Source organism: Paenarthrobacter sp. PPS72 (assembly GCF_048537125.1).
In the GTDB taxonomy this organism is placed as follows: Bacteria; Actinomycetota; Actinomycetes; order Actinomycetales; family Micrococcaceae; genus Arthrobacter; species Arthrobacter nitroguajacolicus_E.
Window position 1 is genome coordinate 57,554 of sequence record NZ_JBLYIE010000038.1, and the last position, 115,343, is coordinate 172,896.

General features: G+C 60.7%; 97 protein-coding genes, 1 other RNA gene, 1 pseudogene and 1 riboswitch (2 of these 100 running past the window's edge). Of the genes and pseudogenes, 57 read left to right on the forward strand and 42 right to left on the reverse strand.

What is annotated here, in order from left to right:
• The 4 genes from ACLRGI_RS15505 to ACLRGI_RS15520 all read right to left on the reverse strand — a co-directional run.
• Positions 1–769, reverse strand: the 5' portion of a protein-coding gene (locus tag ACLRGI_RS15505) for an anti-sigma factor (protein WP_419202512.1). 65 nt of this gene lie to the left of the window's left edge; the window shows 769 of its 834 coding nt (coding positions 1–769); the start codon lies at positions 767–769; the stop codon falls past the left edge of the window.
• Position 770: 1 nt separating this feature from the next.
• Entirely contained in the window at positions 771–1,376 is a 606-nt protein-coding gene (gene sigK / locus ACLRGI_RS15510; RefSeq protein ID WP_419202617.1) for an ECF RNA polymerase sigma factor SigK, read from the reverse strand.
• 188 nt (positions 1,377–1,564) lie between these two features.
• Positions 1,565–2,032, reverse strand: coding sequence for a tRNA (cytidine(34)-2'-O)-methyltransferase (locus ACLRGI_RS15515; RefSeq protein WP_419202513.1), 468 nt, complete (start codon positions 2,030–2,032; stop codon positions 1,565–1,567).
• Between the two features lie 76 nt (positions 2,033–2,108).
• Complete coding sequence (locus tag ACLRGI_RS15520) at positions 2,109–3,053, reverse strand: J domain-containing protein (protein ID WP_419202514.1); 945 nt, start codon at positions 3,051–3,053, stop codon at positions 2,109–2,111.
• Between the two features lie 155 nt (positions 3,054–3,208).
• On the opposite strand from ACLRGI_RS15520, the gene ACLRGI_RS15525 reads away from it, so the two are divergent.
• The 4 genes from ACLRGI_RS15525 to ACLRGI_RS15540 all read left to right on the forward strand — a co-directional run bounded on the left by ACLRGI_RS15525 (position 3,209) and on the right by ACLRGI_RS15540 (position 6,963).
• Entirely contained in the window at positions 3,209–4,102 is an 894-nt protein-coding gene (locus ACLRGI_RS15525) for a diacylglycerol/lipid kinase family protein (RefSeq protein ID WP_419202515.1), read from the forward strand.
• Positions 4,103–4,214: 112 nt separating this feature from the next.
• The gene (locus tag ACLRGI_RS15530; protein ID WP_419202516.1) at positions 4,215–4,886 is read left to right on the forward strand and encodes a hypothetical protein; all 672 of its coding nucleotides are present in this window, start codon (positions 4,215–4,217) and stop codon (positions 4,884–4,886) included.
• 108 nt (positions 4,887–4,994) lie between these two features.
• Positions 4,995–5,693: a helix-turn-helix transcriptional regulator gene (locus ACLRGI_RS15535; protein WP_419202517.1), complete on the forward strand. Its 699-nt coding sequence runs from the start codon at positions 4,995–4,997 to the stop codon at positions 5,691–5,693.
• Between the two features lie 58 nt (positions 5,694–5,751).
• Complete coding sequence (locus ACLRGI_RS15540; RefSeq protein ID WP_419202518.1) at positions 5,752–6,963, forward strand: cysteine desulfurase family protein; 1,212 nt, start codon at positions 5,752–5,754, stop codon at positions 6,961–6,963.
• A gap of 94 nt (positions 6,964–7,057) precedes the next feature.
• Here ACLRGI_RS15540 and ACLRGI_RS15545 read toward each other — a convergent pair whose 3' ends face one another.
• The gene (locus ACLRGI_RS15545; RefSeq protein ID WP_419202618.1) at positions 7,058–7,552 is read right to left on the reverse strand and encodes an FAD-dependent oxidoreductase; all 495 of its coding nucleotides are present in this window, start codon (positions 7,550–7,552) and stop codon (positions 7,058–7,060) included.
• Positions 7,553–7,620: 68 nt separating this feature from the next.
• Positions 7,621–7,746, reverse strand: a pseudogene (locus ACLRGI_RS15550) (hypothetical protein); the annotation flags it as partial.
• Between the two features lie 197 nt (positions 7,747–7,943).
• Here ACLRGI_RS15550 and mnmA point away from each other — a divergent pair.
• From mnmA to ACLRGI_RS15585, 7 genes are all read left to right on the forward strand, one after another.
• Complete coding sequence (mnmA, locus tag ACLRGI_RS15555) at positions 7,944–9,065, forward strand: tRNA 2-thiouridine(34) synthase MnmA (RefSeq protein ID WP_419202619.1); 1,122 nt, start codon at positions 7,944–7,946, stop codon at positions 9,063–9,065.
• A gap of 171 nt (positions 9,066–9,236) precedes the next feature.
• Positions 9,237–10,865 carry an ABC transporter substrate-binding protein gene (locus ACLRGI_RS15560; RefSeq protein WP_419202519.1) on the forward strand — a complete coding sequence of 543 codons (1,629 nt, stop codon included), beginning with the start codon at positions 9,237–9,239 and terminating at the stop codon, positions 10,863–10,865.
• Between the two features lie 128 nt (positions 10,866–10,993).
• Entirely contained in the window at positions 10,994–12,085 is a 1,092-nt protein-coding gene (locus tag ACLRGI_RS15565; RefSeq protein WP_419202520.1) for an ABC transporter permease, read from the forward strand.
• Positions 12,086–12,087: 2 nt separating this feature from the next.
• Positions 12,088–13,092 (forward strand): ABC transporter permease, encoded by a 1,005-nt coding sequence (locus ACLRGI_RS15570; protein WP_419202521.1) that lies wholly within the window; start codon positions 12,088–12,090, stop codon positions 13,090–13,092.
• Positions 13,089–14,795, forward strand: a complete 1,707-nt coding sequence (locus ACLRGI_RS15575) for an ABC transporter ATP-binding protein (RefSeq protein WP_419202522.1) — start codon at positions 13,089–13,091, stop codon at positions 14,793–14,795. The genes ACLRGI_RS15570 and ACLRGI_RS15575 overlap by 4 nt, the downstream gene beginning before the upstream one ends.
• A 173-nt stretch (positions 14,796–14,968) precedes the next feature.
• Positions 14,969–15,358 carry a chorismate mutase gene (locus tag ACLRGI_RS15580; protein ID WP_054808477.1) on the forward strand — a complete coding sequence of 130 codons (390 nt, stop codon included), beginning with the start codon at positions 14,969–14,971 and terminating at the stop codon, positions 15,356–15,358.
• 3 nt (positions 15,359–15,361) lie between these two features.
• A complete protein-coding gene (locus tag ACLRGI_RS15585; protein WP_419202523.1) occupies positions 15,362–16,396 on the forward strand; it encodes a uroporphyrinogen decarboxylase/cobalamine-independent methonine synthase family protein in 1,035 nt (344 codons plus the stop codon).
• 12 nt (positions 16,397–16,408) lie between these two features.
• Here the strand turns inward: ACLRGI_RS15585 and ACLRGI_RS15590 are convergent, their stop codons facing one another.
• From ACLRGI_RS15590 to ACLRGI_RS15615, 6 genes are read right to left on the reverse strand one after another with little or no spacing between them, the layout of a single operon-like run.
• Entirely contained in the window at positions 16,409–17,122 is a 714-nt protein-coding gene (locus ACLRGI_RS15590) for a DUF4166 domain-containing protein (protein WP_419202524.1), read from the reverse strand.
• A gap of 37 nt (positions 17,123–17,159) precedes the next feature.
• On the reverse strand, positions 17,160–18,452 hold the full coding sequence (locus tag ACLRGI_RS15595) for a DUF58 domain-containing protein (protein ID WP_419202525.1): 1,293 nt from the start codon (positions 18,450–18,452) through the stop codon (positions 17,160–17,162).
• Between the two features lie 32 nt (positions 18,453–18,484).
• Positions 18,485–19,585 carry an AAA family ATPase gene (locus ACLRGI_RS15600; RefSeq protein ID WP_419202526.1) on the reverse strand — a complete coding sequence of 367 codons (1,101 nt, stop codon included), beginning with the start codon at positions 19,583–19,585 and terminating at the stop codon, positions 18,485–18,487.
• A complete protein-coding gene (locus ACLRGI_RS15605) occupies positions 19,582–20,784 on the reverse strand; it encodes a DUF4350 domain-containing protein (RefSeq protein ID WP_419202527.1) in 1,203 nt (400 codons plus the stop codon). Before ACLRGI_RS15605 ends, ACLRGI_RS15600 begins: the two co-directional genes overlap by 4 nt.
• Positions 20,781–21,431: a DUF4129 domain-containing protein gene (locus ACLRGI_RS15610; RefSeq protein ID WP_419202528.1), complete on the reverse strand. Its 651-nt coding sequence runs from the start codon at positions 21,429–21,431 to the stop codon at positions 20,781–20,783. The genes ACLRGI_RS15605 and ACLRGI_RS15610 overlap by 4 nt, the downstream gene beginning before the upstream one ends.
• A 35-nt stretch (positions 21,432–21,466) precedes the next feature.
• Positions 21,467–22,768 carry a DUF7847 domain-containing protein gene (locus ACLRGI_RS15615; RefSeq protein WP_419202529.1) on the reverse strand — a complete coding sequence of 434 codons (1,302 nt, stop codon included), beginning with the start codon at positions 22,766–22,768 and terminating at the stop codon, positions 21,467–21,469.
• A gap of 222 nt (positions 22,769–22,990) precedes the next feature.
• On the opposite strand from ACLRGI_RS15615, the gene mtrA reads away from it, so the two are divergent.
• The 7 genes from mtrA (at position 22,991) to secA (ending at position 33,449) form a co-directional block, all read left to right on the forward strand.
• Positions 22,991–23,665 carry an MtrAB system response regulator MtrA gene (gene mtrA, locus ACLRGI_RS15620; protein WP_419202530.1) on the forward strand — a complete coding sequence of 225 codons (675 nt, stop codon included), beginning with the start codon at positions 22,991–22,993 and terminating at the stop codon, positions 23,663–23,665.
• Positions 23,637–25,625, forward strand: a complete 1,989-nt coding sequence (gene mtrB / locus ACLRGI_RS15625; RefSeq protein WP_419202531.1) for an MtrAB system histidine kinase MtrB — start codon at positions 23,637–23,639, stop codon at positions 25,623–25,625. The genes mtrA and mtrB overlap by 29 nt, the downstream gene beginning before the upstream one ends.
• Complete coding sequence (locus tag ACLRGI_RS15630) at positions 25,622–27,340, forward strand: LpqB family beta-propeller domain-containing protein (RefSeq protein WP_419202532.1); 1,719 nt, start codon at positions 25,622–25,624, stop codon at positions 27,338–27,340. The genes mtrB and ACLRGI_RS15630 overlap by 4 nt, the downstream gene beginning before the upstream one ends.
• A 684-nt stretch (positions 27,341–28,024) precedes the next feature.
• Positions 28,025–28,471 carry a ComF family protein gene (locus ACLRGI_RS15635; RefSeq protein WP_419202533.1) on the forward strand — a complete coding sequence of 149 codons (447 nt, stop codon included), beginning with the start codon at positions 28,025–28,027 and terminating at the stop codon, positions 28,469–28,471.
• Between the two features lie 142 nt (positions 28,472–28,613).
• Complete coding sequence (gene hpf / locus ACLRGI_RS15640; protein ID WP_419202620.1) at positions 28,614–29,342, forward strand: ribosome hibernation-promoting factor, HPF/YfiA family; 729 nt, start codon at positions 28,614–28,616, stop codon at positions 29,340–29,342.
• 33 nt (positions 29,343–29,375) lie between these two features.
• On the forward strand, positions 29,376–30,665 hold the full coding sequence (locus ACLRGI_RS15645; protein ID WP_419202534.1) for a winged helix-turn-helix domain-containing protein: 1,290 nt from the start codon (positions 29,376–29,378) through the stop codon (positions 30,663–30,665).
• 42 nt (positions 30,666–30,707) lie between these two features.
• Positions 30,708–33,449, forward strand: coding sequence for a preprotein translocase subunit SecA (gene secA / locus ACLRGI_RS15650; RefSeq protein ID WP_419202535.1), 2,742 nt, complete (start codon positions 30,708–30,710; stop codon positions 33,447–33,449).
• A gap of 102 nt (positions 33,450–33,551) precedes the next feature.
• On the opposite strand, the gene ACLRGI_RS15655 is transcribed toward secA, so the two are convergent.
• Both ACLRGI_RS15655 and ACLRGI_RS15660 read right to left on the reverse strand, forming a co-directional pair.
• Positions 33,552–33,974 carry an Rv3235 family protein gene (locus ACLRGI_RS15655; RefSeq protein ID WP_419202536.1) on the reverse strand — a complete coding sequence of 141 codons (423 nt, stop codon included), beginning with the start codon at positions 33,972–33,974 and terminating at the stop codon, positions 33,552–33,554.
• A gap of 150 nt (positions 33,975–34,124) precedes the next feature.
• Positions 34,125–34,775 (reverse strand): LysM peptidoglycan-binding domain-containing protein, encoded by a 651-nt coding sequence (locus ACLRGI_RS15660; RefSeq protein ID WP_419202537.1) that lies wholly within the window; start codon positions 34,773–34,775, stop codon positions 34,125–34,127.
• Positions 34,776–35,048: 273 nt separating this feature from the next.
• Between ACLRGI_RS15660 and ACLRGI_RS15665 the strand changes: the two genes are divergently transcribed.
• Positions 35,049–35,636, forward strand: coding sequence for a calponin homology domain-containing protein (locus tag ACLRGI_RS15665; protein ID WP_419202538.1), 588 nt, complete (start codon positions 35,049–35,051; stop codon positions 35,634–35,636).
• Here ACLRGI_RS15665 and ACLRGI_RS15670 read toward each other — a convergent pair.
• Positions 35,633–35,854, reverse strand: a complete 222-nt coding sequence (locus tag ACLRGI_RS15670) for a helix-turn-helix domain-containing protein (RefSeq protein ID WP_419202621.1) — start codon at positions 35,852–35,854, stop codon at positions 35,633–35,635. The genes ACLRGI_RS15665 and ACLRGI_RS15670 overlap by 4 nt on opposite strands.
• Before the next feature lie 154 nt (positions 35,855–36,008).
• On the opposite strand from ACLRGI_RS15670, the gene ACLRGI_RS15675 reads away from it, so the two are divergent.
• Genes ACLRGI_RS15675 through ACLRGI_RS15690 form a run of 4 tightly spaced genes read left to right on the forward strand, consistent with a single transcriptional unit; the run spans position 36,009 to position 44,375 of the window.
• On the forward strand, positions 36,009–36,653 hold the full coding sequence (locus ACLRGI_RS15675) for an SAF domain-containing protein (protein ID WP_419202539.1): 645 nt from the start codon (positions 36,009–36,011) through the stop codon (positions 36,651–36,653).
• Positions 36,650–37,960, forward strand: a complete 1,311-nt coding sequence (locus ACLRGI_RS15680) for a CpaE/TadZ family protein (protein ID WP_419202540.1) — start codon at positions 36,650–36,652, stop codon at positions 37,958–37,960. The genes ACLRGI_RS15675 and ACLRGI_RS15680 overlap by 4 nt, the downstream gene beginning before the upstream one ends.
• Before the next feature lie 58 nt (positions 37,961–38,018).
• Positions 38,019–42,875 carry an NAD-glutamate dehydrogenase gene (locus tag ACLRGI_RS15685; protein WP_419202541.1) on the forward strand — a complete coding sequence of 1,619 codons (4,857 nt, stop codon included), beginning with the start codon at positions 38,019–38,021 and terminating at the stop codon, positions 42,873–42,875.
• 30 nt (positions 42,876–42,905) lie between these two features.
• Positions 42,906–44,375, forward strand: a complete 1,470-nt coding sequence (locus ACLRGI_RS15690; protein ID WP_419202542.1) for a sensor histidine kinase — start codon at positions 42,906–42,908, stop codon at positions 44,373–44,375.
• A gap of 89 nt (positions 44,376–44,464) precedes the next feature.
• Here ACLRGI_RS15690 and ACLRGI_RS15695 read toward each other — a convergent pair whose 3' ends face one another.
• On the reverse strand, positions 44,465–44,713 hold the full coding sequence (locus ACLRGI_RS15695) for a WhiB family transcriptional regulator (protein WP_015937605.1): 249 nt from the start codon (positions 44,711–44,713) through the stop codon (positions 44,465–44,467).
• Between the two features lie 238 nt (positions 44,714–44,951).
• Between ACLRGI_RS15695 and ACLRGI_RS15700 the strand changes: the two genes are divergently transcribed.
• Positions 44,952–45,452, forward strand: coding sequence for a hypothetical protein (locus ACLRGI_RS15700; protein ID WP_419202543.1), 501 nt, complete (start codon positions 44,952–44,954; stop codon positions 45,450–45,452).
• Between the two features lie 54 nt (positions 45,453–45,506).
• Here ACLRGI_RS15700 and ACLRGI_RS15705 read toward each other — a convergent pair whose 3' ends face one another.
• Positions 45,507–49,640 carry a type VII secretion EssC family protein gene (locus ACLRGI_RS15705; RefSeq protein ID WP_419202544.1) on the reverse strand — a complete coding sequence of 1,378 codons (4,134 nt, stop codon included), beginning with the start codon at positions 49,638–49,640 and terminating at the stop codon, positions 45,507–45,509.
• Between the two features lie 185 nt (positions 49,641–49,825).
• On the opposite strand from ACLRGI_RS15705, the gene ACLRGI_RS15710 reads away from it, so the two are divergent.
• The 7 genes from ACLRGI_RS15710 to ACLRGI_RS15740 all read left to right on the forward strand — a co-directional run bounded on the left by ACLRGI_RS15710 (position 49,826) and on the right by ACLRGI_RS15740 (position 57,482).
• Complete coding sequence (locus ACLRGI_RS15710; RefSeq protein WP_419202622.1) at positions 49,826–50,443, forward strand: acyltransferase; 618 nt, start codon at positions 49,826–49,828, stop codon at positions 50,441–50,443.
• Positions 50,440–51,531: a DegT/DnrJ/EryC1/StrS family aminotransferase gene (locus tag ACLRGI_RS15715; protein WP_062066211.1), complete on the forward strand. Its 1,092-nt coding sequence runs from the start codon at positions 50,440–50,442 to the stop codon at positions 51,529–51,531. Before ACLRGI_RS15710 ends, ACLRGI_RS15715 begins: the two co-directional genes overlap by 4 nt.
• Positions 51,531–52,517 (forward strand): Gfo/Idh/MocA family oxidoreductase, encoded by a 987-nt coding sequence (locus tag ACLRGI_RS15720; RefSeq protein ID WP_419202545.1) that lies wholly within the window; start codon positions 51,531–51,533, stop codon positions 52,515–52,517. The genes ACLRGI_RS15715 and ACLRGI_RS15720 overlap by 1 nt, the downstream gene beginning before the upstream one ends.
• 185 nt (positions 52,518–52,702) lie before the next feature.
• A complete protein-coding gene (glf, locus tag ACLRGI_RS15725; protein ID WP_419202546.1) occupies positions 52,703–53,887 on the forward strand; it encodes a UDP-galactopyranose mutase in 1,185 nt (394 codons plus the stop codon).
• Positions 53,884–55,890: a glycosyltransferase gene (locus tag ACLRGI_RS15730; RefSeq protein WP_419202547.1), complete on the forward strand. Its 2,007-nt coding sequence runs from the start codon at positions 53,884–53,886 to the stop codon at positions 55,888–55,890. Before glf ends, ACLRGI_RS15730 begins: the two co-directional genes overlap by 4 nt.
• A 2-nt stretch (positions 55,891–55,892) precedes the next feature.
• The gene (locus ACLRGI_RS15735; RefSeq protein WP_201296529.1) at positions 55,893–56,750 is read left to right on the forward strand and encodes an ABC transporter permease; all 858 of its coding nucleotides are present in this window, start codon (positions 55,893–55,895) and stop codon (positions 56,748–56,750) included.
• The gene (locus ACLRGI_RS15740; RefSeq protein ID WP_419202548.1) at positions 56,751–57,482 is read left to right on the forward strand and encodes an ABC transporter ATP-binding protein; all 732 of its coding nucleotides are present in this window, start codon (positions 56,751–56,753) and stop codon (positions 57,480–57,482) included.
• Between the two features lie 195 nt (positions 57,483–57,677).
• Here ACLRGI_RS15740 and ACLRGI_RS15745 read toward each other — a convergent pair whose 3' ends face one another.
• From ACLRGI_RS15745 to ACLRGI_RS15780, 8 genes are all read right to left on the reverse strand, one after another.
• Positions 57,678–59,921 (reverse strand): hypothetical protein, encoded by a 2,244-nt coding sequence (locus tag ACLRGI_RS15745; protein ID WP_419202549.1) that lies wholly within the window; start codon positions 59,919–59,921, stop codon positions 57,678–57,680.
• Between the two features lie 95 nt (positions 59,922–60,016).
• A complete protein-coding gene (locus ACLRGI_RS15750; protein ID WP_419202550.1) occupies positions 60,017–61,045 on the reverse strand; it encodes a lysylphosphatidylglycerol synthase domain-containing protein in 1,029 nt (342 codons plus the stop codon).
• Positions 61,042–61,797: a glycosyltransferase gene (locus ACLRGI_RS15755; RefSeq protein WP_419202551.1), complete on the reverse strand. Its 756-nt coding sequence runs from the start codon at positions 61,795–61,797 to the stop codon at positions 61,042–61,044. The genes ACLRGI_RS15750 and ACLRGI_RS15755 overlap by 4 nt, the downstream gene beginning before the upstream one ends.
• Positions 61,798–62,010: 213 nt before the next feature.
• Positions 62,011–65,094, reverse strand: a complete 3,084-nt coding sequence (locus tag ACLRGI_RS15760) for a chitobiase/beta-hexosaminidase C-terminal domain-containing protein (protein WP_419202552.1) — start codon at positions 65,092–65,094, stop codon at positions 62,011–62,013.
• Positions 65,094–65,621, reverse strand: a complete 528-nt coding sequence (locus ACLRGI_RS15765; RefSeq protein ID WP_419202623.1) for a hypothetical protein — start codon at positions 65,619–65,621, stop codon at positions 65,094–65,096. The genes ACLRGI_RS15760 and ACLRGI_RS15765 overlap by 1 nt, the downstream gene beginning before the upstream one ends.
• Before the next feature lie 84 nt (positions 65,622–65,705).
• Positions 65,706–66,530: a hypothetical protein gene (locus ACLRGI_RS15770; RefSeq protein WP_419202553.1), complete on the reverse strand. Its 825-nt coding sequence runs from the start codon at positions 66,528–66,530 to the stop codon at positions 65,706–65,708.
• Between the two features lie 119 nt (positions 66,531–66,649).
• A complete protein-coding gene (locus ACLRGI_RS15775; protein WP_419202554.1) occupies positions 66,650–67,996 on the reverse strand; it encodes a hypothetical protein in 1,347 nt (448 codons plus the stop codon).
• Between the two features lie 247 nt (positions 67,997–68,243).
• A complete protein-coding gene (locus tag ACLRGI_RS15780) occupies positions 68,244–70,994 on the reverse strand; it encodes a GH25 family lysozyme (RefSeq protein WP_503409077.1) in 2,751 nt (916 codons plus the stop codon).
• A gap of 278 nt (positions 70,995–71,272) precedes the next feature.
• Here ACLRGI_RS15780 and ACLRGI_RS15785 point away from each other — a divergent pair, with 278 nt between their 5' ends.
• From ACLRGI_RS15785 to ACLRGI_RS15850, 14 genes are all read left to right on the forward strand, one after another.
• Positions 71,273–72,496, forward strand: coding sequence for a TadA family conjugal transfer-associated ATPase (locus ACLRGI_RS15785; RefSeq protein ID WP_419202556.1), 1,224 nt, complete (start codon positions 71,273–71,275; stop codon positions 72,494–72,496).
• The gene (locus tag ACLRGI_RS15790) at positions 72,496–73,350 is read left to right on the forward strand and encodes a type II secretion system F family protein (RefSeq protein WP_419202557.1); all 855 of its coding nucleotides are present in this window, start codon (positions 72,496–72,498) and stop codon (positions 73,348–73,350) included. The genes ACLRGI_RS15785 and ACLRGI_RS15790 overlap by 1 nt, the downstream gene beginning before the upstream one ends.
• Positions 73,347–74,288 carry a type II secretion system F family protein gene (locus ACLRGI_RS15795; protein WP_419202558.1) on the forward strand — a complete coding sequence of 314 codons (942 nt, stop codon included), beginning with the start codon at positions 73,347–73,349 and terminating at the stop codon, positions 74,286–74,288. The genes ACLRGI_RS15790 and ACLRGI_RS15795 overlap by 4 nt, the downstream gene beginning before the upstream one ends.
• 97 nt (positions 74,289–74,385) lie before the next feature.
• Positions 74,386–74,625 (forward strand): hypothetical protein, encoded by a 240-nt coding sequence (locus tag ACLRGI_RS15800; RefSeq protein WP_419202559.1) that lies wholly within the window; start codon positions 74,386–74,388, stop codon positions 74,623–74,625.
• Between the two features lie 53 nt (positions 74,626–74,678).
• Complete coding sequence (locus ACLRGI_RS15805) at positions 74,679–75,056, forward strand: TadE family protein (protein ID WP_419202560.1); 378 nt, start codon at positions 74,679–74,681, stop codon at positions 75,054–75,056.
• Positions 75,057–75,183: 127 nt separating this feature from the next.
• Complete coding sequence (locus ACLRGI_RS15810; RefSeq protein ID WP_419202561.1) at positions 75,184–75,573, forward strand: hypothetical protein; 390 nt, start codon at positions 75,184–75,186, stop codon at positions 75,571–75,573.
• Positions 75,570–76,022, forward strand: a complete 453-nt coding sequence (locus ACLRGI_RS15815) for a pilus assembly protein TadG-related protein (RefSeq protein WP_419202562.1) — start codon at positions 75,570–75,572, stop codon at positions 76,020–76,022. The genes ACLRGI_RS15810 and ACLRGI_RS15815 overlap by 4 nt, the downstream gene beginning before the upstream one ends.
• 64 nt (positions 76,023–76,086) lie before the next feature.
• Positions 76,087–77,205 carry a peptide chain release factor 2 gene (gene prfB, locus ACLRGI_RS15820; protein WP_419202563.1) on the forward strand — a complete coding sequence of 373 codons (1,119 nt, stop codon included), beginning with the start codon at positions 76,087–76,089 and terminating at the stop codon, positions 77,203–77,205.
• 180 nt (positions 77,206–77,385) lie between these two features.
• Positions 77,386–78,150 (forward strand): cell division ATP-binding protein FtsE, encoded by a 765-nt coding sequence (gene ftsE / locus ACLRGI_RS15825; RefSeq protein WP_419202564.1) that lies wholly within the window; start codon positions 77,386–77,388, stop codon positions 78,148–78,150.
• Complete coding sequence (gene ftsX / locus ACLRGI_RS15830) at positions 78,147–79,061, forward strand: permease-like cell division protein FtsX (protein ID WP_419202565.1); 915 nt, start codon at positions 78,147–78,149, stop codon at positions 79,059–79,061. The genes ftsE and ftsX overlap by 4 nt, the downstream gene beginning before the upstream one ends.
• A gap of 55 nt (positions 79,062–79,116) precedes the next feature.
• Positions 79,117–80,532 (forward strand): peptidoglycan DD-metalloendopeptidase family protein, encoded by a 1,416-nt coding sequence (locus ACLRGI_RS15835; protein WP_419202566.1) that lies wholly within the window; start codon positions 79,117–79,119, stop codon positions 80,530–80,532.
• A 65-nt stretch (positions 80,533–80,597) separates the two neighbouring features.
• Positions 80,598–81,068, forward strand: a complete 471-nt coding sequence (smpB, locus tag ACLRGI_RS15840) for an SsrA-binding protein SmpB (protein WP_017198498.1) — start codon at positions 80,598–80,600, stop codon at positions 81,066–81,068.
• A 96-nt stretch (positions 81,069–81,164) separates the two neighbouring features.
• Positions 81,165–81,533: a transfer-messenger RNA gene (gene ssrA, locus ACLRGI_RS15845) on the forward strand.
• A 173-nt stretch (positions 81,534–81,706) separates the two neighbouring features.
• Complete coding sequence (locus ACLRGI_RS15850; RefSeq protein WP_419202567.1) at positions 81,707–82,687, forward strand: S1C family serine protease; 981 nt, start codon at positions 81,707–81,709, stop codon at positions 82,685–82,687.
• Between the two features lie 34 nt (positions 82,688–82,721).
• On the opposite strand, the gene ACLRGI_RS15855 is transcribed toward ACLRGI_RS15850, so the two are convergent.
• Positions 82,722–83,045: a hypothetical protein gene (locus ACLRGI_RS15855; protein WP_419202624.1), complete on the reverse strand. Its 324-nt coding sequence runs from the start codon at positions 83,043–83,045 to the stop codon at positions 82,722–82,724.
• Between the two features lie 76 nt (positions 83,046–83,121).
• Here ACLRGI_RS15855 and ACLRGI_RS15860 point away from each other — a divergent pair, with 76 nt between their 5' ends.
• Positions 83,122–84,576: a DHA2 family efflux MFS transporter permease subunit gene (locus ACLRGI_RS15860; RefSeq protein ID WP_419202568.1), complete on the forward strand. Its 1,455-nt coding sequence runs from the start codon at positions 83,122–83,124 to the stop codon at positions 84,574–84,576.
• A gap of 32 nt (positions 84,577–84,608) precedes the next feature.
• Here the strand turns inward: ACLRGI_RS15860 and ACLRGI_RS15865 are convergent, their stop codons facing one another.
• The 7 genes from ACLRGI_RS15865 to ACLRGI_RS15895 form a co-directional block, all read right to left on the reverse strand.
• Positions 84,609–85,322, reverse strand: coding sequence for a metal-dependent transcriptional regulator (locus ACLRGI_RS15865; protein ID WP_419202569.1), 714 nt, complete (start codon positions 85,320–85,322; stop codon positions 84,609–84,611).
• A gap of 9 nt (positions 85,323–85,331) precedes the next feature.
• Entirely contained in the window at positions 85,332–86,156 is an 825-nt protein-coding gene (locus tag ACLRGI_RS15870) for a class I SAM-dependent methyltransferase (protein ID WP_419202625.1), read from the reverse strand.
• A gap of 105 nt (positions 86,157–86,261) precedes the next feature.
• Positions 86,262–87,674 carry an aminotransferase class V-fold PLP-dependent enzyme gene (locus ACLRGI_RS15875; RefSeq protein ID WP_419202570.1) on the reverse strand — a complete coding sequence of 471 codons (1,413 nt, stop codon included), beginning with the start codon at positions 87,672–87,674 and terminating at the stop codon, positions 86,262–86,264.
• A gap of 31 nt (positions 87,675–87,705) precedes the next feature.
• Positions 87,706–87,819: riboswitch (SAM riboswitch) on the reverse strand.
• Between the two features lie 181 nt (positions 87,820–88,000).
• Positions 88,001–88,813: a histidinol-phosphatase gene (gene hisN / locus ACLRGI_RS15880; protein ID WP_419202571.1), complete on the reverse strand. Its 813-nt coding sequence runs from the start codon at positions 88,811–88,813 to the stop codon at positions 88,001–88,003.
• A 55-nt stretch (positions 88,814–88,868) separates the two neighbouring features.
• On the reverse strand, positions 88,869–89,984 hold the full coding sequence (gene rsgA, locus ACLRGI_RS15885; protein ID WP_419202572.1) for a ribosome small subunit-dependent GTPase A: 1,116 nt from the start codon (positions 89,982–89,984) through the stop codon (positions 88,869–88,871).
• Positions 89,985–89,986: 2 nt separating this feature from the next.
• Entirely contained in the window at positions 89,987–91,369 is a 1,383-nt protein-coding gene (aroA, locus tag ACLRGI_RS15890; RefSeq protein ID WP_419202573.1) for a 3-phosphoshikimate 1-carboxyvinyltransferase, read from the reverse strand.
• Positions 91,370–91,375: 6 nt separating this feature from the next.
• The gene (locus tag ACLRGI_RS15895) at positions 91,376–91,891 is read right to left on the reverse strand and encodes a DoxX family membrane protein (protein ID WP_017198488.1); all 516 of its coding nucleotides are present in this window, start codon (positions 91,889–91,891) and stop codon (positions 91,376–91,378) included.
• 178 nt (positions 91,892–92,069) lie between these two features.
• Between ACLRGI_RS15895 and ACLRGI_RS15900 the strand changes: the two genes are divergently transcribed.
• Entirely contained in the window at positions 92,070–92,864 is a 795-nt protein-coding gene (locus ACLRGI_RS15900) for a sigma-70 family RNA polymerase sigma factor (protein WP_419202574.1), read from the forward strand.
• A complete protein-coding gene (gene rsrA / locus ACLRGI_RS15905) occupies positions 92,861–93,121 on the forward strand; it encodes a mycothiol system anti-sigma-R factor (RefSeq protein WP_018776387.1) in 261 nt (86 codons plus the stop codon). The genes ACLRGI_RS15900 and rsrA overlap by 4 nt, the downstream gene beginning before the upstream one ends.
• A 109-nt stretch (positions 93,122–93,230) precedes the next feature.
• On the opposite strand, the gene ACLRGI_RS15910 is transcribed toward rsrA, so the two are convergent.
• The 6 genes from ACLRGI_RS15910 to ACLRGI_RS15935 all read right to left on the reverse strand — a co-directional run bounded on the left by ACLRGI_RS15910 (position 93,231) and on the right by ACLRGI_RS15935 (position 100,798).
• Complete coding sequence (locus ACLRGI_RS15910) at positions 93,231–93,305, reverse strand: 50S ribosomal protein bL37 (protein ID WP_369299106.1); 75 nt, start codon at positions 93,303–93,305, stop codon at positions 93,231–93,233.
• Between the two features lie 124 nt (positions 93,306–93,429).
• A complete protein-coding gene (locus ACLRGI_RS15915) occupies positions 93,430–94,044 on the reverse strand; it encodes a PadR family transcriptional regulator (protein ID WP_419202575.1) in 615 nt (204 codons plus the stop codon).
• On the reverse strand, positions 94,044–94,892 hold the full coding sequence (locus ACLRGI_RS15920; protein ID WP_419202576.1) for a DUF4097 family beta strand repeat-containing protein: 849 nt from the start codon (positions 94,890–94,892) through the stop codon (positions 94,044–94,046). The genes ACLRGI_RS15915 and ACLRGI_RS15920 overlap by 1 nt, the downstream gene beginning before the upstream one ends.
• A gap of 80 nt (positions 94,893–94,972) precedes the next feature.
• Positions 94,973–96,256 (reverse strand): serine hydrolase domain-containing protein, encoded by a 1,284-nt coding sequence (locus ACLRGI_RS15925; RefSeq protein ID WP_419202577.1) that lies wholly within the window; start codon positions 96,254–96,256, stop codon positions 94,973–94,975.
• Between the two features lie 2 nt (positions 96,257–96,258).
• Positions 96,259–96,858 carry a GDSL-type esterase/lipase family protein gene (locus ACLRGI_RS15930; protein WP_419202578.1) on the reverse strand — a complete coding sequence of 200 codons (600 nt, stop codon included), beginning with the start codon at positions 96,856–96,858 and terminating at the stop codon, positions 96,259–96,261.
• Positions 96,859–96,994: 136 nt separating this feature from the next.
• Positions 96,995–100,798 (reverse strand): multifunctional oxoglutarate decarboxylase/oxoglutarate dehydrogenase thiamine pyrophosphate-binding subunit/dihydrolipoyllysine-residue succinyltransferase subunit, encoded by a 3,804-nt coding sequence (locus tag ACLRGI_RS15935; protein WP_419202579.1) that lies wholly within the window; start codon positions 100,796–100,798, stop codon positions 96,995–96,997.
• Positions 100,799–101,284: 486 nt separating this feature from the next.
• Here ACLRGI_RS15935 and ACLRGI_RS15940 point away from each other — a divergent pair, with 486 nt between their 5' ends.
• The 5 genes from ACLRGI_RS15940 to ACLRGI_RS15960 all read left to right on the forward strand — a co-directional run bounded on the left by ACLRGI_RS15940 (position 101,285) and on the right by ACLRGI_RS15960 (position 106,684).
• Complete coding sequence (locus ACLRGI_RS15940; protein ID WP_419202580.1) at positions 101,285–102,637, forward strand: hemolysin family protein; 1,353 nt, start codon at positions 101,285–101,287, stop codon at positions 102,635–102,637.
• Complete coding sequence (locus tag ACLRGI_RS15945) at positions 102,634–103,704, forward strand: hemolysin family protein (protein ID WP_419202581.1); 1,071 nt, start codon at positions 102,634–102,636, stop codon at positions 103,702–103,704. The genes ACLRGI_RS15940 and ACLRGI_RS15945 overlap by 4 nt, the downstream gene beginning before the upstream one ends.
• Before the next feature lie 140 nt (positions 103,705–103,844).
• Positions 103,845–104,828, forward strand: a complete 984-nt coding sequence (locus ACLRGI_RS15950; protein ID WP_419202582.1) for a metal ABC transporter solute-binding protein, Zn/Mn family — start codon at positions 103,845–103,847, stop codon at positions 104,826–104,828.
• A gap of 125 nt (positions 104,829–104,953) precedes the next feature.
• The gene (locus ACLRGI_RS15955) at positions 104,954–105,793 is read left to right on the forward strand and encodes a metal ABC transporter ATP-binding protein (RefSeq protein ID WP_419202626.1); all 840 of its coding nucleotides are present in this window, start codon (positions 104,954–104,956) and stop codon (positions 105,791–105,793) included.
• Complete coding sequence (locus ACLRGI_RS15960) at positions 105,794–106,684, forward strand: metal ABC transporter permease (RefSeq protein WP_419202583.1); 891 nt, start codon at positions 105,794–105,796, stop codon at positions 106,682–106,684. It begins immediately after the preceding gene.
• Here ACLRGI_RS15960 and ACLRGI_RS15965 read toward each other — a convergent pair.
• Complete coding sequence (locus ACLRGI_RS15965; protein WP_419202584.1) at positions 106,681–107,148, reverse strand: Fur family transcriptional regulator; 468 nt, start codon at positions 107,146–107,148, stop codon at positions 106,681–106,683. The genes ACLRGI_RS15960 and ACLRGI_RS15965 overlap by 4 nt on opposite strands.
• 94 nt (positions 107,149–107,242) lie before the next feature.
• Here ACLRGI_RS15965 and ACLRGI_RS15970 point away from each other — a divergent pair, with 94 nt between their 5' ends.
• The gene (locus tag ACLRGI_RS15970; protein ID WP_419202585.1) at positions 107,243–107,896 is read left to right on the forward strand and encodes an MBL fold metallo-hydrolase; all 654 of its coding nucleotides are present in this window, start codon (positions 107,243–107,245) and stop codon (positions 107,894–107,896) included.
• Here ACLRGI_RS15970 and cds1 read toward each other — a convergent pair.
• A complete protein-coding gene (gene cds1 / locus ACLRGI_RS15975) occupies positions 107,893–108,975 on the reverse strand; it encodes an L-cysteine desulfhydrase Cds1 (RefSeq protein WP_419202586.1) in 1,083 nt (360 codons plus the stop codon). The genes ACLRGI_RS15970 and cds1 overlap by 4 nt on opposite strands.
• Positions 108,976–109,057: 82 nt before the next feature.
• Between cds1 and ACLRGI_RS15980 the strand changes: the two genes are divergently transcribed.
• Genes ACLRGI_RS15980 through ACLRGI_RS15990 form a run of 3 tightly spaced genes read left to right on the forward strand, consistent with a single transcriptional unit; the run spans position 109,058 to position 111,527 of the window.
• On the forward strand, positions 109,058–109,957 hold the full coding sequence (locus ACLRGI_RS15980; protein ID WP_419202587.1) for a sulfurtransferase: 900 nt from the start codon (positions 109,058–109,060) through the stop codon (positions 109,955–109,957).
• Positions 109,954–111,102: an NAD(P)-dependent alcohol dehydrogenase gene (locus ACLRGI_RS15985; protein ID WP_419202588.1), complete on the forward strand. Its 1,149-nt coding sequence runs from the start codon at positions 109,954–109,956 to the stop codon at positions 111,100–111,102. Before ACLRGI_RS15980 ends, ACLRGI_RS15985 begins: the two co-directional genes overlap by 4 nt.
• Positions 111,099–111,527, forward strand: a complete 429-nt coding sequence (locus ACLRGI_RS15990; protein WP_419202589.1) for an HIT family protein — start codon at positions 111,099–111,101, stop codon at positions 111,525–111,527. Before ACLRGI_RS15985 ends, ACLRGI_RS15990 begins: the two co-directional genes overlap by 4 nt.
• Positions 111,528–111,590: 63 nt before the next feature.
• Here the strand turns inward: ACLRGI_RS15990 and hrpA are convergent, their stop codons facing one another.
• Positions 111,591–115,343 carry the 3' portion of an ATP-dependent RNA helicase HrpA gene (gene hrpA, locus ACLRGI_RS15995; protein ID WP_419202590.1) on the reverse strand. It continues 195 nt past the right edge of the window, so the window shows 3,753 of its 3,948 coding nt (coding positions 196–3,948); its start codon lies beyond the right edge, outside the window; the stop codon is at positions 111,591–111,593.

A 115,343-nucleotide genomic window follows, 5' to 3' on the forward strand; every position in this document is an offset into this window, starting at 1 on the left:
CCACTGTGATGGCTACCGACGAAGCTGAGGACAAGCCCTTCACAACGGCAGGCTTGGAAAGTGTCTCGGCATCCATGGTTCCCTGCGGTACAGGGGCTGAGCCGTCCTTGGGCAGGGTCCACAGCTGGTACACCTTGCCCTCGGGAGCGGGTGCAACACCATCCATCAGCACCACGAAGGAATCCCGGGCCGATGATGCGGAGATGGTGGCTGTACCACCGCCGGGAACCGGCGCGGACTTCTTCTGCACATCCTGGGCCTGCAGAACCTGGTTGACGGGATCGTTCTGGCTAGAAACGTAGGCGCCCACTCCGATGCCACCGAGTGCAATCGCGGCTGCTGCGGCCGCGCCTGCGATCCATCTCCGTGCGCCACCGGCGCGGGTTCGTTCTTCGCGTTTAGCCTTGGCAGCTGCGAGGTCGTCGACGGCGGGACTCACTACCGGCGGCGCGGCCGGCTCAGCCGGTGGCTGGGTGGCAGCATTCGTGGTGATGCGTTCCATGATGTTGTCGAAGAGCCCAGCCGGCGGTGCCTCGTCAGGGGCGAAGCTGACTGCGAGAGTCTCGCGGGCTTCGCGGACCCGATCCAGGAACTCAGAAGCTTCGGGAGCGTCCTTGATGTAGTCATCGATCATGGCCCGTTCGTCGTCACTCACGGCGTCCAAGGCATAGATTTCCGCCAGTTCGAGAACCCGGCCCTCAGCGAGATCTGTAGCGATGTCGTTGGCGAACATTCTGCGGATAAATCCTCCACTGGTGTTTTCACTCATATCAACCCACCCCCAAGCAGGTTTTCAGGCGTAATAGCCCATCGCGGATGCGGGATTTGATGGTCGGAACAGCGGCACCAAGATGCTCGGCGACTTCCCGGTAGGTCAGCCCGCCGTAATAGGCGAGGCGAACTGATTCGCGCTGCGTGTCCGTGAGCGTCCCCAGACAGCGGCTGACAGCCTCGGCCTCCAAGTTGGTGTCGGCTTCTTCAGCCACCAGGTCCCGGTCCGGGTCCTGGCTCGCTGCCCCGTATCTGGCCTCGCGGTCGGTCGCCGCTTGTACGGCACGAACACGGTCAATGGCCCGCCGGTGGGCGATGGTCATGAGCCAGGCCAGCGGGCTTCCCGCGGACCGGTCAAACTTTGCAGCCCCCTGCCAGACCTGGATATAGACCTCTTGGGTGGCGTCCTCACTGAGGTCAGGGTCTAAAAGGACGCGCCTGGCCATGCCGAAGACGCGCCGGGAAGTCAGTTGGTAGAACTCGGCGAAGGCCTGCTGGTCGCCGGCTGCCACGAGTGCGAGCAAGCCAGCCAGCTGCGAATTCAGATCAGTCGCAGAGCCGGTAGCTTCGAAGACCGGGGGGCCGGGGTTGTTGGGGATGTCCATCACCGTCCAGCATATGTCGTCCCGTTTGAAACCGGCAGCATAACGGGATTGTGATGAAGGCGCGGCGGTGCAGCGGCTGGCCGTCATCACCCTGGTCTGCAGCGCGCTCACGTATGCTCCCTCAATGAATATCCAAGGCAGGAATTGTCCTGCATAAGGTATTCGGTTCTGCGGCGCCGTTGGATGGGCTACACCTTGGCGCCGGCAAATCCGTTCTGCCGCCAGGCTTCAAAGACGGCGATTGAAGCAGCATTGGCAAGGTTGAGCGAGCGAAGGGACGGCCTCATGGGAAGTCGGACACGTGCGGTAACGTGCGGATCCTGTTTGAGCCAATCCGGCAGTCCCACCGATTCGGGACCGAACATCAGGACGTCGCCCTCGCGGTAGCTGATGTCGGTGTAGGAGGTCTCACCGTCGGAGGTGTAGGCGAAAACCCGTTCCGGCCGGAGTGCGGCCCAGGCGGCTTCGATGTCTTTGTGGACAGTTACTACGGCGAGATCGTGGTAATCGAGACCGGCGCGACGCAGCTTCGCATCGGAAAAATCAAAGCCGAGGGGCTCCACCAAGTGGAGCTCGGCCCCCGTGATGGCGGCCAATCGGATGGCGTTGCCCGTATTGCCCGGGATTTCTGGAGTGTGGAAGAGGATGCGGAACACTGTCCCATCTTAGTCAGCCACATGTCGGCCAGGCGCCCCTGCAGGTGCGGCAGGTGCAGTATGGCGGGTCAAGGACTTAGTGCATACCGCGAAGCAGGCGCGCCAGGACAGGAACCACCACGGTGTTTGGAGCCGGCCCTGAGCTCAGGAATTGTTTGAGTCCCCTCACCAGCCCCGCAGCATTGACAACTTCCATGGCGTTGTGGCTGGACTGGCCCTTGCCGTACTGGTCGATCACAGGTTCGTGGAGATTACCGTCAGGACTGTGCAGAACTACCCAGCCGGTGACGTTGAGTTCGGGGAAGAGGTCCTGCATGTGACGGACGATGTGGGCGAGTTGCGGAGGGGCTACGGAACGCCCGCCATGCCGCAGCGAATGGCCATCCCATGCGTAGGCGCCCTTGGGCAGCAGCATGGAACCGACCAACGCCAGCCGGTAGCCGGAAAGGACGGCGTGGTCGATGTGGTTGTTGTCCGACGGCGAGCGCAGCCCGTTGATCAGCCGGGCAGCGGGTATGGCGGTCAGGACCTGCCGGCTGATGAGCTGTACGGTTCGCATCTCGCGTTGGATGCGGGCCTCGGCACCAAAGATGCCCCGTTTGCGCGGGACACCGTGGACCTGCTGCGCCGCTTCCGCCGCTGAAATGAGTGGGACCTCGTTGGGATCGTTAAAGTCGGGAACATAGACAGGGGGATCGCCCGCCGTGTTGCGCTGGGCTTGGGGGCGCTTGACGTTTGTAGTAGCGGAGGGACCCGGCGCGGCAGCGCCTGTGTAGTCTCCCGGCCGGGGTTGGCTCACCCCTGACGCTCCACGGGCGTACCTTCGGTCATATTCGGCCCTGCGTTGGGGGTCAATCAGGGTTTCGTACGCGAGTGTCACGCGCCGGAACATCTCCGCTTCTCCACCGTGATCGGGGTGGGCCTTCCGGGCAGCCTTGCGGTAGGCCACTTTGATCTCCTTGTCCGTAGCGGTGACGGAAACGCGGAGAACCTGATAGTGCGAACTGCTGCCCTCGGCCAAGCACGGGCCCTTCTCTGCGATGACGGTGCGCTTCTTAGGAGGCGCGGTACAGGCAAGTTTATCCAGCCACAATGTGAACGTCGGTAACGGGGCGCGTGGTTCCCGCTGGCATAATTCACGCTGTGAATCCTTCGGCGGCCGAGAACCCCTTCAGCATGCCGAAAATAATTGCCGTGGCGATCAACCCCGCTGCTTCATTCGGGCGAGGGCGCAATGCCGGGCACCAAGCCGTGGGTTTCCTCCGCGCCGTCGGCCTGAACGTCGTCGTACTTGAAACGGCCAGTTATGACGCACTTCGGACGTCGGTGGATGCGAGCTTGGAAGCCGGTGTGGACGCTTTGGTGGTGGTGGGTGGCGACGGCATGGTCCACTTGGGTGTCAATGCGCTGGCCGGGCTGGACATTCCCCTGGGTATTGTTCCCGGAGGAACAGGCAATGATGTGGCGAGGCTGCTGGGTTTGCCACTGAACGATATTGAGGCCGCATGCCGACGCCTGCTGCTTGGGCTGGAAACTGGCGGGCGCAGGATCGATGCGGGCAGGGTCACCGCGGGTGGTAAGACCACGTACTTTGCCGGGGTCCTTTCCGCAGGCTTTGACGCTGCGGTCAACGAACGGGCCAATTCCTGGCGGTGGCCTCGCGGGAGGAGCCGCTACAACCTGGCGATGCTCAGGGAGCTGGGCTCCTTCCGGCGGATTACGTACACCGTCACTGCCGACGACGAGACCTGGCATCAACCCGCTTTGCTTATTTCGGTGGCTAACGGTCAGTTCATAGGCGGTGGCATGAGAATTGCTCCCGATTCGCTGCCCGACGACGGGTGGTTGGACTTGTTTGTGGTGAAGCCTTTGTCCCGGCTCCGTTTCCTGGCCGTGTTTCCCAAGGTTTTCGCGGGGAAGCACACGAGCCATCCCGCCGTGGAGATCAGGCGTGTCCGGAAGGTGCAGTTGGAGGCCGACGGCGTAGTGGCATACGCCGACGGCGAGCGCATCGCTGAGTTGCCGGTCGTCGTCGACCTCATTCCCGCCGGCCTGCGGGTGCTTGCCTAGTTTGGTCGCGGGCTGACGGGGCCACTGTGCCGCAGGCGGCTAGACTCGATCGCGGCGATGTGCAGCGCGTTAGTGGGTGCCGGAATCAGGCGGCAAGACACAAGGAGACATAGTGGCGAACAACGTTCGACGACGACTGGCCGGCTTGGTTGCCACGGGAACAGCAGGCCTCCTGCTGGCTGGCTGCAGCGTCAACGTTCCGGATCCGGCAGCGCCGAAGCCGTCGCCTACGGTATCTACGCTTGCAACTCCCACCATTACCCCGGGGCACGATGCGGCCGCGGTGGCAGCGAAGGACCTGCCGCTCGCGGCAGGGGGTACTTTGGCGCCGGGGGAGCCTGTGACAGTTTCCATCCGGCTGGAGGAAGTCCCTGGCTGGTCAGTGGTTCATTCGGCCCTGCAGGGTGAGAACAGATACAAGAAGACGGACGGGTGCACGCTCGCGGTCCGGGTCAGCGTGAATCAGGGCCCGTTGGTTGTGGCCGGCGATGACGCCGCTTCCACCAAGGAGTTGTTCAATTATCTCAATGTCGGGGCATTGGACAGCCTGAAGCCGGCGTCATTGCGCTGGGGAGAGGACTCCGACAAGCCGCAGCGCAGTGTTGAGTTCCTCAGTCTGGAATCCTCGTCAGCATCAGGGGGTCAGCCAGCCCTTGTCTTGGCCAGGCTGTTCAGCGCCACGGCGTCGTCGGTGTACGCCTCCCTGGCATGCCCTGACACCACCACCTTGGCCCAAGCGCGCGCGGAGACCATGGCGCAGCTCGCTGTGGTGCCGCCGTCCTGAGCATGAGCGATCGGGCATGCGTGGTTGGGCATGCGTGGTTGGGCATTGCCGGGAGAGGCGACCATCGGCTAAAGCGGCAGCTCTTAATTTTAGAGATACCGTTGATGCATGGGTACCGTCGACCTCCCGTGGATCCGGAGAATCGCAGCAGTCGCGTCGTTAGGCGATGAGAACCGCCGCAGGCTGTATGAGTACGTGCTTGATGCCCGTGACGCCGTAGGTCGGGACGAAGCGGCCTTGGCTCTGGAGTTGCCCCGCAGTTCGGCCTCCTTCCACATGGACCGCTTGGTTCGCGACGGACTCCTGCAGGTCGAGTTTCGGAAGCCGCCCCACAAAACGGGTCCCGGATCCGGGCGGCCATCAAAGCTGTACAGGCCAGTAGCGGAAGAAATTGGCGTCTCCATCCCTGAGAGGAACTACGACCTCGCCGGCCACCTCATGGCAGCAGCCATCAAACGGGCTGAGATTGATGGTTCTCCGGTTGGACCAACCCTGCGTGAAGTCGCTGATGCCAAAGGAAGCGAGCTGGGAAGGCCCGGTGATTTCCTGGGTGCCCTTTCGGAACTCGGCTATGAACCCTCACCCGATGACTCCGGGGGATACCGGTTGCTCAACTGTCCGTTCCACCGTTTGTCGCGGGAGCACAAGGAAGTGGTGTGTGGCATGAACGGCGCGCTACTGGGCGGTGTGGCGGCAGCCTCCGGACTCAGAGCTGAGGAGGTGGTGCCGGATCCGGAGCATGGCCCTGGACACTGCTGTGCCCGCATCGCACTGATCGACAACGGCTCTCAAGCAACCGGCACCTGAACTGCCCGCCTTTGGCCGCATGGCTCCGCTGAAATTCCGGCGTCGGTAGAATTAGTAGGTGCCTGTATATCTGGACCATGCTGCAACCACGCCCCTGTCGGCCGAGGCGCTCGCCGTCATGACGCGCGAGCTGTCGCGGACCGGCAATCCTTCGTCGCTGCACGGCGCAGGACGCCGTGCGAGGCGGGCGGTGGAGGATGCCCGGGAGACGCTTGCCGCAGCAGCCGGGGCCCATCCATCCGAGGTCATTTTCACGTCCGGCGGGACGGAGGCGGACAACCTGGCAGTCAAGGGACTGTTCTGGGCCCGGCGCGACGAGAACCCAAGCCGGACCCGCATCCTTTGCTCCGCCGTCGAGCATCATGCGGTCATGGACGCCGTGGAATGGCTTGAGAAGCATGAAGGCGCGAATGTCGTGTGGCTTCCCGTGGACGGCGAGGGGAAGGTCCGGATTGACGTGGTCAGGCAGGAAATCGAACGGGATCCTGGTTCAGTAGCCTTAATCACCGTGATGTGGGCCAACAATGAGGTAGGCACCATCCAACCCGTTAAGGAGATCGTGGAGCTGGCGAAGCCGCATGGCATCCCTGTCCACTCCGATGCCGTCCAGGCTTTCGGTTCCATTCCCGTGGACTTTCGTGGCTCCGGACTTTCCGCAATGTCCGTCTCGGGACACAAGCTCGGTGGTCCCGTGGGGGTAGGTGCCCTCTTCCTTGGCAGGGCTGTGAAGTTGACGCCGGTGCAGCACGGCGGCGGCCAGGAACGCGATGTACGTTCGGGAACGTTGGACACTCCGGCAATCGCGGCGTTTGCCGCAGCCGCGGAGGCTGTCACGGCAAACCTGGTGAGTGAACAGGAACGTCTCAGTTTGTTGCGCGACCGCCTTATCCGCGGAATACACGAATCGGTTAAGGACGCAGTACTCAGGGGCGCGCCCGGCGAAGGTCGGCTGCCGGGCAACGCCCACTTCACCTTTCCTGGCTGTGAAGGGGACTCATTGCTCTTTCTCCTGGACCTGGCCGGCGTCGAGTCCTCCACTGGCTCTGCCTGTACCGCAGGGGTGCCCCGGCCTTCGCACGTCCTCCTGGCCATGGGCCTCGACGAGGACACTGCCCGCGGTGCCCAGCGATTTACCCTGGGCCATAGTTCCACCGATGAAGATGTGGATGCGCTACTGAAGGCGCTTCCCGAGGCATGCCTTCGGGCCCGGCAGGCCGGAATGGCCGGTCATGAATCCAGCATCCAGACAGCGGCCACCGAAGCCCGCTAGTTGTACTGCCCAAGGAGCCAGGCGGGCAATAGCTGGTCCAGTGGTGCCTCGGGGTTCGTCAGCTCCGCCACATTTACCGGGACGCGAGCCGAGATCAAGGTCTTGATGGATTTCCGGAGGTCAAGGAGGGAAAGCACGAGTATTCCATGCTCAGGCTGAACTGGTCCGTGTAGAAGTACGGGACCACATCCAGCCGAGCCTCCAGTCCCATCATCGACCTTGCGGCTACCTTGCCTCCGTTGAGCGCGTTGGCCCAATGTTCGCTGCGATGATGCTCGCCGGTAAAGGGATGGAGTGCGTTGGCGACGTCGCCTGCAGCAAGCAGATCCGGTGCGCTGGACCTTAATCCGGCATCCACCAATATTCCGTTCCGTACTTCAAGCCCCGCGGCTACGGCCAGCGCCGTGTCCGGTATGACGCCGATAGCGATGATCACGACGTCGGCGGGAAGCGTTTCGCCGGTATCGGTGCGGACCGCCGTTGCCTTGCCGTCCAGTCCCTCAATTCCGGCAGCGCTTGCCGGGAGGCGGAAACTGACACCTTGGTCCTCATGGAGCCGTTTGAAGTACGTGCCAAGTTCAGGTCCGATAGCACCCCGTCAAGGTCCGCGCCGCTAAGTGGGATTGTACGGGGCCGGGCTCCTGTGGCCAGCAGTAGTTTTGTGTAGGGGAAGATTTGGCCGTTAGCCAGCGTCACCGCGCGTTGCTTCGGGTCTATCCGGCTGGCAGGACTTCCGAGGACAAGATCGACGTTGTTCTCCCCGTACCAGGCGCCGCGTGCCACCAGGGCAGAGTCCGCGTCGGCTTTACCCAAGAGGACATTCTTGGAAAGACTTTAGAAGCCAAGGGTGGGGCAGTCAAGGGTTTTTAGGGCAGACGCGGCACCGGGGCTAGAATAGATGGGCACGTCGGCTGTTGCCAGCCGGATCAGTTGCTTCAATCCCCACAGACACGGAAAGCAGCATGCGAGTACTTGCAGCAATGAGCGGCGGAGTTGACTCCGCCGTGGCCGCGGCCCGGGCCGTCGAGGCCGGGCACGACGTCGTCGGAGTCCACCTTGCGTTGTCGCGCATGCCCGGGACCCTGCGCACAGGAAGCCGGGGCTGTTGCACCATCGAAGACTCACGCGATGCTTGGCGTGCGTGCGACGTCCTCGGTATTCCCTACTACGTGTGGGACTTCTCGGAGCGTTTCAAGGAAGATGTCGTCCAGGACTTCATCGATGAGTACGCCGCAGGCCGGACGCCTAACCCCTGCATGCGGTGCAACGAGCGAATCAAGTTCGCCGCCCTTCTGGAAAAGGCCATTGCGCTGGGCTTCGACGCCGTATGCACAGGGCACTACGCCAAGGTTATTGAAGACGCCGACGGCAACCGGGAACTCCACCGTGCCGCCGATTGGGCCAAGGACCAGAGCTACGTTCTCGGAGTCCTGACCCACGAACAACTCAAGCATTCCATGTTCCCGCTGGCGGACACCCCGTCCAAGGCCGAGGTGCGTGCTGAAGCTGAGCGCCGCGGACTGTCCGTGGCCAACAAGCCGGACAGCCATGACATTTGCTTTATTTCCGACGGCGACACCCGCGGATGGCTTGCCGAGAAGATTGAGATGTCCACCGGCGATATCGTTGACGAAACGGGCGCCAAGGTTGGCGAGCATCCCGGCGCCAACGCGTTTACGGTGGGCCAGCGGCGCGGCCTGAAGCTGGGGACTCCCGCATCGGACGGCAAGCCCCGGTTTGTCCTGGAAATCCGTCCCAAGGAAAACAAGGTGGTAGTAGGACCGGAAGCCTTGCTTGCGATCGATGAGATTCGCGGTATCAAGGTTTCCTGGGCCGGCTTGCCCATTTCCGAAGTTTCCACCGGCGCTGAGTTCGACTGTCACGCCCAGGTCCGGGCCCACGGCGACCCCGTTCCGGCGATCGCGCGCGTGGAGGCGGTTGCTGACGAATCCGGGGTGGAGCGTGCCCAACTCGTTGTTACTTTGACGGATCCCCTGAGGGGTGTGGCCCCAGGCCAGACTGTCGTTCTCTATCAGGGCAGCCGTGTCCTGGGGCAGGCAACCATCGATGCCGCCCGTTCACTTCAGCGGGAAGCCCTCTAGGCGCTCGCGCCGATACGGTGAAACCTACTGGAAAGTAAATTTTGTGTCTCGAATCACAAAATGAAGGGTTCGCGGCCTTCGAAGTCTGATTGAATCGTGGAATCAAGTGTGTGCGCCGTCACAAATATCCCTCGGCGGCGCGCCGAATCCATCGAACAGAAGGTTCACCAGATGGCAATGAACAAGAAGGCCCTGCACGGCGTTATCGCGCTGGCGGGCATCTCCGCGCTCGCCCTGACGGCATGCACGGGACCCTCCGGCGGCGGCTCATCATCCGCCCCGGCTGCCGCGGGCCCCATCGCTTACGGCACTACTGACAAAGTCACGTCGCTGGATCCCGCGGGATCCTATGACAACGGTTCTTTTATGGTGATGAACCAGGTTTACTCATTTCTGCTGAATTCCAAGCCCGGCGGTGCTGAACCTGTTCCTGACCTTGCAGAATCGTCGTCGTTCACGGCGCCCTCCGAATACACCGTCAAGCTCAAGTCCGGACTCAAGTGGGCCAACGGGCACACTTTGGACTCCAAGGACGTCAAGCATTCCTTCGACCGGCAAGTCGCGATCAACGATCCTGCCGGACCTGCCTCGTTGCTGACCAATATCGAGAGCGTCACTACGCCCGATGCCACCACGGTGGTGTTCAAACTGAAGAACGCCAACGACCAAACGTTCAGCCAGATCCTCAGCAGCCCTGCCGCGCCGATCGTGGACGATGAAGTCTTCCCGGCCGACAAGATTCTTTCGGACGACGAGATCATCAAGGCCAACGCGTTCCACGGCCAGTACACGATTGATAGTTACAAGAAGAACGAACTTGTCAGCTTCAAGGCCTTCTCCGACTATCAAGGCGTTCTTGGTAAGCCCGCCAACGATGCTGCCACCATCAAGTACTACGCCAGCCCCACCAACCTGAAGCTGGAAATCCAGCAAGGAGCCATTGACGTTGCCTTCCGCAGCCTGAGTGCCACGGACATCGACGACCTCCGCAAGGACTCCAAGGTCAAGGTCCTCACCGGACCCGGTGGCGAGATCCGCTACATCACCTTCAACTTCGACACCATGCCCTACGGAACAAAGGCCGCTGGTGCCGACCCTGCCAAGGCACTCGCCGTTCGCCAGGCCGTGGCCAACCTCGTTGACCGCCAGGCAATCGCTGACCAGGTTTACAAGGGCACCTACCTGCCCCTGTACTCCAACGTGCCGAGCGGATTCCTCGGGGCGAACGAGTCGTTCAAGGACGCCTATGGCGACGCCGGAAAGCCGAGCCTGGATAAAGCCAAGAAGGTCCTTAGCGATGCCGGAATTACGGAACCTGTCGCACTGAACCTGCAGTACAACCCGGATCACTATGGCGGATCCTCCGGCGATGAATACGCCATGGTCAAGGAGCAGCTGGAGAAGTCCGGCCTCTTCACCGTGAACCTGCAGTCCACGGAGTGGGTCACCTACAGCAAAGCCAGCCGTGCCGACGAGTACCCATTGTTCCAGTTTGGCTGGTTCCCGGACTTCAGCGATTCGGACAACTACCTCACTCCGTTCTTCCCGGAAGGCGGCTTCCTGAAGAACCACTACAACAATCCTGAAGTCAATGAACTGATCGCCAAGCAGCTGACGGATGCGGACAAGACCAGCCGCGAAGCTGCCATCAAGGATGTCCAGAATGCACTGGCCAAGGACATCTCCACCCTGCCCTTGCTGCAGGGTGCCCAAGTGGCGGTAGCGGGAAGCGGCGTGAACGGCGTCGAGAAAACGCTGGATCCGTCCTTCAAGTTCCGTCTCGGAGTAATTTCCAAGTAACCGCACCTTTGCGAAGTCAGGGGAGGCGGGACACTGATCCGGTGTCCCGCCTCCTTTGCTGACCGCCCACGTGGCCGGCACGCAAAAGACAACCCCGCGCAATCCGCGGGCAGGAAATGCAGGTAACAATGACAACACTTATAGAGGTCCCCGAGGCTGAACCCGGCATCGTTGCTCCCAAGAGCAAATCCAAAGCCGGGGGAGGGCTCGGCAGATACATCGTGGTCAGGTTTTTCCTGATCATCCCCACAGTCTTCATACTGGTCACACTCGTTTTCTTCCTGATGAGGGTCATTGGCGATCCCATCACGGCATCCCAAGGTGGACGTCTGCCCCCGGACGTCCTGGCCCAGCGAATACAGGAGGCCGGATACGACCGGCCCGTTTTGGTCCAGTACTTCGAGTACCTTGGGCAACTCATCACAGGCAATTTCGGCAGCACCATCACAGACCGGCGACCTGTGGTGGAAGTGCTCACCACTTTCGGCGCAGCCACGCTTGAGCTTTCGATAAATGCACTGCTCGTCGCGCTCGCCGTGGGCATCCCGTTCGGTCTCATTGCGGCACAGCACAGGGACAAGACTCCTGATGCGTTTCTGCGGTTCTTCGCCATCCTCTGCTACGCCACACCGGTGTTTTTCTCCGGACTGCTCCTCAAGCTGACGTTTTCCGTATGGCTCGGATGGTTCCCCGTGGCTGGTCGAGCCTCCACCCGGACGGAACTGACCATGGGCGGCCTCGCTGCACCGTCGGGCATCTATTGGTTGGATGCCTTGCGCAGTGGCAACTTTGCGGCCTTGGGAGACATCGCCGCCCACGCAGTGCTCCCCGCGGTAGCCCTGGGATTGTTGACCGCCGGTGTCTTCCTGCGCCTGGTGCGCACGAACGTCATTGGAACGCTGGGGAAGGACTACGTCGAAGCCGGGCGATCCCGCGGCGTCAGTGAGTTCCGCTTGGTGACCAAGCATGCCTACAAGCCTGCATTGATTCCCATCATCACAGTCATGGGCCTGCAAATTGCGCTGATGCTCGGTGGCGCGATCCTGACAGAAACAACCTTTGAGTGGAAGGGGCTGGGATATCAGCTGGTGCAGTACCTGAATGCCCGTGACTTTGTGGCCGTCCAAGGAATCGTAGTGCTGCTGGCCATTATCGTGGCCGTCACCAACTTCATTGTGGACATCATCGCCGCGCTCATCGACCCCCGAGTGAGGTACTGACCATGAGCACTTCCCAGTTGACCAGACCCAAGCAGCCCTTGTTCTCCCGGCTTCCTGTCATCAGCCACCTGAAGAAAAGCGTGGGACTCCAGCGAGGCATGCTCATTGTGGGTGTCGTCCTCAGCGGTCTGTTCATCCTCACGAGCATCTTCGCCCCGCTTCTTGCCCCCTATGGCTACTCCCAACTCAGTGATGCATCCGGTTCGTTTCCCACCCAGGAACCCCCGAACTCCAGGCACCTGTTGGGAACAACTGTTGGTGGCTACGACGTCCTGTCGCGGGTGATCTGGGGTTCGCAAACGGCGGTGACAGTCATCATTGTGTCCGTGGCAATGTCCCTGTTCCTCGGAGTCGCCCTTGGGCTGCTCAGTGGATACTTTGGAGGGTGGCTGGACAGGATTCTGGTGGTCGTAGCAGACGCCATCTATGCGTTTCCCACACTGCTCCTGGCAATCGTGATTTCCATTGTCATCAGCCGCGGACAATCCAGTTTCTGGGGCGGCATCTTTTCGTGTGCTTTCTCCATCACCGTAGTCTTCGTCCCGCAGTACTTCCGTGTCATACGTGCAGAGACCATCCGCCTCAAGGCCGAGCCCTTCGTCGAGTCGGCCAAGGTGCTGGGGGCTTCCAGCGTGCGCATCATTGGGCGGCACATCTTCAAGAACGCCACCCGGACCCTGCCGCTCATGTTCACCCTGAACGCCTCCGAAGCGATCCTGACACTGGCTGGCCTTGGTTTCCTAGGGTTCGGCATTGAGCCCACTTCGGCTGCGGAATGGGGTTTCGACCTCAACAAGGCGTTGGCTGATACCTCGTCAGGTATCTGGTGGACAGGAGTTTTCCCGGGCATCGCGATCGTTCTTACCGTGCTGGGGCTGACCCTGGTGGGCGAAAGCATCAACGACCTCAACGACCCCCGCATCCGTGGACGCAAGCGCGCGGGCCGTACGGCCGCACCAGCAGCACCAGGAACGTCTTCAAACCCGGCAGAGGCAGGCAAGCCATGACCACCAACCTAGGAAATGTGTCGAACCGGATCAGCACCGATAAACCGGTACTCACCATCGATCGGCTCCAAGTCACGTTCGCCACGGATGGCGGCGACGTTCACGCTGTGAAAGACGTCAGCCTGGACGTTGGAGCCGGTGAAGTAGTGGCCATCGTGGGGGAATCGGGTTCCGGTAAAACCGTGACGGCCAAGACCATCCTGGGCCTGCTTCCGGAAACCGCCGTCAGTTCAGGCGCAGTGGTGATCAACGGCAACAACGTCATCAGCGTCAGCAAATCCACGCTGCGCAAAATCCGCGGCCGCGATGTGGCCATGGTGTTCCAGGAGCCTTCCACGGCCCTGAACCCGGTCTTTACCGTAGGTTGGCAAATCGCCGAAGGCATCCGGGCACACGCAACGGACGGACGGCGAATCTCCGCCAAGGAGGCCAAGCAACGGGCCACCGAAGCACTCCGCAAGGTAGGTATCCCGGACCCTGAAACGCGGGTCAACTACTATCCACACCAGTTTTCAGGTGGTCAGAAGCAACGTGTAGTCATCGCTGCGGCCTTGGCCCTTAACCCCGGACTGATCGTGGCTGATGAACCCACCACTGCACTGGATGTCACCGTCCAAGCCGAAATCCTGCAGCTCCTGCGGGACTTGAGGGACAACTACGGAACCTCGATCGTGCTCATCACGCACAATATGGGAGTAGTGGCGGATTTGGCCGACCGCGTAGTGGTCATGTACCAGGGCGACGTAGTGGAGGAGGCTCCTTCCAGGGTCCTGTTTGCCGAACCCCGGCAGGAGTACACCAGGAAACTGCTGGCCGCAGTGCCGCACCTCGGACGAAACTCGGCCTCCGAGGGTGCCCGGGGACGGCTCCACCAGGAGGGCAAGATCCTGGTGGAAGCGAAGAACCTCACCATCGAATACCCTGGGCGTTTCGGCAGGAAAGGGTTCAAAGCCGTGGACAATGTCAGCTTCACGGTGTCAGAGAACGAGGTCTTTGGGCTGGTGGGCGAGTCCGGTTCCGGAAAGTCGACCATCGGTCGGGCCATCGCGGGTCTGACACGGACCACCGGAGGCAGCTTGAAGGTCCTAGGTTACGAGATGCTGGATTTCAGGGAACGTACCTTCCGTCCGCTTCGCAAGGAGATCGGCTTCGTCTTCCAAGACCCGGCTGCGTCTTTCAACCCGCACCTCACCATTGGCGAGTGCGTCGCTGAGCCGTTGCTTATCCACACCAAGCCAGGCGCCGCCCAGGCGAGGAAAAAGGTAGGTGAGCTGCTCGAGTCAGTCCAGCTGCCGGCGTCGTACGCGGAGCGGTACCCGCACGAGCTCTCCGGTGGGCAGCGGCAACGCGCATCCTTGGCGAGGTCTTTGGCCCTCAACCCGCGCCTCCTGATCGCCGACGAACCGACGTCCGCCCTGGACGTCTCGGTGCAGGCCAAAGTCCTGGACCTGTTCAAGGACATTCAGGAGCAATATGGCTTCGCGGCTCTCTTCATCAGCCACGACCTCGCGGTAGTGGATATGTTGTCCCACTGGGTTGGCGTGCTGTACAAGGGGCAGCTGGTGGAGCAGGGGATCGGCAACCATGTGATGGGCTCGCCGCAGCACGACTACACCAAGAGGCTCATTGCCTCGCTGCCGGTGCCGGACCCGGACGAACAAGCACGACGACGGGAAGCGCACCGCACGCTGCTTGGCGGCTAGAGGCCTCCACGGGAATCCGTAGAACAGGAGGCAGGTATGCCCCCTCATCTTGAGCGGCATACCTGCCTTCGGGTAAGCGGTGCGGTACCACCGTAATATCGTCGAATTCATGTCCTGTTTCGGCCGGAGGTAACACCCGCGGGTGTATCGCCCCACACCATAGACTGGGGTGCATGACCGAGCAGAACAATGCCCTTCCCGATGACGCCGATTCCTTCAACCCGGCAGCGAGTTCCCTGGCCGGCCAAGTGGACCGTGCCGTCATGGATGAGCTGCTCTCCATCCGGTCCAGCATCGACAACATCGACGCAACACTTGTTTTCCTGCTCGCGGAACGCTTCAAGGCCACCCAGAAGGTAGGAATCCTTAAGGCCACGCACAAGCTTCCTGCCGGAGACCCGGGCCGCGAGTCGGCCCAGATCGCCCGTTTGCGCCGGCTCGCCGAGGATGCACACCTTGACCCGGCCTTCGCGGAGAAATTCCTCAACTTCATCATCAGTGAAGTGATCCGCCACCACGAGGCAATCGCCGAGGACCACCAGATCTCCAGCCAGCAGGCCTGATCAATGACGCAAGTGGATAACCTGCGCGCCAGCGCTACCGCACTGGGGCCGTGGCCGGGGAGCGACCCCGCTGAGGCAACCCGGATTATTCGGGGAGAATTTGGAGACCCCCATCTTCCTTTCCTGCCCGAACTTCCTGATCGCGGGGTGGGCTCGGATGCTGTGGGAAGGACAGGCTCCCTGCTGGTCGATCTGGCGATCGATGTCCAACCGCACGGCTGGCGCCTGGTGGACAGGCCAGGGAAGGATGCCCAACGCGCCCGTTCGGCGCTCTCGACTGACATCAACATTCTGGCCGACATCGCTGGCTCCGAGGATGTCTCAGCAACGGAGTTCAAGATCCAGTTGCTGGGCCCCATGAGTCTTGCCGCCAATCTGCACTTGCACAATGGGGAACGGGCGCTCCTGGATTATGGAGCCCGCAGGGACATCGCGGAATCTCTGGCAGCCGGCGTCGCAGGACACCTCAGCCGCATCGCCACGGCTGTCCCCGGTTGCCGTCTGGTGGTTCAGGTCGACGAGCCGGACATCGCTTCCGTTATGGCCGGCACGATCCCGACGGCGAGCGGCTACCGAACGTTACGGTCCATATCCGGCGAGGAAGTAACCGGTATGTGGCGAGTGGTCATTGACGCTCTCAAGACTGCAGGCGTCACCGAGACCGTGGTTTCCGTACCCGAAATCGAAGCGCCCATCGACCGGATTCTCGCCTCCGGAGCTGACGGCATCGCTGTGCCCTTGAGAGCCCTGACAACACGCCAATGGGAGCAGCTTGCCGCTGCCGTCGAGGACGGAAAACGCGTGTGGGCCGGCGCACTGTCCACCAGCGACCCACAGGCACAACTGCCACGCACGGCCGAGGTTGTTGAAAGCATTTGGAAGCCGTGGCGGCAGCTGGGCCTTCCCGCCTCCGGCCTGTCGGGACTTCGCGTCACACCATCGACGGGACTGGCGGACTTCAAGCCTTCAACGGCCAAGGCCGTGCTGACCAAACTGACCCACGTGGCTGACGGCCTGGACCAGCTGGCTCAGGGCTGACTGAAAAAAGAATCAGATTCTCTTTTCCCAACGGTCCGGTTCCGCGTAGCGAGGGAGCGTGGTACCAGTGGCTGCTCCAGGCAGATACGGTGCCAAGCGGTAATCGAAGCGTCCTGCATATACAAGCACCAAACCGATTTGGGGCTGGATGACCTTGACCTGGATGCGGTGCTTGCCTTCTTCGCTGTCCCACCACTGCTCCGCGTAGGCACGTGCATCCAGTGCGTCCGGCAAAGGAATTCTCAACGGGCCCAGGAACAATCTGCTTGCCTTGGACACGCCACGAAGGCGGCCCTCCGAGGTCACGCTGACATCCAAATCCGTGACCAAGCGGCGATAACTCCCCACATGGTCCACCAAGCGGGCATCGCGGTGGCCGGGGCCAGTGACGATGGCGCTCGTCGTATCGTGGAACAGCCGTGTACCCGAGGGGAAGTAGATCTCACGGCGGGCGGTAAGGGCGGGGCGCCCGAAGGGATCCAGATGGGCGTGGTTTTCAATCCGGAACCGAATCCCCTCACCGTATTCCGGGAAGAAAGCCTCCTCGCTCCCTGTCAGTGCAAGCAGTGGCCGCAACCACTTTTGCCGGCATCCGACAACGTCAAAGACTCCTTCGCCGATTCCATACGATCCGGAGCCGGCCGCCAACGAAAAATACTCTTGGAGCTCTGGGGATAGCTTGGTGAATTCGTCACCGAGTGCCAACTGGTAGATGGGGCTGTCCATGGCGGTCCTTCCGTGTACGTGGAACTAAAGTCCGGGACTAAAGCCTTCCGGCTGCTTTGAGTCGAATGTAGGCGTCAGCGAGAAGGGGAGGGACATCGTGGGGTTCGGCATCCACCACTTCGGCTCCGAGTTGCCGGAGTTGCGCCGTCACCGCGGAGCGCTCCAACAGGGCGCGTTCTGCAGCGGCTGCACGGAAAACCTGGCTGGCAGTGGTTCTTTCCTCTTTCATGGCTGCAAGCAGGGGATCCCGAACCGATGCCACTACCACGACGTGTTGGCGGGACAGTTGGGCCACCGTGGGGAGGAGCCCTTCTTCGGGGGCGCCGCCGTCGAGCGCCGTCAACAGCACCACCATCGAGCGGTGCGCCGAAACGGCCCGGACCTGCGCGGGAACCTGCTGCCAATCGAGTTCAATCAGTTCAGCCTCCAAAGGGGCCATAGCTTGGACGAGTTGACCCAGCAGATTGCCTTTCGACGCCGATTCAACGCGTGCGCGGAGCCGCCGATCGTAGGCGAGGAAGTCCACGCGGTCGCCTCCGCGCTCGGCAAGCACTGCGAGCAGCAGCGCCGCCTCAATCCCTGTATCCAGCCGGGGTTCATCCTCGATTCTGGCCGCTGCCGTGCGTGAAGTATCAAGCACGATGACCACCCGACGGTCGCGCTCCGGGCGCCAGGTCCGGACCACCACGGATGTCCGCCGCGCGGTGGCCCGCCAGTCGATGGACCGGACATCGTCACCGCGGACGTAGTCGCGCAATGAGTCGAATTCTGTACCTGCCCCACGGATCTGCACGGCGGCCCTGCCATCAAGTTCCCTGAGCTTGCGGAGTTTGGAAGGGAGATGACGCTTCGAATGGAACGGGGGGAGGACCCGCAGCTGGCCAGGCAGGACGCGGGTGCGCTGTCTCGCCGCCATTCCGAGGGGACCCAACGATCGGATGGTCACGTGGGGGCTTTTGAGGTCGCCGCGCCGGCGAGGAGCCAGGGCCACTGTCATGCGGCGGCGCTCGCCAGGCGGGACCACCAGGGACTGTGAAGGGTTGATCGCACCTGCCGAAGGCTGCCATGTGTCCTTTAGCCTGGCGCGTAGTTTGCGTCGGGTGGGGTTGGTGACGGTCACAACGGAGTCAACGCTGCCTTCAAGCGTCACGTTTCCAGGTTGCGCACGATCCAAGGCAAGTTTCGCGGGCGATGCCGCCAATGCAAGATCCGTAAGCAGGAATAGCAGGAGTCCCGCAGCCACGAACAGGACGGTGGACCACGCGGGGAAAACCACCAAGGGCACCAACCCCAGAAGGGCAAGCAACACGAAACGACCCGTAATGGCCACTCAGGCCCCCTCGACCAAAGCTGGTGCGGAGATCACCGCGGCACCGGGACGGACGCCAGGATACTGCCCAGGACATCGTCCACTTGGATGCCGTCCATTTGGGCTTCCGGCCGCAAGCCCACCCGGTGCCTCAGGCATGGCAGCGACAATGCCTTGACGTCGTCCGGAGTCACGAAGGACCTGCCGGACAACCATGCCCACGCTTTGGAAGTGTTGAGCAAAGCGGTGGCCCCACGGGGTGAAACGCCGAGGTGGAAAGAAGGCGCGGACCTTGTAGCGCGCACAACGTCAACGATGTAGGAGAGGATTTCCGGGGCCACGGCCACTTGTGCCACAGCCGCTTGGGCGTTGGAAAGCTCGACGGCGCCTGCTACGGGCCGGACGCCGGCTGCGGACAAGTTTCTGGGATCAAAGCCGTCGGCATGGCGGCGAATGACCTCGATTTCCTCTGCCCGTCCAGGCAACGGCATGGTCAGCTTGAGGAGGAACCGGTCCAGTTGAGCCTCCGGCAACGGATAGGTTCCCTCGTATTCCACCGGGTTCTGGGTCGCCGCCACTATGAAGGGACTCGGAAGCGGGCGGGACACGCCATCCACGGAAACCTGGCGTTCCTCCATCGCTTCCAGGAGTGAGGCTTGGGTCTTCGGCGGGGTTCGGTTGATCTCATCGGCGAGCATGATGTTGGTGAACACCGGACCTTCCCGGAACGTGAACTCAGAGGTATGCGAGTCATAAACAAGCGATCCTGTGACGTCTCCGGGCATGAGGTCCGGAGTGAACTGAACTCGCTTGGTGTCCAGGCTCAGAGCGGTGGACAAAGCCCTGACCAGGAGGGTCTTGGCTACGCCGGGAACACCCTCCAAGAGAATATGTCCGCCGCAAAGCAGGGCGATCAGCATCCCCGTCACGGTGGGGTCCTGACCGACGACGGCCTTGCCCACCTCGGTCCTGACGTTCAGCAGCGACTGGCGCGCAGGATCTTCGCCCGGGTGGTGCTGCCCATCCGCTGCAGGTCCGGTTCCTTGGTGTGCCTCCTGCTGCTGGGCTTCTCGTCGCAGCCCATCCGGCTGAGGCATGGTACCGCCCGCATAGTGGCTGTTGCTGTCCGTATAGCTGTTTGGCTGGCTGCTCATCGAGCGGTCGCCTCCTGTTCGATTCGTTCGATCTGTTGTGCCCACTGCACCAGTTGTCCTTCGCTTTCCGGCTTGAAGTCGATCAGGACAAGGCGGACTTCATGGGCCGCTCCCGCCACATGGCGGGCTGTTGCGTCGACTACTGCTTCGGGGGTGGCGTCAGCTCCCAGGTTGAAGTGCCTGGCTAATCGTGACAAGGTACCTGCCCTCAAGTTCTCTGCCGCGCGCCCCACGGCCCGTGAATCCTGGTAGAGGCGTGCCCGGCCTTCTGCTGTTTCGGCGGCCTTGACTACCACGGGCAGCGGCTCGAAAACGAGGGGGCCCATGCGCCGGCCCCGCCAGGCAATAACCAAGAGAGCCACAAAGCCGAGCCAGGGGCCCGCAAAGGCCAGCCAACGCGGCGCCAGCTCATTGAGGGTGGGGTTCGAATTTGAGGCGGAGATATCTCCGACACCCGGGATGTACCATACGAGGTCCGCATTGTTCCCCAAGGTCCGGAGGGCGAGGGCGGCATTGCCCTCGATGGCGAGGTGTTGATTGTCCAGAAGTTCCCTGCTGCCCAGGACGATGACCCGCTCATCGGCTGAAGCCGCGTACAAGCCCGGTCCTCCCTCGCCGGTGGGATAGCAGACCACGGGGCCTGAAAAGACGGATCCCTGGGCGGAGACCCGGCCCGCTGCCTTGGCATCTTCCTGGTCGCAACCGGGTTCGATCGCCTGTGTAGCTTCCGGAACCACACCGCCGGGTCGAATGCCTTGATCCAGTCCGTTGAGTGTCCTGAGTCGTGGAGTAACCACCACAACACGGTCCGCTGCGGCAGTGACTTCCTCCAGCTGGGACCGGTCCAGAAAGCCCTGTGCGTCAAAGAGGAGGACTGTGGCTTCGTCCTTGGCAGACAACGCCTCCAGTGTGTCTTCGAACGTGTCTGTTGGAGTGACGGATACACCGTTGCGTCCGAGGATTTCGGCTGCGGCCATGGCCCCATCGGGTGCAGGATTCCGGGCCGACAGCCGCCGGGAATCCGTTGCACCGGCGACGCTGTTGATAGCCAGGAAGGTCACCAAAGCAGCTAGTAGGGTGCCCAGGGCAATCCATGCGAGGTGCTTCCGGAACCAGGCGCTGAAACCCTGTCCCAAGGAAAGTCTTTTGGAGGGGGTGTGGTTGCTGCCCGGGGTGATACCTTCCAGGGTGGTTGTCATCGGGGAACCGCGAATCCGGCGTGGGCTTGACCCGCGAAGTCGGGCTTTAGCGCAAGAAGGTCAGCATCCAGTTGGCGGACAGACTCATAATCTGCCCTCGTCGCGGCCTGTTCGCCATACAGCACGGCGTCGAAAACACCGGCAGCGGCGAGCAGCCTGTCTTGTGCTGTACCAAAAACCTGGCCCAGTTGACCGGCAGCTTCGTCTGTGGTCCTGCCGGCCCGAGCATCAATGATGTCGCGTTCCTCGGCCGAACGGACAAGAGCGCGAAACTGATCGACGACGGCGGCCGGCCAGTTGCCGCCGTCGGCTGCTGTTGCCGCTCTTCGCCGGTAGGCCTCGGCGCCGACAGTTTCGCCGTCCCCGTAGAGGTCCCCGTGCTCCCTTGTCCTGCGGGCGTTCAGCCTGGGCCGGACGAAGACAATGGCAGCGATGATGAGTACCAAGGCAAGGACCACGATCAACGGAACGGCAAGATCGGGTCCGGTGCCAAGCCCATCACCATCCAGCGATGCCAGCCAATCCAGGAAATCGCGCCACATCTGGTCCAGCCAGCCAGGCCTTGCATCCGGGTACCTGGGATTCGATAGCTCCTCGGCGGCCCAACGCCGTGCTTCGTCGCGGTCCGGTGTAACTGGTGGTTCCATGGATGCCAACGGCGCATTGTCAATCGCGGCTGCCCTCATGCCTGAGGCTGCTGCCCGGGGGGAACGGACGGGTACGGCCCGCCATTAGGTGGCCAAACGCTGTTTCGGGTCACGGTGGATGGTCCGCCCGGAATACCGTCAGGATCGGAACCGGTTTCCATGAGCCGCATCAATTCAACGTCCAGGCCGTCACGTCGCATTCGAAGGTCCATATAGATCAAGCTCGACACAGATGCTTGAAAGGCAAAGGTCACTGACCCCACCAAAGCCCCGATCGCCGTCGAAATCACCGTGGTCAGCACCAAGGTGGAGGTCATCGAGTCGGGATCAGGGTGGGGAGCAACCACTCCACCAATGGCCGCGGAGGCCAAGGACACAGGAATCTGGACGATCTGGGCGATGATTCCCACCATGATCGCTACAACCAGCGTGATGCCGAAGATGCGCCACCAATTGTTCTTGGTCAGATTCCATGACCGGAGAAGTCCGTCGTAAACGCCTGTCCCTTCCACCACGATGGCGGCGGGAGCCAGCATCAACTTCAGGCCGATCCATACGAACACCACAACGGACCCCAGCCCCAAGGGCAGGACGAAAAGCAGCGCGCCGGGCCCCATGGCAGTGAACAGCAGGATCGCAATCCCGATGACGGCGGCAGCGGCGAGCAAGCCGCCCAGCGTGAGCAGCGCAGCAACGCCAAGGAGCGGCAGGATTCCGGGGCCCGCAAGCTTCCACATTTGCTTGAAACCCGTCCTACGGTTGAGAACCGAGCGCGAGACTGGCACCACCAGAACTCCCTGCAGGACAGATCCCAGGAATCCGATCAACACCGAAACGCCCAGGGTGCCGGCCACGAAGGCAAGGAGCGGGCCCATCGCATCGGCGAACTCTGCTTCTGAACTGACGGATTCAAGGGACATCGACAACTGGAACATTCCCAGCGTCACAATGCCAATGAAGACTGCCCCGATGGCCTGCACGATCAGTGCAGATCCGAACATGGAGGCGGCATTACGGCGGATCGTCTGGAACGAACCATCCAGAATTTCTCCGAACTGCAGGGGGCGCAAGGGAATGACGCCGGGCTTCGGGGGAGCGACATAGAGGGGCTGTCCATAAGGAGCCCCGGGCGGCCACCCCGGAGCGGGCTGGCCTGGATAATTCTGGTTCTGCCCGCCGCTTTGCGGAGCCGCCCATCCCGGGGGCCCGCCCCACTGGGGTTGGTTGCCCCACTGGGGTTGGTTGCCCCACTGGGGTTGGTTGCCCCCGTTCGGCCGGTTTTCCCCAGCGGGCTGGCCGTTCGGCGGCGGATTCCGGCCGTGCTCCGGTTGTGACACGATTTCCTCCCATAAAGTCCGGCCCGCCGACTCCCGACGTCCCCCATACGGACCTTGGCACCCAGCCTATAGTCCCGCCGTCGTCCCTCATAGCCTGCCGTCCCGGTCGCCCTCCCGGGCCCGGTTGCGGCAAGGTGCAGTACGGTTGAAGTGCCCTGGGGACGCCATGCCGTGCGCATCGCCCAACGGGACAAAGACTTGGTGATAAGGGAATATATAACTATGAAGGCACGCATTCTGGTAGTTGACGACGACGAAGCACTTGCAGAGATGATTGGCATTGTCCTGCGCAATGATGGCTTCGAGCCGGTGTTCTGCGCAGACGGCGGCCAGGCTTTGGAAATCTTCCGCTCCTCAAAGCCGGACCTCGTGCTGCTGGACCTGATGCTGCCGGGTTCGGATGGGATTGAAGTTTGCCGGCAGATCCGTGGCGAGTCGGACGTCCCCATTGTGATGCTCACCGCCAAGTCCGATACGTCGGATGTCGTTCGCGGTCTCGAATCCGGCGCCGATGATTATGTGCCCAAGCCCTTCAAGCCCGCTGAACTTGTAGCACGTGTCCGTGCGCGGTTGCGTCCGGGTGATCAGAAGGCGCCCGAAACCCTGCGTATCGCCGACGTGACCATCGATGTTGCTGGCCACATGGTGACCCGTGGCGGAGACCGGATCTCCCTGACGCCCCTTGAATTTGACCTCTTGGTTGCGCTGGCGCGAAAGCCTTGGCAAGTATTCACCCGCGAATTGCTCCTCGAGCAGGTGTGGGGATACCGCCACGCTGCTGACACGCGGCTGGTCAATGTTCACGTCCAGCGCCTGCGCTCCAAGATTGAACGTGATCCGGAAGCGCCCGAGGTCGTCTTGACGGTGCGTGGTGTCGGATATAAAGCAGGTTCCTGAGTCGCCGGTCGGCAAGACCGGCACGGCAGGCAAGGACTCCGAGCCCACACGTCCCGATCCTGCCGGTGTCCAGCAGCTGACACCGGCACAGCCAGAGTCCCCGGAAACTTCCCCCGCCCACCCCGAAGCGAGCCCTGACCAGTCCGCCAAGGAGGTCAGGGATGTTTCGTGGGTCTTGACCAGGGCGCGGATATGGACACGGCGCGGCCTGATCCTGATCCTTCGTGTTTCGCGGCTGGTGTCCATCGGCGTGCGGCAAATCAGGCCAGGTCTGCGCTTCGTGTGGCGTTCCTTGTTGCGGCGCTGGCGGAGGTCCTTGGAGTTCCGTACGGTCCTGACCACCTTGCTGCTCGCCGTGACATCGTTCGCCATCGTGGGCGCGTACTTGTCCAACCAAATTGCCAACAACCTCTTCCAGGAGAGGCTGGCACAGGCGGAATCCGAATCGCGCTTCAACGTCAAACAGGTCCAGGACACGTTCGACGGCGCGCAGGTCACCGATCAGTCAAGCGTCATCACGCTGGTCTATGACACGTTGACCGCTGTGGAAGGCCGGGGTTCGGTCATCCAGCGCCGGTACGTGTTCGAGGCGGCTCCCGAACAAACCAAACCCCGTAACCGCTGGGTTGAGTCGCGTGCGTCGGACCAGCTGACAGTTCGGGTGATTCCCCCGGAACTGCGTAAGGCCGTTCAAAGTGGTGGCAAGCAACAGTTCTGGGCATCGACGCAGTTCCCGGTGGGAAACGAGGACAGGCCCGGCATCGCCGTGGGGAACATGGTCACGTTCAACGGAACTGCCTACGAGCTATACCTGATCTATGACCTCAACACTGCCCAGCAAACTCTGGACGAGATCCAGAACGTCTTGTGGGCTGGCGGCGCTGCCCTTGTCCTCATGATCGGTGCCATTGCCTGGTATGTGACCCGTAACGTCGTCAGTCCGGTTAGTCACGCTGCCGTCGTATCGGAAAAGCTTGCTGCCGGTCAACTACAGGAACGAATGGTGGTCAAGGGCGAAGACGAAGTTGCGAGGTTGGGCGCTTCCTTCAACCACATGGCCGCAAGCCTCCAGGAACAGATCACGCAGTTGGCTACTTTGTCGCAAATGCAACAACGCTTCGTTTCTGATGTGTCACATGAACTGCGTACCCCACTCACCACGGTACGTATGGCCGCTGAGGTCCTGTTTGATGCACGGGACGACTTCGATCCCATGAATAAGAGGTCGGCGGAGTTGCTGTATCACCAGGTTGAGCGCTTTCAGTCGCTGCTTTCCGACCTGCTCGAGATCTCTCGGTTCGATGCAGGCGCTGCTGTTCTTGACGCAGAACCACAGGACATTTTCCAAGTGATTTCGCACGTTATGGAAGGTGCGGCGCCGGTGGCAGCAGAGTACGGTTCCGAGGTCCGGCTGAACGCCCGCCAAAAGAGCATCATCGTGGAGATGGACTCCCGCAGGATCGACCGCATTCTCCGTAATTTGCTGCTTAATGCACTGGAACACGGCGAGGGCAAACCAATCCATATATCAGTTGCGGCAAACCACGATGCTGTGGCGGTATCCGTGCGCGACCATGGCATCGGGATGACCCAAGCCGAGGCGGCCAGGGTCTTCGACCGCTTCTGGCGGGCGGATCCTGCCCGGGCGCGGACCACCGGAGGAAGCGGCTTGGGCCTTTCCATCGCAGCCGAGGACACCAAGCTTCACAACGGTTGGCTTCAGGCCTGGGGCCGAAAGGGTGCCGGTTCCAACTTCCGATTGACGCTTCCGCTGCGGCAGGGAGGCACTATTGTGAAGTCGCCGCTTCAACTGGAGCCTGCGGACATCGGATTCCCGGGGTCTGCCAGCGAACGGCAGATGCTTGTTCTTGGCCCGGACTCCGGAGGCTCGCCCCAGCCGTCCCAAGCCGACGGCGGAAAGCCACTGCCTGGCCACGGAGGAGTAGGGGAGGACTCGTGAGAAGGCTGAGTTTAGGGCGCAGCAGGGCAGTCATAGCGCTGTTTGCCGTGCTGATGGTCCTACTGGCATCCTGCGCACAAATTCCCCGCTCAGGACCTGTTGGCAAGAGCAAAGATGAAGGCGCCGGAAATCCCAACGCCCCGGTCTTTTTCCCTGCTGCTCCGCGTGCCGGTTCAAGTCCTGCGACTGTGATTGAAGATTTCTACATGGCCGGCAGCGGGTATGAAGACGACTATCCCGTGGCACGCCAGTTCCTGACGCAAGCGCAGTCCGTGACGTGGAAGCCGGACAAGCGGGCACTCGTGTTTCGCGAGCAACAGGTAGTCAAGGCAGCGGGGGAGAACGAATACCTCTACGAACTCGATGTCGCCTATTCAGTGGATGCTGACGGCGTAGCTACGCAATTCCCGCCAGGTACCAAAGAGACCATTCCAGTTTCGCTCGAGCAGGTGGAAGGAGAGTGGCGGATCTCCAAGGTCCCTGATGGCACGGCCATTCCTGAGGAGACATTCAAAGTCATCTACGGGGCAAACCCCATCTACTTCTATGACCCGACATTCACCTACGCAGTGCCGGATTACCGTTGGTTCATCAAAAAGAGCACGGTCAAGTCCATGACCAGCGCCCTGCTGGCCGGTCCCGCCCCTTACTTGCGGGGAGCAGTGGTCAGTGCGTTCCCATCGGGAATGAAGCTCGCCCGGGAGTCGGTTCCGGTTGTATCCGGAGCCGCGCAAGTAGACCTCTCTGCGAAGGAGCTGTTCGACGCCTCCGCCGAGGACCGCCAAAGGATGCAGAACCAGTTGGCGCTAACCTTCCGTAGCCAGCCCGATGTCATCAACGTACAACTTCGGGCCGATCAGGACCTGGTACGCGTGGAGGACAACGGTACTGTTCTGCCTCCCGTACTGGACAAGAGTGTTCCTGCCCGGCAGATCGCAGTAAACAACGGCGATCTGGTGCGCTACGAAAACAACAGGGTTACGCCATTACCTGACATTCAATCAGTGGCCGGATTGGGACCGCACTCGCCTGCCGAGTCGCCCGTCTCGCAAACAGCCGCTTTCCTCAACGGCGACAGAACCACTCTGTACTCCATCGAGCCAGGGCAGCCCGCGCGGCAGCTAACCACGCGAAGTACCCTTACAGGCCCTTCCTTCAGCCCGAACGATTGGGTGTGGACAGCGGGGCCTGGTGCCAACGGGGCCGCCGAGGTTGTGGCCTACAAGCCCACAGGCACAGCTCCGGGCACCGGGGTTCCCAGCGTCACCATGACACCGTCCTGGCTGACCGGAAGGACGGTTAAGGACTTCAGGGTTTCCAGGGAGGGGACCAGGGCGCTGGTCATCTCCGAGGCAAACGGTAAGTCCGCCGTGCAGATTACGGGCATAGTCCGGAACCCCGATGGCGTTCCGAAGGATCTCACGCTTCCCATCACCTTGCTCAGCAGTACTGCCGCTGATCAGGGCGCATGGGTTAACGGCTCCACAGTGGCAGTGATGTCAGGTTCACCCACATCAACCGTTGTTCCCGAGCTGCTGTCTTTGGCCTCGAGTGAACCGCAGCAATTGGCACCATGGGACGGTTTGACGAGCCTTAGCGTTGGAAACGGGGCTGAGCAAATCTATGGACAGTCGGCCGCCGGCATCTTCCAACGCGTTGGAAATGGCTGGGAGCTTCAGTTGAAAGGACCTACAGAACCGGCTTTTCCCGGATGACCCCTCTGCTGAGCCCTTGGTTACCTCTCTTATCCGGCTTGCTTATCCACAAAAGGTGAAGGGTGCCTTTCGCAGGAAAAGCCGCAGGGCCAAGCTGGAGGTGTGATCCTCTCCGTCAGTAATTCCCGTTCCTTCCCCGGTCCATGGCTCCGTCCAGGGCAAATCCGGCGGTATGTCGACCCCGACCTCAGTCCGCCTGAGTCTGTTATGGCGCCACGTCGTGGCCCGGACCAACGAAGAACGGCCCGTGCCATCGGAGAACTGCAGGCGGCCCTGGTTGACCTTCTGGCTGTGCTGGTTCCCGTCGACTGTGTCTGCTGTGAAAAGGAAGATGCGATACTCTGCCGGAGCTGCGCAAGGAAGGTCCGTCAACTGTGTAAGTATCCATTCCGGGCAGAGCAGGAGTCGCCGGCTTTGGTTGACGACGACGGAACGGTGAGGCTCGGGGTGGTAGCAGCGGGGCCTTACCGGGATGAGTTGGCGCGGTGCTTGTTGTCCTTCAAGCATCATGGTCAGTGGCGCCTTGCGGATGTTCTGGCTCCGTGCCTCAGCAAGGCGGTGGAAACTGCCATCGGTGGTCGTTCCGGATACTGCCTTGTTCCAATTCCCAGCGGTGGGAAGGCATATCGCAGGCGGGGATTCAGCCCGGTGCATCTTCTGCTCCTTTTCATCCGCATGCGCCGAATGCTGCCCCTCTGCCCGATCCTGGACGTGCTCGAGAAATCGGGGGAGTCCTTTGTGCAGATGGCAGAGCCCCAGGGTGTCCGAAAAGTGGCATCAAGGCTTATTGAGGAGGTGTCGGGACGTAGCCCTGCGGAACGCGGAGGCGGCGGCCAAAAGGGGCTGGGAAGAGGCGAACGCGCCCGACGGGTCCGTGGATCCATGACGGTACGCCGACGAGGGGCCGAGGAACTGAGGGGCAGGAGATGCATCCTCGTTGACGATGTCCTCACCACAGGGGCAACCCTCGCTGAGGCATCGCGGGCGGTCACTCTTGCTGGCGGCATAGTCTCCGGCGCAGTTGTGCTTGCAGCCACAAGGCCACCAGCTTACGCTTTCGCCGCTGCTGGCGGTGACCCCCATGCGGTCATTAAGACTCAATCAAAAATTAAGTGGCTAAAGGATGAATAACGGGTGCCGATGAACTAACGTCGGTTGTGGGTACCAAGAACAGATGTACCTGTCGATAGCGGCTCGGAAAGGGGCTCGACTGTCCGTCAGACAAGCCCCCAACAGCGTCGTTGTCGTGTCACCTGAGTTATTGGAGGGCACCATGGAGTTCATGATCAGCGGACGAAATCTGACAGTTTCTGACCGCTTTCGCGAATATGCCGGCGAAAAAATCTCAAAGATTGAATCGCTGGGGGATAAGGTCCAGCGGGTTGACGCCAAGGTTTCCAAGGAAACCAATCCCAGGCAGACGCCTGGCGAACTCACCGTTGAAGTGACTGTCCTGGGCAGAGGCCCCGTTATCCGTGCCGAGGCCACAGCCGCTGACAAGTTTGCTGCCTTCGATCTTGCGTACAACAAGCTGCTTGAGAGGCTTCGTCGTGCGAAGGACCGCAAGAAGGTGCACCACGGCCGACACACGCCTAAGGCAGTGCGGGAAGCTACGGCCACACTTGAGCCAGCCAGTGCTAGTGAGCCGCTTTATGTAGAGGCAAGCAACCATCAGGAGTCCGCACCGCAGGTCGATGAGCGGTCGCCGTATGACATCGAGAACGACATCCCGGCAGGTGACTCACCCGTCCTGATCCGCCGGAAGGTGTTCCCCGCAGCATCGCTGACGCTCGATGACGCTGTTGACAACATGGAACTCGTCGGGCACAACTTCTACCTGTTCCTGGACAAGGAAACCAACGCACCGTCGGTTGTGTATCGACGCAGTGGCTGGACATACGGTGTCATCACCCTCGATTCCACCTGCGAACCAGGCGAGGAAGCCGTGGAAGAAAAGATCCACGCCTACCGCTCCAATGATCAGGCCGCTACAGCCAAGTAAGGCCTTGCCTTAAGTACGTACGAAGGGACTTCAATGACCGCTTCGCTGAGCCTGTCACAGGCACGGCGGATCGCATTGGCAGCTCAAGGATTGGCAAAGGTCCGGCCCACCGGTCCCGTGACTTCACGGGCGGCGGGCCGGACCTTTGCCCAATTACAGCTTGTCCAGATCGATTCAGTTAATGTGGTGGCACGAAGCCACTTCCTGCCGTTCTTTTCCCGGCTGGGCAATTATGATCCCCGCATCCTCCAGTCGATGGCTGGCCGCAGTCCGCGCAAAATGATGGAGTACTGGGCCCATGAAGCGAGCTTTATTCGCCCGGAGCACTTCCATGACTTGCTCGTATGGCAGAAGCGGGCCTGGGTGGGAGCCCACCGTCTGGATCCGGCTGTGCGTCAGGACATGGAGGACCGCATCCTGACGGCGCTCGCCGCCGGAAGGCCGATGACTGCGTCCGAAGTGACGGCAAAGCTGGGGCATGACGAAAATCCGGACCGTGACAACTGGGGGTGGAACTGGAACGTCGTCAAGCGCGTCCTGGAGCATCTCTTCGAAGAAGGCCGGATCTCCGCTGCTACTCGGACCGCGCAATTTGAGCGCAAGTACACTCTGACCTCAAGGGTTATGCCACGAGTTCCTCCACCTGCGGTCGACGCCGAAGCGTCTCTTGACCGTCTGATGGATGCAGCGGCGCAAGCTCACGGGATTGGCACGGTCAGGTGCTTCTCCGACTACTTCCGGACCCCCCTGAAGGCAGGTGCAGATTCTGTACGACGCTTGGTCAAAGCAGGCCGCCTTGAACCCGTAGTGGTTCGGGGATGGAACAGGGAAACCTACAAGCATGTTGACGCCAGGCTGCCACGAAAGGCCACAGGCCGGGCGCTGCTGAGTCCCTTCGATTCCCTGGTCTTCGAAAGGCGGCGGCTTGAGGAGCTCTTCGGGTTCCATTACCGGATTGAGATCTACACTCCAGCTGCAAAGCGACGGTTCGGCTACTACGTCCTGCCGTTTTTGCTCAGGGAAGCAATCGTTGCCCGGGTGGACCTGAAAGCGGACCGTACGTCCGGCCAACTCCTGGTGCGCTCGGCTTTTGGTGAGATGAACGCACCGGCGGATACCGCCGTCGAACTTGCCGCAGAACTAAGGCTCATGGCTACATGGCTCGGTCTTCAGGATGTGGTGGTGTGGCCGGTAGGGGACCTTGCCGGAGTGCTTTCCGAAGCCGTGGCGAAAGGTGATGATGCCCCGGAAGAACGCGTTCAGCCGGGCAGTCCGCTCAGAGGGGAACCCGGCACCGTGGCGTTAGTCTCTCCCGTAGACTGAAACAGCCAGAATTCGGCAGCTTGAGACTGGGAGCAATTTCACGTGGCATCACTAATCGAAAAACTTCTCCGCACGGGTGACAAAAAGACACTCAAGACACTGCGGAACTATGCCGATTCCATCAATGCCCTGGAAGACACTTTCAAGTCCTTCTCAGACGCTGAAATCCGTGAGGAAACCGAGCGGCTAAGGTCCCGTCACCAAGACGGCGAAACCTTGGAATCCCTCCTCCCGGAGGCCTTCGCAGCTGTTCGCGAGGCCTCGTCCAGGACCTTGGGCATGCGGCACTTCGACGTGCAGCTCATGGGTGGCGCCGCGCTCCATCTGGGCAACATCGCGGAAATGAAAACCGGTGAAGGCAAGACCCTTGTTGCTACAGCGCCTGCCTTCCTGAACGCGCTCTCGGGCAAAGGTGTCCACGTTGTGACAGTGAACGACTACCTTGCTGAGTACCAGTCCGAACTCATGGGACGCGTCTACAGGTTCCTTGGCCTTACCAGTGGCTGCATCTTGTCCAATCAGGACCCGACCGTGCGCCGCGAGCAGTACGCCGCTGACATCACATACGGAACCAACAATGAGTTCGGCTTTGATTACCTGCGCGACAACATGGCCTGGGATGCCAGCGAGCTCGTCCAGCGCGGCCATAACTTCGCAATCGTGGATGAGGTCGACTCCATCCTGATTGATGAAGCACGTACTCCGCTGATCATTTCGGGTCCCGCACAAGGCGACACCAACCGCTGGTACAGCGAATTTGCCAAGGTCGTCCTCCGGTTGCAGTCCGACGTCGATTATGAAGTCGATGAGAAGAAGCGCACCGTGGGCGTGCTGGAAGCCGGTATTGAAAAGGTCGAGGACTACCTCGGAATACAGAACCTGTACGAATCTGCCAACACCCCGCTGATTGGCTTCCTCAACAATGCCATTAAGGCCAAGGAACTGTTCAAGCGGGACAAGGACTACGTCATTCTCGATGGCGAGGTCCTGATCGTTGACGAACACACCGGCCGCATCCTGGCTGGACGTCGCTACAACGAAGGCATGCACCAGGCCATTGAGGCCAAGGAAAACGTAGAGATCAAGGCAGAGAACCAGACTCTCGCCACAGTGACACTGCAGAACTACTTCCGCATGTATTCGAAACTTGCCGGTATGACGGGTACGGCCGAGACTGAAGCCGCCGAATTCATGAGCACCTACAAGCTCGGCGTCGTGCCCATCCCGACCAACCGCGACATGCAGCGCATCGACCAGCCGGACCTCGTCTACAAGAACGAGGTGGTTAAGTTCGACGCTGTAGTGCAGGACATTGCAGAACGTCACGAGAACGGCCAGCCTGTGCTGGTGGGTACCACCAGTGTCGAAAAGAGTGAGTACCTCTCTAAGCTCTTGGCCAAAGAAGGTATTCGGCACGAAGTGCTGAACGCCAAGAACCACGCCAGGGAGGCGTCCATCGTGGCGCAGGCCGGGCGCAAAGGCGCGGTTACCGTAGCAACCAACATGGCGGGCCGCGGTACTGACATCATGCTCGGTGGCAACGCCGAATTTACTGCCATTGCCGAACTTGCCAAGCGGGGGCTGGATCCTGAGGAAAACTCAGAAGAGTATGAGGCCGCGTGGCCGGCTGCGCTTGCTGCAGCGAAGCAGGCCGTCAAGGACGAGCATGAAGAAGTGCTGGACCTCGGCGGACTCTACGTCCTTGGAACAGAGCGCCACGAGTCGCGCCGCATCGACAACCAGTTGCGCGGTCGTTCCGGCCGTCAGGGTGACCCCGGCGAATCGCGGTTCTACCTCTCGCTCACGGATGATCTCATGCGCTTGTTCAATTCAGGCGCTGCTGAGCGGCTGATGAACAGTTCAGTACCTGACGATGTTGCCCTTGAGTCAAAGCTGGTATCGCGGGCCATCGCATCTGCCCAAGGCCAAGTAGAAGGCCGTAACGCCGAGCAGCGCAAGAATGTCCTTAAGTACGATGACGTCCTCAATCGTCAGCGTGAAGCCATTTACGGCGACCGTCGTCGCATCCTTGAAGGCGATGACCTGCACGAAAAGGTCCAGTACTTCCTGGAAGACACCATCAACGCGCTCATTGACGCCGCGACTGCGGAAGGATCAGGTGACGATTGGGATTACAACCAGCTATGGGCAAACCTGAAGACGTTGTACCCGGCGACGGTGACAGCGCAAGAAATCATCGACGAAGCAGGCGGTAAGTCCAAGGTCACTGCGGAGTTCCTGAAGGAGGAAATCCTCTCTGACGCGAAGCTTGTTTACCAGGCACGCGAAGAGGCTATTGGCCCGGAGAGCATGCGTGAGCTTGAGCGTAGGGTTGTGCTTTCAGTTCTTGGACGCAAGTGGCAGGAACACCTGTATGAGATGGACTATCTCAAGGAGGGGATCGGTCTGCGTGCAATGGCCCAACGTGATCCCCTGGTGGAATACCAGCGCGAGGGATTCGTGATGTTCCAGAGCATGATGGAGGCCATTCGCGAAGAGAGCATCGGTTTCCTCTACAACCTCGAAGTTGAAGTGACTCCTGCTGAGGACGTGGTTGTGGCGGACGGCTCCGCCGCTGGCGCGCACACGGAGCATCACGATCCTCAGATCCGTGCGGCGGGCCTCCAAGCACCGGAAAAGCCTGCGCAGTTGCAGTACACAGCGCCCGGTGAAGATGGAGCAACCCAGACACGCATTGAGGGCCGTGCTTCGGGTCGCTCCGGCAATCCTGCCAAGGCAGCAGGCCAGGACCAGCGCAAACAGGCAAAGAAGAAGCGCCGCTGAACCGGTTCCCTAAAGCAGCATTGAAAGGGTGAACCCTGGACGTATCGTCCAGGGTTCACCTTTTTTGTATGCTTTCCTTGCCCCGCAGCATGTGCCCTGAACTTATCCGATTTCCAGCGCGGTAACCTGCCATACGCCATCCAACCGCTCCAACCTCATGGCAACGGCACGGCAACGCTGCTCTTCCGCCACAACTATGCTCGCTTCGCATATGGAGTCGGATATTGAGCAGACGCGAACGGAGCGGACCATGGGACTGCGATGCGGCTGCGGATTACCTCTCGTCTTGGCTGCGTGCTTTCGCGTAAGGGCTGCTCGATGCTGGAGGGACAGGTAGCACTCCGGATCCAGTGAGCGGGAAAGCTGATGCACTGGACGAGTGCCGGCCAGGACTTCCAAGGCTGCCTGCGCAATGCTCCTGGCCACGAGTCGGACATCAATGTCCGAACCGCCCGGGCCGTAGGTAGGGCTTGTACGTTTTGTGCTCCGACGGCTCGCTGGTCGGTTGGCTGTTGCAACGGTCATGGTCACACCTCAGGCATTCACTACATGAGCTGCAGCGTGGGGACGCTGTGCTCGTGGCTTTTGCTGGGATGACGCTAAATATTGGTTTGAAATGCAGACGGCCCCTGAGCGGGCGGTCGGAGGAAGGGCGGTCAGGGACTGCCCTTGATATTAGCTCGGTGAGGGTGGCTTCAGGACCTGACCCGGGAGCAACGCGCTTGGGTCGCTTCCGATGGTTGCGCGGTTGGCGGCGTACCACTTGGGCCATGCCAGCGCGATGTCCACGTCCGTCGCGAATGGTCCAAGCCGGGACTCGACGATTGACCACAAGGAATCGCCATCCTTAACCACGACGTCGGCCTTGCCCGGCGCCGTGGCAGGACGGGAGGGCTGGCGGCCCAGAAGCCCGGGATCAACCACGGGAGGTTGAGGCTGCCAGCGCGGATCATCCTGCCGGGTGCCTGAGGCATTCGAGTCGTTGACGGTTGGGAGGACGGAAGCGACACCTTCGGAAGAAGTGGGTGTCCACGCTGCGTGCCTGCTCACCATGCCAAGCGGGGATGTACTGTGCCATCCCGGTTCAGGCGGCGCAGCAGCTGCTTGAGCCACGCCGATGCCCATAAGGTTCACGCTCATGACGGCCACGGCGAGTCGCAGCATAAAGGCGGGGCTGAACATTGACAAAGAGTCGGCAGACTTCCTGTGCCCGCCCCGATGCAATATCGCTGCCAGGAAGGCGATGAACAAGGAGAGCACCCACCAGATAATAATGCCAATCCCCACGGCGCTGGCGACTAAACCGAGAAGATGTTCAAACGTCAAGCCCTGATTGTGTCGAGAAGCCGACTGCCACTGGGCAACGAGCAAGTTGCCTACGAGAACCAGGAACAGGCCAAGACCAAGAACACATGCTGCAAGGGCAGAGTCACTACGCAATGTTCGTGCCATTCAAAGCCCCCAAGCTCATTTGATGCAATTTGATGCAGTTTGTTCTACGTGGCCCATTCTGGGCTGACTTGCGTCTCTTTGTCCAATCGGGTCCCGTTGGTGTCGCTGGATTGGTAATGCTTCCTTCCTGCAGCCTAGTCTGACCACATGAGATGGGACTCTCTTTTCAACGACTTGGAAGCGCAATTCTCAGCCGGACGCGCACTGGAGCAGGAATCTGAGATCTCTGACCGCGCCAGGGTTGAGCTTGCTGGCATCGAACTAAGCGATCGGCTCCGGGGTGCCGCTGGTGCTGAAATCAAGATTGTCTTGGTCGACGGCCAAGTTGTTCGAGGAGCGCTGAGCCGTGTAGGAGGCGATTGGCTGGTTCTGGCGGAGGGTACACGGCAGTGGCTCGTGCCTTACCTGTCAGTGCTGACCTACCAAGGGCTGGGGAGGGTGGCGCTGAAGCCGCCATCACGGACGCAACGACTGCTGGGGATCGGTTCCGCGCTGAGGGCGCTGGCAAAAGACCGCTCTGAGGTGATAGTTCATCTGACAGCGCGGACTGGTGAGGGGCACAAGCTGCACGGAGTCATAGACAGGGTGGGCCGAGACCATTTCGACCTTGCCGTTGTTCCGCACGGGGAAGTGCGCCGGGCCGGTAATGTGGCCGCTGTCATGACCGTCCCCTTCAGCTCCTTGGCAGCGCTTTGCTCCGTAGGGAATCAGGACTTCAGGGGCAGCGGTACCTAAGACTGGCTGCTCTTGCTCCTGGCTTCCTCGATCATGCGGCTGGCCTCCGCATAGCGGTCCTCTATGTATTGTTCAAGCATCTTTTCTTCGATGCGCCACTGGCCCCGCCCTCCCACTTGTATGGCTTTGAGCTCGCCGCTTCGAACCAAGGCGTAGGCCTGGGGCGAATTGATTTGTAGTTGTTCGGCGACGTCCGCAAGAGTCAGGAATCGGGGCATGGGATCATTTTGCCACCGTTGTTGGCCTTTGGTGTAGTTATCCACAGTTTCGGCTCCTTTGAGGCCAATGGCTTTGGAGCCTTGGAAGTCGCCGGTGACAATGAGGAAGAAGGTGTCATCGGCCATGCCGTAATTCACAGCGGGGAGCAGGAAAATGAGTCAGAGTGTAAGCATCGCCGCCCCAAGGTTGAAGAAGCCATCCTGGAAGGACCCGCGGCTACTCATCGGCGTTCTTATGGTTTTGGGGTCGATCTCAGGCGTCATTGCATTGGTTGGTTCAGCCGACAGGACGACGCAGGTGTACTCCGCCCGGGAAGACATCGCAGTAGGTCAGGTGGTCACCGATTCGGATCTGTCCATCGTCAAAGTTCGGTTGGACGACGTCGAGCCCAGCTATGTCACCGTCGAACATGGGCTCGCCGTGGGCAAGGTTGCGCTGCAGCGGGTAGCAAAGAACCAGTTGGTTCCGCAGGAAAGCCTGGGCTCGCCGGATGCCCTGGATCGTAAACCGGTGGCCGTTACCCTTGAGGAGGAGCTTCCCGCGCAGGCCATTCCAGGCGCCAGGGTTGACGTCTGGATTGCCATGCCCGGATCCAGCAGTGCGTTTGAGGAGCCGCAATTGCTTTTGCCGAGTGCAGAAATTGCCGGGATGACCACTGGCTCCACCACCTTGGGCTCGGCGAAGACTACCGTGGTGATGGTGCTGGTTGCTGATGAGCAGATGCCAAAATTGCTGGGTGCCCAAGCCAACAAGGCCAAGGTGTCAGTCGTTTGGAACCCCGCTGGCTCGGTCCGATGAGCATTCCTGTTGTTACCGTTGGGTCAGCTCAGGAGGCTGTAGTGGGCGGGCTGGAACGTCTGCATGGACCGGTAACAGTTGTCCGCCGTTGCTCAGAGCTTGCTGAACTGATTGCTGCTTGCCAAAGCGGCCTCGCAGTGGCGGCCGTCGTAGCGGAAGGTTGTGAGGAACTCACCACCACGCTGGTTGATCGCCTAGGGGCCGTAGGCGTGTCCATCATTGCCCTGACAGACGACCCTGCAGAGGCCAATCGCCTGCACTCCATCGGGGCGGTGTCGGCCGCGACTGGCATTGAGGCCGCGGACCTGGCGAGCAAAATTTCGGAAGCCGTCGGCCGTGAGGGTCTACGAAATCAGCCTTTGGTAGCTCGAGACGCAGGATTCGCAGATCCCGGTGCTGACCTGCTCTTGGAGAGTCCGGCTGACCGCATCGAGGATACGCCTGAGGGAGCGGGCCGGATAACAGCTGTGTGGGGACCTATCGGTGCACCAGGCAGGACTCTACTGGCGGTCAACATCGCGGCGGAGCTGGCCGCTGCCGGCGAGTCTGTCGTTCTCGTGGATGCGGATAGTTATGGGGCCAGTGTGTCGGCAGTGCTGGGCCTGTTGGATGAGTCGGCGGGCCTGGCTCAAGCTTGCAGGCTCGCGGATCAGGGCCTCCTCGATATCGATGCCCTCAAGGCGGCAGCGATACCTGTCTACACGAAGGGCGGGACTTTTCGGGTGCTTACGGGGACTACGAGAGCGGATCGGTGGACGGAACTGAGGGCAGGAGCCGTCTCGGTGGTCCTGGAACGGGCCAGGCAAGTGGCGGACCATGTTGTAGTAGATGCAGGTTTCTGCCTCGAATCCGATGAGGAGCTCAGTTTTGACACCATGGCTCCGCGGCGGAACGCCGCCACGCTTCGCAGTTTGGAAATGGCTGATGTCGTGTTCGCCGTAGGAACGGCGGATGCTATAGGAGTGCCGCGCTTGGTACGGGGGCTGGCGGAGCTTGAGTCCGCGGTTCCCGGGGTATCTCCCCGTGTCGTGCTGAATAAAGTGAAGCGCTCCACAGTCGGCCCTTCGCCCGAGCGGCAACTGAACGACGCATGGGACCGCTATGGGCCGGGAACGGGGGTCGATGCCTACCTTCCATCCGACACCGCTGTGTGTGACGCTGCTTTGCTGTCCGGCTCGGTGCTGTTGGAAGCAGCGCCTGATTCCCCCCTTCGGATAGCAATAGCCAACTTGGTCTGTGCACCTGTCCAGCAAAATCGCAATTCGTTTGGTCGAACTCTCAGAGCTTTGCGACTCCTTAAGCGCTAGGCTCGCCATGTGGGCTGCAGAGTCGCAGCAAAACAACATGTGATGGAGGCGTTTGTAGATGTCGTCAGGATCCAGCGTGGAGGATCGGTCCGATGCAGCAGTTGTCCGTGAAGGGTTCTTCGCTGACTACTATGAACACCTCGCAGAGGAGGATTCACGTGCATATTCGCCTGAACTTCTGATCGCGCGGGCAACAAAACACAGGAGAGTTGCCCAATCCCGACGACCCGGAAATGCCGTCGTCGAAATCGCCGTCGAACCTGAGCGCAATGTCGTATATATCGTCACGGACGATATGCCGTTCCTTGTCGACTCCGTCAATGCAGAACTTGTTCGCCAGAACTGCGCGATCCGTTTGGTGATGCACCCCTTGTTCGTGGTCACCCGTGAGCGGGTGTCCGGCGAGGTGAGCAGTATTTCCAGGGTCCCGTCCAACGTCGGTATCTCCAGTGGCGACACCGCTGCGCTGCCCAGCGTTGCCCATCTCCTGGGCGACGGCGATAACGCCTCGCATATGGAGTCATGGATTGCCGTAGAAATTGACCGCGTCAGTGATGACGCTCGGGAAGAATTGGTCGCAGGGCTGCAGCGCATCCTCGGCGACGTCAGGGCGGCTGTGGAGGACTGGCCCAAGATGCGCAGTAAAGCGCTCGAGCTGGCCGAAGCGTTGAGCGGCGTCACCCACCCAGAGCAAGTGGCCGAACTCCGACAGGCACAAGACCTATTGCGATGGCTCGACAACGGCAACTTCACTTTCCTGGGTTACCGCGAATACGACCTCGTTGAAGAGAACGGCGAGGACGTTCTCCAACTTCGGGAAGACAGCGGCCTCGGCCTCCTGCGCGCAGGCGACACCACCCGTCAAGTGCAGCACCTCACGGATGCAGGCCGAAAGCGCGCCAGGGAGAAGCGTGCCTTGGTAATCACCAAGGCGAACTCGCGTTCCACTGTCCACCGGCCCGCCTACCTCGACTACATCGGCGTCAAGAGCTTCGATGCGTGGGGCAACGTTAATGGTGAACGGCGCTTCATCGGCCTGTTCGCGACCAGTGCCTACACCGGGTCGGTACGCAGCATCCCAATCGTTCGGGACAAGGTGGATGCTGTCCTGCGGAACGCAGGGTTCCCCATCGACTCCCACTCCGGCAAGGATCTTTTGGGAATCCTTGAAACGTATCCACGCGATGAACTCTTCCAGATCGAAATTCCGGATCTCGCCACCACGGCCACCGGGATCCAGCGACTCCAGGAACGACGCCGGACCAAGCTGTTCCTGCGTCCGGACATCTACGGCCGGTTTATGTCCGCGGTGGTTTACCTGCCCCGTGACCGTTACACCACCAGCGTCCGACTCCGGATCGAGCAGGAACTCCGGGAAACGTTCCACGCCGAGAGCATCGACTACGAGGCCCGGATCACTGAATCCGCGTTGGCGCGTGTGTTCTTCAGGATTCGGCTGCCCCGCACAGCTGAACTGGCCGAAGTTGACGTAAAAGAGCTGGAACAACGGCTGATGCGTGCGTCCCGGTCGTGGAGCGAAGGAATCTCAGAGGTTCTCCGCGAGCAAAGGTCTGCCGAGGACGCTGATGCTTTGTCTGCACTGTGGGCTGAAGCATTCCCCGCAGGGTATCGCGTGGACTACGAAGTCGAAGACGCTCTGGAAGACATTGAACGCTTCGAGAAGTATGGTGCCGAGGCGGAGCGGGCTGGACGGGTAACCAAACACATCAGACCGGGTGTCCATGTTTACCTCCCCGAAGGTGCCGGCGAGGCTCTGGAAGAGGACGCCCGCGTCAAGCTCTACTTGATGGAGCCCAAGAGCCTCAGCCAGATTCTTCCCTACTTCCACAATCTCGGCCTTGAGGTATTGGATGAGCGGCCCTTCGAGATTGAAACCTCAGATCATCGCGACTTCTTCCTCTACGATCTCGGACTCAAGTACCCCGCGGGCGTCGATCCGTTGGCCACGGGAGACCTTTTGGGCGATTCCTTCGGCGCAGCCATCACGGGTGCTGTCGAGTCGGACAACTTTGACCGGCTGGTACTCCGTGAAGGCATCCACTGGCGTCAGGTTGTGGTCCTCCGTGCCTACGCCAAGTACATGCGGCAGATGGGTAACACCAACTCCTTCGGCTTCATCGCCGATACTCTCCTGGGCAACCCGGATGTTGCTCGCGGGCTCAACGAGCTCTTCTCTGCCCGCTTCGACCCCACTGTTGCCGAAGCACAGCGGCCTGAACTCCAAGCCGCAGCACGTGTGGCTCTCGCGGAGTCGATCGAAGAGGTGGCCACTTTGGATGCAGATCGCGTCCTGCGTACCTTCGTAAACCTTATTGAGTCGACGTTGCGGACCAATTACTACCAGAACAAGGACTACCTCAGCTTCAAGCTCGATCCCACGTCAATTGATGGACTTCCTTTCCCACGACCCATGTATGAGATCTGGGTTTACTCTCCGAGAGTTGAAGGCGTGCACTTGCGCTTTGGGAAGGTAGCCCGTGGTGGCCTTCGCTGGTCCGACCGGCGCGAGGACTTCCGGACTGAGATCCTGGGGCTCGTGAAGGCGCAGACCGTCAAGAACGCCGTAATAGTTCCCACCGGCGCCAAGGGAGGGTTCTTCGCCAAGAAGCTTCCCAACCCGGCAGTGGACAGGGCCGCTTGGATGGCAGAAGGAATTGAGAGCTACAAAACCTTCATTCGAGGCCTCCTGGACATCACTGACAACCTGGTGACCTCGGCAGACGGCGAAAGCTTGGTGCCGCCGTCGGACGTTGTCCGGCACGACGGCGACGACTCATACCTTGTGGTGGCAGCGGACAAGGGCACCGCCACGTTCTCCGACACCGCCAACGGACTGGCGGCAGAATACGGGTTCTGGCTCGGGGACGCGTTCGCTTCGGGCGGGTCGGTCGGTTATGACCACAAGGCCATGGGCATCACAGCGCGCGGAGCATGGGAGTCAGTCAAGAGGCACTTCAGCGAGCTCGACCTCGATACGCAGACCGAGGAGTTCACGGTTGTTGGCGTTGGCGACATGTCCGGTGACGTCTTTGGCAACGGCATGCTGCTTTCCCGGCATATCCGGCTCCTGGCCGCCTTTGACCACCGCCACATCTTCCTCGATCCCTCGCCTGATGCTGCCGCATCGTTTGCGGAGCGGCAGAGGCTCTTCGAACTGCCCAGGTCTTCGTGGGACGACTATGACCGGACGCTCATCAGCGAAGGTGGTGGAGTCTATCCGCGTCAGGCCAAAACCATTCCGGTCTCGGACCAAGTACGCAAAGCGTTGGGCCTTCCCGACGGAACGACGCAGCTAAGCCCACCGGAACTTCTTCGCGCGATCCTGCTGGCGCCGGCAGATCTTCTCTACAACGGCGGTATCGGCACCTACGTCAAGGCAAGTACGGAAAGCCATGCTGCCGTTGGTGACAAGGCCAATGACGCCATTCGCGTTGACGGCCGGGATCTTCGGGTCAAGGTTGTGGGTGAAGGCGGAAACCTGGGGCTGACGCAGCGGGGACGCATCGAGGCCGCTTTGCAAGGCGTCATCCTGAATACCGACGCAATCGACAACTCTGCAGGCGTGGACTGCTCCGACCATGAGGTCAACATCAAGATCTTCGTTGACCGAATGGTAGCGGCGGGAAAGCTTGACTCTGCCGAAAGAGCCAGCTTCCTTGCCGATATGACCGATGAGGTGGGTCGACTTGTCCTCCAAGACAACATCGACCAGAACATCCTTCTCCTCAACGACCGGACCCGCGTGGCGGAATGGAGCCCAAGTTACGAGCGCCTGATGGACTGGCTGGAGAAATCTGCCGACCTCAAACGCGATCTTGAGGCATTGCCCACCACAGAAACCCTCCGTTCGAGGTTGGAGCAGGGTCAAGGACTCACGTCTCCCGAGCTGTCGGTCCTGGCCGCATACGCAAAGATCGAGCTCGCTTCGGCGCTTCGTGACAGCAACCTCGCCGACGATCCATGGTTTGCGGACACGATCCGTGAATACTTCCCGAAGCAGTTGCGGGAGAGGTTCGACGCCGAGTTGGACACTCACCCGCTGCGGCGCGAGATTATCGCCACTGTAGTCGCCAACGACATCATCAACCTCGGCGGCATTACCTTCGCTTTCCGGGCCATTGAAGAAACATCGGCCAATGAGGTAGCTGTTGCGAAGGCGTTTGTGGCGCTGCGCGAAATTTACGATCTCGATCCGATGGTTGCCGAGCTGAATTCGCTTCCTGCATCCTTCCCCACCGAACACTGGAGTGAAGTCCATCTGGACATCCGCAGGTTGCTCGACAGGGCAGTGCGCTGGGTGCTGGGCCAGGGGATGGCGTCGCAGCCCATCTCGGAGGTGGTGGAATCCTTCAAGCCCATGTTGGCTCCGCTGAGGGCCAAGCTTCTGGGCTACCTGCGCGGTGAGGACAAGATCCGCATCTCCGGGTGGTTGGACAAAGCCCGCGGATGGGAACTGCCGGAGCACCTCGCGCACAGGTGGGCCGAGCTGTTCGAGAGCTACGCACTTTTGGATATTGCCCGGATAGCCCAAACCGGCAGCGAAGGCGTCGAGGACGTTGCGCACGTCTACTACACGGTGTTCAACCGCTTCCATGTGGATTCCTTGCTGGAACGAATCAGCTCCTTGCCGCGCGATGACCGGTGGCAGGCGTTGGCACGTGCAGCTCTCCGTGACGACTTGTACTCGACGGTTGCGGATATGACGACGTCGGTTCTTGAGTCGACAGAGTCCGGAGCCGCGGCAGAAGCTCGCCTGAAAGCGTGGGAAGGGCAGAATGCCGAACAGCTGGGACGGGCCAAAACCATGTTTGATGAGGTCAACGCGCTCGAAGCCGACGACATGGCTTCACTGTCGGTAGCATTAAGGCTCTTGAGGTCAATCGTCCGACGCTAGGTAAGTCCCGGCGTCGCAAATGGAGGTGCAGTGGCAATCTTTACAGACCCCATCAGGGAACACGCTGATTTCGGGCCTGGAGATGCCGAATGGCTGCACCTCCTCGTCGGCGACTGGCAGATGGTCGCTGACTTGGCCTTCGCGGACCTCGCTTTATGGTTCCCGCATCCGGAGTTCGGCTACATTGCCCTCGCCCACGTCCGTCCGTCGACATCGCATACGGTGTTCCACGCGGACTTCGTGGGGGAGGGCATCCGCTCGGATCTGCGCCCGCTCGTGGAAAAGGCCTGGAACAGCCGATCCATCGAGCGCTCCAGTGAAACGAGCTGGAGCAGTGAGATGGCTCTCCGGGTCGAGGCTGTACCCATGGTGCGCAACGGCAGGACACTTGCCGTTGTCACCTCTCATATGGACTTGTCCAGCTCCCGGATGCCGTCCAGGCTGGAACTGACGTACCGCCAGTGCGCCTATGACCTCTTGCGGATGGGAACGTTGGGTTTGTGGCCCGACTTTGCCTCGCCGACGGGCTCTCGTCGGGGCGCGCCTCGAGTCGGTGACGGACTCATCAGGCTCGACGCCGAGGGCATCGTGCAGTATGCAAGCCCCAACGGCGTGTCAGCCTTCCGTCGGCTCGGCGAGGTTGAGTCTCTGGAGGGGCGTTCGCTGGCGGAGGTGACGGCCGGCCTTTTGAAGGACCGGCGGATGGTGGACGAGACACTGCCATTGGTTGTTACCGGGCGAATGCCGTGGCGCAGCGAGATTGAGTCCAGGGGCGTCAGTCTTTCGCTCCGGGCCATTCCTTTGCGCGATGAGCAGCATCGCTTCGGCGCCCTCGTTCTATGCCGCGATGTCTCCGAGCTGCGGCGCAGGGAGATGGAACTCGTAACCAAGGACGCCACCATCCGGGAGATTCATCACCGGGTCAAGAACAATCTGCAGACTGTGGCAGCACTTCTCCGCATGCAATCACGACGAATGGTCAGCGACGAAGCCAAGCAGGGGCTGGAGCAAGCGATGCGGCGAGTGGCCACCATCGCACTGGTTCATGAGACCCTCTCCCAAGGGCTGACACAAAGTGTTGATTTTGACGAACTTATTGGGAGGCAATTCAGGTTGTCTGCGGAAGTGGCCTCGCCGTCCCAACAAGTGCGTACGGAACGTTCAGGCCTGTTCGGCGAGTTGCCCAGCGACTTTGCGACGCCATTGGCGTTGGTCATCAACGAACTCGTCACCAACGCCGTCGAGCATGGACTCGAGGGAAGGACGGGAACGGTGTGGTTGCTCGCAGACCGGGCCGATGGCGATGGCAACGACGAATTCCTGACCGTGACAATTGCGGACGACGGCGTTGGCCTGCCGGATGGCCAGTACACCGAGGGCCTGGGATTGCAGATTGTCCGGACACTTGTGACCAGCGAGCTTGGCGGATCCATTCAGTGGAGCCCGCGCGAAGGCGGCGGAACCGCCGTCGAGATCGTCCTCAACCTCGCAAGGGCGTAGCCCGGGTTACTCCGCCTGAATCTCGATTGAACCGCATTAAATGAGGAAAGGCCGCGGACCCATGGGTCCGCGGCCTTGTTGTCCTTGGGCTAGGAAGCGCGGCGTGCGCGTGCAGCGCGACGCTTGAGGGCCCGTCGTTCGTCTTCACTCATGCCGCCCCATACGCCGGCATCTTGTCCGGACTCCAATGCCCATTGAAGGCAGGTGTCTACGACGGGGCAGCGGCGGCAGACGCTCTTGGCTTCCTCGATTTGCAGAAGTGCTGGTCCCGTATTGCCTACTGGGAAGAAGAGCTCCGGGTCCTTTTCGAGGCAGGCTGCGCGATTACGCCAATCCATGCTGATCAGTCACTCCATTCGTGAGAACTAGAAGGGCCTTTTGTGAAAACATTCACGAGAGGCTCCAAAGGAAAGGGGCCCGCATGGGCCCCCTTGGTCGTCTGAGTCAAGCGTTTCATGTTAACGCCTTGTAAACAAGGGGTGTTAGTGGTCGAAATGCTCGGAATCCGTGAGCGATGCATCACATCAGCCGCCAGTGCCCTCACTGCTAGATGACTATGTCCGGTAGTGTGCCAGTGTGTCAAGACCTCCCGTAAACCCTGCCCAACCCGCATCCGGCCCGGACGAAAGCGATGATTCTGATATGTCAACGAACCTCGCGGCAAACAGATCTGCTGCCGGTCACCGCCCTTTGGGAATTGAGATCATCTCCGTGGTTGTTGGGCTTGAAGCCCTCGCTCTCCTCGCGGCCGCTGCATGGTACGCATTCGAACTGCTGAGCGGGGCTCCGGTTCTGACCTTTTGGGGAGCAGTGTTTACTCTTGCGTTGCTGCTGGCCTTCTCCGCATGGCTATTTGCCGTAAGCCACTTCCTGTTCCGCGGCTATAGATGGACGCGTGCGGCAGCGTTAGTAGCCCAACTGTTTGTTCTCACCATTGGCTTTCCCACAATAACCGGCGGCCTGGTCTTGCAGGGATTGGCAATGCTGGTCCCGGCGTTGACTGCGATCGTTTTCCTTTTCCAGAAGGACGTCGTGGCCTATGCCTCGCGTGCCGGAGGCACGACAACGGCACTCTAGACGGCGGCTTGCGACAGACCCCCGGGTCACCTCCCGTCGGGGTCCCGCCCTGGCTCAGTGCGCTTGGGCATCGGGCGGAAAGCTTGTAGTGAGTACGCCTTGAAAGGGCCTCACGTCCGCCCCGGTAACGAGAAAGCCGCGACCTGGGCGACCGGCCCGAACATAGTCCAGACGTACGCCAAGGAGCTCGCCATCATGGGGTGTTGCGGGGGCCAAAACCAAACCCGCGCCGGAAGCCTGCGCCTCCTTTGCAAGCGGCAGTTGATGTAGCAAGCCCGGTCCCGGTGTTGCTGTGAGGATGACGCCACGGACTTTGCCCAGGAGGTCAGCCAAGGCCTGTCGGCCCTGAGGATCCAGCAAATCGGCGTCGTCCACAAGCAGGATGCTGTCGGAAGCAAGGATCCCAGCAGCTGCCTGGGTTGCCACTGAGGCCCAGAAAGCGCTGGCAGAGACCGCATCAGGCGGGTACACCCAAGGAACCAAGGGATTCAGGGCGTGCAGGGATGCCAGAAGTGAGCTCTTTCCGGAGCGAGGACTACCGAGGATGGTGCTGATCCCGTGTTCCCGCAATGGCATGGACACCGGGAGGGCTTCGTCTCCTCCGACGCCGATCCACAGCGGACCGGCCCCCGTGCTTTCCACAGCAGCGGCTCCTGTTCCGTTATCGGCCGGCAGCGCGGAACCTGATGGCAATATTTCTCCCCGGGCCGACGGCACCAAGGCCTGGAAATCCTCTCTGTGAAGACGCTCAGGAAGTGGCCTTACCACAAACGGCGGTTCGGATGGTGCGAAGTCACCGTACGGCCAGCGTCCGTTTTCCGGAGCCACTCGGAATTGGGCCACCGTTGCATGTTCCCTGACCATGTTTCCCATGACCACTGCACGTCCGGACAGGGATTCCACCTCGGGGAGGCGTGGCCAGTGGAGCCGCGATTCATCGCTGGAACCCGAAGGAAAATACGCGCGATTCTGTATCGCACCATAGAACCGTGAGCTGACGAGTTCCCGTTCCCCTGAAATCAATACAGTGACGCCTGCAGAATAACCATCCCTGACGATGTCCTGCAGAAGTCCTTCTGCATACCCGAAGGGCCCACTCCGAAGCGCGGTGGCCCATGAGCACCACCCCGCCACGATTAAGACCAGAGGCGAGTTTGCCCTTCCCAAGTCGCCGGCCCCTCGTCGACACTCCATTTCCGCGGCGAGGCGCTTTAGTACGCGCACTGCCAGGTGCAGTTGGTGCAGGCCCACTGCGGCACCGATTCGACTCCCCTCGGAGAGAAAGCCGAGCGTGCCTGTTGCGTCCAGGATATAGAGGTGCGGTTGGGGATCCTGGGTTGCGAGCATCGCGGACACAGCCCTGAAACAGTCCCGCATGCCACTTGAATCGCTGCCGATCATTGCGAGATTGCCGTCTTCCGAAGGCGACCACAGCAGCGGTTCCACAACTTGTTGTGTCGGCATGTCGAGCATCGCCAAGGGCCCTACCGCCCAACGCCCTTCCTTGCCGGGCACGGACCCGTCCCTTGCAGGCAGTTGATCATGCCAAAGGATCGCCGGGGGCAGTGGCGCCGCTACTGGCCGTCTGGGCAGCGTTTTGCTGAGCCGCTGCCATGCCTCCTGGGCTGCTGCAACGACCCACTCGGCGCCAGCATCGGAGAGGGAATCCTCAATGGTGGACTTAGCCAGTACACCGGAAGCAGGCTGCAAAGCCTGCGAAGCGGATTGGACTGCCGGCGACGAACCGTCACTCAAAGCGCCAGGCCCCGTCGTGGCGGAGGAAACAGAGAGGGACGCTGTTTGAAATTCTTCGGGGGTGCACGAAGCTTTGGCGAGATAAGCCCGTCCAGGAGCATCGACGCTTATTGAGGCAGCAGCTTTCGTATTGATGATGTCCATGGACTCGGACTCAGACTGCACGCGCATGGCAATGCTTGAGGTGACGTTCGCCCGGATGTCGGCGGAAAGAGCTCCTTGTGGCCGCTGGGTGGCCATGACCAAATGAATACCCAAGGAACGCCCGATGGTGGCGATGCGCATGAGTTCGCGGAGAGTGTTCGGGGCTTCATCCACAAGCATGCGAAATTCATCAATCACCAAGACCAGATGCGGGATTTTTGGATCACCAGGTACCGTCAATTGCCTATACCCGGCGAGATCCGACACCCTGGCCGCGGCAAACAGCTCTTCGCGGTACCGGATCTCCCCACGAAGGGAAACGAGCGCGCGATCCAAACGGTACTTGCTGAGATCCGTTAGAAGGCCGACGCAGTGGGGGAGGCCTGCTAGTGGCCGCAGGCCTGAGCCGCCCTTGAAATCAAAAAACAAAAATGTTGTGCGATCCGGGGAGTCACTCAGCGCCAGGGAAGCCACAAGGGTCCGGAGAAGTTCGGACTTACCGGAGCCAGTAGTGCCAGCGACCAGCAGGTGCGGACCATCTAGTTTGAAGTCGAAGGTCAACTGCCCGCTATGGCCCCTTCCCAAGACGGCGGAGAGGCCGTCTTGCGTTGCCGTCTCGGCCCAGCGCCGCAGAACCCTGCGCTGACCGTGCGGTAGCAACTCTGCGAGCGAACAGTGGTCCGGGATGATGTGGCTCATTCCTGGTCCGTCACCGAAAGCTGTTGCCCGTGTTGAACGGCAGAAGCTGTCGAAAACTTCGGCTGGCACAAGATCCGGGGTGAAGCGTCGCCGCTCGTGGTCCATATCCATATAGCCGATTGTCCCGGAAGGAGATAGTTCGATGACGCTCCCGGCACGTGATGACTGGTCTGAGCACCTGATGACCCGGCACTCGGCGGTTTGAGCTGCTAGCAGGAGGGCGGACAAGCTGTCTTCATCGTCGTTTGGATTGTCGATCACGACGAGCACGCCCTTCCGTTTGCCCTGTGCGTGCTGCAGGGCAGCGAGGGCGGAGGCCAAGGTGCTTGTGAGCGTAACGCGGGGAAGGAACCTGGCGCTTAGTGGCAGTCTGTCTGGCCGGCCCAGAATAATCACCGGCGTTGCTGACGAGCCGGAAAAAGTGGCCAGCTGCATCAATACGAACCGAACGAGCGCGTCCGTATGATCCGGATGGCCATACAGTGTCACCAAGGAATGCTTAGGATCCAAGGTGAATGCGGCATTTCCGATAGGCGGGGGCCGGAAGTGCGGATCCTCGGGAACGAAGCACATGTTCGCCGCCGCCGGTGCGGTGCCAAGGCGAAGCCACACATCGTAGTCCTGAGCGCCGATCACTGCCGAAGCTGCTGCAACTGCCATGGGTGCGGCACCGACTGCGGCTGAATCGGTCGCCGGATATTCCCCCGCTGTGGCGATGTGAACAGCCATAAGTATCTCTGCTGCTGATGGCGAGCACCGCCGGCGCCGTTCTATGTCTTCCCGCACCGCGCGCGCCACGGCCAGCTTGCCTTCCCGACGGCCCTTTCGCCCGGTGAACAGCGGGACGAGGAGGCTGATAGCTGAGATAGCCGTAAATCCCAGATACATCCAAAGTCCTGTGGCAACAGCTAATCCGATACCGGCGATCAAGGGCACACCGGCCGCCAATGCGAGTGCTAGACGGTTCCCGCGACGATCGGCTTGGGCTACTTCGAGTGGATCGTCAACCGAGCGACCAGCGTCCAGGGAAACTACAGGATTGGAACCGCTGTCCGTGACCACGGTGAAGGTGGAGTTCCCACATCTCAGCACCGATGAGGATGTGACGTATTTTCGACGGACAGGCTGATTGTCCACGTAAACCCGGTTCGCGCCGTCAACGGCCGTCAACATCAGGGCAGTGCTGGAGACCTCCAGGATGGCCTGTTCCCTGGACATCCCGGGATCCGGCAACGAAATGTCGGCCGAACCCCTGCCGATTTGGTAGCAGCCCCTTTGCAGCCGGAAGACAGCGCCTGCTCCTGGTCCTGAGTGGGTAAGAAGCATCAGGGGTAAGGACACCTTTTTCGAGGCTCGGCGTGCCGGGGCAGTGTCCACAATGACGGCGCCAGCCACAAGCGGCGGCAATCCCACCGTAAGAGTGGACAAGAGCCGTCCACCAACCGAGAGCACGCCGGTTCCACGCTCTTTGGTGAGAAGGTGCTGGACTGAGGCGCCTGGCGTCCCCTCCGGGACGGCGATGCTGAGTTCCTCGGGACCCGCTGCTTTTGCGGCGCCTGGGGCGCGGACCAACGTGCACTCCAAAGCCATTGGATCTTCCTCCGCATTTTTGTCTGACACTGATTGTCGGGCTGACAAGAATCACGCTACGGTCTTGCGAATTGCAACGCAGTATCAGTCGTGGCGTATGTGGACAACTCTTGTCAGCGCTCAAGGGGGCCCCGCCTTGACACCGGAGCATGGTGTCTCAGCTAAGATGAATCTCGTTGTCGCGTGTGCTCAATGAGGAAGGACCTTCACCGGTGATAGTGGTTGCGGAGAGCGCCGATGTTTCAGACAAGGCGATTATTGGTGATGGATCAAAGATTTGGCATCTGGCCCAAGTCCGCGAGCAGGCCGAGTTGGGTGTCAATTGCATCGTAGGACGCGGGGCCTATATAGGCACCGGAGTCAAGATGGGGGACAACTGCAAAGTTCAGAACTATGCACTTGTCTACGAGCCTGCGGTACTGGAGGCCGGCGTCTTCATTGGGCCGGCCGTAGTGCTCACGAACGATACTTACCCTCGGGCCGTTAGCCCGGATGGCGGCTTGAAGAGCGCTCATGACTGGGAGCCCGTTGGCGTCACCATTCGTGAAGGTGCATCGATCGGTGCCCGCGCGGTCTGCGTCGCACCCGTGACCATTGGACGGTGGGCAACGGTAGCTGCTGGTGCTGTTGTCGCCAAAGACGTCCCTGATTTTGCCCTGATGGTCGGAGTTCCGGCCAAACGCCATGGCTGGGTCGGTAAAGCTGGTTTCCCGCTGCAGCGCAGCGGTGAGAACTGGTTATGCCCGGAGACCGGCGCCACATATGTTGAACAGAACGAGACCCTTCGAGAGGTAGAGGCATGAGCCCCGAATTCATTCCCCCCGCCAAGCCCATCATCGGTGATGACGAGCGCAAGGCAGTAGAGGCCGTCCTGGCTTCCGGCCAACTCGCACAGGGGTCGGAGGTTGCGTCCTTTGAGCAGGAATTCTCGCAGGTCCTCCTCGATGGCAGGGCGGCAGTAGCAGTCAATTCCGGCACTTCCGGATTGCACCTTGGCCTGTTGGCTGCGGGTATTGGCCCCGGTGACGAAGTCATTGTTCCGTCCTTCACTTTCGCGGCGACGGCCAACTCCGTAGCGTTGACGGGAGCGACTCCTGTTTTCGCTGACGTGGACCTTGACCACTACACGCTTGATCCCGCCTCCGTTGAATCGAAGATCACGGACCGCACGGCCGCGATCATGCCGGTGCACCTCTATGGCCACCCCTTCGACGTGGACGGAATCGGCGCCGTCGCATCCAAGCATGGCGTGAAGGTCTTCGAAGACGCAGCCCAAGCACACGGTGCCGCTGTCAATGGTCGGAAGGTGGGTACATTCGGTGATTTCGCCATGTTTAGCCTGTACCCGACGAAGAACATGACTTCCGGCGAAGGTGGCATGGTGAGCACCGGCCTGGCTGACGTGGAGCGTCGGCTCCGGCTGCTCCGTAACCAAGGCATGGAGCGTCAGTACGAAAATGAACTTGTTGGCTTCAATGCCCGTATGACCAACATCCATGCCGCCATCGGCCGCGTACAGTTGACCAAGATCAATGCCTGGACCAAGACCCGCCAAGAGAACGCGGCCTTCTTTGACGCGAACATCGAAGGTGTCGTCACCCCCAAGGTCTCTGAAGGCTACGAGCACGTTTACCACCAGTACACCATTCGCATTGCTGAGGACCGCGATGGTTTCGCAAAAGCTCTGCGTGAGGAGTACAACGTCGGCTGCGGTGTGTATTACCCCATCCCGAACCACCGATTGGCTCCATTCCAGACTTCTGACGACCTGCCCGTCACCGAAGAAGCTGCCGCCAGCGTATTGTCGCTGCCGGTTCACCCCTCGCTGAGCCAGGACGACCTTGACCGCATCGTGGCCGCGGTCAACGCCATTGCAAAGGCAGGAAGCTAGTGGCTAATCTGCGTGCAGGCCTTATCGGACTGGGGATGATGGGCCGCCACCATGCGCGCGTTATTCGCGAACTTGAAGGTGTAGACCTCGTTGCCGTCGCTGACTCCTTCGGTGACCCCCACAACGTAGCCAGCGGCCTCGAAGTGTGCAGCTCAGTCGAGCAGCTCATTGAGCAAGGTATCGACATGGCCGTAGCCGCAGTACCAACCGTGCTTCATGAGGAAGTGGCATTGCAGCTGGCAGAAGCCGGAGTGCACTGCCTGGTGGAAAAGCCCATTGCGAACGACTCCATTTCGGGGCGCCGGATCGCTGAGGCCTTCGACTCGCGGGGCTTGATCGGAGCGGTAGGCCACATCGAGCGTTTCAATCCTTCCCTGCAGAGCCTCCGCGAACGGCTCGGCAACGGCGACCTCGGAGAGGTATACCAGATCTCGACTCGTCGCCAAGGTCCCTTCCCTTCCCGCATCGCGGACGTCGGAGTCGTCAAGGATCTCGCAACTCACGACATCGACCTCACTGCATGGCTTGCGCAGAGCAACTTCGTGAACGTCGTGGCACACACCACGTCCAGAAGCGGACGCGAGCACGAGGACATGGTCACGGCCATTGGCCACCTCAAGAGCGGCGTAGTCACCAACCACATCGTCAATTGGCTCTCGCCCATGAAGGAGCGCACCACTGTGGTCCTGGGTGAGCGCGGTGCCTACATCGCGGACACTATCTCGGCTGATCTGACGTTCATTGAAAACGGCACTTTCCAGACTGACTGGGACTCGATCGCGGCATTCCGTGGTGTCTCCGAAGGTTCGTCCACCCGCTTTGCCCTGGCCAAGCGTGAACCACTGAAGATGGAACACGAGGCCTTCCGCGACGCTGTACTCGGAAAGTCCATGAACATTGTCACAATGGCGGAGGGGCTTGAGACCCTTCGCGTTGCCGAAGCCGTGCTCGAGTCCGCAGGGACAGGCTCCGTGGTTTCGCTCTAGCTTTGTTCTTTTTGCAGTATGGAGCGGGAGGCTGGCTATGGGCCAAGCCTCCCGTTCGTTTTTTCCGGACAATTGCTGCCCTGCTGCCGTGTGCCGCCGAATCGGGGAACGATCGTAACGTCGGGTAGCCTTGACCAGTAGACGTGGGCATCTCTGTGCCCGCACGCCAATACACAGGAGAGTTTGTGAACGCTGATCTCGTCGTCGTCGGCTCGGGTTTCTTTGGCCTGACCATTGCAGAACGCGCCGCTACCGAGTTGGGGCTGAAGGTCGCGGTGCTTGATCGCCGCCACCATATTGGTGGAAACGCCTACAGCGAGAATGAGGCGCAAACCGGAATCGAGGTGCACCGCTACGGCGCTCACCTCTTCCACACCTCGAATGAACGTGTGTGGGAATACGTGAACCGCTTTACCAAGTTCACGAGTTACCAGCACAAGGTTTACACCAGCCATAAAGGCGAGGTGTACCCCATGCCGATCAATCTCGGTACCATCAACCAGTTCTTCCGTTCGGCCATGAGCCCGACCGAAGCAAAGGCACTCATTGCCGAGCAGGCTGGGGAACTGACTGGTACAGACCCCCAGAACCTTAATGACAAGGGCATCCAGCTTATAGGCCGTCCCCTTTACGAGGCCTTCATTAAGCACTACACCGGTAAGCAGTGGCAGACGGACCCGAAGGACCTGCCGGCTGAGATCATCTCGCGGCTTCCCGTGCGCTACAACTATGACAACCGGTACTTCAACGACACGTATGAAGGTCTCCCGGTGGATGGTTACACCGCTTGGATCGAACGCATGGCGGATCACCCGAACATTGAGGTCGTCTTGAACTCTGACTTCTTCGACGACGGTGAGTATGGTCGGTCTTCCGTCCTTGGCCAGGTACCGGTCATCTATACAGGTCCGGTTGACCGCTACTTCGATTACGCCGAGGGCGACCTCTCGTGGCGAACCATCGATCTCGAAGAAGAAGTCCTGCCTATTGAGGACTTCCAGGGCTGTTCTGTCATGAACTACCCCGACGCCGATGCCGCTTTCACCCGAATCCATGAGTTCCGTCATTTCCATCCTGAGCGGGACTACACCAAGGACGCCACCGTCATCATGCGCGAGTTCTCGCGTTTTGCTGAGAAGGGCGACGAGCCGTATTACCCCGTCAACACTTCTGATGACCGTCAGAAGTTGCTGGCGTACCGCGACCTTGCCAAGGGCGAGAAATCGGTCTTGTTTGGTGGCCGCCTGGGAACCTACAAGTACCTCGACATGCACATGGCCATCGGTTCCGCTTTGTCCATGTTCGACAACAAGATCAAGCCGCACTTCACCGGCGGCGCCAAGCTTGAGAGTGGGGGAGTAGACGCATGACCGCTACTACAAACGAAAGCCAGGACATCGCTATGACGGCCACTTCTGCCGCTGAAATCCCCGCTTCGACCGAAGAGAACCTGCGGATTGTCCAGCGCGTGATTTTCCCGGCAAACCGTGACCTCGACACACTGCCCCTGTATGTGGACCCTGATACCAACAAGGTCCAAAGGAGTGGCAGTAGTGCCGATGTACAGGCCATTGGCATGGCCAGGAAGCTCCACCCGGAAGACATCCTGAACCGCGGCTCCGTCCAGGTCCGCCGCGGTGAACGTCTTTCATTCGGATCGTATTTCAACGCCTTCCCTGCAAGTTACTGGCGCAAGTGGACGATCGCTGAAAAAACCGTGCTTCACATTGAAACCGAGGGCGAGGGGACGGTTATCGTCTACCGGTCCAACGCTCGTGGGGCTTCTCAGCGCGTTGACTCGATCCTGGTCGAGGGCGCTTCCGTCAATGATTTCGAACTGACTTTGGCCCCGTTTGGCGACGGCGGGTGGTACTGGTTCGACCTCATTGCCGGTGGCGATGGCATGACCCTGAAGAGCGCTCACTGGGCTGTCCCTGATGAGGGCCGCGCACAGGGGCGCGTTACGCTCGGCGTAACAACGTTCAACCGTGCCGACTACTGCCTCGAGACCATCAAGTCCATTGATGCAGACGCTGGCCTGCGGGAAATCCTTGCGGAACTCATCATCGTGGACCAGGGCAACAAGAAGGTTGCCGACGAAGCCGGCTTCGACGCTGTTGCGGAGTCCATGGGTGATCAACTTCGGATCATCAACCAAGGCAATCTAGGTGGCTCGGGCGGTTTTGCCCGGAATATGTACGAGATGGTCGTTTCTGACAAGAGCGACTACGTCATGCTGCTGGACGACGACATTGAGCTGGAAACAGAAGGCGTAATGCGCGCAGTGGCGTTCGCCGACCTGTGCCGGAAGCCGACCATTGTCGGCGGCCACATGTTCGATATGTACAACAAGTCCGTCCTGCACGCCTACTCAGAGGTAGTCAACTTCTACCGGTTCCTTTGGGGACCTGTGGAAGGACTGGGTAATCACGACTTCTCCACTGCAGGCTTGCGCTCCACCCCACAGCTTCACCGTCGATGGGATGCAGACTACAACGGCTGGTGGATGTGCCTCATTCCGAAGACCGTCGTGGAGACCATCGGTCTGTCACTGCCTGTGTTTATCAAGTGGGATGACGCCGAGTACTCCCTCCGCGGCCGTGCAGCCGGGTTCCCCACCGTTACTCTTCCCGGGGCGGCAGTCTGGCACGTCTCGTGGGCTGACAAGGACGACTCCGTCGACTGGCAGGCTTACTACCACGAGCGCAACCGACTTATCGCGACCCTCTTGCACTCCCCGTTCCCCAAGGGCGGACGCATTTTGCGCGAGAGCTTGAACACAGACGTCAAGCACCTGGTATCAATGCAGTACTACCCGGAGCAGGCTCGTGTCATGGCTCTCCGTGATGTCCTCGAAGGGCCAGGCAATCTGCACAAGCAGCTGCCGACGATGATGCCGAAACTCCGTGCCATGCGCGACGAGTTCCCGGACTCGCAGGTCAAGACCGATCCTGCAGCTTTCCCGGAGGTCTTCCGTAAGCTTCCCCCCAAGAAGCCCCAGTCGTACAAGCAGCCAGGTGCACTGGGGCTGCTTCCCTGGGCAGTTAAGACTGTCCTCAAGCAGACGCTGGCACCGGTCCGCGACACAGCCAAGGCCAACCCCGAGGCACACGTGGCGCACCAGGACGGCAAGTGGTGGAGCCTGGCGCATCTGGACAGCGCCGTGGTGTCCAATGCGGACGGCACAGGTGCATCATGGCATTTGAGAAACCCCAAGATGGCCCGTCAATTGGTGGTCGAATCGGCCAAGCTTCATGCCCAGCTCTTTTCCAATTGGGAGACCCTCCGGGCTCAATACCGTGAGGCTCTTCCTGAGATCACCTCCATGGAGTCATGGCGGGAAACTTTCGAAGCTTCGGAGCCCAGCAAGTAGCAATGACGACTTCCACTGATACTTATGCTGTTCCCGGGGTAGGTGCCGGGCTGCTGGACGTTTACCGGCGCCGGTACCTTCTGAAACTGATAGTCCGTAAGGAACTCCGTGTAAGGTACCGGGGTTCTGTACTGGGCCTGGCCTGGTCCTACGTCAAGCCGTTGGTTCAGTACGTCGTACTGTTCTTTGCTTTGGGCATTGTCCTGCGCGTCGGGGATCAGATTCCCAACTACGCGCTGTACATGTTCTCCGGCGTCATCGTCATCAATTTCTTCTCCGAAGCGTTTTCGAATGCTACGAGATCCATTGTGTCGAATGCTGCCCTGGTAAAGAAGATCTACCTCCCCAGGGAATTGTTTCCCGTAGCTTCAGTGTGGGTGGCAGCGGTTCATTTCCTGCCACAACTGGTGGTCTTGTTGGCGGCCGCGCTGCTGAATGGTTGGAAACCGGACATAATGCAGCTCATTGGGGCTGCTTTGGGTTTCGTCATCGTGGCTGTCACGGCGACCGGACTGGGCCTGCTGGCTGGTGCCATCAACGTCTTTTTCCGTGATGCTGAAAACATCGTGGACATGTTGATGATGATCGTTACATGGACCTCCCCGGTTCTCTATGACTGGACCATGATCCGTCGACTAGCGCCCCCTTGGGTGTTGGTCATCTACCAGCTGAATCCGATTACTGTCGCTGTCGAACTGTTCCACTGGGCCTTCTGGTATCCCACTGTTGACCGGCCGGTCGAACTGCCTCCGCATCTCATGTGGACTGGATTGATCGGTCTCGGCATGGCAGCCCTGTTCCTTATCATCGGCCAACTCGTCTTCCGACGACTTGAGGGCCACTTTGCGCAGGAGGTCTAGATGGGCGCCGCAATAATCGTCAAGGACCTTAAGAAGACGTTTAATCTCCGCCATTCGCACTCCCTCAAGGAGACTTTGGTCTGGTTGGTCAAGGGTCGTAAGAGCGACCTCAGCAAGAAGTTTGATGCCCTTCACGATGTGAGCTTCGAGATTCAGCCGGGGGAGACCGTGGCATTGTTGGGGTTCAACGGCTCGGGAAAATCCACGCTGTTGAAACTCATATCCGGCGTGATCTTGCCCGACAAGGGAACGGTCCGCACGAAAGGTCGCGTCGCCGGCCTGATCGAGGTTGGCGCAGGATTCCACCCGGACTTGTCCGGGCGGGAAAATGTCTTCCTGAACGCGGCCATTCTGGGCATGACCGAGCAGGAAATAAATGAGAAGTTCGATGAGATCGTTGCGTTCTCCGAGATAGAGCAGTTCATCGACACTGAAGTGAAGTTCTATTCCTCCGGCATGTTTCTGAGGCTCGCTTTTGCCGTAGCGGTCCACACACAACCGGACATCTTCCTGGTGGATGAGATTCTGGCCGTGGGCGACGAGCCGTTCCAGAAGAAGTGTTTGGCCAAGATCAAACAACTTTCGGCGGAAGGTCGGACGTTGGTGGTGGTCAGCCACGACCTCGACATGATCTCGCGTATCTGCGACAGGGGAGTCGTACTGGCGTCCGGTACGGTGCAGTTCGAAGGCCCTGCTGCCCAGGCTGTAGCTTGGTTGAGGGACAGCAACTAGCCCGGTACTTGCTTGAAGAACCGCAAGAGGGCAGCAACAAGGCCACCTCCCAAGATGGGCGGTGGCCTTTGTCGTAGGACTTGCTTCTCCGAAACTGACGGCGTTCAGCGGGACTTTCGGGGGCACATATAGAAGAGCGTCCGCCCCCTGGGGACGGACGCTCTTCTATATGTGCCTCTGGTTCGACGCAGGTGGCTAGACAGCTACCTTTTCAGCTTGTTCGCGGACTACATGTTCCTCTGACTTGCTGCGGCGACTCCGACGGACGTAGTGGAAAACAGTGAACACCAGAATCCCGAACCACGCGGCTGCTTGAGCAGCGAGGCCCATGGTGAGACCCGGCGTCGTGAAGGTAACGTCCACCGACTTGGCCCCGGCCGGAACATCCACCAATATGACGCCTGCGGGGCCTTGCGTGAGCTTCTGCGGTTGTCCATCGACTGTTACGGTGTAGCCGGGCCAGGCTAGACGGGCGAGGGTCATTTTTCCGGTGCTGCCGTTGCCGGATAGCGTGATGTGTTCATCATTGCCGTTCCTGACGGCATCCTGCACGGAGATCCCGTCGGACGCCCAGGAAACGGTGCCAGGGTAGGGCAACGGGTCATCCCGTTGAAGGATTGTCCTGGTCTCGTCCGAAGCCACGATTGACCAGCCGGGGGCCACGTTCAGTTGGTCCGGGGCGATCAATGTCTTTTGTACAGCGACCGTTTCGACCTGGAGGACATCTGCCAAAGTGGCGTCAATTTCCCCGGATGCCTGTTTGAACAACTCCGTGTAGGCGAGCGGACAGGTTTCTCCGCGGTAGTTCATGCACAGGGCGTTGACGTAGGTGGTGAAACTGATCCCGCTGTACCGGCCCATGCTGTTGTTGACGTCGGCGTTGAGGATCTGGTTGCCATACAGGAGGCGGCCTTCAGTGAATTCCTGTCCCGTGATCTTCATGGTGTTGAAAATCTGTATGGTGTTGCCCCTGTAATTACTGGTTGAGTCCCGGAGGGTATCCGCATCCACGGGGGAGCCGATACCGGCGACGGCATTGTTGGGAACAAACTGCCTGGACTGCATGCCAAGCGTGAGGATTGTGCCGACCACCATCACTGCCGCGAGGCCTCGGTAGCCGAACCGTTTCCAGCCAAGGACGGCCATACCCACCAAAACCAATGTCACAGCCAAAGTAAAGATCTGCCGTTTGCCGCCCTCCGGGACCATGGACCAGGCCCGGTAGGTTCCAAAACCAAGTATGGCCACGGTAATGAAAAGCCGTTTCTTCCACGACGTGGTCTTCAAGCCCGCTGAGGCCACGACTGCCACGAGGACGATGACACCGAGGTAGACGTATTCGATGAGTCGGATGGGCCAGCGGAAGACAAGCACCTGGGAGGGAGCGAAAGTCAGCAGGAAGTAGATCCCCGTGATGACGTAGATGCTGAATATTTGACGCGAGCGGTTTTTGAAGCTGCGGAAATCAAGCCAAGGAAGCAGCGGCAGGACGAACCAGGCCAGGTAGCTGGAAGGGACGTTGTCGATGGGGGCCCAGAAGTTGTTGATCCGAGGCCTCATGGACGATGTGCTCATGGTCAGCAGTGACGACATATCCGGGGAGAGGAAGAGGTCGTTAAGGATCTCGCTCTGCTGCCGTACAGTGACGGCCGAGCTGAGAGGCAAGGGGAAGTAAACCAGGACTGCGGTCAGGCCCACCAGCGCACCGACGATGACGATCGGAATAAGCCGACGCCAATGCCTCATCAGCATCAACTCGATGGCGACGGCTGCGAGAACCAGGATGACGCCGATAGCCCCGTAAGGATTTCCGGCAGTCATCGTGAGGAAGCCCAACAGGAACGGCAGGAACGGCGATGTGTTGCGACGCGCGTAACGTCGTACAGACCACCAGAAAACGGTAATCCAAGCGAAGGCCATCAGGCCGCCTGGCCAGCGGGCTGCCTCATAAAAGAGCGTGAATCCGCTGAATGGAATGGCCACACCGGCCGCCAGGGCAAGCGGCCTGTTGGAACCGTAGTCGCGGGCGAGCATGAATGTACCGAACGCCAGCAACGCGATGAACTGCACAATGATGAAGTAGCTGGCCAGCGACAGGTTTTCGAAGTTCGAAACGATGACCGAGTTGACGATGTTGACCGGATTGAAGATACCGTAACCCACCTCGGCCACGATGTTGCCGCCCACCCAGCCACCGGGTTCCATCAACGGGAACCGCCCGGAGCGTATCTCCTCACCCATGTGCCGCCACAGGGGGAGGAAGGACTGCATCATATCGTCCCAGTAGTAGAACGTGGGATTGAACAGTCGGGGAATGATGGAGGCAACGGCTGCTATTGCGGCAGTAACAAGGCCCCAATGCCAGTCGTGCTGCATGAAGTAGCGCCGTCGGTTGACCGACGGTCGCTGGGCAGTAGCCCCGGAGGTTCCTGCTGTCATGGTCTTGGCTTGCTCCTTAGCGCGCGGCATAAGTACGAATATTGGCCTGAAGGACTGCCGGTATTACGGGACACGCCGGGCGCCCGTCGCCACCTCTACTTGGCCTCGGTGGTGGAGTCCGCGGAGGTCTTGGCGACGGACTGTTGCCGCCACCGGAAATGAACGAAAGCGATACCGACACACAGCAAATCCGCGATGGTAAACATGATTCGCGAAAGGGCGGCGATTGCGGTCGCAGCACCAGCGCTCATCATGCCGGCAAGGGCCAGGATCAGGATCGCCTCGCGGGCACCCACGCCGGCGGGAAGCAGGAATGCCAGCACTCCCAGCGTCATTCCGAGAGCCAACGCGCCCGTCAGGACCAGAAAGGTGGCGAGATCCAAGGTGGCCTCGTGGCCAACCAGGATCCACAAGTGCAGGCCGAAGCACAGGTACATCAGAACGCCAAGGATGAAGGCCTTTACCATGGTGTTGGCTTGAATGCGCTCGGGGAGCGGGGGGCGGCGGAAAACCCGCAGGACGATGTTGACCAGGAATGTCACGACGTTGGGATTCATCGCCAGGATCACCACGGGGAGTATGACGTACAGCCACTGCAGATTGGGCTGTCGTTGAACCAGGATAGGGAGAGCAGAGGCTCCAACCACCAGAGCCGCGCCAATGGTTATTCCGGTGCTGACCAGGGACGCTACGAAGACCTGTGCGCGCGCTATACCGTTCTTGCGGCCAAGCTCCATCTGAAGCACGAATGCCCACACGGAGCCGGGCAGGTACTTGCCGATTTGGCCGACCAGGTAGATCTGGTTGAGCACTAAACCTTGGGGTTCGACGTCAACTGACCTCAGCAGACTCGCCATGACGACCCGCCACATGTACATCCCGAGGAGGACGCCGGGGATGAGCGCCAGTAGGGACAGCAGGACCTGCCACCACTGCAGGGCAAAAACCGTGGCTTGCACCTGCGGCCATTGAACTGCAATGAAATACACCGCGGCGGCGAATACGATGACCACCAAAGCGCGACGGGCGAAGTCGACCAGTTTGGCCTTGGTGCCCTTTGAAGCCGGCTGTTCCTGATTGAGATCGTTGTCGTTTGAAGGTGTTTCCGCAATTGAACCCGTCATGAGGCGTGCGTTCCCGCGCTGGGTGCTACCGCGAACTCGCTCCGGCGGCGGCGCATTGCAACCAGCCCCTTGAACATCTTTACGACGTCGGCAGTCCGGATGGTGGTTTCGCCCGGTTCCTCGTCGGGAGCCAGCGTGACGGGAACTTCAACGATCTTGAAGCCTTGCTTCTCAGCGGCATAGACCACTTGGGTGCTGAAGAGAAACCCAGGGTCATCGAACCGGTCAACCATGCTTCTCAACCAGTCGCCGTCGACGATCAAGGTTCCTTGGGAGTCGCCAATCTTGGACCCGAGAATAATCTGTCGCAGAGTCTTGAAACCGAACGTGGTAATTCCTCGGATGGCACTGCGCTCGGTAACCGAGTCCTTGTGCGCCTTGGAGCCAATGACAACGTGCGGTTTCGTTGCGAGCTTCTTGTCTTCGTCGAGATCATCGGTGCCGAAGGGGAGATCGTCGGCGGTGAGAAGCACTCTCCGGCCGGAGCTGGCTTCGATGCCCCGGCGATATGCATTGCCCATGCCCTTTTGGCTCTGGAGAACCTGGAACGACACGTTGGGAGTATCCACCGCATGCTTGAGGGCGACCTCGAGTGTTTTGTCGGAAGAACCATTCTCCACGATGATGATCTCGGAGGTGCCACTGGTCAAGTAGCCGGAAAGGCGGGTCATTGTTGCCGCCAAAATCCGTTCTCCGTTATAGACCGGGATCACAACGGAGAGATCCGGTTGGCCTGCCTGGTCGAAAGTCAAGACTCTCCTCGGTAGTTCGTGCCGACGAATTCTTGAACGCCAGCCGCAGTCCGCAACACTGTTGTCACGAGTTCCTTGCAAACCCTCAGTCTAGTTCATTGTTGGATGCCTTCCGTGGAAGGGCAGCAGCGTCAGCGCCGCCAGCAGACGAAAGGGGTGCACCGGATATTCTCCGATGCACCCCTCAAAACGGCAAGCCCAGTCCGGTCCCCATCAGGGGAGTGAAGTGAATCCTTGCCATCCGTTACCTACCTGGCCCCAAGCCAGCCAGCCTCCGGAACCATTGCCTGGGTAGAGCCACAGATTGCCGCTGGCGTCCCGGGCCAGCACATCAGGTTTGCCGTTTCCGTTGAAATCCCCGGGTCCGAGCAACGCCGTCATGCCGTTCCATCCGCTTCCGATCTGCGAGCGGCTGCCCCAACCGCTGCTGCCGTTGCCGGGGTACAGCCACAAGGCGCCCCCTGTGTCACGGGCCAGCACATCGGTCTTCGCGTCGCCATTGAAGTCACCCGTGCTGAATATGGCGTTCATGACGTTCCACCCGGCTCCCACCTGGGTCCGGCCAGCGCTGAACTTACCCAAGCCGTCGCCCTTGTACAGCCACAGGGCTCCAGCAGAATCCCTCGCCAGGACATCGGATTTGCCGTCCCCGCTGAAGTCGCCCGGCGCCGCCACAGCCGTGAAGCCGCTCCAGCCGGAACCAACGACCACAGGAGGCTGCCACCCGCCCGCACCGTTTCCCCTGAAAAGCCAGATCTGGCCGGACGCATCCCTGGCCAGGACATCGCTTCGTCCATCGCCGCTGAAGTCCCGCGTTGGAGCAATCAGGTTGTAGTTATTCCATGAAGTACCGGTGTTGACCTTGCCCAGCCATCCACCTGTGCCATTACCTGGATAGAGCCACAATGTACCGGCCGCATCGCGGGCCAGGACATCATTTTTGGCGTCGGAGTTGAAGTCTTTCCAGGTATTGGCCGGTGCCGCGGGCAGCGTGTATGTCTGAGAGGCCACAGCGGATTGGTTTCCTGCCGAGTCAACGGCGAAGTACTTGACGGTGGTGGTACCCGTCGGCGTCACTGTCACTGTTGTGGTGCCGGTCGCGCTGGAATCCGTTGGTGTCGAGTTGTCCGTGGTGTAGTAGATCTTTGCCCCGGACTCCGTGGTCAAGGTGACTTGTTGCCCGAGGGTGAGGTTTCCACCCTGTGGGCTGGCAGTCACGGTTGGCGCAACGTTGTCCAACAAGTACACCTGGGATTGTGGTGCCGAGGCGTTGTTGGCTGCGTCCACGGCGATGTAATTGATGGTCTTGCTACCCATGGTGATCGGGCCGGTGTAAAGCGTGCTGGCCGTGGTGGGAGCGGTGCCATTCTCTGTGTAGTAGATCTTGGCATCGGCCTCATTCGCTGTCAGCGTGACTTTGGTCGCCGGGCCGTACGTTCCGCCCACAGGACTGGCCGTCACAGTAGGTGGGATTGTATCAGCAACGAAAACCGTGAAGTTGACGCCTGCAACGGTGCTGTTACCTGCAACATCCCGGGCCTCCACCTCGAACCTGTTAGGTCCGTTGGCGATGTCTGCATATACCTTCGGTGATGTGCACGCAGTGAAGGCATCAGTTCCCAACCGGCAGCGGAATCCCGCCACATCGGAGGAGCTGGAGGTGAACTGGAACTGATATCCGGCTCCAACTGTGGCCCCGCTTGCCGGAGCTGTGATGGCCACCTGCGGCGCCGTCAGATCAGCAGTTACGGTCTGTGCAGCTGCAGTGCTGACGTTGCCGGCCGAGTCCGTGCTTCGGATCCGCAAAGTATGGGCACCTGCAGTGGTGAGCGTGAAAGTGTCACCAGGAACACAAGCCTGGAAAGCCGCATCGGCAGTGGAATCAACTGAACAGCTGAGCGTTGTTCCCGGTTCGAAAGTGGCACCCAGAACAGGTTTGCCGTTGACCACCTGACCACTGTTTGGAGCGGTGAAAACAGGCGCAGCAGGTGCAACGGTGTCCACTGTGAAGGTCCGTGAAACCGGAACTCCGCCGGGGGCCGGCCTGACGGAGAACGTCTGCGGTCCATTGTTCAATGCAGTTGATGTGTAGGTTCCGCCAGTGCAGTCCAACCAAGCGCCGCCCATGGAGCATTCCAAAGCGCTGCCCGCTGGTTCCGCGGCCACCCCGAATGTCGGAGTAGCGTCATTGGTGAACCCCGGGTTGGGAGCTTGTGCCCCGTTCGCCAGTGTGGGGCCGGAAGTAATCTTGGCTACAGCGCCGCCAAGGATGCTGATACTGCCCCGGCCCGTTGTTGGAGTCGGGCCCAGCTGTCCGGGATCATCCAGGACCAGAAGTTGACCGCCGCGCATCCCGAGACCGCTGATTTTGCTGAATCCCAAGGCCCATTGGTTGTCTACTGTGCCGTTCGTAAGATTGAGGCGTGACACCTTGTCCGTGCCAGGTGTCGTGCCGCTGTTCGTCCCTGTGTAGATAACGTGGGCGTCGTAGTCATAGAAGATCGACGATGCGACGCCGACGTTATAGGACGCCAACGGCACGTAATCTGTCATTTCGCCGTTGCCCGGGGCGGAGAACGCCCGTAGGCCAGCCGTCTCCAGGACGTACACACTGACATAACCGTTACTGTCGTAGCCCGCCGCCACAAGACCCAGCGCACGGGTGCTGACCGACGCAATGGATTCGATACTTGGGTGCATGATGGTCGGGTCAACAATCTTGATGATTGAGCGGGCATTGGCGAACGACAGGTAGATGTTGCCGTCCGGACCGTCAGAAGCTGCATTTGGACGAACATCACCGTCGAGGACCGTCAGCGTACTGCTGTATTCGAAGAGGTCCAGTGGTGGGTTCCAAACTGCCCTTACAAGATGTGAGCTGCCGACGGCAGAGTCCGGGATGAAGACTGTTTCGTCACCGTTGCCTATGGAGCCCGGCGTCGGATCAAGCACGACCGAAACTCCGGGCACTTTCGGTCCGGGTCCGGCTCCTGGCAGGCTTCCGCCCAAGCACGTGTCTTCCTCAATGGTGCCTGCGTTGCCGTTAGCCGGTTCTGACATCCGGCAGAATCCGGCCACACTGTCCGAAACCCACATCCGGCCAATGGGGTCCAGGACGGTCCCGGCCGGCTTGGTGAGCCCGATTCCGATGATTTGTTTTTGTTGGTCCGCATGGGCGGGTGTGCTTGAGACCACCGCTGTCATACCTGCGACGGTCAGTAGAACCGCAGTCAGTGCCGTGGTGACCTTGTGTCCGCCACGCCGCCAACCGGCGTCGCGCATTGTTGGCTGTCCCATCACGCTACTTCCTTCAGCCACTTGGTAAGGACTGCGGCCTGCGGTGCCATGGGTGCCAGGGTGAGCGCTCCCTTGACGATGGGAACGCCGCCAAGACCAAAGAGTGCGGTACTGATGGTTGGCGGATTGTTTCTTGTGCAGGCTTTGATAATGGCGAGGCAAATGTCATTGCGCGTGCCAGTGGCGCCAGCTTCTATCGCAACATTAACAGCGGCATTTTCCTCCGCTGCCAGAACTTGGGGCTGAGGGCCCACATAAGTCACTACGACATCGGCGAATTTCTTGTATTGAGTGTTGGCCCAAACCTCTTCAAGGCTCGACAAGATGATGAGCGGATTTCCATTAATTCCGCGGCACTCAAATTGATAGCGCTTGACTGGTTCGGGTCTTTCGGCGCGTGGTTTGTCGGCATCGCCGGCATTCGTCACGCCCAGCCTGAAAGGCTCAACATTTTCAACGACCTTGACCGAGCAGCCTGTAAGAACGAGACCGGCTAGGCCAAGTTGGACGATAGCGCGTCTTGGCATGTCCACCGAGGGATCCCCACTTCATTCGGATGCTCCCCAGCTCCGCATGCAGTTGGATTTTCGCCCCAGCCGTTGCCGGCTGCATTACTCTATCTTCTCCCAAATTCCGCATTTGTCACTAGTTAGTACGTCTTTTTCTTCAAGGAGTATTCCTGATTGACCTTCGGCTGCGCCGCCGCGGGCCTTCGTACTGCCGTCAGCGGCCGACACTGACCACGTGCAGCCCTCTGGCGGGGTCTTCCGGAGATGGAACTTACCGGGCACCAGCCCATCGTTGGCCACCGCATACTCGCCGTCCCCGGCTCTCTCACCAGAGGCCCAGAATTCAATGATTCTTCCCTGTGGCGCCCTGGGGCACAGCTCACTTGCGGCCTGGAGCATCTGCCGGCTGCTGCGCCCGAAGAGCTCGGAAGCGGCTTCGTCGCTGACGCGCGTGCAGAGTGCCAAGGCAGTCAAGTAAGTATCGAGGCCCTCCGATGGTGTGAGGCCGGGCTCAGCGATGGAAATGATCCTCGCCTCATCTTCGGTGGGTTCGAACGGGACAGGCCCCTCATAGTTCGCCGTGCACGAAGCCAACCTCACATACTCCGTGGAAGTCCAAACCTCAGCCAGGCTTGTGTAAGTAACATCTGGAACCGCTTCATTGAGGCTGGAGCACGCGTAGGAGAACCGTCCCGAATCATCAGGAGCGCCGGCACCCTGCCCACTGCCCTCGCCGGATTCCGTTGCCCCAGGCGCGGCGGTAGCCCTGGATGAAGCTGCAGCGGTTGGACTTGCCGATGCGGAAGAACCGGGCGTTGTCGTCGTCGAAGGTGTTGGTGCGCCGGAGCAACCGGCAATAAGCAGTAGCAGCGCCGCAGCGGCCGGGTACGGGGTTCGCATGGTGACCTCCACCTCCATGGTTGCCATAACCCGAATGCCGGTCAATGAATTTGCCTGCGAATCGGGTATCGAAACCGCTACAAATAGTGAAACATCAACGTCGAAGGCCCCACTCAGGAGATCCAGGCCTTCGACGTTGACAGATGCTAGGCGAACATCGAATTCAGTGTATTGATGACAGTTGCTTCCACACCGGTTGTTCCGCCCTTGAAGTGGCCGATGTGTCCGTATACGGTCATGGAGCCACCCGCAATGCCAGGATGGTCCGGGTCCCAGCCTCCCTCGTAGCTGCCCCCGGATGAATAAGGCGGCAGGAACTGCGCACTGGGTACGTAGTAACACGACTCGTTTCCGTAGCCACCGACGATCACGCCGTTGGCACCGCCGAACCTTGCCCGGAAGTAGGCGGCATAACCGCTGACCAATTCGCCACCAACGATTCCGATCCTCAATTGGGGACTGCCCCCGAATTTCCACACTTGGAAAGGGCAAGCGACCGAGGTCTCATAACTGCCGCTATCAATTCGACCGATCATGACCTGGGCGTGGCGACCGTACCAGGCCGGATTGCCGTCAAGGTTAGGTAGCCGGGACGCGTAGGCGGCGCGGACAGCTGCCATGTTCCCTGCTGTGGGCGTGATGTCCAGGGGAATCTGCACTTCCTGGTAGCTGGTCAGGAGGGGGCTGCCGATAATTCGTCCCGGCGTCTGCATGGCCACGTCAACAGCAGCACCGAGCCTGGTGGCGTACTCGTCCCTCAACTCCCAGCTGGGTACGCCCATGGGGTTCTGGTCGCCGGCCGCTCCCTGCAGGAACAGGGCGAAGCATTCGGGATTGGTGTTTTCGATGTAGTTGCACGCTCCGGCGGGGAAATCGCCGTCGAAAAGCGTGCGCATACCAGCCGCGACGGGATGACATGCGTAATTGAAAATCACCGCTGCGGCGTTACCGTTTGGCTTGCGCGCGACGATGACTGGAACGGTGTTCTCAAGGTACGGAAGTCCCACCCTGTTGTACGCGATACTGGCTGTGGTGACCTTGTAATCCAACGTGACCGACGTCTGAGATGCGTTGAGCGCCTCACTTGCAGCGTCCACGAGGTCGTTCTCAAGGTGCTGACTATACGTCTCCACCATGGACAAATCCGACAGTCCGTAGCACATGAACGGGTGGAGCGTGTCGACGATGGCTGGTCCGTTATGGGTGTGCGTGGACTGGATCAGGATGTCGCCATTGGACCAGCCGGCTAATGCCAGGATGCGTTGCCGGGCGCGCTGGTGGATGGATCTGGGAAGGGCCAGGATGTCCACGCTCATGATGAGGTTGGGGGAGCCGTTTTCCCAGAGGACGATAGCCCGGACCCACAACGATTCGTAGGGCGCACTGCTGGTAGCCTCCCGACCACCGTCGAGGGTCCCGTACCCCGCCATGTAGGGATTGACGCTAAGAGGCGGCGAAATGCTGACCTTGGCCGTTGAAACGGTAAACGCCATGAAAGATCACTCCTTGATTGTGCGCATTGGTGACCTTCGCTTGCCCCCAAACAAAGCCCGTTTCCCGATTGCGCTGAACAGCCAATACGTGAGACCACCTTCATTAGATCACGCTATCCCGGGATTTAGACCTGTCTCTTGGTCCAAACATTATTTGTTTCCATTACGTAGTTTTTGACGAATGCGAAAGGGCCTGCCCACTCCTTTTCAGAGTGAGCAGGCCCCTTAGTGAAATTAGTAGCGCGGTCTAACTTGCGTCTGGGGCGAAGATTCTCAGCCCACTCCAGCCAGTGCCAACCATGGTGGGCGTACCCCAGCTGCGATTCTGTCCTACCGGGTAATAGCGCAGGTCGCCGCCGGTTGTCCGGGCCAGGATTCCGGTTGATCCGGCTCCAGCGAATCCTCGGATAGCTCCGTAGCTGTTGACCACGTTCCAACCGATTCCTACGGTGTCAGGCGCTTCTAGGACAAGGCCTCCATTGCCGTTTGACCGGTAGAGCAACAAATCACCCGCGGCATTCTTCGCCAGGAGATCCATGTTGGAGTCCTTGTCGAAGTCCATCTGGGCGATGCCCAATCCGGCCCAACCTGTACCAATCTGAACCCGGGAGCCCAAAGTGGTGCCCGATGGATTGCTGATATGGAACAAGCGGCCCGCGGGATCGTAGCCAACGATGCTCGGGCGGGCATCAGACTTCCTCCAAGAACCGACTGTGAGCGTCCAGTCCTTCCAGCCGGTTCCGAGGCTGATCGGGGCCCCGTAGCCGCGGCCGGCGAATCCCGGGTAGACGCTGAGCCGCCCGTCGGTCCACTGCGCGACGATGTCCAAAGAACCGTCCTTGTTCCAGTCGGCAAGGAAACCAGCCTTAAGGCCGGTCCACTGGGTGCCGATAAGCTCGGCCGGCAACAAGGAAGTAGACCCGGATCCGGGGTAACGATGGAGGTTGCCGTCCTGACGGGCGGCCACGACGTCCAGCGCGTCAACACCGAGCGTGCTCTCAACGTTGACGGGTGCACCGCTGATCACGTTCGCGTCATTCCATCCCACGCCGATGAGGAAGCGGTTACCCCAGGACCCGGAGACCGCCGGGTAGTAGAACAAATCGCCGTTGGCGCTTCGGGCTTGAAGCCCTTGCGAACCGGAACCGTTGAAACCGGCCGAAGAGCTCACCGATGTCATGGCAGACCAGCCGTTGCCAATCACACGGCCGGATTCGGAGAGGAACGCTCCCACACCGTTGGAGCGGTAAAGACGCATGATGCCGTCTGCCGTCCGGGAGACGATGTCCTGACTTCCGTCGCCGTCGAAGTCGAGTTGGTTGAACTGGTGCCCGCCGAATCCGGTCCCGATCAGTACACCTCCGCTGAGGGCACCTCCTGCCGCATTCGTATAGCGGTACAGGTTTCCTTTGCCATCCTGGCCGATGACGCCCGGATAAGCCTCCCTGGAGTTCCACCACCCAACCGTGAGCGACATCTCCTGCCACCCTGTTCCCACGAGCAAGGGTGAAAGGAATCCGCCGCCGGAGGTGCCGCGGAAAACTTGGAGTGAGCCATCCTGCCACTGGGCGAGAATGTCCTGGATTCCGTCCTGGTTCCAGTCAACGACGTGGACGGACTGTGCAGTTCCCCACCCGGATCCAATCGCTACCGGTCCCGTGATGCGGCCCTGGCCGTCCGCGGGGAAATTATCCAGACGTCCTGAGGGCATGGCAGCGAGCACGTCAGCCCCGGACCGGATGGAGGGGCTGGATGGGCGGGGGACTCCACGCGCAAATGTCCGTAACTGGTCGTAGGTGCCGTTGAAGATGTTTGAATCGCCTTCAAAGGGGCCGGTGCTGCTGTACTGCCACATGGTGTAGTTGCCCCAACTGACCGGCAGGTCACCCGGGGAGTTCGTGGGGTTGTTCCAATAGGACGCGATCCACAGGGGGTAGCTTCCGAAGGTGGAGTTTCCCACGCAGGTGTTCCACCAATCGGTGGTGCTGTAGATCACCGGGAAGCGACCGGTCAGGGCCTTGACCGTGTTGCCGAAGTCGGCCGCCCACTGCCCTAACTGCGCTTTGGACATGTCGTAACACGTGTTGCCGAAGTAGAACCCATTAATAGTGCGTCCCGCATAGGGGTTGTACTCGATGTCCAAGACAGGAGGGAGAGTATAACCGTCGGCTGTCCAGCCGCCACCGTTCGCTACGAAGTACCTGGCCTGGTCCGCACCTGAAGACCAGTTGGGGATTGCGAAGTGGTAGGCACCGCGGACCATTCCTACATCACGGGAACCGTTGTACTGCTGGGTGTAGTTCTCATTGAGGTAGTAGTTTCCTTCGGAGGCCTTGACGTAAGCCCATCGGGAACCTTGGTTCCATTGACTCTGCCAGTTGACGTTGCCTTGATGGGCGCTGACATCCTGGCCTGCGACGCCGATAGAGGGGCGCCAGTGCCCCGGGTCTGCCGCCATCGGGACCGCTGAATCGACTACTCCACCGATTGCCCTTGCTCCTGAAGAGGGCGACGCCGAAAGCTGTTGCTTCGCCGCCATTACTCTCGGCGACCGCTGCCCCATTTCAGCCCCACCGGCCGGAATAGCGGCGCGCATGGCCGCTTTCATGGCTTCGGCACCAGTGGCGTTGCCGGGCATTGCTGGTGGCTTATGGTCCTGCTCTTCGGATTGTCCTGGCCCGTTCGCGCTTGGCAACGGTGCAACTGTTGGTGAAGGTTCGACGGCGGCTGGCCGCTCTTGCTGCTCGGGCACCGATGCGTCCATTGGAGACTGGCTGCCGGGGGCGGCTGAACCCGAGCCGTTTCCGGCCGGTTGGGGACCCTGCGGTGCGATTGTTTCCTGGGTGTCCGAATGCGGGGCCGGTTGGGGGCCGGACGTTTGCGCCCACGCGGGCGCGCTCAGGAAGGTTCCCCCCACCAGTGCGATAGTAAGCGCCAGGCCTGCACGTCCCAGCGGGATGCGGTGGACCGGGTCCATCGATCTAGTTTTCATTTTCACATCCGGCCCTGCGCCGCGGCTTAGCGGCGCATGGTGTGGCTTCCGGACAAGCTCCAGGGCGGGCGCCTGCGCATGAGACCTAAGGCCAGCTCCTAACGGCCTTTACCCTAACATTCCGAAACTGGAGTGACTAGTGGGATTGAAGCTACTGGCGTGACGGATGGTGGCGAGTTATCCACACCTGATCCGGACTGACTTGAGGCTCGGAAAACGCTCGCCTAGCGTAAATAACTCGAGATGCGCCTCTCGTTTACGGGCTCGTGACCATGGGGAGAAAAGTGGATGCTGTAAAAATTGTCGAGGGAGAAGTCCGGGAGCTCATTCGACGCCGCGGTCTGGATCCCCTTGAACAAACCAAGGATGTCCGGCTTCTCGTCAACGCAGCCGTCAACGACTATGACGAACGGGCGCTTCTGGCGCCCCTTCCTTCCCTTGGACACCTCGACACCGCACGGCAACACATCTTTGACGCCGTAGCGGGATTCGGCCCACTGCAGCCGCTTCTGGATGATGCCGGAATCGAAGAGGTATGGATCAACGCGCCGCACGAAATCTACGTTGCCCGAAACGGGGAATCCGAGTTGACGGCCATAACCCTCAGCGAGCAGCAGGTGCGCGATCTCGTGGAAAGGATGCTCAAAAGCTCCGGGCGGAGACTGGACCTCTCGTCACCTTTTGTGGATGCGGCCCTTCCTGACGGATCCAGGCTGCACGTAGCGATTCCGGACATCACCCGCAAGCATTGGGCTGTCAACATCAGGAAATTCATCGCCAGGGCAAACCGGCTCGAACACCTCGTAGAGCTGGGAAGCCTGACACCACAAGCGGCGAGGTTCCTTGGTGCCGCGGTAGCCAGCGGGCTCAACATCTTGGTTTCCGGAGCCACCCAAGCCGGGAAAACAACCATGCTGAATTGCTTGGCCGCAAGCATCGGATCGCGTGAGCGGGTCATCACGGTAGAAGAGATCTTTGAATTGCAGCTTCCGCTTCGCGACGTAGTCGGCTTGCAGTGCCGGCAAGCAAATCTCGAAGGTGAAGGCGAAATTCCACTGCGGAGGCTAGTTAAGGAAGCGCTTCGAATGCGCCCGGATCGCTTGGTCGTCGGAGAGGTACGGGAAGCCGAGAGCCTCGACATGCTGATCGCGTTGAATTCCGGGTTGCCCGGGATGTGCACCGTGCACGCTAACTCCGCTCTCGACGCCGTTACAAAAATCTGCACCCTCCCATTGTTGGCGGGAGCGAATATCTCCAGCGCATTTGTAGTACCTACAGTGGCTTCCTGCATCGACCTGGTGGTGCACTGCGGCCGCCATGCAAGCGGACGCAGGCAAGTGACCGAAATCCTCTCGTTGGGGCGACGGGTGGAGAACGGAATCATCGAATCCTCCGCGGTCTTCGGCATGGTGGCCGGGCAGTTGCAGCCGAGAGCCAACTCCATGCCGGCCGCCGAAAAATTTGCCCGGGCAGGCTTTGACGTGGCTGCCCTCCTGGAGTTGAACTGATGGCGCCACTGCTTGGGATCGTAGCTGGCTTGGGAGTCTTCCTCATCTGGTGGTCCGCATGGGTCCTGCCACCGACCGTACCCGGAAGAAATAAGCCCCGTCGTTTGGACCACCTCCTGCTATCAGCAGGGATTGAAAAAGTAACGGGCGGCGGACTCCTTGCCACCTGCGCCGGCTTCGGTCTTTTTGCGCTTCTGGTGTTCTACGTTCTGACGGGGTCGCCGCCGGTGGCCTCATGCTTCGCGATCTTCGGTTCATGGATTCCGTTTGCGGCCGTGCGTTGGCGCGCGCGGAAGCGCAGGGCTGCCCTTCGGCAACTGTGGCCGGACGTAGTGGACCATTTGCGATCAGCAATTCGTGCGGGCCTGGCCCTGCCGGAGGCTTTGATCCAACTAGGGCATAACGGACCGGAAGAGCTCAGGGAATTGTTCCTGGACTTTGGAGCCGACTACAGAGCCGCTGGAAATTTTGATGCGGCAGTGAAAAGACTTAAGGATCGTCTGGCAGACCCAGTGGCCGATCGCATCATAGAAGCCTTGCGCATGACCCGGGAAGTGGGCGGCTCCGACCTTGGACGCATGCTGGGTACGCTTTCGGTGTTCCTACGTGACAGCGCCCGTACGCGTAGTGAACTTGAGGCCCGGCAGTCCTGGACCATCAACGCTGCCAGGCTGGCGGTTGCTGCGCCCTGGATTGTCTTGGTGGTCATGGCAAGCCGGCCGGAAGCCATGCTGGCTTTCAACTCCGGCATGGGCGCTGTGGTGTTGCTCGGGGGGCTGGTGGTCTCGGTTTTCTGCTACTCCGTCATGCTTCGCGTTGGCGCCCTGCCAGAAGATGAGCGGGTTCTTCGATGAATCCATCCAATGCCTTCGCTGTACTGTGCGGTCTATCCATGGGCGCCGGATGCTGGTTAGTGCTGGTTCGGATCCCGTTTATGCGGGGTACGAGATTCCCTGATCGCATTGAACCCCAGTTGAAATCCCAGAGTCTCGGTTCGCGCCTGCTCCGCGTGCCAACGCACGATCTCACCCCGTTTGGGCCCTTGGAGCGAATACTCCGCCCCATCATCCACGATGCAATCACCTCAATGTCCCGCCTCAACGTCAGCTCCACCGCGTTGGGCAAAAGGCTTGCCCGTGCCGGATCGACAAAGTCAACATTGGATTTCCGAGCCGAGCAGCTCCTGTGGGCCGGCGCCGCTTTCGTGTTCGCTGTCCTTGTAGTAGTGGTCGCCGGCGCCACCGGTCGGTTCAGTGCAGCCGTGTCAGGCATAGCTGTCATCGGAAGCGCGCTCGGTGGCTACGTGCTGCGCGATTTCGTCTTGGGCCTGGGGATCAAACGGCGCGAATCAAGGATGCTGTCCGAGTTTCCCAGCCTCGCGGAGCTAATGGCGCTCGCCGTTGCTGCAGGGGAGAGTGCCATGGGCGCAATGGACAGAGTGAGCCGCAGCTCGAATGGTGAACTATCCGGGGAATTTGCCACAATCCTCGCTGATACACGGTCCGGGACACCACTGACGGAAGCGCTGCAGGCCTTCTCATCAAGAGCGGAATTGCCACCCTTGGTCAGATTTATTGACGGCCTGGTGGTTGCTGTTGAGCGAGGAACACCGCTGGCTGACGTCCTCAGGGCGCAAGCGGCGGACGTCCGCGACGCCGCACAAAGGGAACTCATGGAGTCCGCAGGCCGAAAAGAGATAGCGATGATGGTGCCGCTCGTCTTCGGTGTTCTCCCTCTGACCGTAGTATTTGCTGCTTTCCCGGCCATCGCTGCTCTGGAAATGAGCCTCTAGCGACCCAGCCATCAATCCGCCCTGCCGTCCAAGCAAGCATTCACGCCAAGCATTCACGCCAAGTCAGCACCGTCTCGAAAGTACATTGGGGAACTCCATGAAACGAATCGCAAGCAAACTGTCCGCTCTCTCTGTCCTGTTCCTTTGCGCCACGTGGTTCTTCCTGGCAACTGGCCTGAAGGCAAACCCTCCTAAGGAAGGCAGCGAGCGTGGTGACGTACCAGGGTGGGTGATGATTACCCTGATGTCCGCGATCCTGGTCGCAGGACTTCTTGCTATCGCCACACCGGCGTTGGGCGACCTTTTCGAACAAGCAATGAGCAAGGTAGGTCAGTAGGAAGCGGGATGGACTACCGCGTCCCGGTCCGCGACCATTCTCAGGCAGAGCCCATGAAAGTCCCGAACGAAAGCGGGTCTGCTGTGGTGGACTTCGTCTTGGTAGGTGCATTGCTGACGTTGTTCTTCATATCCATTGTTCAACTGACCCTGGTTCTGCACGTTCGGAATACGCTCATCGATGCCGCCGCCTCAGGAGCGCGATACGGTGCGCTGTCGGATCGCACATCCCTGGATGCCCGTGCCCGCACTACGGAGTTGATTGGCGCTGCATTAAACGGTGATTTTGCCCGGGATGTCACCTCGTCTGAAGTCGATATCGACGGGATGCGGACCTTGGAAGTGACAGTAAGGGCACCCCTGCCTGTTGTTGGCCTGCTCGGTCCCGGCAAACTACTGGAGGTCAAGGGCCATGCGGATCTGCCAGGGTGACCCGCCGAGGTTCCTGCTTACTGCTCTCGGTCGAAGGGTGCGTCAGGCACTGTGCCTGCCGGTGGAGCCGATTCCCGGCGGGTTGGGCTGCGCTCACACTCCTGAAAAACAAGAGGGCAGCGCCGTAGTGGAATTTACCTTCCTGGCGTTATTGCTCATGGTCCCCGTGGTCTACTTCGTGGTGACCGTGGGCCAGATCCAAGGCGGTTCGTTTGCGGTAGTGGGTGCCGCTGACCAAGCAGCTAAGGTCTTCGTGTCGCAACGTGACCCAGCCAGCGCCAGGGCGGCAGCGGAGCGCAGTGTCAGCGTCGCTCTCAACGACTATGGTCAGTTGGCTGAGCGGGCCAGCGTCACCATCGACTGCGATCGTGGGAATTGTTTGTCAGCCGGCACTACGGTGACTGTGACTGTGCATCTGGACGTGCCGTTGCCGCTCATGCCATTCCGGGATGCGCTGCAATTGAACGCAAGCCGGCTCAGCGCGTCAGCATCGCAGGTAGTGGGGCGTTACCAATGATCGCTGTGCCATCGCTGAAGCCACGGGAAGACGGCCAGATAACGGTCCTCATGGTCGGGTTCATGCTGTTATCACTCCTCCTGGCTTCAGTGGTCATGGCTGCTTCAGCCGTGTATCTGGAGCACAAAAAACTGCTGTCCTTGGCTGACGGAGCGGCGCTCGCGGCCGCGGATTCCTACACGGTTGGGGACATCGGCGGGGGCAGTGTTCCTTCCGCATCTTTGGTGGACGCCAGGGTACTGGCCGCAATCGGCTCCTATCTCGACGCCGGTCAGGCTTTTTCACGGCATGACCACCTGGCTGTCGCCGCCGGCACGGGCAGCGAGCCGGGTGGTACGGCGGTGGTAGTCCTCACCGCCGTTGCGCATCCGCCGGTGATCAGCTTTCTGCTGCCTGAGGGCATCACCATTGAAGCAAGGTCAACAGCCCGGTCCAGGTTGACTCAGTAACGTGGAGCACCCACAGGGCCTGGCCATCGGGGGACTGCAACGGATAGCGTACGCTGGGATGATCATGGCTGAAATTGATTTTCCCGCGGAAATCCGCGCACTTCGAGCGACTTACGGCTCAATCGAGAACGTCACCGACATTGATGCCCTCAAGGCAGAGATTGCTGAACTGAGCGAGCAGGCCGGGGCTCCGGACCTCTGGGACGATCCTGCTTCTGCCCAAGTGATCACGTCCCGGTTGTCGCATCGTCAATCTGAAGTTGATCGCCTTTCCAAGCTCGCTTCCAGGATTGACGACCTCGAAGTCCTGGTGGAGCTGGGCCAGGACGAGGGCGATGAGGACTCGATGGCTGAAGCGGCCAAAGAACTTTCCTCCATTCGCAAAGCACTTGCCGAACTTGAGATCACCACGCTTTTGTCCGGTGAGTATGACGAACGCGAAGCCGTAGTCACCATCAGGGCAGGGGCCGGCGGCGTTGATGCCGCAGACTTCGCTGAAATGCTGATGAGGATGTACCTGCGTTGGGCTGAACGCCATGGTTACCCGACCACTGTGATGGATACGTCGTATGCCGAAGAAGCCGGTCTGAAATCCGCCACCTTCGAAGTCAAGGCGCCATACGCTTTCGGCACGTTGAGTGTTGAAGCCGGAACGCACCGGCTGGTCCGCATTAGTCCTTTTGATAATCAAGGGCGCCGACAGACATCGTTCGCAGCCGTCGAAGTCATTCCCCTGATCGAACAGACGGACTCCATTGAGATCCCGGACAACGAAATCCGTGTTGACGTCTTCCGCTCCTCGGGTCCAGGCGGTCAGTCGGTCAACACCACTGACTCCGCAGTGAGGCTCACGCACATCCCCACGGGCATCGTGGTCTCGATGCAGAATGAAAAGTCGCAGCTTCAGAACCGGGCGGCCGCCATGCGCGTGCTCCAGTCCCGATTGCTGCTGGTTAAGAAGGAACAGCAAGACGCGGAAAAGAAGGCATTGGCAGGCGATGTCAAGGCCTCATGGGGCGACCAGATGCGCTCCTACGTCCTCAACCCTTATCAAATGGTCAAGGACCTGCGAACGGAACACGAAGTGGGCAACACCTCGGCCGTGCTTGACGGCGATATTGACGATTTCATCGACGCCGGCATTCGCTGGCGTACCGGCAACCGAAACGCGGCGGCCAACTAGGAGCCGGGAGTGTGCCCTGTGCGACTTCGGATTCCGCGACACGCCCCTGAAAGCCGCGGAATAGCGGCTTGCCCGTGCGTATAGTCGAGTGGCCGGTGCTCTCACTTCCCCCATCGAAAGCCCGCGCTCCGGCTGTTGGACTGGGCAGCTATGTCATGTCCGGCGGGGTTCTAAAGGGCCATGATCAGATTTGAGAATGTCACCAAGGTCTACGAGCACAATGCCCGACCGGCGCTCGATGCTGTGAGCCTTGAGATCAACCGCGGCGAGTTCACTTTCTTGGTGGGTGCCTCCGGATCGGGCAAGTCCACGTTCCTGAGGCTGATCCTGAAAGAGGACAAAGCCTCGTCCGGATCTGTTTACGTTGCCGGCCAGAACGTCGCCAACATCTCCAGTTGGCGCGTCCCGAAGCTCCGGCGCGGAATCGGGGTGGTCTTCCAGGACTTCCGGTTGCTCCCGCAGAAGAATGTCTTCGCGAATGTAGCTTTCGCCATGCAGGTGATTGGCAAGAGCCGTTCCATCATCAGGGAAACGGTGCCCGAGGTTCTGAAAACGGTTGGCCTGGAGGGCAAGGAACGCCGCATGCCCCATGAACTTTCCGGTGGTGAGCAGCAGCGCGTAGCTATCGCCCGCGCCGTCGTGAACCGACCCGGTATCTTGCTGGCGGACGAACCGACCGGAAACCTGGACCCCATCACCTCGATGGGAATTATGGGAGTTCTGGACAAGATCAACCAGAACGGCACCACAGTAGTGATGGCAACACACGACGACGACATCGTCAATGAGATGCGCCGCCGCGTGGTGGAACTTAAGAACGGCAAGGTCATTCGCGACGAAGCAAAGGCTTTGTACACATCGATGATTCCTGTGGTTGGTGAGTCCCGTCGGCTGAGGGATGCCAGCGGTGAGGAACTCAATCGTGCGCAGGGGGCACAGCTGTGAGGCTTTTGTTTATTTTGGGGGAAATCGGTGGCGGCCTGCGCCGAAATCTCTCAATGGTGATTTCCGTGGTCTTGGTGACTTTTGTTTCCCTGACATTCGTTGGTGCGGCAGGGATGCTGCAAATGCAGATCAACCAGATGAAGGGCTACTGGTACGACAAAGTCCAGGTGGCAGTCTTCCTCTGCAATGACGGTTCGACGGCGGTCGGTTGCGCCTCGGGTTCGGCCACCAAGGAACAGCAGGCCAACCTCCAGGCAATGCTTGAGTCCCCGGCCATCAAGCCGTACATCAATGATTTCCAGTTCGAGTCCCAGGCCGAGGCGTACACGCACTTTAAGGAGCAGTTTTCCAACTCGCCGATTGTGGATTCGGTGTCTGAAGACCAGCTGCCGGCCTCGTTCCGGATCAACATGAAGAACCCTGAAAAATACGAAATCATCAGCGAGACCTTCTCCTCGCAACCGGGTGTTGAAACGGTCAGTGACCAACGGCAGGTGCTCGAACGCATCTTTTCGTGGATGAACGGGGCCTCGGTCGCGGCCATAGGTGTGGCGGCGGTGATGATCTTCTGTGCGGTGCTCCTGATCACCACCACCATCCGGCTGTCGGCATTCAGTCGACGGCGTGAGACCGGAATCATGCGGCTTGTGGGTGCGTCAAAGACGGTCATCCAATTGCCCTTCATCCTGGAAGGCGTCATAGCTGCCGTTGTGGGAGCGCTGCTGGCCTCCGTCACGCTCTGGCTGATGGCCCACTTCTGGCTCAACGGCGACCTGTCGAGGCAGTTCCTCAATACGCCGTTCATCTCATCCACTCAGGTCCTGGTGATCGCCCCGGTGCTGATTGCACTTGGCGCCGGCCTGGCCGGCATTTCTTCCCTCCTTACTCTCCGGCGATACCTGAAGGTCTGACCGTGAACGCCCTGATTGAAACAACCGCCATGCTGACAAGCGAAAAGGACTCCTGATGACCACGTTGGACCCGAACCCCCTGCGCCGGCGCCTTGCCGCTGGCAATGCCCGGTTTCTGGCGGCGGTTCTTGCTGTGGGGCTGACTGTCAGTCTTTTGTCAGGCGCTCCAACTGCCCAGGCTGACAGCCTTGAGGACCAGCAGGCTGCACTGGAAGCAGAAGCGGCGCGGGTCCAGGCCTCGCTCGAGTTTGTTGACTCCAATATCGCAAAGGCTGCCGGTGACCTGGTGATCTACCAGGGCCGCCTTCCCGGCGCGCAACAGGCCCTGCTTGAGGCGCAAGGCCGGGTAGCCAGTGCGGTGAAGGAAGTCGAGGCACTGGCCGCCAGGGTTGAGCTTGCCCAGCAGAACAAGGCCAAGATTACGGAGCAGTTGGAGAGTGACAAGCAGAAGATCACCGACACCAAAAAGCTGATCGGACAGATCGCCTCCCAGGCCTACAAGTCTGGTGGCGTTCCCACCAACATTGCGCTTTTGTTCGGGTCCAGTGAATCCGGAAGCCTGACCGAATCCATGGATTTGGCTGACCAGGCCATGCGCAGCCAAAACGCTGCGATGACCAAGCTCAGCCAGCAAAACGCAACCAACGTGAACTCCCAGGCGAGGCTGGTTGCTGTCGAGGAGGAAATCCAGGACCTGAAGGGCAAGGCTGAGGCTGCCCTTGAACGCGAAAAGTCGGCAAGGGATGAGGCTGCCAGCAAGAAGGCCGAAGTAGACAAGCTGATCGAAGACACCACCCGCCTCAACGGTCAGTTGCAGGCGGCCAAGCCGGGCATTGAAGCTAATCTTGCACGAGTGAAGGCCGAACAGAATACGGTTGCAGCCGAAATCGTCGAGCGTGACCGGAAGCTGAGGGAAGCCTGGGAAGCTGAACAGCGTCGAATTGCCGAAGAAGCAGCGGCTGCCGCAGCTGCCGCCGCCGCGGCCCAAGGACGGCCTGCACCTCCGGAACCACCGTATTCTCCTCCGCCGGCTGGTTCGCCGTCGGCGTTCGGTCTTCGTCACCCCTTCGCAAGCGCTGTGCCCATCACCTCAGGGTTTGGCTGGCGGGCAACACCACCAGGCACAATCGATTTCTATGGCACCGGTGGTTACATGCACACCGGCATCGACTTCGGAGCGGCATGTGGCACGCCTGTCTATGCTGCGGCGGCGGGCAAAGTCTTTAACTCGGGATGGAACTCTGCCGACGGCGGTGGATGGCGGGTCAAGCTGTCCCATGGCGTTGAGCAAGGCAATTCGCTGACCACCATCTACTACCACAACAGCAGCATCGTCGTAGCAAATGGCCAGCAGGTATCGGCAGGGCAACTCATCGCATACTCGGGCAGCACGGGTAACTCCACAGGTTGCCACGCGCACTTCGAAACCTGGCTCAACAGCGCCGCAGTGGACCCGATGACCCTCCTATAGCGTGGGGAGGACTCGTCGCGCTGGCGTACACTAGTTGAAATCCACATCTATCAAGGAGTTCTACCGTGCCCAAGGAAAGTGGCCGTAAGGTAGTGGCCACCAATCGGAAGGCCCGGCATAACTACCATGTCCTGGATACCTATGAGGCAGGCATTGCGCTCATGGGAACAGAGGTGAAGTCCCTCCGTGAAGGCCATGCCTCCATGGTGGACGGCTTCTGCACCTTCTACAACGACGAGCTGTGGATGGAAGGCATCCACATCCCTGAGTACCATCAGGGGAGCTGGACCAACCATGCCGCTCGCCGCCGTCGTAAGCTCCTGCTGCACCGTGATGAACTGGACAAGATTTCGCAGAAAATTCGCGAGTCCGGCTTCACCGTTGTGCCGCTTCAGCTCTACTTCCTGGACGGCCGGGCCAAGGTGGAAATTGCCATCGCGCGCGGTAAGAAGGATTACGACAAGCGACAGACCCTTCGTGAGCAGCAGGACAAGCGTGAATCACTGCGCGAGTTGCGGGAACGCAACCGACGCTAAGGACGCGTGTCCGGGGAATGATCGGCCGGAAGGATGCGTTATGATAGGTAGTCCGACAAGAGTTCAAGACTCTTGCCGGGTTTGGTAACAAAATACGGGGATGATCGGTTTCGACGATGTTAGTCGCGACAGGTGAAGCGGGCCGAGGATGCAGAATTATCTCGTAAACGCTGTCTGCAAACCAATAAGTGCCGAATCTAAGCGCACTGACTTCGCTCTCGCTGCCTAAGCAGTAAGACAGTCCGTCAGCCCGGGGTTGCTATCGCCCCGGTTCCTGGCGTCATTTAGATAGCCACTGCTGTTTGCCTTCGTCATTGAGGTAAACGGGACTCTTAGATGACTGGGCCCGGATCAGCCACCTGTTCGCAGGATGGCTGGGGCCGAGAAAATCCGACGCGAACTGCGCCCGGAGAAGCCCTGACAACACGACATCGGACGGGGGTTCAATTCCCCCCATCTCCACACCCGGAAAGCCCTCGGATCCTTGTGATCCGGGGGCTTTCTTTTGCCTGACGAGCGACTAGTTCACCCACGGCGTAGCAACTTCCGGACTACCCGCCTGTAACCGGCAGTTGTACTGGTTAGGCGCTTGCCGAGGGTTGGCGGTGAAGCGTGGCGGACCTTGCAGGAGGCACGAGATGACCACAAACCCGGCATTTGAAGAACAGGCATCAGACGACGAAGCGTTGGACGCGTACTCGCAGATCGTCATACGGGTAGCCGAGTCGGTGACGCCCCACGTTGCCGCCATTGAGATGATGAGTACAGACCGCCGGGGACGGGTTCGCGGAGGAAGCGGTTCAGCCGTAGTCTTCACCGGCGACGGGTACATGCTGACCAACGCCCACGTGGTGGCGGGCTTACAGTCCGGCCGGGCGGTGTTCGCTGATGGCAAGCACACTGAAGTGGAACTGGTGGGGGCAGATCCCCTTTCCGACCTTGCCGTCGTCCGTGGTTTGAAGTCCACCCCGCCGCCGGCCCTGCTGGGCAATGCCGACACGTTGCGGGTGGGTCAGCTGGTGATCGCTGTTGGTAATCCATTGGGGCTCGCAGGTTCGGTGACCGCTGGGGTGGTTAGCGGTTTGGGGCGGTCCATTCCCGTGAGGGCGGGCGAGCACAGACGGGTGATCGAGGACGTTATCCAAACCGACGCTGCTCTTAATCCAGGGAACTCAGGGGGCGCACTGGCCGATACAAGGGGACGCATCGTGGGTATCAACACCGCCGTTGCAGGTCTCGGGCTCGGGCTGGCGGTACCTATCAACACCACAACCCAACGCATCATCGCGTCCCTACTGAAGGACGGCCGGGTGCGCCGTGCTTATCTGGGCCTGGTAAGTACGCCCATACCCTTGGATGCCAGTGCGGTGGTGCGGACCGGCCAGAAGGAAGGCCTGCGAGTGGTAGAGGTTATCCCGGGCTCGCCGGCGGAGTTGTCCGGGCTCCAACCGGGGGATGTGGTGCTGCGCGCGCAGGACAGAGCGGTATCCAGTGCTGAAAGCCTGCAGAGACTACTGTTTGCCGAGGCTATCGGCGAGCCCTTCCGGCTGACGGTGCTCCGGGAAGGCAGGGCATTCAAGCTGACTGCCGTACCCTCGGAAATGAGCCAGCCAAGGTAGGCAGGCGTCTCGCTGTCTGTCTCGTTGCTCAGCTTCAGTCCTCGCGAACGTCCACCACGCCGACGAAGCGGCTTCCCACACCTTCATACTCGCTGCGCACATCGCCGAGGAAGAGCTCGGGAAGTTCGCTGTTCCGATGGGTGCCACAGAAGACAAAGGAAAAGTCCGGCCACCATTTCTTGGGACGCACGGCCTCGGTGTACCCGCACACAGCACACGTCAGGTGGACCCAGACGGGTCGCTTGCCGGTGCGGTTGGCGCGGGACTGCACCAACCACGCCGGGGGATTGTCCTGCATCTCCCTGAGGTCGGCCTCGGAGAGGCGGGACGGAATGCCGTGGCGTTGGGCCATTTCCATCGAAATATCAAGGGCCAATGCGGCATCACGTCTGCTGATCACCACTCAACGATACGGGACTTGGCGGGCGTAGGCTTTGCACATGACTGACACCGCGGCGCTTCTGCCGAGTACCCCGCTCCAAAAGCGCGTCCTCGTGGTGGCCATAGTGGCATCGTTCATAGCAATTCTTGATGGTTTTGTGGTGAATCTCGCACTCCCGGCCATCGGTCGTGAATTGGGGGGAGGCTTGGTCATTCAGCAGTGGGTGGTGGACGCGTACCTACTCACGCTGGGAGCACTGATATTGGTTGCCGGCTCACTATCTGATCATTTCGGCAGGGCCAGGATACTTGAATGGGGGCTGGCCGGCTTTGCGGTGACCTCGGTCATGTGCGGCCTGGCGTGGACCGGCGAAGTGTTGGTGGTTTCCCGCGCACTGCAAGGAATCGCCGGCGCCCTTCTGGTTCCGAGTTCGCTCGCCATGATCATCTCGTCGTTCTCAGGCCCGGCACAGTCGAAGGCCATTGGGCGGTGGTCAGGATGGACGAGCGCTGCGGCCATTGTGGGTCCGTTGATCGGCGGCATCGCTGTTGACCTGCTGTCATGGCGGGTGATCTTCTTCATCAATGTCATCCCGGCCGTGGCCATTTGGCCTGTGCTTGCTCGCCTCAGGGTTTCCGACGCGGCCAGGGACAAGAGCAAGAGCATCGACTACTTGGGGGCTTTCCTGGCAATGGTGGGCCTGGGCGGGCCGGTATATGCGTTCATCGAACAGGGGAGGATGGGCTGGGGGAGCGCCCAAGTGTGGGCCCCGCTGGTGGTGGGCGTGATTGCGATGATTCTATTCCTCATCCACGAGGCCCGGACTGTTGAGCCCATGTTGCCGCTGAGACTCTTCGCCATCCGAAACTTTGCCTGGGGTAACCTCGCAACCTTGGCCATATACGCCGGCATCTCCTTGGGTTTCTTCGTGCTGGGGATTTACCTGCAGCAGGTGGGCGGGATGGGCGCCACGGTGGCGGGTATGGCACTGCTTCCCGGCACCGTCATCCTGATGCTGGGCGCGTCCTACTTTGGGGGTCTGGCCGGCAAGTACGGCCCCAGATGGTTCATGACCATAGGCCCGTTATTATGCGCTGCGGGCTTCCTGATGTCACTGACTGTCCAGGACCCGCTGAACTACTGGACGCAGGTGTTTCCGGGCCAGATGGTCTTTGGCCTTGGCCTGGCCACGTTGGTGGCGCCCCTCACCGCGGCCATTCTTGGTGCTGTTCCCCCGGCGGAGGCCGGGATTGGTTCCGCCGTAAATAATGCTGTGGCGCGTATCGCGGGTCTGATCTCCATTGCCTTCGCAGGGGTCATTGTGGGGCCGGCCTTCACCCGTGACGGCCTGTACAACGCTTTGTTGGTGACTGCGGGCCTGTTCCTGTTCGGGGCGGCTGCGTCCGCCGTCGGAATCAGGAATCCTGCGCAGGAGACCGGGACCCGCGGTGTCAGCGGAGCTGGGGCAGCGTCCGACGACGGCGGTGCGGGCGGGCAGCGCAGCTGATCTCAGGCGCAGAGGGGCTTCCGGCCAGGGCCCTAACGGGCTGGAAGAATGCAGCCTTCGTGCGTCTCGGCGCTCTGGACCCAGAGAGCCGAAGTGATTTCATCCGCGAGGTCGAACTCGCGGCCTTGGGCTCCGCTGCCGATACGCACCACAAGGGCGCCGCCGAAGGGCTTTCGGCCCACCACCTCAACAGGCGCATCAAGGGAAATCTCTTCGGAGGCAAGGTACCGAAGGAGGTCCGGATTCTCGTCGCTTATTCGCGTGATGCGGCCGGAATGGCCCTGATCCAGTTCGATCATCCGGTAGGCGTGGGGCAACTCGACCGAACCATCGGCTGACGGAATTGGGTCGCCGTGCGGGTCCCGGACAGGATGTCCAAGCTTGGCCGACATACGCTCGATGAAGGTGTCGGACACGGCGTGTTCCAACATTTCGGCTTCGTCGTGGACTTCGTCCCAGCTGTAGCCCAGTTCGTCCACCAAGTAGGTCTCAATGAGCCGGTGCCGGCGCACCATGGAGAGCGCAAGCCGCATGCCCTGAGGGGTGAGCCTGATGGCGCTGTAGGGTTGGTGATCAACGAGGCCCTGGTCCTTGAGTTTGCGGACCATTTCGGACACGGAGGAGTTAGCCACGCCAAGGCGCTGGGCAAGCTGGGACGACGTAATGGGTTTGTCCTGCCACTCCGTGTAGGAGTAGATGACCTTGACGTAGTCCTCGATCGAGGAGGAGGGCGTACTGGTCTTCACATCCCAAGCCTACCGTGGCGTCGCACCCTGAATCTTGACCGCCCGCCAGGTTTGCGTCATGTAGGGCAACCCGATGGTTTCACCCGGGGCATGGCCGAGGTGGTCCAAGAGGTACCACTCCAAGTTGCCCATGACCTTGGCGCGGGTGGCATCGTTGGCGCGGAGGTAATAGCTGCGGGACTTGGTCAGTTCCATGATGTCCTCAGGCGTCAGGGAATCCTCCCATAGGGTTACGTGGCTTTCCAGGCCCTCGAACTCCGGGCCGATGGTTGGCCGGAAACCGGGCTTGTGGACGTCTCCTGCGTGCATGATGCGCGAGAGCCGATGGACCCAGGGAAGAGAAGTGTCCAACTGGTTCCAGATCAGCCCCAGGACCCCGTGGGGACGCAGGATCCTGGCGATCTCCCTGCTAGCAGCGAGCGGCTCACACCAGTGCCAGGCTTGGGCAACGCTGACGACGTCGAATGCTGAGTCCGTCAGCCCTGTTGCCTCTGCCGTCCCCTCCAATGCGCTGACATGGGGGTAGGCCCTTCGCAATTGCTCCAACATATCCGTGGAAGGATCGACGGCGGCGACCTCCAGCCCGCGTTCTACCAGGAGTGCCGTGAACTTGCCTGTGCCGGCTCCGACGTCGGCCGCGGAGCGAGCCCCGGGAGGAACCAGCCAGTCCACGGAATCGGCGGGGTAGCCGGGACGGACACGGTGGTAGTGTTCGCCGCCGTCCTGGAAGCTCTGTCCAAGATGATGCCGACGGGAACCATGCAGCCTGGGACCACGCGGCCCGGCTGGCCCGGGAGTACGTGGTTGGCCGCTGGATGCGGCCGGAGATCGCAGGCCCACGGAAACTCCTTCACAGGGTTGTCAAAAGTACCCTACGAATTTACCGCAGTGCTTCCCGTGAAGGTGCACACAGTCGACAGCTGTTTAGTCGACAGTTGTCTAATCCACAGTGCAGGGAGCTGCACCTGCAGTGCCGGGAGTATTGGGGGCCCACTCGGGGTAGCTACGGTGGTCATTGGCCGGAACCCAGCGGCCCTCATCCACCACATAATCCCATCCCAGTCCGTTGCGCTTGAGTCCCTCGATGCCTGCGAGCAGCCTGGTGGCGTCCTCCAACCGGGAGCCGACACCGAAGCTGGCACGCAAGGATCCGGAGGGGAGCCCGAGGCGCTTGAGGAGCGGGTGCGCGCAGAACCGGCCATCACGAAGGCCAACGCCATGCTCCGCCGCGAGGTAGGCCGCTACCAGTCCGGCGTCGAAACCTTCTACGGAGAAATTGACCACGCCGATGGTGTCCAGGGAGTCAGCGAAAATCTTGTGGACAGTGACCCCGTCAATGGCCTCCAGTCCTCTCACAAGGTATGAACGGATGGCGGCTTCGTGCGCGTGCCATGCGTCCTGGTCCAGCCCTGCGAGGACTTGGGTTGCACGAGCGAGCGTTGCGGCGCCCAGTACATTGGGGGAGCCTCCCTCGTGCCGGGCAGGGCCGGCGGCCCAGCTGACGGAGTCCAGACGGGCTTCACGTACGGCCCCGCCACCGGCCAGGTGCGGCGTGCCGGCGTCGAGCCAATCCGGGCGACCTACCACGACGCCCGCGCCGAAGGGGGCGTAAAGCTTGTGCCCCGAGAACACGATGTAGTCGACATCGGCCTCGCTGATGCTGATCCGTCGGTGCGGTGCGAGCTGGGCGGCGTCAACCACGATTCGTGCGCCGTGTTCGTGGGCAAGTGAAGCAAGGCGGTCGATGGGAAGGATCTCGCCGGTCACATTCGAGGCACCGGTCACGGCAAGCAGGCTAACCCCGCCCTGTGCAAGTTCGGATTGGAGCTTGTCCAGCGTTTCGGCAAGGGTTGCTGCAGCGACGACGCTGCGGTGGGGGACTCCTTGCCACGGAAGCAAGTTGGCGTGGTGCTCGATGTCCAAGTACAGGACCTCGCCGGCAAACTCGCCATCCACCTGTGGAAGGCATCCGGCCAGGAGATTCAAGGAGTCCGTGGTGTTGCGGGTGAAGATCACGGAGTCATCCGGCCGACCGCCAACGAAGTCACGGACAATGTTCCGGGAATTTTCGTACACGGACGTGCTGATTTGGGAGGCGTAGCCGGCTCCCCGATGAACGCTGGCGTAGTAGGGCAGGACCTCGTTGAGGTAGGCCGAAACAATGGTCAAAGCGGGAGCCGATGCACCGTAGTCAAGGTTGGCGTAGCGCACGTGGCCACCCTGGATCAGTGGGGCTTGCAGCTCAGCGCCGGTTACCGCTGCAAGCGGACGCGCGGCGGCAGTTGCCTCTGCTGTGGATTCTTCAACAAGGGCAGACGCAATGGTGTGGGAGTTGAACGTGGCAGTGCTCATGGGACCTCACTCAAGAGGGACCCCCGTAGGGGATCCGCGCTTGCCGCATCCGTTCCGGACCGGCCGGGTCGTCACCCGGGGCACCCCACCGCGAATGGAGGGTTGCCGGCCAGCAAACCGGGGTTTAGCGCTGGCACTCGTGACCTGTAAAAAAGGCTAAGGCACTCCCCGGGGCCGTTCCAAAGCCACGGTCTATTGTTAAGCCCTTTGTTACGTCGAATGCGTATTCCCTGATTGGCCGAATAAAAGACAGCGGAGACACCCGAAAGGGTGCCTCCGCCGCTAGGTTATTCTGCCCTTCGCCCAACCGGGACGACCATTGAGTTTTAGAGGAGGTCGTCGATGCCGGGGTTGAGTCGCTTGAGGACCTCCGAGTGGAGGATCGAGTTGGTGGCCAAGGCGTTGCCGCCGAAGGGACCGTCCTCGCCTTCGAGTGAGGTGAACCTGCCGCCGGCTTCGGTGACGATGGGAACCAGCGCTGCCATGTCGTAGAGGTTCAATTCCGGCTCGCAGGCGATGTCCACCGCGCCCTCCGCCACCAAGCAGTAGGACCAAAAGTCGCCGTAGGCGCGCGTGCGCCAGACGTCTTCGGTGAGGTCAAGGAACTCGTCCAGGTTGCCCCGTTCCTTCCACCCGGAGAGACTCGAATACGACATTGAGGCATCGGCCAGGCTGGACACATTCGAAACCTTGAGCCGGGTGGCAGAGGCGAGGGACCGGCCCATGTAGGCGCCCATGTCCTTGGCGGCCCACCAGCGCTTTCCCAAGGCAGGGGCGCTGACAACTCCCACTACGGGTTCGTCGTCGTCTACCAAGGCGATCAGGGTAGCCCAGACCGGAACGCCGCGAACGAAGTTCTTGGTTCCATCGATGGGATCGATGATCCAGCGGCGTGAGCCATGGCCGCTGCTGCCGAACTCTTCGCCCAGGACGGCATCACGCGGACGCGAGCGGGAGAGTTGCCCACGGATTGCTTCCTCTGCGGCCTTGTCGGCGTCCGTGACAGGGGTGAGGTCAGGCTTGGTCTCGATCTTGAGGTCCAGGGCCTTGAAGCGATCCATGGTCTGGGCGTCGACGGAATCAGCGAGGACGTGGGCAAGGCGCAGGTCATCGTTGTAGGTGGAAACGGGATGGGTCATGCCACCAAACTATCCTGAATCCCAAGCTCCAGTGGGGACGCGAAGCCGTCCACAATCAGTTGACGGTGCCCAGTTCCTTGGTCTCTTTAGCTTCGAGCCTTGGGTCTGCACCCAACAAACGGCGCAAGGAGGCCAACCGGGCAACACCTGACGGGCCCGCATGGCCATCGTTCACCCAGGCATCCAACCCGCAATTGGTTGCGTTGGCACCATGCTTGCAGCCGCGGTCGCAGGTCTCCGTGCCGGGCTCGAGGTCCGGGAAAGAATGCAGGATCCGGTCCGGGTCCACATGGGCCAAGCCGAAGGAGCGGATGCCGGGAGTGTCGATAATCCAGCTGCCGGACGGTGCATCGTCAAGCTTTAACGCCAAAGCCGAGGACGATGTATGGCGGCCTCGGCCCGTCACCGCATTAACGCCACCGGTGGCGCGCTCTGCGCCCGTCAGTGCATTGACCATGGTGGATTTACCCACGCCGGAGTGACCGAGCATGACGGTAACTTTTCCACCCAGGTGAGAGCGGAGCTGGGATACGGCGTCCTTGTCCAGCCGGGCTGATAGTCCGTCATCCGAGCGGGCATCGATGCCGCCGGCTTCGGAGTCGGCGGTCCGGCTGATGATGACGGGAAAGTCCAGGCTCAGGTAATTGGCCAGGAGTTCCGCGGGATCCTTGACGTCCGCTTTGGTGATGAGCAGCAACGGTTCGATGCCGGCGTCGTACGCTGCCACCAAGGCCCGATCAATGAAGCCCGTACGTGGTTCCGGGTTGGCAGCTGCAACAACCACCACGAGCTGATCGGCGTTGGCTACCACCACCCGTTCGATGGGGTCGGTATCGTCAGCGCTGCGGCGTAGGAGCGTCTTCCGCTCTTCCACCCTGACAAGACGGGCCAGTGTGTCGGGGGAGCCTGAGACGTCTCCCACCAGTGCGACGAAATCACCGGGAACAACAGGGTTGCGCCGCAGTTCACGGGCTCGCGCCGCAATAACGATACGTTCGTCGGGGGAATCTTCATCCACGATCGCCCTGTACCGCCCCCGGTCCACAGTGATGATCCTGCCTATCACGGCGTCATCGTGGCTGGGGCGATCCTTGGTTCGGGGCCTTGATCCTTTTTTGCTGGGACGGATCCGGACGTCGGATTCGTCCCAGGAGCGTGCGTCACGGCCCATGGTTAGTTGCTGGCCTCATCAAGATCGGCACCGGCATCGGATGGCTTCAGCATGGCTTCCCACATCTTTGGAAACTCCGGCATGGTCTTCGACGTCGTGGCTATGTCCTCAACTTGTACGCCGTCGACGGCGAGCCCAAGAATCGCCCCTGCAGTGGCCATGCGGTGGTCGGCGTAGCTGTGCACCACCCCGCCGTGCAGGGCTGCCGGGCGGATCACCAAGCCGTCGGCAGTCTCTTCCGCGTCGCCGCCGAGGCCGTTGATTTCGGCAACCAAGGCGGCAAGCCTGTCGGTTTCGTGCCCCCGGAGGTGGGCAATGCCCGTCAGCCGGGAGGGTCCGTTGGCCAAAGCGCACAGTGCAGCGACAGTGGGTGCCAGTTCACTGGTTTCATCGAAGTCAGCCCCCTTGATTTCGGGGCCTCCGGTTACCGTCAGGGTTCCGTCTTCGAAAGATACTTGTGCTCCCATGGCCGTCAGGATGCTGCGCCACTGGTCACCCACTTGCGTGGTGCCGGCGGGCCAATTGGGAATACGTACGGTGCCGCGTGTGGCCAGCGCAGCAGCGAGGAAAGGCCCTGCGTTGGACAGGTCTTGTTCTATCCGCTGGTCAAAAGCGTGGATGGGGCCGGGGGAGACCCGCCAGTGGTTGGGTACGGAATCGTCCACGACGACGCCGACACTCCGGAGGACCTCCACGGTCATGGCGATGTGGTCCAAGCTGGGAACGGGCTTGCCCACGTGCTCCAGGTGCAGGCCCTCAGTGAAGCGGGCACCCACCAGCAGCAACGCGGAAACGAACTGTGATGAAGCGCTGGCATCTATCACCAGATGGCCACCCCGGACCTCACCGGTACCGTTCACTGCGAAAGGAAGGGACGACGGCGTCCTGCCGCCATCCGCTGCCACCGGAACGCCGAGGGCCAGCAATGCTTCAATGATGGTTCCCATGGGTCTGTTGCGGGCGTGGGGATCGCCGTCGAAGATCGTTACCCCGTTGCGAAGTGCGGCCAAGGGGGGAACGAACCGCATGACAGTTCCGGCCAGGCCGCAATCGATCACCGTCTCAGCGCCTGATGAGGCCGGATCCATGGGCGTAATTTCCAAATCCGGACCGAAGTTGCCGTCCCCTGGTACCTCGGTGACAGTCGCCCCCAGTTGCCGGAGGGCCTGGATCATCAATGCCGAGTCCCTGGAATGAAGGGGGGCCCGCAACCGTGAGGGACCATCCGCCAAAGCAGCCAACACCAGGAACCGGTTGGTCAGCGACTTTGAACCAGGGACCGTCACTGTTGCGTCCACAGGCCCGTTGGCAAGCGGTGCCGGCCAGAGTGGCAGCATGGTGTCGGCTTCGGTCGATTCGGTGTTTGCGGCGGTGGTACCGGTCATGCTTCCTTATGCTCCAACTGCGTTGTCAACGGCCTTGCGGACTGCTTTGTCTGCGCGCTTGATCTGCTTGCCAGTCACCTTTTTGGCATCGGCAGCCAGGTGCTCCGCCCGCCAGGCAATGCTGGGACGGCCAGCGGTGTCAACAGAGGCAAGAAGCACACCACCCGTGAGGGAAATGTTTTTCAATAACTGGGCCTTGCGTGCGCTTCGACCTTCCTTCGTGCTGATGTCGGCGGAGCGCCACTCGACATAGGAGTTCAAGGCTGACGTAACAGCCAGCACCGTGGCGGCAAAGCGTGAGAGTTTACCCAGTCCGAGCAGGGCGCCGGCGCCCAGTTGCGCGCCGCCGATGACGCGCGCGAGTGTCTTTTCATCAGCTTTGAAGGGCAGGGATTCCGAGGCACGGCGAAGGACGGGCGAGAGTTGCTTCGCAGTGTCGTCCGCGTTCCTGAGCTTGTCCAGCCCTGCCACGACAAAGCTGGACGCGAGCATGGGACGTGCGAGAAAACGGATAACAGACATGTCTTGCCTCCTGGATGGCTTGCCACATTAGTTCGGTGTGTTGTGTTGAAGGGGTGCAGTCTGCTCTAGTCTTGCACTTTTGCGGAATATTTACCCAGCAGCAGCCGTTGTGAACAACAGGTGCGGTGGAGGCCGGACTGCGGCATCATGTTGCCGCCTGTTGAACGGAGTTGGTTTTTTGACTTTGGTTAAGGACCGGGTGGTTCTACCGGAACCTGGATATGGGATGCAGCCGGAATCCCGGCAGCTGACAGTAGACTTGGCAACGATGAGCACCACTGAACCGGCCGCAGCGGCCATGTACCAGGCAGCCGGCGCGGATGACGCGACGGTTGCAGCCGACGTCGACCCTGCCACGGAGACTCCCGAACAGCGGCGGGCGCGCTTTGAGCGCGACGCCATGCAGTACGTGGACCAGCTGTACTCGGCAGCCATGCGGATGGCACGCAACCCCTCCGATGCCGAAGATCTGGTTCAAGAGGCCTATACCAAGGCGTTTTCTGCTTTTCACCAGTACAAGCCGGGAACCAACCTTAAAGCCTGGCTGTATCGCATTCTTACCAACACCTACATCAACCTCTATCGGAAGCGGCAGCGTGAGCCGCTGCAGTCCAACTCGGACACCATCGAGGATTGGCAGTTGGCTAAGGCGGAGTCGCATACTTCGGCCGGATTGCGGTCCGCGGAGACTGAGGCTCTTGACCACCTCCCTGATTCCGATGTGAAGAATGCCTTGCAGTCGATTCCTGAGGAATTCCGGCTGGCGGTCTACTTCGCGGATGTCGAAGGGTATGCGTACAAGCAAATTTCAGAGATTATGAACACCCCGATCGGCACGGTCATGTCACGGTTGCACCGCGGCAGGAAGATGCTGCGGGACATGCTGGCGGATTACGCCGCCGAACGGGGCTTCAGGGCCCAAACCGAAGATCAGGCCGCGGCCGGAAGCAACAATCAGGAGAAAGAGAAATGAGCGACTGCCAGGGATTGGGCGATTGCGACGATACGCGAATGCAGCGGATCTACGAGTACCTCGACGGCGCATTGACCCGCGAGGACCTTACGGAGATCAAGCAGCACTTGGACACCTGCGAGGAATGTGCCGAGCAGTATGACCTTGAGTGCCTCATCCGGACCATGGTCAAGCGCTCATGCACTGAGTCCGCGCCGGAGAACCTGAAGAACTCCATCCTGGATAGGATTCACTCCATTAAGCCTGTGGACGCCTGATACAACTCCCTATGGAGTGTTCATCAGATCGGGCATTAACTGCGAAGGCCCCGGAAACCGCATGGTTTCCGGGGCCTTCGCTTTAAGCCTGTGACGCTAAGCCGATGGCTTAGGTGTTGGGACGCTTGCCGTGGTTCGCGCCGCCGCGCTTACGGTCACGACGCTTACGTGCACGCTTGCTCATAGCTGGCCTCCTTCAAGGATTGATACTCAATAAAGCTGCCCTCCAGTTTCGCACATCCGGGTGCTGCGCCGCGAACCGGGCGGTGCCCTGAGGGTGAGGAGCTACGGAATGGCCACCCCGGTACCTAGTCCTGCAGCGAATTCCTGATGGAGATGCGGGCTTGGTCCAACACGGTGCGCACGGTTTCAAGCGCCAAGGGAGTCAACGGCTGCGAGGCGCCGTGTTGGCGCAACTCCACACGGATGTCGTCCCTGAAGGACTGGACCAACATTTCCGCTTCCTTGAGGATGCGTTGGCCTTCGGGAGTATGGCCAGCGGTCCTGCTTCGAAAAGTTGCCGCGGAGGCGCTGGTGCGTGCAGCCTCGGCAGTGGCCGCGAGATCTGCCCGCAGCCCACGCATGTTGGCGCGGATGTCCGCCCGCAGACTGTCAGCGAGCCTCCTGACGGAGGCCGATATGTTGTCCTCGACATCTGCCAACTCCTGCCGACGGCTGTCCAGCTCAGCGCGACCGGCAGCCGTAATGGAGTACTTGGTGCGCCGCCCTTCGGTCTCCGTGGCCACGAGACCTTCCTCCTCCAGCTTGCCCAAGCGCGGGTAGATGGTGCCGGCGCTGGGGGAGTAGGTGCCTCCGAAGCGGTCGCCCAACGCCTTGATCAGCTCGTAGCCGTGCTTCGGACCTGTCTCAAGCAAGGCAAGCAGGTATAGTCGCAGGGCGCCGTGCGCGAAGACCGGAGGCATCAGAGGCCCGCTTCCCCGGGGACAGGGTGGCCGTTCTCCGGTGTGGGCGCCGTCCCGTGCATGATGAAGGTCTTGCCGGATACGGTGTTGGTCCGCACCAGCATCAGCCTTTCATCGGGGCCGACGATAGTGTGGACGTTGCTGCCAGGTTGGGCGTACATCTGGCTATCGATTACTACGGTTCCACTGGCCGACTTCGCCACGATGTCCAGGCCTACATCGTGCGGCAGCCGGATGGTCAGGTCCCCGGAGACAGAGTTGGCCCCGAGATCGTTGGTGAAGTCCTGAAGATCGAAGCTGAGGTCGCCGCTCACGGTGCTCGCGCGGACATTCTTGAACTTGCCAGAAGCGGTAACTTCGCCTGAGACGCTCTTGGCGGTCAGGACGCCGTCGTGGTTTCTGGCGATGACCTCGCCGCTGACTGTATTCACGTGCAATTCGCCGCGGGTGCCGTCCGCCAAAACCGAACCGGAGACCGTATTCAGCCTGGTGCGACCGCTGATACCGGAGACCATGCCGTCGCCGCTCACGGTACCTGCCTCAACGTCGACGCCGGACGGCAGCGCAATGCCGACGATCACCGAGTTGGTGCTTGTGTTATTGACGGTGCCCATCAGATTGCGGAACCAGCCCTGCGGTCCTTGAAGCTGGTGGCGTACTTCCAACCGCCCATCAACCAGCGTGACTGTCAGGGGGTCGCCCGTAATCTCGCTGATTTCGATCCGGACGAATGGCTCATCGTGCGTCACGACGTCAAAGCGGCCCTTGACGATGCCCAGTTTCAGTGACCGGACATTCTCTACATCTATGGTTTGCGGGCCCGTCACGGTCCAAAGTTCGTCAGACATAGTCCCTCCAAGTTGCGATATATCGCGTTGATGTCAACACGATATATCGTGTGCATCCCGGAAGCAATGGTTAGCGGAAATCAGGCCAAGGGCTGGTAGGTTTTGCCGATGATCGAGCGCGCAATGGTCACCGCCGGATCCCGCCCGTCGGCCGCAGGGGCCAGATTGGTCCATACCACCAGGGTGACGGAGTTCACCGGGTCACTGCCCATGAACGTATTGAAGCCCGGAAGTTCTCCCGTGTGCCCATAGAGGTTGCCAAACTTCGCAATCCCTAAACCATAGGAGGCCCCGCCTGGGCTGTCAGTGTTGATGGGCGCGACGCTGTCAAGCCGCTTTTTTTGAAGGTCCGGCTTTAAGAGCTTCCCGTTAACGAGGGCTTCACCCAGAATTTTAAGGTCCGAGGCCGTGGAGATCCCTGAACCGGCCGCCCAAGCCCACGATGGGTTGACATCGGTGACATCGTTGGGCGCCAGAGCGCCTGCCGCAGCTTCTTTCTGCATCTCCTCCGGAAGTGCGGGGGTGGTCATGGTCAGGACGTTGTCACCGAAGAAGTAGCCCTGGGGATGTGGCTGGGGAACACTGTTGGATGAAATATCGGGAAAGATCGTGCCCTTCAGGCCAAGCGGCTCAAAGATTCGTTCCTTGAACAGTTGTCCGAGCGGTTTCCCCTCAACTTTTTCCGCGATGAGGCCGAGCAAAACGGTGTTGGTGTTGGAGTAATGGAAGCCCTGGCCCGGAGCGAAGTATGGTGGGCGGGCAAAGGCCAGGGCGAGTAGCTCTTCCGGCTTCCACGCCCTCTGCGGGTCTGTATCCATGGCCGAATTGAGTTCGAGTGTTTCGGTGTAGTTGAACAGTCCGCTCCGCATCGTCAGCATTTGCTCAAGTGTGATGGCGTCCCCGTTGGGAACGTCGGCGCGGTGTTTGGACACGGGGTCATCCAAGGACAGCTTGCCCTCCTGAACCAGCTGCAGAACCACAGTGGTGGTCCAGGTCTTAGTGACTGAACCTACGCGGATATGGTCCTCGGCTGAAACAGCGCGTTGGGCGTCACGGACTCCAGTGCCGTACGAAGCAGTGAGGGTTCCTCCAGGTGTCACCAATAGCATCATGGCCCCGGGTACCAGGACTTCCTTCGCTGTCCGCTCAAACTCTGAACGCAGGGTTCCGGCGTCGAAGGGCTGCAATGCAGCAGAGGGAGTCGGGGGCGTTGATGGCGAGGTGGCCGGCGTGGCCGTTGTGGCCGTTGGCGACGTCGCTGAAGGAGTCGGTGGACCGGAACTGCAGGAAACTGTGGATACCAGCGCCGCAACAATGGCTGCTGTGACTGCTGCTTTGACAGAAACCTGCACGTTCCGCGACATGGCTACTCCGGTTGAGCGATGTTAAGCCACTGGAACCAGCCGCGGTGCAGGACAAGCCACGCAATCAATCCGTAGCCGGCCTGGCCCGGTGTTCCCCCATTGGCTGCGAGGTCCGTCCTCCACTGCTCATGATTGAGCAAGGGGGAGAAGGTGTCAACGTAGTGGTGGTTCCGTCGTGTGGTGACATCGGCAAACGCCGTGTTCAGTTCGGCAAGCCGCTTGTTGCGGACGGGATCGAGTGTAGGAGGCGGGCCCACCACAAAGACCTCCACACTGCTGTGCGAAGCTCCGTCAAGGATGTTGGCAAGATTCAAGCGGCTGCGCGCCGTGGAAAGTCCAAACTCGAGGTCGCGCCCCGAAAGGCCGATCACCAATCGATTCTCATGACTATCGCTGAAGCGTCTGCCCGCTTCATCCTGCCACCGGGCGGCAAGGCCCTCAGTGCCTTCCATGGGGCAGGGGAGCGGGAAACTTTCCACTGCGACGGAGTCCTGGGGCGTGCGGGCCAGCACTCTTCCGAGCCAACCCAGTGCGCGGGGATCCCCCAGGCCCGCAAGCAGTTCATCTCCTACAGCTGCTATGCGCAGCTTCCTGTCTTCCACGGTTACCTCTTCACACTCGTTAGGGTCCTTGCACGGTTTCGATCATCGGCCGGTTCAGGAACCGGGTACTTGTCCCATTAAACAGAACTGCCCGGCCTAAGGCGCGCTCATCGCTCCTCAGGCCGGGCAGTTTCGCCTACTTGCGTTCGAACGCCTGCTTGATCAGGGCGTCCTGTTCAGCGGCGTGGCGCTTCATGGAACCGGCAGCAGTGGATGCCGAAGCCGGACGCGAGACGAGGCGAAGCTTGCGGTCAAGCTCCGGTGCCAGGTTCAGGCCCATGAACGGCCACGGACCCTGGTTGGCGGGCTCGTCCTGTGCCCACACGATGTCAGCGTTCGGGTATTTGGCAAGTTCGGCGTCGATTTCAGCCTTGGGCAGCGGGTACAGCTGCTCTACGCGGATGATCGCAGTCGAGGTATCCCCGGACTTCTGGCGGTTGGACAGGAGGTCGTAGTACAAGCGTCCGGAGACCAGGATGACGCGGTCCACGTTGGCAGGCTGCACGTCCGGATCGCCGATCACCGTCTTGAAGCCGCCGGTGGTGAAGTCCTCCACAGCGGAAGCGGCACCCTTGAGGCGGAGCAACTGCTTGGGCGTGAAGATGATCAACGGCTTCCGCGGACGGCTGTAAGCCTGGCGGCGCAGCAGGTGGAAATGCGAGGCGGCCGTGGTGGGGTTCGCCACGATCATGTTGTCCTCGGCGCACATCTGCAGGAAGCGCTCGATACGTGCCGAGGAGTGGTCCGGTCCCTGGCCTTCGTAGCCGTGAGGGAGCATGAGCACCAGCGAGGAGCGCTGGCCCCACTTCTGTTCAGCCGAGGATATGAACTCGTCAATGATGGTTTGCGCACCATTGACGAAGTCACCGAACTGGGCCTCCCAGAGGACCAGGGCATCCGGGCGCTCCACTGAGTAGCCGTATTCGAAGCCCATGGCTGCGTATTCGGACAACAGGGAGTCGTAGATCCACAACTTGGCCTGGTCATCGGAAAGGTTGCCCAACGGCAGCCATTCGTTGCCGTTGGCGCGGTCGTGGAACACGGCGTGGCGCTGGACGAACGTTCCGCGCCGGGAGTCCTGGCCTGCAAGGCGTACGGGAACGCCTTCCATGATCAGTGAACCAAAAGCTGCGATTTCGCCGAAGCCCCAGTCGATGCCGCCCTCACGGGACATCTGCTCGCGCTTCTCCAGAAGCTGCTTGAGCTTGGAGTGGACGGTGAAGCCTTCCGGAATCTCCAGGTGCGCTTTGCCGATCCGGGCAAGGGTCTCCACGGAAATTGCCGTTGAGGCAGGGGAATTGGTGCCGAAGTCGGACTGCTGGGCAATGGGACGCTCGATGTCCGAGACAGCCGCGGAGTCAGCGGTGATGATCGGGATCGGCGACGTCTGAGCAGCATGGGTCTCGGCGAAGACGCGCTCAAGGCGCTCCTGGTAGTCGCGGAGCAGCTGCTCGGCTTCTTCCTCGGTGATGTCGCCACGGCCGATGAGCGATTCGGTGTACAGCTTGCGAACGGAGCGCTTGGCTTCGATCAGGTTGTACATGAGCGGCTGGGTCATCGAGGGGTCGTCGCCTTCGTTGTGGCCGCGACGGCGGTAGCAGACCATGTCGATGACCACGTCCTTGTGGAAACGCTGGCGGAACTCGTAGGCGAGCTGTGCAACGCGCACCACTGCCTCGGGGTCGTCGCCGTTCACGTGGAACACAGGGGCCTGGATCATCTTGGCAACGTCAGTGGAGTACGTGGACGAACGCGAGGACGACGGAGCAGTGGTGAAGCCAACCTGGTTGTTGACGATCACGTGGATGGTACCGCCGGTGCGGTAACCGCGCAGCTGCGAGAGGTTGAGGGTTTCAGCCACAACACCCTGCCCTGCGAAGGCTGCGTCACCGTGAACCATGATGGGCAGGACCGGGAAGGATTCGCCCTGGTCCAGGCGATCCTGCTTGGCGCGCACGATGCCCTCCAACACGGAGTCAACTGCCTCAAGGTGGGACGGGTTGGCGGCGAGGTAGACCTTGGTTTGCTTGCCGTTGTCCGACGTGAAGGTGCCTTCGGTGCCGAGGTGGTACTTGACGTCGCCGGATCCCTGGACCGAGCGGGGGTCCTGGGTGCCCTCGAATTCGCGGAAGACCTGTGCGTAAGTTTTGCCCGCGATGTTAGTCAGCACGTTCAGGCGGCCGCGGTGGGCCATGCCGATGGCAACCTCGTCCAAGCCGTCGTCGGCAGCATCTGAAATCACGGCGTCGAGCAGCGGAATCAGCGACTCGCCACCCTCAAGGGAGAAGCGCTTCTGGCCCACGAACTTGGTCTGCAGGAAGGTCTCGAAAGCCTCTGCTGCGTTGAGCTTGGAGACAATACGCAGCTGCTCTTCACGGCTGGGCTTGGAGTACGGGTGCTCCAGCTGGTCCTGGAACCACTTGCGCTCGGCAGGCTCCTGGATGTGCATGTACTCAATGCCCGTGGTGCGGCAGTACGCGTCACGGAGAACGCCAAGGATGTCCCGGAACTTGAGCTGGGGCTTGCCGCCGAAGCCGCCCGTGGGCCATTCGCGGTCCAGGTCCCAGAGGGTCAGGCCATAGGTCAGGACGTCAAGGTCCGGGTGTTTGCGCTGCACGTACTCCAGGGGATCGGTGTCAGCCATCAGGTGACCGCGAACACGGTAGGAGTGGATCAGCTGCTGGATGCGGGCAACCTTGTTGATCTCGTCAGCGGGATCAACTTGGAGATCCGGGCTCCAGCGCACGGGCTCGTACGGGATGCGCAGGGCTTCGAAGATTTCGTCGTAGAAGTTCTGCGCACCGAGGAGGAGCTGGTGTACCAGTTTGAGGAACTCGCCGCTGCCGGCACCCTGGATGACGCGGTGGTCATAAGTGGAGGTCAGGGTGAGGATCTTGCTGATGGCGTTCTGGGCGATGATCTTCTCGCTCGCGCCCTGGAACTCAGCCGGGTAATCCAGGGCGCCGACCCCGATGATGGCAGCCTGGCCCTTGGAAAGGCGCGGTACCGAGTGGACGGTACCAATTCCACCGGGGTTGGTCAGGGAGACGGTGGTGCCTGCATGGTCATCAGCGGTCAGCTTGCCGTTGCGGGCGCGCTTGATGAGGTCCTCGTAGGTGTGCCAGAACTCGGCGAAGTCCATGGTCTCTGCCTTCTTGATGTTTGGAACCATCAAGAGGCGGGTGCCATCGGGCTTCGGCATGTCAATGGCGATGCCGAAGTTGACGTGCGCCGGCTGCACAGCGCTCGGCTTGCCGTCGATTTCGTCGTAGTAGACGTTCATCGAGGGGAACTGGGAGAGCGCACGGACTACCGCGTAACCGATCAGGTGGGTGAAGGACACCTTGCCGCCGCGGGCGCGGGCGAGGTTGGAGTTGATAACCACCCGGTTGTCGATGAGCAGCTTGGCAGGAACTGCCCTGACGCTCGTGGCAGTGGGCACTTCAAGGCTGGTCACCATGTTGGTGGCAATGGCTTTGGCCGGGCCGCGGAGGACGGATACGACGTCTTCCTCAGGTGCCGTGGGAGCCTTGGTGCTCTTGGGCAGCTGTGCAGGGATGGGCTGGGCCGTGGTGCCGGCGGCGGGCTTCTTTGCTCCGTCGCGGGCAACCGTGGCGGGTGCCTTCTTTGCCGGTGCGGGCGCCGCCGGTGCTGCAGGTTCCGCGGCGGGCGTCGCTGCGGGAGCGGCCGGCGCCGGTGCCGGTGCCGCTGCAGCCGGAGCTACCACGGGAAGTACTTGGGTAGGGGGATTGGCAGCCTTTGCGGCTGCGGAGGATCCGTTGGAAGAAGTGCCGTCAGCGGAAGCAAAGGACTCGAAGAGTGGCCACCACTTGGCGTCGACCGAATTCTTGTCCTGTTGGTACCGCTCGTACAGTTCGTCAACGAGCCACTCGTTTCCGCCAAATTCCTCTGGTAGACGGTGGCTGGGCTGCTCTGGCACTTGAAATACGCCTCTTCCATGAGTGTTGTTTTCCCGCTGGCCGCAGATGCTCTCCACAACGATGGGCCAGGGTCCGGGTCCCGCGAACTCAGACCCATGTCAGTCTAGTTAGGATCGTTGGTTAACTGCCAATAGTGGTGACCTAAATCATGTTGCGGCTGACTTAATGGGCATGCACTTCTTCTTCGAACCGTAGTCGGCTACAGCGAGGCGCCCCTGCCTGGCGGACTGTAGACTGAAGTTCTTATGGACAGTAAATCTAGGTGCCGGCCTGGGAGCTGTCGGGGGAGCCGACCTGGCAACTCCGCACAGCGTGCCCGTCGAGCCGGCAACACCCGTTCACATGCCCATCATGCGCCGGCGCTCACAGCCGGTGGTGCCGCAGACCATGCGTCTGCGGGACCCGACCAGCCTCCGCCGGGGCGAGTTCCCGCGCCAGGGGCGTTCTTCCCGTTGCACGTGCCCACTCTTGGAGTGATGCGCTAAGTGGAATGGATTCTTCTCCTTGCCGGCTTTGCCTTGATACTTGGCACCGGATTCTTTGTAGCAGTTGAGTTTTCCCTTGTTGCTTTGGACCAGGCAAGCGTTCAGCGAGCGGTAGATAACGGCGACCAAGCTGCCGCTCCGTTGCTGAAATGCCTCAAGTCGCTCTCGACGCAGCTCTCCAGTTGCCAACTCGGCATCACGCTGACAACTCTGTTGACAGGTTTCGTGATGGAGCCCTCTGTTGGGCAGTTGCTCGTTGGGCCCCTTGGCCTGCTGGGCCTCACTCCTGAGGTTGCGCATTCGGTCGCCCTGATCGTTGCCATGGCGTTTGCAACGCTGCTGTCGATGCTTCTGGGGGAGCTGGTCCCCAAGAACATGGCCATAGCCCTTGCATTCCCTTTGGGGAAGCGCCTGGCGCGGCCCCAGCTGATCTTCACCGCCGTTTTCAAGCCTGCCATCGTGGTGCTCAATGGTTTCTCGAACAAGGTGCTTAACCTGTTCGGCCTCGAAGCCAAGGAGGAGATTTCCGGGGCAAGGACACCTGCAGAGCTCGCATCCTTGGTGCGGCGCTCTGCCGAGCTGGGGACACTCGATGCCGGGACAGCCAACTTCGTTGCCCGTACCCTGAACTTTTCCGGGCGTACGGCGGCGGACGTCATGACTCCCCGCATCCGGATGGAGACTATCGACGCCGACCAGCCCGTCTCTGACGTCCTGGATGCCGCGCGGCGAACCGGATACTCCCGCTTCCCCGTTATTGGGGATTCCACGGACGATATCCGCGGTGTGGTTCATGTCAAGAAAGCGGTGGCGGTCCCAGCGGAGCGCCGGGCCAAGCTGGAGGCAGGCGCGATCATGACGGACGTCCTGCAAGTCCCGGAGACCATCCACTTGGACGCACTCCTTGCTGAACTGCGCGAGGGCAACCTCCAACTGGCAGTCGTGCTGGATGAATACGGCGGCACGGCAGGCATCACCACCTTGGAAGACCTTGTGGAAGAAATTGTCGGCGAAGTCTCTGATGAGCATGACAAGGTCCGGCCCGGGGTGCTGCAAAGTGCGTCCGGGGACTGGTACTTCCCGGGCTTGCTGAGGCCGGACGAAGTCTCCGAGCAGATCCCCAATCTTACCGTTCCTGATGAATCCGCTTACGAAACGGTGGGTGGGTATGTCATGAGCCAGCTGGGCCGTATTGCCAGGACAGGCGATGTAGTGGACACCGTGGGCGGGACGCTGACCGTTACCCGAATGGATGGACGAAGGATCGACAGGATCTGTTTCCATCACGTGGAGACGGACGAATCATCGTCCACGGACTCCGGCAGCACGCGTCACGAAGCAGGTGCCGTATGAGCGACTGGGCAGGAATCGTCTGGCTCGTGGTGCTCCTGATCGGCAATGCCTTCTTCGTTGGGGCCGAGTTTGCGGTCATGTCCGCGCGTCGCAGCCAGATTGAGCCGCTGGCTGAAGCTGGTTCCAAGCGCGCGCAAACCACTCTGCGTGCCATGGAAAACGTCTCGCTGATGCTCGCCTGTGCACAGTTGGGTATCACCGTCTGCTCGCTCCTGATTCTTCAGGTTGCTGAGCCCGCTATTCACCACTTGTTGACTGAGCCCTTGGAACTGGTTGGTGTTCCGGTTGAACTGGCAGACATCATCGCTTTTACCATCGTGTTGCTGTTGGTCACCTTCCTGCACGTAACCTTCGGCGAGATGGTGCCTAAGAACATCTCGGTTTCCGTTGCGGACAAGGCTGCCCTGCTGTTGGCGCCACCGCTGATGTTCATCGCCCGGGTGGTGAACCCGATCATCTGGACGCTGAACTGGCTGGCCAACCACATTCTTCGGTTGATGAAGATTGAACCCAAGGACGAAGTGTCCTCGTCGTTCACGCTGGAGGAAGTGCAGTCAATCGTTCAGGAGTCCACCCGCCACGGTCTGGTGGATGACGAGGCGGGCTTGCTGAGCGGCGCCTTGGAGTTCTCGGAGCATACCGCTTCGCACATCATGGTTCCCCTGGACAAATTGGTGGTGCTGAAGACAGCGTCCACCCCCGTGGACCTTGAGAAGGCTGTGAGCCGCACGGGATTCTCCCGTTTCCCGATGGTTGACGACGACGGCGAACTCGCCGGATACCTGCACGTGAAGGACATCCTGTCCATTCCCGACGAGGGCCGAAGGCACCCTATTGCCGAGGGGCGTATCCGGTCACTGGCCAACCTTTCGCCGGATGATGAGATCGAGCAGGCGATGTCCGTCATGCAACGCACAGGTTCACACTTGGCACGTGTTGTGGGGACAGGCGGTGAGACGCAGGGCGTCTTGTTCCTGGAGGACGTCATCGAGCAGTTGGTAGGTGAAATCCGCGACGCTACTCAGGCAACCGGCATTCGCCGTTACGGTGGGCAACAAGTGCAATAGCAAGGAGAACGAGAGCCCGGCGTCGGTGGATCCCCATCGGCGCCGGATCTGTCTAAACAGGAATCATTCCTATTTACAGTTACACTGGAAGCAGTCTCTAATTGTGTTTGATTCTCATTTTGATTTGATCCGAGGTCTCCGTGCGCCGTTCCGCCACCCGACTTTCCTTGACCGCTTCCGCAGCTCTTGCTGCCCTGCTGTTGTGCTCGTGCGCTGGTACAGCCCAGAGCAGTGCTATGCCTTCCTCCGGTTCCATTGAGGTGGTGACCTCTACCAATGTCTACGCCGATGTGGTCAAGGCCATCGGCGGCGACAAGGTCAACGTGAGGGCAATCATCACCAAGACAAGCCAGGATCCGCACTCCTATGAAGCCACTGCCCAGGACACGCTGCTGATCTCGAAGGCCAAGCTCGTGGTGGAGAACGGGGGTGGCTACGACGTGTTCCTCCACAAAATTGCTGAGCAGACCCAGGTAGGCCACGACAATATGATCAGCGCTGTGGAGATCTCGGGGGTCGCTCCCGAGCAAGAAGGTCGTGGCACGGAAGCCAGTGCTGGCGGGATGTTTGGCGAAGATGGGCACGCGCATGATCGCGGGGAGTTCAATGAGCATGTCTGGTACAGCCCTGACGCGATGGGCAGGCTCGCCGATGCCATTGCCGGAAAGTTGGGCCGGCTGGATACCGGATCTGCCTCAACCTTCGCTGCCAACGCTGGTTCCTTCAAAGCCAAACTCGCTGAATTGACCGGCAAGCTAGGTGACATCAAAGCCGGCAACGAGCATGCACCTGTTGCTGTGACCGAACCCGTTCCCTTATACCTCCTCGAGGCAGCAGGCCTGAAGAACAAGACGCCCCAAGCCTACAGTGCCGCCATCGAGGAGGAAACCGATGTCCCGCCCGCTGTGTTGAAGGAAACCACCGATCTCGTCAGCGCCAAATCCGTTCGGTTCCTGGCGTACAACGAACAAACCAGGGGGCCGCAGACCGAGTCCGTCAAGCGCGCCGCAGAAGCCGCGGGAGTGCCCGTTGTGGACTTTACTGAAACGCTGCCGGACGGGAAGGACTACATCCAGTGGATGACGGACAACGTGGAATCAGTCATGTCCGCACTCAAGAAGTAGGGTTTCCAACACCCTTTTGTGGTGAAGGACCTCGCGGCATCCCAAATATTCATCACGGCTGTGGGCCTTTGCTTGCCACCAGCCCGATGGCCAAGACCAGCGCCACAACAACTGCGTTCCACAGAATGCATGGATCGAAGGACAACTTTTTGACACCGGCAATTAGCCTCCGAGGGGCCGGCCTGCAGTTCGGCAAGCGGACTCTCTGGCGGGACCTGGACCTGGACATCAACCCGGGCGAGTTTTTCGCTGTCCTTGGCCCCAACGGCAGCGGTAAGACAAGCTTCCTCAAAGTTCTCCTGGGGCTGCAGGAGTTGCACTCCGGAACGGTGTCCCTGGGGGGCCACCCTGTGGAACGCGGAAGCAAACGTATTGGGTACATACCACAGCAGAAGTCGTTTGCAGCCGATACGCCCTTACGCGCTCGCGACTTGGTGGGGCTGGGGATCGATGGCCACCGCTGGTGTATGCGATTCTCAGCCGGCAAGGTCAACCAGCGAATCGATGAGCTGCTGGAGCAAGTGGGCGCGTCGGATTATGCCAAAGTGCCGGTAGGCCAGTTATCCGGCGGCGAACAACAACGCCTCAGGGTGGCGCAGGCGCTGGCCACTGAACCCCAAGTACTCCTCTGCGATGAGCCGCTGCTTTCCTTGGACCTCCATCATCAGCAAGGTGTTAGCTCGCTGATCAACAAGCAATGCCACCAGCGGAACAGCGCGGTGGTCTTCGTGACTCACGAGATCAACCCTGTTATGGATTATGTGGACCGCGTCCTTTACCTCGCCGGAGGCCAATTCCGGGTAGGGACGCCCCAGGAAGTCATGACCACGGAAGTACTTTCGGAGCTGTACAACAGCCATGTGGAGGTCATCCACACCAACGGAAGGATCGTCGTCGTCGGGCTTCCGGACGCAACCACGCACTTCCATGACGATGCCCACGCCACCGCAGGGGAGGAGTTCTAGATGGATCTTGAAAGCATCCTGCAGACCATTTTCAACTTCGAGAACTACGGTGAGTTGCTGGTCCTTGTCCAAAATTCCATCTGGGCGGGAGCTGTCCTTGGCTTGCTGGGCGGTCTGGTCGGGACGTTTGTGATGAAGCGGGATCTTGCCTTCGCTGTTCACGGCATCTCCGAACTGTCCTTCGCCGGTGCGGCGTTTGCCCTGTTGATTGGCGCCGACATCATTGTCGGTTCCCTGATCGGCTCGGTAGCCGCCGCCGTGCTTCTTGGGTTCATGGGAGTACGGGCGCGGGACAAAAACTCGATCATCGGTGTAATCATGCCGTTTGGCCTGGGCCTGGGAATTCTGTTCCTCGCCCTCTATGAGGGGCGCGCGGCTAACAAGTTCGGACTGTTGACCGGTCAGATAGTGTCTGTGGACACCGTGCAGCTACAGGTTCTGGCCGGCACGGCAGTGGTGGTCATGGCGGCATTGGTCGCGATCTGGCGCCCACTGAGTTTTGCCAGCGTTGACCCGGAGATGGCTGAGGCCCGGGGCGTTCCGGTACGAGGCCTTGCCATCGGCTTCATGGTGCTTCTTGGTGTCAGCGTGGCCCTGTCCATCCAGATAGTTGGCGCGTTGCTGGTTCTGGCTTTGTTGATTACCCCTGCAGCTGCTGCGCTGCGGGTTACCACATCGCCTCGTTTGGTGGTGCTGCTGAGTGTGCTCTTCGCAATGACGGCCACCGTAGGCGGAATTCTGCTGGCCTTGGGCAGCCGCATCCCCATCAGCCCTTACGTCACCACGCTGTCCTTCCTGATCTACGTGGTGTGCCGGGTGGTCGGCGGGGTCCGCGCCAACCGGGGCCTCAACGGCAGGGTGCCGCGTGACCAGCCAGCGGGCGCGCTCTAGGGTTTCCCGGCTGCCTTCTTGGCGGTGCATTCCGGGCACAGGCCGAAGATTTCCACTGTGTGGGCCACCTCGGTGAAGCCGTGTTCAGTAGCCGTACGCGCCGCCCAGGTTTCGACGGCGGGTGCCTCCACTTCTTCCGCCTTGCCGCAGTTGCGGCACAGCAGGTGGTGGTGGTGTCCTGTGACCGCGCATCGGCGGTATACCGCTTCGCCGTCGCCGTTTCGGAGCACATCAATGAGTCCGTCGTCAGCGAGGGACTGCAGGATACGGTAAGCGGTGGCCAAGGACACCGAGATGCCCTTGTTCTGCAGAAGCCGATACAGCTCCTGGGTGCTGACGAAGTCATCCAATTCATCCAGGGCGGCGCTGACGGCCAGGCGTTGCTTGGTGACGCGCTGCTCCTTGACACCCCTGGTGACCGGCGATTCATGGCCGGTCCTGGCGGGACTGGTGCCCTGTGGCATTGAAAGACTCACTTCCCTGGGGATGCTGGCAAACCCTGATTTTACCAGTAGGGGATCCTTGGAAACTGTGAGCGGACGGCCCTAGGCTGTCTCCATGAAGCTCACCAAGTACACCCATGCCTGTGTCCGGTTGGAGAAGGAGGGAAAGGTCCTGGTGATCGATCCCGGGACTTTCTCCGAGTCGGAGGAAGCGTTGAGGGGGAGCCACGCTGTACTTGTCACGCACGAGCATAACGACCATATTGACCGGGCGGCAGTGGCGGCAGCCCTTCAGGGCAACACCACGCTGGAGGTCTATGCGCCGGCCGGGGTAGCCGAAGCGCTGAAGGAAAACGGCGAGGTGGCTGACCGCGTCCATACTGTGGAACCGAATTCCGGCTTTGAAGCGGCAGGATTCACGATCCGGACCTTCGGTGGACAACATGCCCTCATCCATGCGCAGATCCCGGTGGTAGCCAACATCGGCTATCTGGTGGATGACAACGTCTTCCACCCCGGGGACTCGTTCGTGGTCCCTGACGGAATCAACGTGAAAACTCTCTTGGTCCCCATCCATGCCCCTTGGTCCAAGGTGGGCGAGGTAGTGGACTTTGTTATCTCCGTCCGTGCACCCAAGGCCTTTCCGGTCCACGACGGGCTGCTCAACGAAGTGGGCAGGGGGATTGTCGAAGGACATGTCACGCGGATCGGGGCCCGATACGGAACCACGTACGCCCGGTTGGTGCCCAAGGAATCCGTGGAAGTCTAGCCGGTCCACACGCCTGTGTCGTGGAAGTTTTCGAGTACTGCTTCATGCGGTGCCGGGTCCAGACCGTGCGCGGCCAGCCAGCCGGCGTCGTTGTAGCTGCCCGCATAGCGGTCGCCGGCGTCGCACATCAGCGAAACGATGCTGCCCTTGCGGCCCTCAGCCACCATCCCGGCCACCAACTGCCACACGCCCCACAGGTTGGTCCCGGTGGAGGGCCCTGCATGCAGGCCGGTGAGTTTTCGGAGGTGCCTCATGGCGGCGACGGATGCGGCGTCGGGCACTTGGATCATATGGTCGATGACGGCCGGCACGAAGCTGGGTTCAGACCGGGGCCGGCCAATTCCCTCGATCCTGGACGGAAGGCCCGTGGCTGCGGCTGCGTCGCCATCGCGCCACGCCGGGTAGAAGGCCGAGTTTTCGGGGTCCACCACGGCCAGGCGGGTTGTGTAGCGGTTGTACCGCAGGTAGCGGCCAATGGTGGCACTGGTGCCCCCGGTGCCTGCACCCACAACGATCCATTCCGGAACCGGGTGCTCTTCCAAGGCGAGCTGGTCGAAAATCGACTCTGCGATGTTGTTGTTACCCCGCCAGTCCGTTGCGCGCTCGGCAAACGTGAATTGGTCCATGTAGTAGCCGCCGGACGTTTTGGCAGTCTCATCGGCCACCGCATAGACCTCCGAAGCGTGGTCCACCAGAAGGCACGCGCCACCAAACTCCTCGATCAGGGTGATTTTCTCCGGGCTGGTGGTCTTTGTCATGACGGCGATGAAGGGCAGTCCGATGAGGCGGGCAAAGTACGCCTCGGATACGGCGGTGCTGCCGCTGGAGGCTTCCACGATGGTGGTGCCTTCGGTGATCCAGCCGTTGACCAAGCCATACAGGAACAAGGATCGAGCCAAACGATGCTTGAGGCTGCCGGACCTGTGGGTGGATTCGTCCTTCAGGTACAACTGGACTCCCCAGTGCTCCGGAAGCGGGACTGCGTAAAGGTGCGTGTCAGCGGAGCGGTTGTTCTCTGCCTCGATCTTACGGATGGCCTCGTTGGCCCATGCCCTGTCCTGAATACACGAATTGCTCACCGGATAAGCCTAGGCTGGAATGCAGGCACCGGCAGCAACCAACCTGCGCAGGAACACCAGTCGCCAAAACGAAGGAGACCCTTTGGCCACGTTGATAAGTGCGTCAGAACTGCACCAGCAACTCGAAACAGGCCAGCGGACCGTTCTCCTCGACGTTCGTTGGGTCTTGGGACGCACTGACGGGCACCTTGAATATCTGAGCGCCCACCTTCCAGGGGCCGTCTACGTGGACCTGCCCACGGAGCTTGCTGACCACGCGCAGCCCGGGCTCGGCCGCCATCCGCTACCAGCCCGGGATCGCTTTCAGGAGTCCGCGCGAAAGTGGGGCATCAACGACGGCGACACCGTGGTGGCGTACGACAACAGCGGCAGCATGGCCGCGGCACGTGTTTGGTGGATGCTGCGGAATGCGGGCTTTGACGCTGTGTACCTGCTCGACGGCGGCTTGGCTTCCTGGCGTGCGGCCGGGTACCCCGTTGAAACCGGCGAGGCGAGTCCCGCCGTCGGAAATGTCACTTTGGATGAGGGCCTCATGCCGGCGATCACCGAGCAGGAAGCGGCACAGTGGCACCGCAAGGGTGTGTTGTTGGATGCCCGTGCGGGGGAGAGGTACGCCGGTGAAGTGGAACCGATTGATCCCAGGGCCGGGCACATCCCGGGCGCGGTGAGTGCACCGACTACAGGAAACATCACAACCGACGGCATGTTCCTTGCGGTGGAGGAGTTGCGGAGGCGTTTCGAGGCGTTGGGCCTGGATAAGTCGTCAAAGGTGGCTGTCTATTGCGGGTCCGGCGTAACCGCTTCCCATGAGATCGCTGCTTTGGAGATCGCGGGCTACCGGGCGGCGCTGTATCCGGGCTCGTTCTCGCAATGGTCGAACAATGCTGCGAATGACGTTGCCGTGGGCAGCGCGCCGTTTGAACAGCAATCCGGCGGCCCAAGTGGCACAAGCACGCTGCCCGGGAGTAGCGTCGGAGCATGACTCCCGGACGTCCTGTGCCCCCGCCCCTCGCAAAACCCGTCACCCTGGATACCAGTGGGGACCGGTCAGGAACGCTGGTCGCAGCGTACGGTGCCACGTCCCCGGACAGCGGGCTGGTGCCGCTGACTATTGCGCGCCGCAGCCCCACCGCGGACGACGTCGAAATAGCGATTGAATTCTGTGGTTTGTGCCACTCTGATGTCCATGCGACACGCGGTGAATGGAGGACGCCTCCCTACCCTCTGGTTCCTGGCCACGAAATCGTGGGCCGTGTGACACGTGTTGGTGCCGGGGTGCAGGACTTCGCCCCCGGCGACCACGTGGGTGTCGGATGCCTGGTGGACTCCTGCCGCGAATGCGGGAGTTGCCTTGAAGGCCTGGAGCAGTACTGCGAACGGGGCAACATCGGTACCTACGGAGCTGCGGATCCGCGTCAGGGGGACCACATCACCCAAGGCGGGTACTCGACGTCGGTAGTGGTGGACAGGCGCTTTGTGCTGCGTATCCCGGAAGGCCTTGATACCGCAGCCGCCGCCCCGCTGCTGTGTGCTGGAATCACCACGTACTCTCCGCTGCGGTATTTCGACGTCGAAGAAGGCGACTCCGTGGGTGTGGTGGGCCTCGGTGGCCTTGGGCATATGGCCGTCAAGATCGCCAAGGCCATGGGAGCCGACGTCACCGTTTTCACCACGTCCGAATCCAAGTTCGAGGCTGCCCGCGAATTGGGCGCTGACCACGTAGTCCTTTCCAAGGATGCCGATGCCATGGAGGCCGCCAATCGGAGCATCGACGTCATCATCGATACCGTCGCAGCTCCGCACGATCTCAACCCCTACTTCCGGACCCTTCGCCTGGATGGAGCACTCTTCCAATTGGGGCTTCCCGCCGACGACATGCCCCCGGTCAGCCCCGGCCTTCTCATCCGCCGTCGGCTCGCCTATGCGGGTTCGTTGATCGGTGGCATCGAGGAAACGCAGGAAATGTTGGACTTTTGCGCCGAACACGGGGTTGTGAGCGACATCGAGATGGTGGAAGCCAGCCAACTCAATGAAGCTTATGACCGCATGGTGGCCGGGGACGTGAAATACCGTTTCGTCCTGGACACCGCAACACTTGAGCAACCATCCGAAAGGGCAGACGCATGAGCACACTGTTCACCAAGATCATCAATGGGGAGATTCCGGGCCGCTTTGTCTGGAAGGACGAGGATGTGGTGGCGTTCTTGACCATCTCGCCTATTACACAGGGGCACACCTTGGTGGTGCCGCGCGAAGAAGTGGATTCGTGGACCCAAGCGAGCCCTGAGTTGCTGGCCAAGGTCATGGACGTGGCCCAGCGCGTCGGCAGGGTGCAGGAGGATTTGTTTAACGCCAAGCGCGTAGGTGTCCTGATGGAGGGCTTCGAGGTGGACCACCTGCACGTCCACGTTTGGCCGGCCTACTCCACGGCAGACTTTGAAATCCACAACGTGGACCACAACCCGGATCCCGCGGTGATGGAGGCCACCGCGGTGAAGCTCCGTGCGGCCCTCCGGGAAGCAGGCCACGGCGACGCCGTCCCCGTGGACTGAGTTTGCATGATTTAACCCGGCGGTGCTTCCGTAGGCACCGCCGGGTTTTTTCATGTCTTCAGGTCAGGCCGGAGCCAATGCTTGGTTCAGCACCGTGCGGATGCGCTTCTCCGACACTGAGTAGGCCGTGCCGAGTTCAACGGCGAAGAGGCTCACCCGCAGTTCTTCAATCATCCAGCGCACCCGGGTTAACTCGCTCCCGGCCCTGCGTCCCGGAAGAAGGGCTGACGCCGCGTCGTCGTAGTCGTCCTCCAGCGCCTGCACGATCGCCATGTTCAGGCTGTCCCGTTGGACGTTGCCCGGGAGCTTTTCCAGGCGCTTCTCGATCGCCTGGAGGTACCGCGGCAGCTGGCTGAGCTGGGCGTAGCCCGTCTGTGCCACAAAGCCCGGGAACACCAGTTGCTCCAGTTGGCTCTTCATGTCGTTGAGGGCGCTGATCAGTTGCAGGCTGGCGTTGGACTTCAGCTGCTTCTGGATCCGCCGCGTACTCGCCAGGATGCGTTCGACTACCGCAGTCACCGTAAATACGGTGTCGATCAGCTCTGCCCGGACAACCTCGTACAACGCATCGAATGCCTCTTTGTCCCACGGCAGATCCTGCGGAACCAATTTGTCGACGGCGGCCAGTGCGCAGTCAGCGATCAGTGCGCTCACGGATCCATGCGGGTTTTGGCTGAACGTCAGCTTCTCCGTATTACTGAGGTGTTCGAGCACGTAACGGTCCGGTGGCGGGATCCGTAGGGCCAGTAGCCGGATAACACCGCCACGCATGGCGGCCTCCTGTTCCGGACGGGTCTGGAAAACACGAAGGGCAACAGATTTGCCTTCGTCGACGACCGCAGGGAAGCCGGTCACGGCGTGCCCCTTCACGGTACGCGTAACCTGACGTTCCACGGTGCCGAAGTCCCACGCTGTGATGCCTTCGCGTTCGGCAACCGCTCCGCCGGCGGAGGGAATCTGGCCGGCCGCCGGTGCTCCATTATTGGGTGCGCCCGACGCCCGGGAACCGTTGCCGCCCTTGGCCCGTGACGTTGTCGCAGGCGTTGCTCCCAACGATTCGGCTATGGCGCGGCGTGTGGCCGGTGCCAGCTTTTCCTGAAGTTCAGCGAGGTCCTTTCCTTCGTCCAGTACCTTGCCCTTGCTGTCCACCACCTTGAAGCTCACGCGCAGGTGTGGAGGTACGGCGTCCCAATTCCAGGATCCGGGCGGGATGACGTGGCCCCGGAGGCGGCGAAGGACCAGCTCCAAGGACGGCTCGAGTTCATCCGTGGCGGGATCGAAGTCTGCTTCCAGCGCTGCGGTTGCTTGCCTTGCAACGTCCGGGGCGGGCACGAAATTCTTGCGTACTTGCTTGGGCAGCGATTTGATGAGGGCTGTGACCAGCTCGACCCGTTGGCCGGGGATTTGCCAGCGGAAGGGGGCATCGTCCAGTTGGTTGAGGAACAGCACAGGAACTTCCGCTGTGACGCCATCGGAGGGGTTTGGGGCCGAGCCAGGCGCCACGGGATGGAACTCGTAGCTGAGCGGGAGTTCGAATCCCTTGTGCAGCCAACTCTTGGGATAGGCGGAGTCGTCCAGCGCCTCGGCGTCTTCGCTCATCAACAACGATTGGTCGAAGTCCAGGAGATCGGGGTCGGACTGGCGGGCATCCTTCCACCACTTGTCAAAGTGCCTCTCCGAAACCACTTCCTTGCCCACGCGTGCGTCGTAGAACTCGAAGAGCGTCTGGTCGTCCACCAGGATGTCGCGGCGACGCATGCGCGTTTCAAGTTCTTCGATTTCCTGCAGCAGGGCCCGGTTGCGGTGGAAGAACTTGTGATGGGTCTTCCACTCGCCCTCCACCAGTGCATGGCGAATGAACAATTCACGTGAGAGCTCGGGATCCACCCGTCCGTAGTTGACGCGTCGATTGGGAATGATGGGTACGCCGTAGAGCGTCACTTTCTCGTGGGCCATGACAGCGCCTTGCCGTGATGACCAATGCGGTTGGCTGTAGGACCGCTTCACCAGATCGGGAGCTACCTGTTCGGCCCACAGGGGATCGAACTTTGCGGCGACACGGGCCCACAGGCGGCTGGTCTCCACCAGTTCCGCGGCCATGACGAACGTGGGCGACTTCTTGAACAGCGCTGAGCCGGGGAAGATCGCGAAACGGCTTCCACGGGCACCTGCGTACTCACGCTTGCGCTCGTCCAAGAGGCCGATGTGGCTCAGCAGTCCGGACAGCAGGCTGATGTGGATGCCCTCGTAGTTGCCTACGGGATCCGCTTCCCTCCTGTTGTCCAATGCAATACCCAACGGTTTGGCCATTTGCCGGAGCTGGGTGAAGAGGTCCTGCCACTCACGGACGCGCAGGTAGTTGATGAACTCGTTGCGGCACAGCTTGCGGAACTGGGTGGAGGACAACTCGCGTTGCTTTTCCTGGATGTAGTTCCACAGATTGAGGAAGCCGGTGAAGTCCGAGAGCTCATCCCGGAAACGTGCGTGCTTCTCCGCAGCCAACTGTTGCTTGTCCGTCGGCCGTTCCCGGGGGTCCTGGATGGTCAGGGCAGCGGCCAGGATCATGACCTCGCGGACACAGCCACGCTTGCCCGCTTCCACGATCATCCTGCCCAGCCGCGGATCGACCGGCAGCTGGGCAAGTTTTTGCCCGACGGCGGTCAGGCCACTGCCGCTGCGACCATTGCCCCCGGCGTCACCGGACCTGGGCGAGGTCAGGGCACCGAGTTCGCGCAGGAGCGTGACGCCGTCGTTGATGGCCCGGGAGTCCGGTGGCTCCACGAAGGGAAAGTTCTCGACATCTTTGGGCCCGCGGGCAACGCCCATGGCGGTCATCTGCAGGATGACGGCAGCGAGGTTTGTCCGGAGAATCTCCGGGTCCGTGAACAGCGGACGTGACTCAAAGTCCTCTTCCGAGTACAACCGGATGGCGATGCCCTCGGACACGCGGCCACAGCGGCCTGAGCGTTGGTTGGCCGATGCCTGCGATACGCGTTCAATGGGAAGCCGCTGGACTTTGGTTCGGTGCGAGTACCGGGAAATACGAGCAGTTCCAGTGTCGATCACGTACTTGATGCCGGGCACGGTCAGTGACGTCTCGGCAACGTTGGTGGCCAGGATGATGCGTCGTTTTCCACCGGGGTTGAACACCCTGTGCTGCTCTTGCAGGCTCAATCGGGCAAAAAGGGGCAGGACTTCGGTCCCGGCGAGGCGTCTGTTCGTCTGGATTCGGCCGTTGATGGCCTCAGCGGCATCCCTGATTTCGCGCTCACCGGAGAAGAAGATGAGGATGTCGCCGGGTGCTTCCTTGGCGAGTTCGTCCACGGCGTCGCACACTGCGTCCAGGGGATCGCGGTCCTCTTCGAGTTCGTCATCCGAGGTATCGTCGTCCCCGCCCGCCGGTTGGGACAAGGGCCTGTACCGGATCTCCACCGGATATGTCCGTCCGGAGACCTCGATGATCGGTGCTGGGTCTTCTTCGCTGCCGAAGTGCTTGGCGAACCGTTGGGGATCGATGGTGGCCGAGGTGATGATGACTTTGAGGTCCGGGCGCTGGGGCAGGATGCGCTTGAGGTAGCCCAGGATGAAGTCGATGTTGAGGCTGCGTTCGTGAGCCTCATCGATAATGATGGTGCTGTATTTCCGCAGGAGTTTGTCGCGCTGGATCTCCGCGAGGAGGATGCCGTCGGTCATCAGCTTGATCTTGGTGGCCGCGCTGACCTCGCCGGTGAAGCGGACCTGGAAACCCACTTCCTGGCCAATCTCCACATCCAGTTCTGACGCGATACGTTCGGCTACGGTGCGGGCTGCCAGCCT

Bases quoted from the DNA above. Each gene is read 5' to 3' on its own strand.
- sigK (WP_419202617.1), bottom strand. From the start codon at position 1,376: ATGGACATCCCCAACAACCCCGGCCCCCCGGTCTTCGAAGCTACCGGC.
- ACLRGI_RS15525 (WP_419202515.1), top strand. From the start codon at position 3,209: ATGCCGAAAATAATTGCCGTGGCGATCAACCCCGCTGCTTCATTCGGG.
- ACLRGI_RS15535 (WP_419202517.1), top strand. From the start codon at position 4,995: ATGGGTACCGTCGACCTCCCGTGGATCCGGAGAATCGCAGCAGTCGCG.
- mnmA (WP_419202619.1), top strand. From the start codon at position 7,944: ATGAGCGGCGGAGTTGACTCCGCCGTGGCCGCGGCCCGGGCCGTCGAG.
- ACLRGI_RS15560 (WP_419202519.1), top strand. From the start codon at position 9,237: ATGGCAATGAACAAGAAGGCCCTGCACGGCGTTATCGCGCTGGCGGGC.
- ACLRGI_RS15565 (WP_419202520.1), top strand. From the start codon at position 10,994: ATGACAACACTTATAGAGGTCCCCGAGGCTGAACCCGGCATCGTTGCT.
- ACLRGI_RS15570 (WP_419202521.1), top strand. From the start codon at position 12,088: ATGAGCACTTCCCAGTTGACCAGACCCAAGCAGCCCTTGTTCTCCCGG.
- ACLRGI_RS15575 (WP_419202522.1), top strand. From the start codon at position 13,089: ATGACCACCAACCTAGGAAATGTGTCGAACCGGATCAGCACCGATAAA.
- ACLRGI_RS15580 (WP_054808477.1), top strand. From the start codon at position 14,969: ATGACCGAGCAGAACAATGCCCTTCCCGATGACGCCGATTCCTTCAAC.
- ACLRGI_RS15585 (WP_419202523.1), top strand. From the start codon at position 15,362: ATGACGCAAGTGGATAACCTGCGCGCCAGCGCTACCGCACTGGGGCCG.
- ACLRGI_RS15590 (WP_419202524.1), bottom strand. From the start codon at position 17,122: ATGGACAGCCCCATCTACCAGTTGGCACTCGGTGACGAATTCACCAAG.
- ACLRGI_RS15600 (WP_419202526.1), bottom strand. From the start codon at position 19,585: ATGAGCAGCCAGCCAAACAGCTATACGGACAGCAACAGCCACTATGCG.
- ACLRGI_RS15605 (WP_419202527.1), bottom strand. From the start codon at position 20,784: ATGACAACCACCCTGGAAGGTATCACCCCGGGCAGCAACCACACCCCC.
- ACLRGI_RS15610 (WP_419202528.1), bottom strand. From the start codon at position 21,431: ATGGAACCACCAGTTACACCGGACCGCGACGAAGCACGGCGTTGGGCC.
- mtrA (WP_419202530.1), top strand. From the start codon at position 22,991: ATGAAGGCACGCATTCTGGTAGTTGACGACGACGAAGCACTTGCAGAG.
- ACLRGI_RS15635 (WP_419202533.1), top strand. From the start codon at position 28,025: ATGCTGCCCCTCTGCCCGATCCTGGACGTGCTCGAGAAATCGGGGGAG.
- hpf (WP_419202620.1), top strand. From the start codon at position 28,614: ATGGAGTTCATGATCAGCGGACGAAATCTGACAGTTTCTGACCGCTTT.
- ACLRGI_RS15645 (WP_419202534.1), top strand. From the start codon at position 29,376: ATGACCGCTTCGCTGAGCCTGTCACAGGCACGGCGGATCGCATTGGCA.
- ACLRGI_RS15655 (WP_419202536.1), bottom strand. From the start codon at position 33,974: ATGACCGTTGCAACAGCCAACCGACCAGCGAGCCGTCGGAGCACAAAA.
- ACLRGI_RS15665 (WP_419202538.1), top strand. From the start codon at position 35,049: ATGAGATGGGACTCTCTTTTCAACGACTTGGAAGCGCAATTCTCAGCC.
- ACLRGI_RS15670 (WP_419202621.1), bottom strand. From the start codon at position 35,854: ATGCCCCGATTCCTGACTCTTGCGGACGTCGCCGAACAACTACAAATC.
- ACLRGI_RS15675 (WP_419202539.1), top strand. From the start codon at position 36,009: ATGAGTCAGAGTGTAAGCATCGCCGCCCCAAGGTTGAAGAAGCCATCC.
- ACLRGI_RS15680 (WP_419202540.1), top strand. From the start codon at position 36,650: ATGAGCATTCCTGTTGTTACCGTTGGGTCAGCTCAGGAGGCTGTAGTG.
- ACLRGI_RS15685 (WP_419202541.1), top strand. From the start codon at position 38,019: ATGTCGTCAGGATCCAGCGTGGAGGATCGGTCCGATGCAGCAGTTGTC.
- ACLRGI_RS15695 (WP_015937605.1), bottom strand. From the start codon at position 44,713: ATGGATTGGCGTAATCGCGCAGCCTGCCTCGAAAAGGACCCGGAGCTC.
- ACLRGI_RS15705 (WP_419202544.1), bottom strand. From the start codon at position 49,640: ATGGCTTTGGAGTGCACGTTGGTCCGCGCCCCAGGCGCCGCAAAAGCA.
- ACLRGI_RS15715 (WP_062066211.1), top strand. From the start codon at position 50,440: ATGAGCCCCGAATTCATTCCCCCCGCCAAGCCCATCATCGGTGATGAC.
- ACLRGI_RS15730 (WP_419202547.1), top strand. From the start codon at position 53,884: ATGACCGCTACTACAAACGAAAGCCAGGACATCGCTATGACGGCCACT.
- ACLRGI_RS15735 (WP_201296529.1), top strand. From the start codon at position 55,893: ATGACGACTTCCACTGATACTTATGCTGTTCCCGGGGTAGGTGCCGGG.
- ACLRGI_RS15740 (WP_419202548.1), top strand. From the start codon at position 56,751: ATGGGCGCCGCAATAATCGTCAAGGACCTTAAGAAGACGTTTAATCTC.
- ACLRGI_RS15745 (WP_419202549.1), bottom strand. From the start codon at position 59,921: ATGACAGCAGGAACCTCCGGGGCTACTGCCCAGCGACCGTCGGTCAAC.
- ACLRGI_RS15750 (WP_419202550.1), bottom strand. From the start codon at position 61,045: ATGACGGGTTCAATTGCGGAAACACCTTCAAACGACAACGATCTCAAT.
- ACLRGI_RS15760 (WP_419202552.1), bottom strand. From the start codon at position 65,094: ATGGGACAGCCAACAATGCGCGACGCCGGTTGGCGGCGTGGCGGACAC.
- ACLRGI_RS15765 (WP_419202623.1), bottom strand. From the start codon at position 65,621: ATGCCAAGACGCGCTATCGTCCAACTTGGCCTAGCCGGTCTCGTTCTT.
- ACLRGI_RS15770 (WP_419202553.1), bottom strand. From the start codon at position 66,530: ATGGCAACCATGGAGGTGGAGGTCACCATGCGAACCCCGTACCCGGCC.
- ACLRGI_RS15775 (WP_419202554.1), bottom strand. From the start codon at position 67,996: ATGGCGTTTACCGTTTCAACGGCCAAGGTCAGCATTTCGCCGCCTCTT.
- ACLRGI_RS15790 (WP_419202557.1), top strand. From the start codon at position 72,496: ATGGCGCCACTGCTTGGGATCGTAGCTGGCTTGGGAGTCTTCCTCATC.
- ACLRGI_RS15795 (WP_419202558.1), top strand. From the start codon at position 73,347: ATGAATCCATCCAATGCCTTCGCTGTACTGTGCGGTCTATCCATGGGC.
- ACLRGI_RS15800 (WP_419202559.1), top strand. From the start codon at position 74,386: ATGAAACGAATCGCAAGCAAACTGTCCGCTCTCTCTGTCCTGTTCCTT.
- ACLRGI_RS15805 (WP_419202560.1), top strand. From the start codon at position 74,679: ATGAAAGTCCCGAACGAAAGCGGGTCTGCTGTGGTGGACTTCGTCTTG.
- ACLRGI_RS15815 (WP_419202562.1), top strand. From the start codon at position 75,570: ATGATCGCTGTGCCATCGCTGAAGCCACGGGAAGACGGCCAGATAACG.
- prfB (WP_419202563.1), top strand. From the start codon at position 76,087: ATGGCTGAAATTGATTTTCCCGCGGAAATCCGCGCACTTCGAGCGACT.
- ftsE (WP_419202564.1), top strand. From the start codon at position 77,386: ATGATCAGATTTGAGAATGTCACCAAGGTCTACGAGCACAATGCCCGA.
- ACLRGI_RS15835 (WP_419202566.1), top strand. From the start codon at position 79,117: ATGACCACGTTGGACCCGAACCCCCTGCGCCGGCGCCTTGCCGCTGGC.
- ACLRGI_RS15850 (WP_419202567.1), top strand. From the start codon at position 81,707: ATGACCACAAACCCGGCATTTGAAGAACAGGCATCAGACGACGAAGCG.
- ACLRGI_RS15855 (WP_419202624.1), bottom strand. From the start codon at position 83,045: ATGGAAATGGCCCAACGCCACGGCATTCCGTCCCGCCTCTCCGAGGCC.
- ACLRGI_RS15875 (WP_419202570.1), bottom strand. From the start codon at position 87,674: ATGAGCACTGCCACGTTCAACTCCCACACCATTGCGTCTGCCCTTGTT.
- hisN (WP_419202571.1), bottom strand. From the start codon at position 88,813: ATGACCCATCCCGTTTCCACCTACAACGATGACCTGCGCCTTGCCCAC.
- rsgA (WP_419202572.1), bottom strand. From the start codon at position 89,984: ATGGGCCGTGACGCACGCTCCTGGGACGAATCCGACGTCCGGATCCGT.
- aroA (WP_419202573.1), bottom strand. From the start codon at position 91,369: ATGACCGGTACCACCGCCGCAAACACCGAATCGACCGAAGCCGACACC.
- ACLRGI_RS15895 (WP_017198488.1), bottom strand. From the start codon at position 91,891: ATGTCTGTTATCCGTTTTCTCGCACGTCCCATGCTCGCGTCCAGCTTT.
- rsrA (WP_018776387.1), top strand. From the start codon at position 92,861: ATGAGCGACTGCCAGGGATTGGGCGATTGCGACGATACGCGAATGCAG.
- ACLRGI_RS15915 (WP_419202575.1), bottom strand. From the start codon at position 94,044: ATGCCTCCGGTCTTCGCGCACGGCGCCCTGCGACTATACCTGCTTGCC.
- ACLRGI_RS15920 (WP_419202576.1), bottom strand. From the start codon at position 94,892: ATGTCTGACGAACTTTGGACCGTGACGGGCCCGCAAACCATAGATGTA.
- ACLRGI_RS15925 (WP_419202577.1), bottom strand. From the start codon at position 96,256: ATGTCGCGGAACGTGCAGGTTTCTGTCAAAGCAGCAGTCACAGCAGCC.
- ACLRGI_RS15945 (WP_419202581.1), top strand. From the start codon at position 102,634: ATGAGCGACTGGGCAGGAATCGTCTGGCTCGTGGTGCTCCTGATCGGC.
- ACLRGI_RS15955 (WP_419202626.1), top strand. From the start codon at position 104,954: ATGCATGGATCGAAGGACAACTTTTTGACACCGGCAATTAGCCTCCGA.
- ACLRGI_RS15960 (WP_419202583.1), top strand. From the start codon at position 105,794: ATGGATCTTGAAAGCATCCTGCAGACCATTTTCAACTTCGAGAACTAC.
- ACLRGI_RS15965 (WP_419202584.1), bottom strand. From the start codon at position 107,148: ATGCCACAGGGCACCAGTCCCGCCAGGACCGGCCATGAATCGCCGGTC.
- ACLRGI_RS15970 (WP_419202585.1), top strand. From the start codon at position 107,243: ATGAAGCTCACCAAGTACACCCATGCCTGTGTCCGGTTGGAGAAGGAG.
- ACLRGI_RS15985 (WP_419202588.1), top strand. From the start codon at position 109,954: ATGACTCCCGGACGTCCTGTGCCCCCGCCCCTCGCAAAACCCGTCACC.
- ACLRGI_RS15990 (WP_419202589.1), top strand. From the start codon at position 111,099: ATGAGCACACTGTTCACCAAGATCATCAATGGGGAGATTCCGGGCCGC.